General features: G+C 64.7%; 99 protein-coding genes and 3 pseudogenes (2 of these 102 cut by a window edge). 29 read left to right on the forward strand and 73 right to left on the reverse strand.

Features of this window, described 5'->3' with window-relative positions; genetic code table 11:
* From ACXYMN_RS01550 to tsf, 3 genes are all read left to right on the forward strand, one after another.
* Positions 1-930: the 3' portion of a HupE/UreJ family protein gene (locus ACXYMN_RS01550; protein ID WP_459011625.1), read on the forward strand. Its footprint begins 396 nt before the window's first position; 930 of the gene's 1,326 nt are visible here — the last part of the coding sequence; the start codon falls outside the window, past its left edge; the stop codon is at positions 928-930.
* A 272-nt stretch (positions 931-1,202) separates the two neighbouring features.
* On the forward strand, positions 1,203-1,985 hold the full coding sequence (gene rpsB / locus ACXYMN_RS01555) for a 30S ribosomal protein S2 (protein WP_459011626.1): 783 nt from the start codon (positions 1,203-1,205) through the stop codon (positions 1,983-1,985).
* A 103-nt stretch (positions 1,986-2,088) separates the two neighbouring features.
* Entirely contained in the window at positions 2,089-2,967 is an 879-nt protein-coding gene (gene tsf, locus ACXYMN_RS01560) for a translation elongation factor Ts (protein WP_459011628.1), read from the forward strand.
* Between the two features lie 388 nt (positions 2,968-3,355).
* Here the strand turns inward: tsf and ACXYMN_RS01565 are convergent, their stop codons facing one another.
* The 10 genes from ACXYMN_RS01565 to ACXYMN_RS01610 form a co-directional block, all read right to left on the reverse strand.
* Positions 3,356-4,147 (reverse strand): LuxR family transcriptional regulator, encoded by a 792-nt coding sequence (locus ACXYMN_RS01565; RefSeq protein ID WP_459011629.1) that lies wholly within the window; start codon positions 4,145-4,147, stop codon positions 3,356-3,358.
* A gap of 232 nt (positions 4,148-4,379) precedes the next feature.
* Positions 4,380-5,579: a hypothetical protein gene (locus ACXYMN_RS01570; RefSeq protein ID WP_459011630.1), complete on the reverse strand. Its 1,200-nt coding sequence runs from the start codon at positions 5,577-5,579 to the stop codon at positions 4,380-4,382.
* A gap of 107 nt (positions 5,580-5,686) precedes the next feature.
* The gene (locus ACXYMN_RS01575; protein ID WP_459011631.1) at positions 5,687-10,033 is read right to left on the reverse strand and encodes a hypothetical protein; all 4,347 of its coding nucleotides are present in this window, start codon (positions 10,031-10,033) and stop codon (positions 5,687-5,689) included.
* Between the two features lie 739 nt (positions 10,034-10,772).
* Complete coding sequence (locus ACXYMN_RS01580; RefSeq protein WP_459011632.1) at positions 10,773-13,565, reverse strand: hypothetical protein; 2,793 nt, start codon at positions 13,563-13,565, stop codon at positions 10,773-10,775.
* 15 nt (positions 13,566-13,580) lie between these two features.
* Positions 13,581-17,030 carry a DUF6603 domain-containing protein gene (locus ACXYMN_RS01585; RefSeq protein ID WP_459011633.1) on the reverse strand — a complete coding sequence of 1,150 codons (3,450 nt, stop codon included), beginning with the start codon at positions 17,028-17,030 and terminating at the stop codon, positions 13,581-13,583.
* A 1-nt stretch (position 17,031) separates the two neighbouring features.
* A complete protein-coding gene (locus tag ACXYMN_RS01590) occupies positions 17,032-18,570 on the reverse strand; it encodes a hypothetical protein (RefSeq protein ID WP_459011634.1) in 1,539 nt (512 codons plus the stop codon).
* Entirely contained in the window at positions 18,567-21,356 is a 2,790-nt protein-coding gene (locus ACXYMN_RS01595) for a hypothetical protein (RefSeq protein ID WP_459011635.1), read from the reverse strand. Before ACXYMN_RS01595 ends, ACXYMN_RS01590 begins: the two co-directional genes overlap by 4 nt.
* Before the next feature lie 172 nt (positions 21,357-21,528).
* Entirely contained in the window at positions 21,529-23,697 is a 2,169-nt protein-coding gene (locus ACXYMN_RS01600) for a thiamine pyrophosphate-dependent enzyme (protein ID WP_459011636.1), read from the reverse strand.
* A 103-nt stretch (positions 23,698-23,800) separates the two neighbouring features.
* Positions 23,801-25,030 (reverse strand): acyl-CoA dehydrogenase, encoded by a 1,230-nt coding sequence (locus ACXYMN_RS01605; protein ID WP_459011637.1) that lies wholly within the window; start codon positions 25,028-25,030, stop codon positions 23,801-23,803.
* Positions 25,031-25,189: 159 nt separating this feature from the next.
* Positions 25,190-26,881, reverse strand: coding sequence for a LysM peptidoglycan-binding domain-containing protein (locus ACXYMN_RS01610; protein WP_459011638.1), 1,692 nt, complete (start codon positions 26,879-26,881; stop codon positions 25,190-25,192).
* A 123-nt stretch (positions 26,882-27,004) separates the two neighbouring features.
* Between ACXYMN_RS01610 and ACXYMN_RS01615 the strand changes: the two genes are divergently transcribed.
* The gene (locus ACXYMN_RS01615; protein ID WP_459011639.1) at positions 27,005-27,577 is read left to right on the forward strand and encodes an LOG family protein; all 573 of its coding nucleotides are present in this window, start codon (positions 27,005-27,007) and stop codon (positions 27,575-27,577) included.
* Here ACXYMN_RS01615 and rarD read toward each other — a convergent pair.
* The 4 genes from rarD to ACXYMN_RS01635 all read right to left on the reverse strand — a co-directional run bounded on the left by rarD (position 27,499) and on the right by ACXYMN_RS01635 (position 30,028).
* The gene (rarD, locus tag ACXYMN_RS01620; protein WP_459011640.1) at positions 27,499-28,416 is read right to left on the reverse strand and encodes an EamA family transporter RarD; all 918 of its coding nucleotides are present in this window, start codon (positions 28,414-28,416) and stop codon (positions 27,499-27,501) included. The genes ACXYMN_RS01615 and rarD overlap by 79 nt on opposite strands.
* A 97-nt stretch (positions 28,417-28,513) precedes the next feature.
* Positions 28,514-28,969, reverse strand: a complete 456-nt coding sequence (locus tag ACXYMN_RS01625; RefSeq protein ID WP_459011641.1) for a baeRF12 domain-containing protein — start codon at positions 28,967-28,969, stop codon at positions 28,514-28,516.
* The gene (locus tag ACXYMN_RS01630; RefSeq protein ID WP_459011642.1) at positions 28,969-29,199 is read right to left on the reverse strand and encodes a hypothetical protein; all 231 of its coding nucleotides are present in this window, start codon (positions 29,197-29,199) and stop codon (positions 28,969-28,971) included. The genes ACXYMN_RS01625 and ACXYMN_RS01630 overlap by 1 nt, the downstream gene beginning before the upstream one ends.
* Positions 29,200-29,419: 220 nt before the next feature.
* Positions 29,420-30,028, reverse strand: a complete 609-nt coding sequence (locus ACXYMN_RS01635; RefSeq protein ID WP_459011643.1) for a superoxide dismutase — start codon at positions 30,026-30,028, stop codon at positions 29,420-29,422.
* A 239-nt stretch (positions 30,029-30,267) separates the two neighbouring features.
* On the opposite strand from ACXYMN_RS01635, the gene ccmI reads away from it, so the two are divergent.
* The 3 genes from ccmI to ACXYMN_RS01650 are packed head-to-tail and all read left to right on the forward strand — an operon-like array spanning position 30,268 to position 32,240.
* Positions 30,268-31,506: a c-type cytochrome biogenesis protein CcmI gene (ccmI, locus tag ACXYMN_RS01640; RefSeq protein ID WP_459011644.1), complete on the forward strand. Its 1,239-nt coding sequence runs from the start codon at positions 30,268-30,270 to the stop codon at positions 31,504-31,506.
* A complete protein-coding gene (gene ruvX, locus ACXYMN_RS01645) occupies positions 31,503-31,988 on the forward strand; it encodes a Holliday junction resolvase RuvX (protein ID WP_459011645.1) in 486 nt (161 codons plus the stop codon). Before ccmI ends, ruvX begins: the two co-directional genes overlap by 4 nt.
* A gap of 3 nt (positions 31,989-31,991) precedes the next feature.
* Entirely contained in the window at positions 31,992-32,240 is a 249-nt protein-coding gene (locus ACXYMN_RS01650; protein WP_459011646.1) for a DUF1289 domain-containing protein, read from the forward strand.
* A gap of 3 nt (positions 32,241-32,243) precedes the next feature.
* Here ACXYMN_RS01650 and ACXYMN_RS01655 read toward each other — a convergent pair whose 3' ends face one another.
* The 4 genes from ACXYMN_RS01655 to ACXYMN_RS01670 form a co-directional block, all read right to left on the reverse strand.
* Entirely contained in the window at positions 32,244-33,245 is a 1,002-nt protein-coding gene (locus tag ACXYMN_RS01655; protein WP_459011647.1) for a calcium-binding protein, read from the reverse strand.
* A gap of 163 nt (positions 33,246-33,408) precedes the next feature.
* Entirely contained in the window at positions 33,409-34,404 is a 996-nt protein-coding gene (dusA, locus tag ACXYMN_RS01660) for a tRNA dihydrouridine(20/20a) synthase DusA (protein ID WP_459011649.1), read from the reverse strand.
* A gap of 426 nt (positions 34,405-34,830) precedes the next feature.
* A complete protein-coding gene (locus tag ACXYMN_RS01665; RefSeq protein WP_459011650.1) occupies positions 34,831-35,553 on the reverse strand; it encodes a hypothetical protein in 723 nt (240 codons plus the stop codon).
* Positions 35,537-36,052 carry a hypothetical protein gene (locus tag ACXYMN_RS01670; RefSeq protein WP_459011651.1) on the reverse strand — a complete coding sequence of 172 codons (516 nt, stop codon included), beginning with the start codon at positions 36,050-36,052 and terminating at the stop codon, positions 35,537-35,539. The genes ACXYMN_RS01665 and ACXYMN_RS01670 overlap by 17 nt, the downstream gene beginning before the upstream one ends.
* Before the next feature lie 106 nt (positions 36,053-36,158).
* Here ACXYMN_RS01670 and ACXYMN_RS01675 point away from each other — a divergent pair.
* Positions 36,159-36,962 (forward strand): annotated as a pseudogene (locus ACXYMN_RS01675) (DUF932 domain-containing protein); the annotation flags it as partial.
* 74 nt (positions 36,963-37,036) lie between these two features.
* Here ACXYMN_RS01675 and ACXYMN_RS01680 read toward each other — a convergent pair.
* Together ACXYMN_RS01680 and ACXYMN_RS01685 are read right to left on the reverse strand one after the other, a co-directional pair.
* Positions 37,037-37,726, reverse strand: coding sequence for an RES family NAD+ phosphorylase (locus tag ACXYMN_RS01680; protein ID WP_459011652.1), 690 nt, complete (start codon positions 37,724-37,726; stop codon positions 37,037-37,039).
* A complete protein-coding gene (locus ACXYMN_RS01685) occupies positions 37,723-38,112 on the reverse strand; it encodes an antitoxin Xre-like helix-turn-helix domain-containing protein (protein ID WP_459011653.1) in 390 nt (129 codons plus the stop codon). Before ACXYMN_RS01685 ends, ACXYMN_RS01680 begins: the two co-directional genes overlap by 4 nt.
* A gap of 169 nt (positions 38,113-38,281) precedes the next feature.
* On the opposite strand from ACXYMN_RS01685, the pseudogene ACXYMN_RS01690 reads away from it, so the two are divergent.
* Positions 38,282-38,904: pseudogene (locus tag ACXYMN_RS01690) on the forward strand (ParB/RepB/Spo0J family partition protein); the annotation flags it as partial.
* 121 nt (positions 38,905-39,025) lie between these two features.
* Here ACXYMN_RS01690 and ACXYMN_RS01695 read toward each other — a convergent pair.
* Positions 39,026-39,946 (reverse strand): endonuclease/exonuclease/phosphatase family protein, encoded by a 921-nt coding sequence (locus ACXYMN_RS01695; protein WP_459011655.1) that lies wholly within the window; start codon positions 39,944-39,946, stop codon positions 39,026-39,028.
* 398 nt (positions 39,947-40,344) lie between these two features.
* Between ACXYMN_RS01695 and ACXYMN_RS01700 the strand changes: the two genes are divergently transcribed.
* From ACXYMN_RS01700 to ACXYMN_RS01710, 3 genes are all read left to right on the forward strand, one after another.
* Positions 40,345-40,719, forward strand: coding sequence for a hypothetical protein (locus tag ACXYMN_RS01700; RefSeq protein WP_459011656.1), 375 nt, complete (start codon positions 40,345-40,347; stop codon positions 40,717-40,719).
* 1 nt (position 40,720) lies between these two features.
* Positions 40,721-43,750 carry a M14 family zinc carboxypeptidase gene (locus tag ACXYMN_RS01705; RefSeq protein ID WP_459011658.1) on the forward strand — a complete coding sequence of 1,010 codons (3,030 nt, stop codon included), beginning with the start codon at positions 40,721-40,723 and terminating at the stop codon, positions 43,748-43,750.
* 259 nt (positions 43,751-44,009) lie between these two features.
* Positions 44,010-44,981, forward strand: a complete 972-nt coding sequence (locus ACXYMN_RS01710; RefSeq protein ID WP_459011659.1) for an SH3 domain-containing protein — start codon at positions 44,010-44,012, stop codon at positions 44,979-44,981.
* 33 nt (positions 44,982-45,014) lie between these two features.
* Here ACXYMN_RS01710 and ACXYMN_RS01715 read toward each other — a convergent pair whose 3' ends face one another.
* The 4 genes and pseudogenes from ACXYMN_RS01715 to ACXYMN_RS01730 all read right to left on the reverse strand — a co-directional run bounded on the left by ACXYMN_RS01715 (position 45,015) and on the right by ACXYMN_RS01730 (position 48,622).
* On the reverse strand, positions 45,015-45,734 hold the full coding sequence (locus tag ACXYMN_RS01715; RefSeq protein WP_459012341.1) for a PAN domain-containing protein: 720 nt from the start codon (positions 45,732-45,734) through the stop codon (positions 45,015-45,017).
* A 138-nt stretch (positions 45,735-45,872) separates the two neighbouring features.
* On the reverse strand, positions 45,873-46,613 hold the full coding sequence (locus ACXYMN_RS01720; RefSeq protein WP_459011661.1) for a PAN domain-containing protein: 741 nt from the start codon (positions 46,611-46,613) through the stop codon (positions 45,873-45,875).
* 404 nt (positions 46,614-47,017) lie between these two features.
* Positions 47,018-47,119, reverse strand: a pseudogene (locus ACXYMN_RS01725) (IS5/IS1182 family transposase); the annotation flags it as partial.
* 6 nt (positions 47,120-47,125) lie between these two features.
* On the reverse strand, positions 47,126-48,622 hold the full coding sequence (locus ACXYMN_RS01730) for a fused MFS/spermidine synthase (protein WP_459011662.1): 1,497 nt from the start codon (positions 48,620-48,622) through the stop codon (positions 47,126-47,128).
* Between the two features lie 384 nt (positions 48,623-49,006).
* Here ACXYMN_RS01730 and ACXYMN_RS01735 point away from each other — a divergent pair, with 384 nt between their 5' ends.
* Complete coding sequence (locus ACXYMN_RS01735) at positions 49,007-49,513, forward strand: twin-arginine translocation pathway signal (RefSeq protein WP_459011663.1); 507 nt, start codon at positions 49,007-49,009, stop codon at positions 49,511-49,513.
* Positions 49,510-50,127, forward strand: coding sequence for a ferric reductase-like transmembrane domain-containing protein (locus ACXYMN_RS01740; RefSeq protein ID WP_459011664.1), 618 nt, complete (start codon positions 49,510-49,512; stop codon positions 50,125-50,127). Before ACXYMN_RS01735 ends, ACXYMN_RS01740 begins: the two co-directional genes overlap by 4 nt.
* A gap of 76 nt (positions 50,128-50,203) precedes the next feature.
* Here the strand turns inward: ACXYMN_RS01740 and arsH are convergent, their stop codons facing one another.
* The 14 genes from arsH to ACXYMN_RS01810 form a co-directional block, all read right to left on the reverse strand.
* Entirely contained in the window at positions 50,204-50,914 is a 711-nt protein-coding gene (gene arsH / locus ACXYMN_RS01745; protein ID WP_459011666.1) for an arsenical resistance protein ArsH, read from the reverse strand.
* Positions 50,907-51,329, reverse strand: coding sequence for an arsenate reductase (glutaredoxin) (gene arsC, locus ACXYMN_RS01750; RefSeq protein WP_459011667.1), 423 nt, complete (start codon positions 51,327-51,329; stop codon positions 50,907-50,909). Before arsC ends, arsH begins: the two co-directional genes overlap by 8 nt.
* A complete protein-coding gene (gene arsB, locus ACXYMN_RS01755; protein WP_459011668.1) occupies positions 51,326-52,393 on the reverse strand; it encodes an ACR3 family arsenite efflux transporter in 1,068 nt (355 codons plus the stop codon). Before arsB ends, arsC begins: the two co-directional genes overlap by 4 nt.
* A 10-nt stretch (positions 52,394-52,403) precedes the next feature.
* Positions 52,404-52,739 carry an ArsR/SmtB family transcription factor gene (locus ACXYMN_RS01760; protein ID WP_459011669.1) on the reverse strand — a complete coding sequence of 112 codons (336 nt, stop codon included), beginning with the start codon at positions 52,737-52,739 and terminating at the stop codon, positions 52,404-52,406.
* Between the two features lie 87 nt (positions 52,740-52,826).
* A complete protein-coding gene (locus ACXYMN_RS01765) occupies positions 52,827-53,114 on the reverse strand; it encodes an NfeD family protein (protein WP_459011670.1) in 288 nt (95 codons plus the stop codon).
* A gap of 5 nt (positions 53,115-53,119) precedes the next feature.
* Entirely contained in the window at positions 53,120-53,986 is an 867-nt protein-coding gene (locus tag ACXYMN_RS01770) for an SPFH domain-containing protein (protein ID WP_459011671.1), read from the reverse strand.
* Positions 53,987-54,132: 146 nt separating this feature from the next.
* The gene (locus tag ACXYMN_RS01775; RefSeq protein ID WP_459011672.1) at positions 54,133-55,629 is read right to left on the reverse strand and encodes a TRAP transporter large permease; all 1,497 of its coding nucleotides are present in this window, start codon (positions 55,627-55,629) and stop codon (positions 54,133-54,135) included.
* Positions 55,626-56,210, reverse strand: a complete 585-nt coding sequence (locus tag ACXYMN_RS01780) for a TRAP transporter small permease (protein WP_459011674.1) — start codon at positions 56,208-56,210, stop codon at positions 55,626-55,628. The genes ACXYMN_RS01775 and ACXYMN_RS01780 overlap by 4 nt, the downstream gene beginning before the upstream one ends.
* Positions 56,211-56,269: 59 nt before the next feature.
* Entirely contained in the window at positions 56,270-57,316 is a 1,047-nt protein-coding gene (locus ACXYMN_RS01785; RefSeq protein WP_459011675.1) for a TRAP transporter substrate-binding protein, read from the reverse strand.
* A 213-nt stretch (positions 57,317-57,529) separates the two neighbouring features.
* The gene (locus ACXYMN_RS01790) at positions 57,530-59,167 is read right to left on the reverse strand and encodes an ABC transporter ATP-binding protein (protein ID WP_459011676.1); all 1,638 of its coding nucleotides are present in this window, start codon (positions 59,165-59,167) and stop codon (positions 57,530-57,532) included.
* Positions 59,157-59,978, reverse strand: a complete 822-nt coding sequence (locus ACXYMN_RS01795) for an ABC transporter permease (RefSeq protein WP_459012342.1) — start codon at positions 59,976-59,978, stop codon at positions 59,157-59,159. Before ACXYMN_RS01795 ends, ACXYMN_RS01790 begins: the two co-directional genes overlap by 11 nt.
* A 16-nt stretch (positions 59,979-59,994) precedes the next feature.
* Positions 59,995-60,951 (reverse strand): ABC transporter permease, encoded by a 957-nt coding sequence (locus ACXYMN_RS01800; RefSeq protein ID WP_459011677.1) that lies wholly within the window; start codon positions 60,949-60,951, stop codon positions 59,995-59,997.
* 1 nt (position 60,952) lies between these two features.
* Complete coding sequence (locus ACXYMN_RS01805) at positions 60,953-62,536, reverse strand: ABC transporter substrate-binding protein (protein WP_459011678.1); 1,584 nt, start codon at positions 62,534-62,536, stop codon at positions 60,953-60,955.
* Between the two features lie 19 nt (positions 62,537-62,555).
* Positions 62,556-64,577 (reverse strand): CocE/NonD family hydrolase, encoded by a 2,022-nt coding sequence (locus tag ACXYMN_RS01810; RefSeq protein WP_459011679.1) that lies wholly within the window; start codon positions 64,575-64,577, stop codon positions 62,556-62,558.
* A gap of 184 nt (positions 64,578-64,761) precedes the next feature.
* Here ACXYMN_RS01810 and ACXYMN_RS01815 point away from each other — a divergent pair, with 184 nt between their 5' ends.
* A complete protein-coding gene (locus ACXYMN_RS01815; RefSeq protein WP_459011680.1) occupies positions 64,762-65,466 on the forward strand; it encodes a hypothetical protein in 705 nt (234 codons plus the stop codon).
* A gap of 43 nt (positions 65,467-65,509) precedes the next feature.
* Here ACXYMN_RS01815 and ACXYMN_RS01820 read toward each other — a convergent pair whose 3' ends face one another.
* Positions 65,510-66,475, reverse strand: a complete 966-nt coding sequence (locus tag ACXYMN_RS01820; RefSeq protein WP_459011681.1) for a GAF domain-containing protein — start codon at positions 66,473-66,475, stop codon at positions 65,510-65,512.
* Positions 66,476-66,627: 152 nt separating this feature from the next.
* Positions 66,628-67,317 carry a FadR/GntR family transcriptional regulator gene (locus ACXYMN_RS01825; protein ID WP_459011682.1) on the reverse strand — a complete coding sequence of 230 codons (690 nt, stop codon included), beginning with the start codon at positions 67,315-67,317 and terminating at the stop codon, positions 66,628-66,630.
* An 89-nt stretch (positions 67,318-67,406) separates the two neighbouring features.
* Between ACXYMN_RS01825 and ACXYMN_RS01830 the strand changes: the two genes are divergently transcribed.
* The gene (locus tag ACXYMN_RS01830) at positions 67,407-68,156 is read left to right on the forward strand and encodes a sulfite exporter TauE/SafE family protein (RefSeq protein ID WP_459011683.1); all 750 of its coding nucleotides are present in this window, start codon (positions 67,407-67,409) and stop codon (positions 68,154-68,156) included.
* On the opposite strand, the gene ACXYMN_RS01835 is transcribed toward ACXYMN_RS01830, so the two are convergent.
* The 9 genes from ACXYMN_RS01835 to ACXYMN_RS01875 all read right to left on the reverse strand — a co-directional run bounded on the left by ACXYMN_RS01835 (position 68,146) and on the right by ACXYMN_RS01875 (position 81,135).
* Complete coding sequence (locus ACXYMN_RS01835) at positions 68,146-68,676, reverse strand: DUF2478 domain-containing protein (protein WP_459011684.1); 531 nt, start codon at positions 68,674-68,676, stop codon at positions 68,146-68,148. The two genes, ACXYMN_RS01830 and ACXYMN_RS01835, sit on opposite strands and share 11 nt — an antisense overlap.
* Positions 68,677-68,688: 12 nt before the next feature.
* Positions 68,689-69,969 (reverse strand): molybdopterin molybdotransferase MoeA, encoded by a 1,281-nt coding sequence (locus ACXYMN_RS01840; RefSeq protein ID WP_459011685.1) that lies wholly within the window; start codon positions 69,967-69,969, stop codon positions 68,689-68,691.
* A complete protein-coding gene (locus ACXYMN_RS01845) occupies positions 69,966-70,583 on the reverse strand; it encodes a carbonic anhydrase (RefSeq protein ID WP_459011686.1) in 618 nt (205 codons plus the stop codon). The genes ACXYMN_RS01840 and ACXYMN_RS01845 overlap by 4 nt, the downstream gene beginning before the upstream one ends.
* Positions 70,584-70,820: 237 nt before the next feature.
* Positions 70,821-71,618, reverse strand: a complete 798-nt coding sequence (locus ACXYMN_RS01850) for a peptidylprolyl isomerase (protein WP_459011687.1) — start codon at positions 71,616-71,618, stop codon at positions 70,821-70,823.
* A gap of 5 nt (positions 71,619-71,623) precedes the next feature.
* Positions 71,624-72,409 carry a respiratory nitrate reductase subunit gamma gene (gene narI / locus ACXYMN_RS01855; RefSeq protein WP_459011688.1) on the reverse strand — a complete coding sequence of 262 codons (786 nt, stop codon included), beginning with the start codon at positions 72,407-72,409 and terminating at the stop codon, positions 71,624-71,626.
* A 12-nt stretch (positions 72,410-72,421) separates the two neighbouring features.
* Positions 72,422-73,126, reverse strand: coding sequence for a nitrate reductase molybdenum cofactor assembly chaperone (gene narJ / locus ACXYMN_RS01860; RefSeq protein ID WP_459011689.1), 705 nt, complete (start codon positions 73,124-73,126; stop codon positions 72,422-72,424).
* 1 nt (position 73,127) lies between these two features.
* Entirely contained in the window at positions 73,128-74,651 is a 1,524-nt protein-coding gene (gene narH, locus ACXYMN_RS01865; RefSeq protein ID WP_459011690.1) for a nitrate reductase subunit beta, read from the reverse strand.
* Positions 74,648-78,388 carry a nitrate reductase subunit alpha gene (locus tag ACXYMN_RS01870; protein WP_459011691.1) on the reverse strand — a complete coding sequence of 1,247 codons (3,741 nt, stop codon included), beginning with the start codon at positions 78,386-78,388 and terminating at the stop codon, positions 74,648-74,650. The genes narH and ACXYMN_RS01870 overlap by 4 nt, the downstream gene beginning before the upstream one ends.
* Entirely contained in the window at positions 78,385-81,135 is a 2,751-nt protein-coding gene (locus tag ACXYMN_RS01875) for a nitrate/nitrite transporter (RefSeq protein ID WP_459011692.1), read from the reverse strand. The genes ACXYMN_RS01870 and ACXYMN_RS01875 overlap by 4 nt, the downstream gene beginning before the upstream one ends.
* Before the next feature lie 259 nt (positions 81,136-81,394).
* On the opposite strand from ACXYMN_RS01875, the gene ACXYMN_RS01880 reads away from it, so the two are divergent.
* Complete coding sequence (locus tag ACXYMN_RS01880; protein WP_459011693.1) at positions 81,395-82,090, forward strand: helix-turn-helix domain-containing protein; 696 nt, start codon at positions 81,395-81,397, stop codon at positions 82,088-82,090.
* Positions 82,091-82,205: 115 nt separating this feature from the next.
* Here ACXYMN_RS01880 and ACXYMN_RS01885 read toward each other — a convergent pair whose 3' ends face one another.
* The 8 genes from ACXYMN_RS01885 to ACXYMN_RS01920 form a co-directional block, all read right to left on the reverse strand.
* Entirely contained in the window at positions 82,206-82,475 is a 270-nt protein-coding gene (locus tag ACXYMN_RS01885; protein ID WP_459011694.1) for a DUF6455 family protein, read from the reverse strand.
* Positions 82,472-82,765, reverse strand: a complete 294-nt coding sequence (locus tag ACXYMN_RS01890) for a DUF6455 family protein (RefSeq protein WP_459011695.1) — start codon at positions 82,763-82,765, stop codon at positions 82,472-82,474. Before ACXYMN_RS01890 ends, ACXYMN_RS01885 begins: the two co-directional genes overlap by 4 nt.
* A gap of 106 nt (positions 82,766-82,871) precedes the next feature.
* Entirely contained in the window at positions 82,872-83,540 is a 669-nt protein-coding gene (locus ACXYMN_RS01895; RefSeq protein ID WP_459011696.1) for an NnrU family protein, read from the reverse strand.
* Between the two features lie 6 nt (positions 83,541-83,546).
* Positions 83,547-84,758 carry an NnrS family protein gene (locus ACXYMN_RS01900; protein ID WP_459011697.1) on the reverse strand — a complete coding sequence of 404 codons (1,212 nt, stop codon included), beginning with the start codon at positions 84,756-84,758 and terminating at the stop codon, positions 83,547-83,549.
* Positions 84,755-85,477, reverse strand: coding sequence for a 5-formyltetrahydrofolate cyclo-ligase (locus ACXYMN_RS01905; RefSeq protein ID WP_459011698.1), 723 nt, complete (start codon positions 85,475-85,477; stop codon positions 84,755-84,757). Before ACXYMN_RS01905 ends, ACXYMN_RS01900 begins: the two co-directional genes overlap by 4 nt.
* 91 nt (positions 85,478-85,568) lie before the next feature.
* Entirely contained in the window at positions 85,569-86,669 is a 1,101-nt protein-coding gene (locus ACXYMN_RS01910) for a tellurite resistance/C4-dicarboxylate transporter family protein (protein WP_459011699.1), read from the reverse strand.
* A complete protein-coding gene (locus ACXYMN_RS01915) occupies positions 86,656-87,024 on the reverse strand; it encodes a hypothetical protein (RefSeq protein WP_459011700.1) in 369 nt (122 codons plus the stop codon). Before ACXYMN_RS01915 ends, ACXYMN_RS01910 begins: the two co-directional genes overlap by 14 nt.
* Positions 87,025-87,154: 130 nt before the next feature.
* On the reverse strand, positions 87,155-87,616 hold the full coding sequence (locus tag ACXYMN_RS01920; RefSeq protein ID WP_459011701.1) for a group III truncated hemoglobin: 462 nt from the start codon (positions 87,614-87,616) through the stop codon (positions 87,155-87,157).
* A 98-nt stretch (positions 87,617-87,714) separates the two neighbouring features.
* Between ACXYMN_RS01920 and ACXYMN_RS01925 the strand changes: the two genes are divergently transcribed.
* The 3 genes from ACXYMN_RS01925 to ACXYMN_RS01935 all read left to right on the forward strand — a co-directional run bounded on the left by ACXYMN_RS01925 (position 87,715) and on the right by ACXYMN_RS01935 (position 88,757).
* Positions 87,715-88,134 (forward strand): RrF2 family transcriptional regulator, encoded by a 420-nt coding sequence (locus tag ACXYMN_RS01925; RefSeq protein WP_459011703.1) that lies wholly within the window; start codon positions 87,715-87,717, stop codon positions 88,132-88,134.
* A 108-nt stretch (positions 88,135-88,242) separates the two neighbouring features.
* Positions 88,243-88,476, forward strand: coding sequence for a hexameric tyrosine-coordinated heme protein (locus ACXYMN_RS01930; RefSeq protein ID WP_459011704.1), 234 nt, complete (start codon positions 88,243-88,245; stop codon positions 88,474-88,476).
* On the forward strand, positions 88,473-88,757 hold the full coding sequence (locus ACXYMN_RS01935; RefSeq protein WP_459011705.1) for a DUF6522 family protein: 285 nt from the start codon (positions 88,473-88,475) through the stop codon (positions 88,755-88,757). Before ACXYMN_RS01930 ends, ACXYMN_RS01935 begins: the two co-directional genes overlap by 4 nt.
* Before the next feature lie 62 nt (positions 88,758-88,819).
* On the opposite strand, the gene ACXYMN_RS01940 is transcribed toward ACXYMN_RS01935, so the two are convergent.
* Complete coding sequence (locus ACXYMN_RS01940) at positions 88,820-89,659, reverse strand: fumarylacetoacetate hydrolase family protein (RefSeq protein ID WP_459011706.1); 840 nt, start codon at positions 89,657-89,659, stop codon at positions 88,820-88,822.
* A gap of 303 nt (positions 89,660-89,962) precedes the next feature.
* Here ACXYMN_RS01940 and ACXYMN_RS01945 point away from each other — a divergent pair, with 303 nt between their 5' ends.
* Complete coding sequence (locus ACXYMN_RS01945) at positions 89,963-90,334, forward strand: hypothetical protein (RefSeq protein WP_459011707.1); 372 nt, start codon at positions 89,963-89,965, stop codon at positions 90,332-90,334.
* Between the two features lie 57 nt (positions 90,335-90,391).
* Here the strand turns inward: ACXYMN_RS01945 and ACXYMN_RS01950 are convergent, their stop codons facing one another.
* The 6 genes from ACXYMN_RS01950 to ACXYMN_RS01975 all read right to left on the reverse strand — a co-directional run bounded on the left by ACXYMN_RS01950 (position 90,392) and on the right by ACXYMN_RS01975 (position 94,841).
* A complete protein-coding gene (locus ACXYMN_RS01950; RefSeq protein ID WP_459011708.1) occupies positions 90,392-90,538 on the reverse strand; it encodes a hypothetical protein in 147 nt (48 codons plus the stop codon).
* A gap of 124 nt (positions 90,539-90,662) precedes the next feature.
* Complete coding sequence (locus tag ACXYMN_RS01955; RefSeq protein WP_459011709.1) at positions 90,663-91,409, reverse strand: gamma-glutamyl-gamma-aminobutyrate hydrolase family protein; 747 nt, start codon at positions 91,407-91,409, stop codon at positions 90,663-90,665.
* Positions 91,406-92,353: an amidoligase family protein gene (locus ACXYMN_RS01960; RefSeq protein ID WP_459011710.1), complete on the reverse strand. Its 948-nt coding sequence runs from the start codon at positions 92,351-92,353 to the stop codon at positions 91,406-91,408. Before ACXYMN_RS01960 ends, ACXYMN_RS01955 begins: the two co-directional genes overlap by 4 nt.
* A gap of 23 nt (positions 92,354-92,376) precedes the next feature.
* A complete protein-coding gene (locus ACXYMN_RS01965; protein WP_459011711.1) occupies positions 92,377-94,110 on the reverse strand; it encodes a sensor histidine kinase in 1,734 nt (577 codons plus the stop codon).
* A gap of 3 nt (positions 94,111-94,113) precedes the next feature.
* Positions 94,114-94,671, reverse strand: coding sequence for an RNA polymerase sigma factor (locus ACXYMN_RS01970; RefSeq protein WP_459011712.1), 558 nt, complete (start codon positions 94,669-94,671; stop codon positions 94,114-94,116).
* Positions 94,668-94,841, reverse strand: coding sequence for a NepR family anti-sigma factor (locus tag ACXYMN_RS01975; protein WP_459011713.1), 174 nt, complete (start codon positions 94,839-94,841; stop codon positions 94,668-94,670). The genes ACXYMN_RS01970 and ACXYMN_RS01975 overlap by 4 nt, the downstream gene beginning before the upstream one ends.
* Positions 94,842-94,941: 100 nt before the next feature.
* Here ACXYMN_RS01975 and ACXYMN_RS01980 point away from each other — a divergent pair, with 100 nt between their 5' ends.
* Complete coding sequence (locus tag ACXYMN_RS01980) at positions 94,942-95,742, forward strand: response regulator (protein WP_459011715.1); 801 nt, start codon at positions 94,942-94,944, stop codon at positions 95,740-95,742.
* A 118-nt stretch (positions 95,743-95,860) separates the two neighbouring features.
* On the opposite strand, the gene ACXYMN_RS01985 is transcribed toward ACXYMN_RS01980, so the two are convergent.
* The 4 genes from ACXYMN_RS01985 to ACXYMN_RS02000 all read right to left on the reverse strand — a co-directional run bounded on the left by ACXYMN_RS01985 (position 95,861) and on the right by ACXYMN_RS02000 (position 99,317).
* Entirely contained in the window at positions 95,861-96,025 is a 165-nt protein-coding gene (locus ACXYMN_RS01985; RefSeq protein ID WP_459011716.1) for a DUF1328 domain-containing protein, read from the reverse strand.
* Positions 96,026-96,165: 140 nt separating this feature from the next.
* On the reverse strand, positions 96,166-97,569 hold the full coding sequence (locus ACXYMN_RS01990) for a TRAP transporter large permease (RefSeq protein WP_459011718.1): 1,404 nt from the start codon (positions 97,567-97,569) through the stop codon (positions 96,166-96,168).
* Positions 97,570-97,571: 2 nt separating this feature from the next.
* The gene (locus ACXYMN_RS01995; RefSeq protein ID WP_459011719.1) at positions 97,572-98,201 is read right to left on the reverse strand and encodes a TRAP transporter small permease subunit; all 630 of its coding nucleotides are present in this window, start codon (positions 98,199-98,201) and stop codon (positions 97,572-97,574) included.
* Positions 98,202-98,300: 99 nt separating this feature from the next.
* On the reverse strand, positions 98,301-99,317 hold the full coding sequence (locus tag ACXYMN_RS02000) for a C4-dicarboxylate TRAP transporter substrate-binding protein (protein ID WP_459011720.1): 1,017 nt from the start codon (positions 99,315-99,317) through the stop codon (positions 98,301-98,303).
* Positions 99,318-99,702: 385 nt separating this feature from the next.
* Between ACXYMN_RS02000 and acs the strand changes: the two genes are divergently transcribed.
* The 7 genes from acs to ACXYMN_RS02035 all read left to right on the forward strand — a co-directional run bounded on the left by acs (position 99,703) and on the right by ACXYMN_RS02035 (position 108,297).
* Positions 99,703-101,655 (forward strand): acetate--CoA ligase, encoded by a 1,953-nt coding sequence (acs, locus tag ACXYMN_RS02005; protein ID WP_459011722.1) that lies wholly within the window; start codon positions 99,703-99,705, stop codon positions 101,653-101,655.
* Positions 101,655-102,347: an adenylate kinase gene (locus ACXYMN_RS02010; protein WP_459012344.1), complete on the forward strand. Its 693-nt coding sequence runs from the start codon at positions 101,655-101,657 to the stop codon at positions 102,345-102,347. The genes acs and ACXYMN_RS02010 overlap by 1 nt, the downstream gene beginning before the upstream one ends.
* A 32-nt stretch (positions 102,348-102,379) precedes the next feature.
* Positions 102,380-102,646 (forward strand): DUF4212 domain-containing protein, encoded by a 267-nt coding sequence (locus ACXYMN_RS02015; protein ID WP_459011723.1) that lies wholly within the window; start codon positions 102,380-102,382, stop codon positions 102,644-102,646.
* A 4-nt stretch (positions 102,647-102,650) separates the two neighbouring features.
* Positions 102,651-104,435, forward strand: a complete 1,785-nt coding sequence (locus tag ACXYMN_RS02020) for a sodium:solute symporter family protein (protein WP_459011724.1) — start codon at positions 102,651-102,653, stop codon at positions 104,433-104,435.
* Positions 104,436-104,551: 116 nt separating this feature from the next.
* Entirely contained in the window at positions 104,552-106,375 is a 1,824-nt protein-coding gene (locus ACXYMN_RS02025; protein ID WP_459011725.1) for a DUF294 nucleotidyltransferase-like domain-containing protein, read from the forward strand.
* A gap of 40 nt (positions 106,376-106,415) precedes the next feature.
* Positions 106,416-106,916: a hypothetical protein gene (locus ACXYMN_RS02030; protein WP_459011726.1), complete on the forward strand. Its 501-nt coding sequence runs from the start codon at positions 106,416-106,418 to the stop codon at positions 106,914-106,916.
* 4 nt (positions 106,917-106,920) lie between these two features.
* The gene (locus ACXYMN_RS02035) at positions 106,921-108,297 is read left to right on the forward strand and encodes a 3'-5' exonuclease (protein WP_459011727.1); all 1,377 of its coding nucleotides are present in this window, start codon (positions 106,921-106,923) and stop codon (positions 108,295-108,297) included.
* Positions 108,298-108,321: 24 nt separating this feature from the next.
* On the opposite strand, the gene uvrA is transcribed toward ACXYMN_RS02035, so the two are convergent.
* The 4 genes from uvrA to ACXYMN_RS02055 form a co-directional block, all read right to left on the reverse strand.
* Positions 108,322-111,186 (reverse strand): excinuclease ABC subunit UvrA, encoded by a 2,865-nt coding sequence (gene uvrA / locus ACXYMN_RS02040; RefSeq protein ID WP_459011728.1) that lies wholly within the window; start codon positions 111,184-111,186, stop codon positions 108,322-108,324.
* A 247-nt stretch (positions 111,187-111,433) separates the two neighbouring features.
* Complete coding sequence (locus ACXYMN_RS02045; protein ID WP_459011729.1) at positions 111,434-112,525, reverse strand: ABC transporter ATP-binding protein; 1,092 nt, start codon at positions 112,523-112,525, stop codon at positions 111,434-111,436.
* Positions 112,526-112,536: 11 nt separating this feature from the next.
* Positions 112,537-114,198 (reverse strand): alpha-glucosidase, encoded by a 1,662-nt coding sequence (locus ACXYMN_RS02050; RefSeq protein WP_459011730.1) that lies wholly within the window; start codon positions 114,196-114,198, stop codon positions 112,537-112,539.
* A gap of 11 nt (positions 114,199-114,209) precedes the next feature.
* A protein-coding gene (locus ACXYMN_RS02055) for a carbohydrate ABC transporter permease (protein ID WP_459011731.1) crosses the window boundary here: on the reverse strand, positions 114,210-114,630 show its 3' end. 851 nt of this gene lie beyond the right edge of the window; the window shows 421 of its 1,272 coding nt (coding positions 852-1,272); its start codon lies beyond the right edge, outside the window — the gene reads right to left on this strand; the stop codon is at positions 114,210-114,212.

A 114,630-nucleotide genomic window follows, 5' to 3' on the forward strand; every position in this document is an offset into this window, starting at 1 on the left:
GTGCTGGCCTTCGAGGGCCCGCTGCCCGACGGGGCCGACAGCCTGACCTTCACCTGGCCTGCGGAATGGGGGATGCTGGTGCTGCGCCAGCAGGGCGTCGAGGCGCCCTTTACCGGCTATCTCGAAGCCGGTGCGCCCTCCGATCCGATTGCCATCGCGGGCGGCGGCGCGCAAAGCGCGGGGCAGGCGTTCCTGAGCTACATTCCCGTCGGGTTCGAGCATATCGTGCCCATGGGACTCGATCATATCCTGTTCGTGCTGGGCCTCTTCTTCCTGTCGCCGCGGATCGGCCCGCTGCTCTGGCAGGTCTCCGCCTTCACGTTGGCGCATACGGTCACGCTGGCACTGGGCGCGCTGGGGCTGGTCAACGTCCCCGGTGCCATCGTCGAGCCGATCATCGCGGCCTCCATCGTCTTCGTTGCCGTCGAGAACATCCTGTCGAAAGGCTGGTCGCCATGGCGACCCGCTGTGGTGTTCGTGTTCGGTCTGTTGCACGGGCTGGGCTTCGCTTCGGTGCTGGGCGAGTTCGGTTTGCCGCAGGATCAGTTCATTCCGGCGCTTGTCGGCTTCAACATCGGGGTCGAACTGGGGCAGCTTTCGGTGATCGCCGCGGCTTTTGCGGTGGTGTTCGTGGCGCTTCGGGTCGATGCGCTCGAATTGCCCGAGCGGACGGGGCAGGTGTTTTACGGCATCCTGGCGCTGGCATTTGTTGCGTTGGGCGTGCTGTTGAACGGCTCCGACCTTCTGGCGCAGTTCGATGTCTCGGTGGCGTTGTTCCTGATCCCGCTGGCCGGTCTGTCGCTCTTGTGCCTGCTGGCCGCGACCAATGTGGACAAGCTGCACGCCTACCAGACCTATGTGGCGATCCCGGCTTCGGTCGGCATCGCGCTGGTCGGCGGCTTCTGGTTCGTGGAACGCGTTTTCCTGTAAACCGGTGGGGACCGGTGCGCCGCGCCCCGGTCCCCCGACTTCCCCCATAGGGCACAGCGGATCGGCCCGATTGCGCCGGGGTGCCCCGGTCTGCACCGGGTTTTCAGGGGGCTGCGATTACCCCTTGCGCGGCGTTCAGAACAATTGTACCTCGCGCCCACTCAATCCCGCAGGCGGGGTCGGGCGGACGGGAGAGACATCCCCCGACGTCCACCGGTTGGAGCCATCGCTCTCACACCCCCGCCAAGGCGTAAACCGGAAAGGATATCGGCATGGCTCTTCCTGAGTTCACCATGCGTCAGCTCCTCGAAGCTGGCGTTCACTTCGGCCACCAGACGCAGCGTTGGAACCCCCGCATGGGCGAGTTCATCTATGGCGAGCGTAACGGCATTCACATTCTCGACCTGACGCAGACCGTCCCGATGCTGGACGCGGCCCTGAACGTCATCCGCGAAACCGTCGCCAAGGGCGGCTCGGTGCTGTTCGTCGGCACCAAGCGCCAGGCACAGCAGCCCATCGCCGATGCGGCCGAGAAATGCGCGCAGTTCTACATGAACCACCGCTGGCTCGGCGGTACGCTGACCAACTGGCAGACCGTGTCGAAGTCGATCAGCCGCCTCAAGGCCATCGACGAGCAGATGGAACACGGCGCGGAAGGCCTGACCAAGAAAGAGCGCCTCGGGATCGAGCGCGAGCAGGGCAAACTGACCGCCTCGCTTGGCGGTATCCGTGAAATGGGCGGCCTGCCCGACCTCCTGTTCGTCATCGACGTCAAGAAAGAGGCGCTGGCCATCCTCGAGGCCCGCAAGCTGGGTATTCCGGTTGTGGCCGTGGTCGACACCAACTGCCCGCCCGAAGGCATCGACTACATCATCCCCGGCAACGACGACGCGGCCCGCGCCATCTCGCTTTACTGCGACCTGGCATCGCGCGCTGCCCTCGACGGCATGTCCGGCCAGATGGAAGCGGCAGGCGTTGACCTGGGCGCTCTGGAAGAGACCCCTGTCGAAGAGGCCGTCGCCGCGCCCGAAGACGCCCCGGCGGCAAGCGCCTGAGTTCGCTCGGGCGGCGCGGTTGCGTTGCCCGACACTCGGCTGATCTGACCGGGCAGGGGCCGTAGATGGCCCGCCCGTTGCATTTGTATTTTAGGAGAGCCCAATGGCGATCACAGCTGCACAGGTGAAAGAACTGCGCGAAATGACCGGCGCAGGCATGATGGATGCCAAGAAAGCGCTGACCGAGAACGACGGCGACATGGATGCTGCCGTTGACTGGCTGCGCACCAAGGGTCTGGCCAAGGCGGCCAAGAAGTCCGGTCGCACCGCGGCAGAGGGCCTCGTGGCCGTTTCTGTTGACGGTGGCACCGGCGTCGCCGTCGAGGTCAACGCCGAGACTGACTTCGTCGCCAAGAACGCGGAATTCCAGCAAATGGTTCGCGATATCTCGGGTGCCGCGCTGGGGGTCGACGATGTCGACGCGCTGGCCGAAGCCGAGGTCAACGGCAAGCCCGTCAAGGACATGATCACCGACAAGATCGCCAAGATCGGCGAAAACATGACCCTGCGCCGGATGGCCAAGATCTCGGGCGGCAAGGTTGTGTCCTACGTGCACAACGCCGCAACCGACAACATGGGCAACATCGGTGTGCTCGTGGCCATGACCGGCGACAATGACGCGTTCGGTCGCCAGGTCGCGATGCATATCGCCGCTGCCAACCCCGCCTCGCTGGGCGAGGCCGACCTCGATCCCGCCGTCGTCGAGAAAGAGCGTCAGGTCCAGATCGACATCGCGCGCGAGTCCGGCAAGCCCGAGCAGGTCATCGAAAAGATGATCGTCGGTCGCATGAAGAAATTCCTCTCCGAAGTCACGCTTCTCGGCCAGGCGTTTGTGGTCGATCCCGACAAGACCGTGGCCCAGGCCGCGTCCGATGCCGGTGTCGAGATCACGGGCTTTGTCCGGATGCAGGTCGGCGAAGGCATCGAGAAGAAAGAGGAAGACTTCGCAGCCGAGGTCAAGAAAGCCGCGCAAGGCGGCTGACGCCCCGTCGGTCGCGCCGGTTCACGCATCTTGCGCAGACATCGGAAAAGCCGCCTTTCAGGGCGGCTTTTTCTTTTCGTCTCAGGGCTTTAAGGAGCTTCGCTCATGTAATTTTCAAGGCGCAATGACCCGACCGATCAAGGACATTGGGGATGAGTAGCTGATCGGTCGGGCTTCGGTTTCGGCCTGGAAATGCAGGCCCGTGCCGAACGGCTTGCACCAAAGAACACGCGCAGAGCCTTGAAAATACAAGGATACGGGTCCTCAAACGTTCCTGATCTTGCGACCATCACTCACGGAACACTGTCAGCATGCCACTTGACGCTAGGTAAAGAAAGTCTGGAATACCCGACCACGCAAATTATATGCGGCAAGGCATCCTTCCGGTTCACAGATCCAGCACAAACATCTGGTTCTGGAACGCCGCTTTCAGAACCGCCTGCGCCGTCGTTTCGACGTTCAGGGCAGCCCGTGCCAGTCGCAGGTGCTTTTCAACCGTCGCAGGTGTCAGTCCCATGAGCGAGGCCGTGTCAGCGGTCGTCTTGCCGTCACCGACCCATTCCAGCGCCTCGCGTTGGCGTTTGGTGAGCGACTGGTTGGGTGGCGTATAGGGCAGGGTCAGGATCTTCAGATGCGCGACGTTGTTGAGGATCAGGATCTCGGACTTGTTGGTGGCCCAGATGGCGTCGACATCGTCCTGATCCAGCCCGTCGCGCGCCGTCAGCGCGATGGCACCCTTGGCCCGGCGCGAGATCGAGCGAAACGAGATGGAATACCCGGCCACGACGTTGTGGCGGCGGTTGTACTCCAGAACCCGCCGCTCTGGCGCGCTCAGCACGTTTTCCGCATCCATCTGCTGCAACACGCGCCAGGAACAGGCCCCGTCGTTATTCAGCGCCCAACGCACCATCGGTGCTTCGCGGTACATGCGATCGTCGAAGAAGGGCTTGGTGTAACTCGCGGGATGATTGGTCAAAAGCAGGAAATCGTCCGGATCGCCCAGCGATTGCCCGGACCGGAAGCGCGTGAAGCCGTAGAGCAGGCGGTCGAACCCGAAACCGGACATGGCGACGCAAAGCTCGGCCCAGACCTCTTCGATATGGTCACATTCGGTCAGCGCCAGAACCCGCCGTTCCAGATCCACTTGCGCCGCGGGCTTGTCAGAGCGCGTTTTTGTCATGTGGCTGAACCCCTTGATCCCGTGCATTGATAGCGCCGCAGAGGAAGTCCTGTCCAGCGCGCCGCACGTCGCCACAGGTTTAACGTTGACCGGCACGCAGGGGGGCATTCTCGAATTCATATGATAACAAAGGCCTACCCGGCAAAGTCGATCTATCCAATTTACATAATACTGATTATAAGACTTATCGATCCGCTGAAGATCTCCACCAAACATTGCCTTCGACAGGCGCTCAGCTGCCCTTCTCCTTGCGGATGTAATCGAACCTCAGTGTAACGCGATCCGGTTTCAGGGCCGCGTTGCGATCGCGTCCGATCCAGAAATACGGCTCTCCGTCGGATCCGCGCGCATAGCGATGCAGTCGCCGCGTCTTCAGCCCGTCCGGCGGGATCGTCTCATGGTGCAGCCATGTCGTCTCGGCCACGAATGTCGAACGGTGCTGCGGCGCATCAAGCGTGGCGTCCACTTGCGTGCGACCGCGGCGCAGGCCGATGTCGCCCTCGATCGCGGGAACGTCCGACGTCTGGCGCGGCACGTAAGGAATGTACGCGCGTGGCAGGTCGTTCTTCAGCGTGTAGAAATCGCCCTCTTCGTCGGTCCTCAGCGTGTCCGGCGCAACCTCGGTTCCGGTCTCGAACGGCACCCCGGTCATCGGGTCCTGAATCAACCGTTCGTGCGCCCAGACAAGGTTTGCCGCTTCGTCCCGGCTCCAGGTGACTTCCTCAAGCGTGTCGCAATCGACGACCTGAACCGCGACATTCGGGATCAGCATGGTATCGTTCCCCAGCGTCTCACCGCCCAGCGTGAAAAGTTGCGTCTGATCCGTTGGAACCGGATCAAGAGCGGTGATGACGCCAAAGGAATCAATCACTTCCACGCTGTCTATATGGCGGATCTGACCGGCTTCCATCGGTGCTGGAACCAGAAACCAGTTGCGGATATCGGTATAGAAGAACTCCGGCAGCAACATCGACAACACGTTCGGCTCTGGGTCGATGGCGCTGTCGAAATACGCGGCACCATCCTCGATTGTCCACCAGCGCGGCTCGGGCGCGCCGGGAAACCCAATCATCCCGGGGATCGTCTCGAACGGCACGCTTTGGATGTCGGAAAGCACCTTTGCATCAATACCTTGCGGCTGAAAGTCAAACCAATCGAGCGCACGGCCATCATAGTCCTTCACGACAAAGGATGCGCCCTGACCACGCGCCTCGAAGCTGTACCCGAGGCGCTCGCTGTTCCAGCCTTCGGGCTTACGGCGACCCGGCGTCCCTGCCCCGGACGGTTCAGCTTCCACGATCATTTCAAGCGGCAAGTCACGGTTATTGTTGCGTTTCACGCCGCCGACCCGAACATCGGTCAGCGCAACGGTGCGTTGGTGATAGATTACCCGCGTCGGCGAGCCACCGGACTCCCCCTCGAACTCGCCCATCTGCCATTGTCGCGCCAGAAACCACAGCGGATCGCGCAGCCGCGCGGCCAGGTTCTCGGCGATGTCCGGCGACGTGGAAGACGTCACAAGCCGTTGATGATCATCGCTCATTTTCCACCTCGCTTGCCGCTGAACCCGCGTGCCTCGAACAATCCTCCGCCTGCGATGCCGACCCCCTTCGCGGTCGCATCGATGACGAACCTGCCCGTGATCTGCGTCTTGTCCGTCACCCGCAGACTGCCCTTACGGGTCGGGATCCGGTCAACCATGGCGCCGTTCCGGCGCGCGTTGGCGATGACATTGGACCCGGGCAGGATCGTGTTTTCCAGCATCGTGTCCTGGGTCGTCATCGCGCGGATGCGGGTCCACGAGATCAGATCGCGCACCAGCTGCGCGGCGCTGTCCGGGGTCCAGTCGGGCGCGTCCAGTGCCGGTGGCACGCCGAGCAGGAGCGCGTTCGGAGCCTCGGCTTGCGGCGCGTCGTAATGCAGCGCCAAGGTGGCGTTTTGTGTGCGGGATGGGCGTGTTTCCGTCCATTCGTCAATGGCATACCCTGCGAAGCTGATCCTTTGGTCGAATGTCGTACCGACGCCGATGACCTTGGCGAAGTGGTGCTTCAGCGGCGCTTCCGTCTCGTCGCGGGGGTCGTCCGGATTGCCATTGCGCGCGGCAAGGGCCGCATGGTCGACTCCCCGCCGCAGCTGCAACCCCGGCACCATCCGGTCGAGCGTCAGCGCAGGCATCAACCGGGCGCGCAGCAGAGGCCATTCCTCGAGCCCCGCAGGCACGGCGGATTGCCCTGCATACCCGGGCAGGCTTTGCGCCACATGCGCAAAACGGGCCGAGACCGGGAATTTCGCCCGCCCAAGCATGCCGCGCAAGATCTTGATTTCGCTTTCAAGTGCGCTGCGCACTGCGCCTTCCGTCGTCAGCGGCGCCGCCCGGTCGCCCGCGCGTTCGGACCGGAGGGTCTGCACGGCTTTCAACCGGGTCCGCAGCGTGGCCCCCAATGCGGTGACCTCTTCCTCGAGCCCAAGGCGGTCGGCGGCCAGCCGCGCGGGCGTCAGGAACGGCAGTTTCGCCCCGGTCACCAAGGCGGCGGCCTGTGTCAGCACCTCGTTGAACCGGGCGCATTGCCGCCAGAGCGGCGGCGGCGCGGAAAGCGGGCTGGTCAGGTCACCCTGCCCGTCCCCGAACGCGCCGGCATCGAAACTGTCGAAGAATTGCCCGCGCATCGTTTCGATACGGGCGTAGAGGGCCTCCAGCGTCGTGTAAACGGCGTTGCGGCGCGCCGTCATCCGCTCGAGCGCCGCCTGCCAGGCGGGCAGATAGGCGGCCTCGTCGCCTTCTGTCGCGCCTTCGTTGAAGGGTTGCAGGTCGGTCGGCTCGAGCATGCGGGATCGCCGCAACATGCCCGCAACCTCGCGCGCCGGTTGGTGCCAATCCGCCAGCGGCATGTTGCTTCGGACGTGCAATATGGTGACCTGATGGGCCGGTGAGGCCATCAGCCCGTCGGCGTCGAACGCGTCGAGCATGGCGCGTGTCTTGGCATCGTGGCTGGTCGCCAGAGTGTTGAGCGCCGCCGCCACGACACGCCGCGCCACCGCCTCGCGGGAAGACATCAGCAGTTCGAGCGCGGGCAGGTTCAGCGTCTGGTCGAAGGATACCGGCAACTCCACATCCCGCGCGCTGCTGTCCACGAAGGCCACGCGCACAAGCAGCGTGTCCAGGGCCAGTTTCGGGAACATCGTCGTCGCCAGCGCGGCGAGATCCGGATCTGCCATCTCCATCAGGCCCGTGGCGATGGTATCCTCGGGCGCCGTCACCGTGCCCTCTGACAGTTTCAGCATCACCCGATGCTCCGAGGCATGGCCCGAGCGTTGCGAATGGATGAACTGCGGCCGCTCGGGGATCGGCCCGCCCGACAGCACCGACAGCCAGGCATTCGCCCGTTCCGCGGCCCCCCTGGCACGTTGGTAGGCGGCCTCGGCCATGACCAGATCGCTCAGCGCATCCAGCGCATCGGACAGCGTGGCGTGCAGCCCGCGGTCAGGTACGGGGGTCTGCGGGCGCGGGGCTTCGACGAAGGCCAGACCGTCGAGCACCCGCGCGATGGGGGCCCGTGCCGCATTTTCGGCCTTGTCGGAATTGGCAAACGGAAATGCGTCGCGCAGGGGCAGGATCCGGGCGCTTTGCAACCGGTCGCGCAACAGGCGTTCGCCCATCAGGCCAAGCGCCGCCCCCAGCGGCATGCCGACGCGCAGACGGTCCAGCAGGTCGAGGCCCAGGCGCACGCGCGGCGCGCTGAGGTCGATGTCGAAGGCACCGCTGCCGGCATGGCGCATGTGGGCCGAGTGCAGCACCGCCGCCGTGGTGGCCTGTGCCGGTGTCGGGGCCTGCAGATACTGGCCGGTCTGGCCGCATTTGGTCTCTTGCCGGGCCAGCGCGGCCTGTTCGGCATCGTCGGTCTGACGCTTCAGCGCGAGCATGCCGAAATAACCCAGCTGCAGCGGTCCGGGATCAAGCTTGGGTTCCTTTTTCGCCTGATCGCGCAACCCATCGAGTTTCATCTGCGAGATGCCGGTGATCCAGGTGTCGATCCGGTACTGGAACAGGTCGATCACCTCGAGCATCAGGGCCTCAAGCTCGGCCACGCCATCATCGCGCGCGGCCAGGATCTTCAAAAGCCGCAAGCTTGCGGTGAAGCGCTCGGCAACCGGGTTCAAAAGCCGGCGAGTGGTGTCGCCAAGCCCCGGAAAGCGCTGCGCCGATGACAGGTCGGTGATCTGCGCCATGGACCGCGACCGGGTCCAGTTGATCGCGTTCTGCACCGTCGAGGATTGCGGCACCACCACGTCATCGAGCTGCGACAGACGGGTCAGGTCGAAGCCGACATCGCCTTCTTCGCGCATTATCTGAAACCGCAGGTTGCGCGTCATCGAGCGACGGATCAGCCGATAAAGAAGCGGCGACGTCGTGTCGGTCGCGTCCGGGTCGGCAAGGTCCTGGATCGGCACATCGATGCAGCGCCCCAGATAGGCCGAAGGATGGTCGGCGGCGGCAGGCCCTGCCACGTAGGGGCAGCCAAGTACCAGCGGCGTGTCATCCTCGTCGCCGTCATAGACCTCGATCCGGCGACCGGTGGCGTAGGATTGCAGGATCACATCCAGCTTTTCGGCGGCGTCCGGGTCCTCGGGGTGCAGCCTCGGGGTCGTGATCTCGCTTTCGGCGGACATCAGCCCGTCCAGAACGATGCCGAAAACGGTCACGGTCGCCGCAACCTTGGCCTGTTCGGGATTGGGGATCTCGTTGCTCTTGAACCCGTCCATCGGCGCCAGTGGCACGACCCCGTAGGCGTTATCGCCCATCCGCAGCGGCGCGTGATACCCGCGCGGGATGAAGTGGCTTGCGATCGCGGCGATGAAGCCCGTCTCGCTCATGTCCTTCAACTGGCTGGTGCCGTCCAGCTTGTCGTCCAGCAACACCGGGCCGATCACCGTGATCATCGCCTCTGCGGCACCGCGATGGTCAAGCCCGGCATTGGGCATCCGGGCGACGGTCTGTTCCGATACGCCGAGCGACTTCGCCAGATCGCTGCCCGCGCGGTTGGGCAGCTGGAAGACGCCATCCTCCAGTTCGAAACGTTTCTCGTCGCCCTGCCCCATGCGCGTCGCCGAGGTCGAGTAATCGGTTGTCATCTCACCTGCGTTGTTGGTCGCGGTGTTGCTGGCCAGGAAGGATCCCGATCCGTTTGCGGTGACGTCGCGCAGCAGCGCCTCGATCTCTCCATCGCCATCGGTGCCAGGTTCGCCCTCCTTGCCCGACAGGCCCACGGCGATCAGCCAGTCGGCATCCCGCGCAAGCGCCACGAGGTCGGGTTCGGTCACCCGCACGCCCATGCCCTCGGCCACCGCCAGGTCGAAGTCGGTCAGCCAGCTTTGCGCGTCGACCAGAGCGGGCGCATAGGACACCGTGGCCGCCCGGTCCTTGCCTCCGGGGATGATCGGCGCGCCGGTGGCGATGCGCGACACGGTCTTGCCGGTCAGGGCGTAGACGCTGACCTCTGCGGGCAATCCGCAGATCCGGCCCACGCGCAGGTCCGGATCCGGCATCGGCTGATCCAGCATTTTCTGGTTGCGCCATAGCCACGCCGCGCGCGCCTCGCCGCCGACCGCACCGGCAAAGGCCGACCACGCATTCTTCGTTGCCGTCTGCGACATTTGCGGGAAATCCCGCTGGTCGGTCTGGGTCAGAAAGTCGGTCACCGCGGCGATCTCGGCCTCGGTAATGCGGGCGATGCCCTGTTCGGCAAAATTGCCGTCCGGGAACCACCGGAACCACACCGCACCGCCCTTGTCGGCCCTGAAGGGGACGCGGTCCTCCTGCCCGTCCGGACGGCGGCGCATGAGCGTGGCCGACTGCCCACCTGCGAAGTGCCGCATTTCGAGCCGCATGGGCATCATCAGAAGCGGCGACGCGGCGCGCGCATCGGCCCGGCGTTGCTGCAGATCCGACAGGTCCGGCCCGGGAGCGGGGCCCGGACCGGCGCCAGGCCGCAAATGGCCATCGCGCCCGGGTCTCGGGGGCGAGCGGCCCGGGTCCTGGATGCCCGGAGCGCGGGGGCCGCGCTCTGGCCGCTCGCCGGGTTTGGGCGGGCGTCCCCCACCGGCGCGCGGCGGCTGCGGGTCCGGTGTGACCCTTGGCGGTTTGCGGCGGTCCTCGTCACTGTCGGTCAGCCTCGGTCCACGCTCTGGCCGCTCGCCGGGTTTGGGCGGGCGTCCCCCACCGGCGCGCGGCGGCTGCGGGTCCGGTGTGACCCTTGGCGGTTTGCGGCGGTCCTCGTCACTGTCGGTCAGCCTCGGGCCGCGCCCTGGCCGCTCGCCGGGCTTCGGGGGCTTTCCACCTCCGGCGCGGCGCGGATCTGGAGTCGCGGGGGCCTTGGGGTCGGACGCCCCGCGTCTGCCCCGGTCTGCGTCAGCCATGCCTGCGCCGGGTTGCCTCGGTTTTCGGTCGTCGCCCTGCGCGCGCGGGGTCCCGGGGCCGGGGGCTGGGGGCGCGTCCTTGCGCCGCTCGCCACCGGTGCCCGGCGATCCGGCGTCTTCCCTGGGCGGCCTGTCCTGACCGCGTCGGCCACGTCCCTTGCCTGCGCCTGCGTCTGCACCCCGCCCTTTGCCGCCACGTCTCTTGTCTGGTTCATCGGCCATCGAACACTCCACGGAACGGCACAACGGCTGCCACAGGTTTCTGCCAGTACGACCGCGCGATGGTGGCCGCGTTCCGCCCGGCCCCCCAAAGATCGAGGTCCGAGCCCTGCGGTCTGAGAAGGGTCTGATCCGACGCGATATACCCCGCGGGGTCCCGATCGAGATCCGAGAAGCTCAGTTCGTCCCATTCCGGCAATCGACCCTGCCTGCGGCCCGACGCACTTGGCGCTGCCCCGGGGCGATCGAGGTCCTGCGCCCGACGCTGCCGCACCGTCAGGCTGCCCACGTCTAGGCCAAAGCGCAGCCGCCCCGGCGGCTCCATGATCACGAAGAAGGCCCGTCCGATGCGGTCGGGGGCCGTCAGGAAATCGAGGCTGATATCGAAGCCATAGTAGGCCAGCGTCGGGCTGAGCTTGCCGGTGAAGGACGGCAATGTCGGCTTGGCCCGCGGCGTCGGCGTCCAGACGCCGTCCTCGTCCGAGATGTCGATCCTGAGGATCGGCTCGTCGAGTTTGCGCACCACCGCGCCCTTGATCAGCACCACCAGATTGGCATTGCCGTTGGGATTGACCGGGCTGTGCTGTTTTCCCAACAGCCGCGTCCAGTCGGTGATCGGCCCGATATCGTCATGCTCGGCGCGGTGATCCGGCAGGCCCCGGTTCCAGAACCGGGGCAGGCAGGTGCCCATCATGTCTGTGGGAAAGCCACGCCAGCGCAATTCCTCGTTCATCTCGTGATTGGCGCCCAGCATCAGCGCCTCGACGAAGGCGCGGTTCTCTTCGAAGAAGGCGACTGTGTTGTCGGGCATGTCGCGCACACCCGCCATCAACGCCGAGGGATCGCGGGCGATCATGTAGTCCACCAGCGGCACCGGCAGGCGCGGCGCGCGGTAGACGATACCGCCCTTCTCGGTCTCTGCCGCGCTGCGCCCGGCGACACGGAACGCCGCCTTGAGGGCCGGCAGCGCCTCGAGCCTTCGGGTCACCAGCGTATGCAAGGGCCCGCTTTCGAAGGCCTTGACGCTGATCCCCACGCTCCGGCGCGGCGGCACCCTGAGTTCCTGGGTGTTGCGCAGCATCCCCGCCAGCCCCAATTGGTCGATCACAATTCGGTTGCCGCGCTGCGCGAGGTGCGTCTCGATGCGCCGCAGCGCCGACCGCTCGCGGGTCTCGCCCGCCGCCGAGGCGGTCTTGTCACCCGGCAGCTTCGGCGCCCGCAGCGCAAGTCCCGGCCCGTCGGGCTTGCAGGTCTGCACCCGCGCACCGATCCGGCGCAGATCGCGGCTGGCATAGGCGGGCGGCGTCCCGCGTTCGGCTAGAAATGCCCCGACGCTGGTGCCGACCGCAAGGCCGATCTCGCGACCGAGGGTCATGCCCTCCTGTCGCCGCGCATAGGGTGTGAACGGTTCGGCCAGAACCACGCCCACATCAGCATCGAGCTTTTCGAAACGCCGCCGCGCAATGCGCGAGACAAGCCGCTCGGCGGTCTCGAGCCGGTGCAGCAGGCGATTGGTCTCGACGATCTCGGGGTATTGCTGCCAGGCGGATGTCATCAGCTCTTCCTGATGATCGCGCACGCAGGACGCCCCCAGTTGCGCGGCGACCCGAAACCGCGGATCGAGGTTGACCGCCTCGACCCAGCGCACGAGGTCGGTCCGCATCCGGGGCGCGGCGACATAGCGGAACCCGTAGGGCGGGATCGACACCAGCGGGTCTTCGTCATCCGTACCGTCCGCCTTGAGGATGCGGGCCTCGTCCGGGGTCGGACCCTTTTCGCCGTCGATGACCTGGTTGAGCACCGCCGCCATGGCGTTGCGCATCGGGTCCGGCGCGGCGTTCTGGGCGATATCGTGACCCGTGGGCATCAGGGCCTTCTGGACGTCGGTGTCCCCGGCCTTGGGAAAAACCCGGCGGAAGTAGCCCGGATGATCGAGACGGAAGGTCTCGGCCTCGGCCAGCTTGTCGGCCTCGGTATCGTCGAGCGAGCGGAGCTGTTCGAGAAGCGCCTCGAGGTTCAGACCCTCATCGGTGCGAAACGAGGAAGAGGCATAAAACGGCAGCGTCACCGGCCCGCCCTGCCCCGCGTTCCAGGCCAGGGCGGCGGGATCGTCGGTCTCCGCCGTCGGATCGCTGCCCAGCCCCGCCAGCCGCCCGTTTTCATAGGCGGGCACCACGAACAGGCTGTAGCGCGTCAACGGGTCAAGCTTGCGCGGACAGAGCAGCCGCGCGAAGCCCTGATCGGGGTCGTCTTGCAGGGCGGCGCTGGCCGTGGCCTCGCCTGCGGCGGTGTTCATCTGCACATGGGCAAAGGCCCAGCGGTCCTCGAGCCGGGGCAGCGACAGCGCCGCATCATGCACCGAGATGCGCAGGCAAGGGGCGGTGCCACGCCCGAGCGCCTGAAACTCGTCGTCGCGCAATGCGATCAGCACCAGCCATGGCGCAGGATTGTCGGTATCGCTATCCGCATTCGCGTCGAACCCGTCGCCCAGTGCAAAGCGCCACGGCAAGTCGGGCGATCGGAACTCGACAAAGGGGAAGTAATCCGGCTCGAAATCGGTCACGCCCAGAAGCGGCTCGAAGCGGGCGATTTCGTCGGGGTTGATGCCGATCACGTCGCCGGGACCGCGAAAGCGCGCATCAACCGCGACCGGCGCGCCCTCGGTGCCATTCTCCGATCCGATCTCAAGGCTGTAGGTCGCGACGAGGCGGCCATCGTCGGCAACCTCGGCCTCGGCCACGGCTCCGAGCCTCAGGTTCGGGAAGAAACGGAAGGCGTTGGGCATGTCAGTCCATCCTCCTCAGGCGGCGCTCAGGTAATCGGCGACACCGGCGTTGATCTCGGGTTCAAGGGCGATCTCCTGACGGGAATACTTCGACAACGCGCCGCGCCCCTGCTGCCGCGCCGCCGTCACGATATCGCCAAGGGGGCCGCCCTGCCCCTTTTGGCCAAGTGCGTCGGCAACAGACTGGCTGAGGAAGACGTCGCGACTTGGCTGTACCCGGTCCTGGGGCACGATATCGCGGCGGAACATGCCGCCCTTGTTCATCCGCCCTTCCGAGAACTTGTTGCTGAAGCGCAAAAATTCGTGCTTGTCGAAGCCCTCGATCAGCGGCGGCTTCGGCGTCGGCTTCTCGCCCACCTCGATGACCTCGTATTCGTATTCCTCGCCCACCGAAGCGCCCTGGATCGAAAAGCCGGTATCGGTGACCTCAAGCCCGGCATCGTGGCTCTCGAACGACGGCGCGCGCAGGCGCTCGGCGCGGCCCGCGTCAAAGAAATGCGCCCGCACGAAATCGCCGCTGATATCGGTTGCCGGCATGGCCGCGCCTTGCGGGTCACGCAGCGCCAGAGTCAGGCGCTTGGACCCTGTCACCTGCGCCTCGCCCAGCTTTTCGATGGTGACATCCAGCGGCACGGCATTCTGGCTGATCCGCAATTGCCCCAGCGGTTCGATCAGCGGCTCCTCGACCTGCCGGAAGGTGATCATGCCGCCCGATCCCGGCGACGGCGCCGCCGCCTCGAGCGCGCCCGAGGCTTCCAGCGCGCGACGCAACTCGGCCACCGCCGAAGCCGAGGCGGCCGGTGCCGACCGGCTTTGCCCGAAGGTGGTGGTGACGGCGAACCGGACATTGATCTTGCAGACCTTGACCCAGACCTCGCCCGAGAAGAAGAACGGGTTCGGGCCGCGCATCGAGATGGCGAAATACAGCGCCGCCTTCACCTTGCCGTTCACCATCAACGAGATACCGCCATCGATGTCGACGGTGAACGAGAACGGATTGAAATAGATCAGCGCGTCGAAGCCGATATGCCCCTCGGCGCTGACCCGGCCAAGGACCGGGAACTTCGGGCCTTGCGCGAACAGCTCGGCGCTGGCGCCGAACTGGACCGAGTTCAGCGTTTGCGCAAAGTATCCCGCGATGGACAGGCGCACATCGTCGCCCGGCTTGCCGAAGCCGGCCGACAGGCGGCGCAGATCGGGCAGGTTGTCGGGTTTGGGATAAAGCGGATGCAGCCCGCCCAGCGACGCGATCTGGAAGATGCCCGGCCCCCAGCCGGTGCGCACCGCCGCATCGCCGGTGATGGTGAAGATCAGAACCTTCGAACCCTGCAACGAGGCGTCGAAATCGATCCGCCCCTCGGCGAAGTCGATGACCCCGAAGAAACTGAGCTGGAACAGCACGATGGCATGATCTTCATCGGGCAGCGCCATCTTGATCGAGCCGAGGATGATGATCCGCACCTGCGCGCCGACCTCGATGATGACGCCCAGCGTGATATGCACCAGCGTCGGCTGACCCCAGCTGATCCGCACCACCGGACCCATGAAGTGCTGACCGCCCTGCGGCGGCATGATCGCGGCCATGTCGGCCAGGATCTGCGGCGTGTCCTCGATGGGATTGGCCGGAAACAGCAGATCGTCGAGCCGCCCGTCAAACAGCACGTCGCGCATGGCGTCGGTGTCGATGGTGCGGTTGATCCCCAGCACGCCGCCGCAGCCGGTCAGGAAGAACCCGAAGGCCAAGGGCACGTTGAAGGTGGCAAAGACCGAGGCCGCAAAGGAAAAGCCCGGCTGCCCGCCCGGCATCTCGGTGTTGAGGATGGCAAAGGCCGACAGCCCGAACTTGGAGAAACTGAGTTCCAGCGCACCGCGATATTCGGTGTCGTTCTTGATGATCAGGCCGCCGCCCGTCACCGGGTCGAAGTCGAGCGACGCACCGTATCCGTCGGGCGGTTTGAAGCGCGGCGTGACGTCGAGCGCGCCGAAATTGCCGCTTTGCCCTTCTGCCACCGGCTCAAGATCGACGATAACGCCGATCTCGTCGAAGAACAGCCAGATCGGCCCCAGCGACATCGAACCCGTGACCGCCGCCGAGGTTCCGAAGCCTTCCGTCCCGGCCCAGCCCGCCAGTGTGACGGAATCCACGAAGAACGGTCCGATGCCCGCGCCGATCGGCACCTGCACCTCAAGCCCCAGCCCGCCGGTGAAGGACCAGCCGGTGCGGCTCGACCAGGTGGCCGACACCCCGCCGAAGACCTCGACCTCGGTATCGCCGAGGATGGTGTTGATCAGCCCGTCGCTATCGGTCCCGGCGGCGATCCTGAGGGCAATGGCATCGGCCAGATCGAGGCTGATCGATACATCCGCCGGCGTGGTATCGACGCGCACCGAAAAGGCAAACCGGTCGAGGCGCAGGTGCGACGCGTCGCGCTGCCCGATGATGATCCAGCCGGTGTCGCCCTGGTCCGAAACCGGCGCGCCCGAGAGCGTCGCCGTGGCGCTGGCCTGCGCCGCGCCCTGCCCCAGGATGACCTCGGGCCCCGAGGGATAGATGGCAAGGCCCGCGCCCCCTGCCGCCTCGCCCGAGGCCGACAGCGTGAAGGCGATGTCATTGCCAAGATCCATGGGCGGCAGGGTGAACTGCCCCGACACCACCGGCAAAACCGCAAGGCCCGCGGGCGTGTCGATGCCGGGGCGCGTGGCGCCGGTCATCACCAGCGACAGGATCCCTGTCGTCGTACCGTCCAGCACCGTCCCCGACAGAAGCCGCCCGTCCATGGCGCGTGTGGGCACCACCGGCGCGCGGTCGCCGAGGGCCTGGCCGGCGATCCCGGGCGTGTTGACCAGCCGTGACCGGAACCCCATCGCCTGGAATAGCACGGACAACGCCGCCAGAAAGCCGTTGACGTCGAAAGCGTCGCCACCGAACGCCCAGGTCGTCGCGATCTGGGTCGGTGGATCGCGCAAGAGCTGCCCGGTCGCTACCCAGTCAAGCCGCCTGCGCGCAGGCTTGCCCGCGCCGCGCGGGATGACCTCGATGGCGCCGCCAAGCGCGAGGAAGGCGGGCACCACCGGATAGACATCGTCGAGCCAGGTCAGCAGCAAATAGCCCGGCAATTCGCGCGCGATCCGCGCCCAGGTGTCGGGATTGGACAGCGTGCCGGGCAACCCCGCCACATCGCTGGACCCGAGGGCGGCCAACCCGGCCAGCACCTCGAGGATCGAGGTCGCCTGATCGATCCAGAAGTCCGCATCGAGATTGTCGGGCGGGTTTTCGGCGGTCTCGGTCAGATCGTTCAGCAATTGGCCGACCGGCAGGATCGCATCGAGCGTCGTGCGATGCGCGGCCACCAACGGCACATCGACCCCAAGATCGCCGAGCAGGTTCTCCATCGCGCCCAGATCGTCCACCGCATCGGTGACCGGCGCGAAGAACTGGGCGAAAATCTCGACGACCTGTGCCATGTCAGTTTGCTCCGCCCGGTAACCATTGCCGCAGGGCGCTGCCGGCCGTCCCGAGCAGCGAGCCGAGCCAACTGCCGCCATCCTCGACCAGCACCATGGTCACCCGGAATACCGGCATTTCGGCCAAGATATCGTCGGTAAAGCCAAGCGAAGCCTGCGTGGCCGCGATCAGGAACGGGCCGGTGCCTTGCGCGAAAAGATCCTCGAAGCGCTGGAACTCGCTCGGACCGATGATGCCGTTTCCCAGCAACATCAGCGGCGTAATCTCGTCCCAGTCCCATCGGGGCGGCTTGGGGCCATCGATCTTGCGAAAGATCTGGTTGTGAATGACGTTGACCAACTCGTCGCGGATAGCATCGGTAAAGGCGATGGACGATCCGGGCCGCAGTATGTTGACGGCGTCCGCCAGTTGCTGCGCGCGGGCATCCATGACGTGTCGCATGGCGCTCTTGGCCTGCACGAGAATATCCGCCGCATCCGCGCTCATGTCGAAGGCAAAATCCGGATCGATTCTCTTCATCTGGTTGGTGATCGATACCAGGGGTGAATCGGCGTTCTGCAGGAAATGGGCGAAGTCGAAAGCGAAGGAATAGCCGCCATCGAACAGCGCGCTCATCCCGTCGCTTCCCTCTCCGGGACCGGCCCCGCGCCAGCCGCGCGCACCGACGCGCCGCGCATCGCTGAAAATCTGCCGCAGGCTTTCCGAGGACGCGACCGGCGAGACCAGCGCGCCGAAGTCCTTCAGCGCCTTGCATTGCACGAAGGAGACCAGCCATTGCCCGGCCTCGCCGGCCGCCTTGTAGATCGCGACATCGGGGCCAAGCGCCTTGTCGAACATCGGGAAGGATACACGCAGATGCGCCACCTCCTGCCCGATCTCGAGCAGGACCGCGACCACCCGCACCTCGAGCCGAGTGCCGAAATCGTAGCCCGAGCGCATCAGGAAGGTCCCCGCCGCCGTCGCCAGCCCGTCCACTTGGAAGAGCTTCGCCTTCAAGGCGGGACCGCCCAGCGTGCCGCCGATCTCGTAGGCTTCATGAGCGAAGATCTCGGCGGTGCGGGCCATGCCCTGAACGAGGTCGGGAATCGTGATCCAGGGCATTTCCGTCGCGCCGGAGCGGCGCGCCCGACCGTAAAGCGCGCGCATGTGACCGGCGTCCAGCTGGTTGATGTCGGCGCCACCGACCAGATTGCGCAAGAGCAGCATGACCTCGTCGCCATCGGCGCGCACGAAGCCTTTTCCGACCGACAGATATGTCGCCCAAAGGCTATCCGCATCCATCACCTTCAGGCGGTCGGCGGTGGTTTGCCAGACGGCAATGGTGCCGACATGCTCGTAAGGGAACTTGACGAGACTGCGAAACCGCGGGCCGGTCTGTTCCAGCAGCACCCGCAGCGCATCCGGCCGCCAGGTCGAGATCCCGTCGGCCACCCCCATCGCGGCTTTCTGCGAAATGCTCAGGCTGCCTGCGAGAAAGAGCCCGGGCGCGCGCACCATCTCGTCGATATAGCGGAACGGCAGGAAATCGAGACGGCTCATGAAACGCCCCCCAACGGATTGACCGGGAAGCCTTCGCGCATGACCTTGTTGATCAGCCAGCGTCGGTAGTCATGCCCGAGCCCCGGGTCGATCAGGTTGCGCCGGGACACATCCATCAAGTTGCCGACGGTGTAGATCGCAACGCTGCCCACCTCATCGACATTTGCCAGAACCTTGCGCAAGAGCGGTGTTGCCCGGCCCGACAACTGCGCCGCGTTGCCGGTGCCTTCCTCGGCCAGCTTTGCCATGTCATCGAGCAGTTGCGTCGCCTCGCCCACATCATCAAGCGCATCCGCAGGCGGCACCCAGCGCGCATAGAGAAACGCCTTGCCGCGCGTCAGTACGAAGCCCGACACCGGCAGACCGATGCCCGCCGCCATCAACACCAGGTCGAAATTGGTGATCGGGCGGCCATAACGGTCGCGCGACGTGTTCCAGGCATAGATGAACTCGGCGATATCGAGCGCGATGGCATAGGGGTGCAAGCCGACGATGACATCGACGATGATCAGGAAGAAATCGGTCCACGAAAAAAGCCCCGTGGTGGGAATCGAGTTGGCGCTCGCGTCGAAACGCACGAACCCTGCCGCTGCAAACTCCGCCGGATCGAGGATCGGCAATTGTTGCGCGGCCAGACTGGTGAAGGCATGCGTGGCAAGCTCGGTTCCGCCGCCGCCCGAATCCGGGCCCTCAGCCTCGTCAAAGGCCATCATGTGCTGGGTCAACGGCACCATGTGGGGCCAGTTGCGGTAGACATCCACGATGTCGGGCGTGTCGTAGATTTCGACCTCGATCCTGGCATACAAGCTTTCCGCCGCCGAAAAGGTGATGTCCTCAAGTGCTGTCTGCGTATCCGTCTGCGCGCCCCCCGCCCGTGTGCGAAAGATCCGCAGCACCGGCCAGAAACGGCCCTGAAACTGCTCTGGGTTATCGCTGTGATAATAGACGAAATCGAAGTCCGCGCGGTAGCCGATGGTCCCGTCGGTTCGGTTCTTGCGCTTGATGTCGAAGGACGCCCAGGCATCCCCGATGGCAAGCGGCAAGACCGGCTGTCTGTCGGCAGCCGTCAACTCGACATCGAGGAAGACATGAAACGAGGTGCCATCCGGCCCTTCAGAAATCAGCACGCCGTCGCTGAAGTAGGTAAGATCGTTCACCGACAGGCCCAGCGGCGGATTGCTGGGGCGGAAGAAGGGCGTGTACAGTTCCTGCCGATTGATCGGTTCGCCCCAGGACGGGATGCCATAGTCGGACTTGCGCAGGATCTCGACCTTGACCGCGTTCTGGTCCGGGTCGACCGTGACGCTGACGCCCGGTCCGGCCACGATCAAAAGGATCGGCAAGGGGTTGGCATCGGCGGCGCGCGGCGCGTCGGGATCGACGGGGATATATTCCCAGGTGAACATGTCCTCCATCGCCATGACGGGATAGTTGCCGCTTGGAGCCGGATCGGTGCCGTTCTCGTCGTCGTCGTCGTCGTCGTCCTCTTCGTCCATCGGCGGTGGCGGCGTCTCATAGACGGTTTCCGTTTCGATCAATGGCATGTCGCGCACGGTGATGGTCGCCAGCACGCCATAGGGATCGTCTGCACCGGGAAGACCCAGATCCGTATGCACGAGCACCAATTGCCGCGGGTCCGTTTCAAGCCGATCCGGGTTGTTTGGAAACCGCGGCACCCGACGCGCGACCAAAGGCTCGAGCACCGGCAGTTCATCATCGCTCACGAACGGATCGCGCAGTTCGAGGAACGGTGGCAAAAAGACCTGTGCCTCGATCATGTAGAAGATCAGATCCAGCCACGGCATATTGCGGGTGCTGGCCAGAACGCCGGGAGAGAAAGGCTCGAACGGGGCAGAGCCGCTGGAGTCCCACCGGGCGATGGACCGCCGGAAGTCGCCGGCCCGGAAATAGCTCGGGATGGTCTTGCCGGTGGCGGTCTTGATCGACTTGCGCAGGTTTTCCCGCCCGAGAATAAGCTGCATCAGGTAATTGAGGAAATCCGGCGCCGAGGTGGTGCGCGCGGGCAAGGCCCGAAGTCCGCTGGTCCTCACACCGCGGGCATACAGGGAATTGTCGAAGATGACCCGCTCGTACCAGCTGCGCGCGTCCAGAACCCAAAGCAGGCCGACATTGTCGACGACGGGCGTCGCGGTTTCGGCGGTGTCTGTCGGTTGCGCGGCGGGCAGCAGGGACGCCAGGATCGGGGCGATCGCGCTGACGAATTGCTGCACCCCGCGCGCATTGAGCTGGGCGCAGATCTCGTTGCTGGTGCCGCCGGTCGGGGCGACCGCCCGGTCGAGGATCAGCGTCAGCATCTTGCCGTCCGGCCCATCCGCCGCGCGCCCGGGACCGAGCGACCATTCGGCACCGCCCGTCAGGTCGAATGTCAGGCCGTGATGGGTCTGCGTGCCCTTCCTGAGATAGGGCGTGGTGAAGATGCGGACCAGCAGATGCGCCTGCGGCCTTTCGCCCAGCAGCGCCAGCGCCGCCGAGGTGTCCGACACATCGCTGAAGACCAGCTCTGAATCGAAGAACATGCCGCAACTCAGCAACCCCTCGGGCGTATCCGCGGTATCAAGGTCGGTGATCTCGATCTCGACCGGTTGCTGCCCGGCCAATCGCAAGGCCCGCAAGGCAGGAACGACGGTTTCGGCGACAAGCTTGACGAAGGTCAGGGAATAGCCGGAAACCGCGGTGCCACCAAGCCAGGAAACGGTGGTGCCCGTGACGTCCGTCAAAATCGAGGGGTCGGCAAACAGACCCGCATGCGACCGAGCATTCTCCAAAACGGAGCTCCAGAAAATCGCGTAAAATAAATGTTACTGCGGTCTAGCCTGCGCCGGAATCTTCAACCGGTCAAGCGTCTTGGGCGTAACATCGTGCCCCGAGGGGCGGGTCGCGGCGCCGCGCCTGCGCAGGTTCAATGGCCGGAAACGCACCAAGGGAAAGGCCGGAACGCTATCGCAAAAGGCGCAGCGCCGCGTCCCGGATGGCCGTCCGTGACGGCAGCGTCGCCGCATAGGCGGGCCCCGTGGCGATAAAGCAATCCTCTGCCGTCACCCGCGCATATCCATCACGCCCGGCTTCGGCAAACAGCGCCATCAGACCCTCGGATTGCGACCCGGTGCGGCGACATTCGTCGACGATCAGGACGCGGGTGCAGCGCTCGGTCGCGCGCAGGATCGCCGCTGGGTCCAACGGGGCCAGCCAGCGCAGGTCGATCACGCGCGCCTCGACGCCCTGCCCGGCAAGGTCGTGCCGCGCCTGCTCGGACAGATACACGCCGTTGCCATAGGTCACGATGGCGATATCCGTGCCCTCGCCAAGTACGCGCGGTTCCGACAGGGGGGCCACCTCGCCGGGGACCGGATACGGTCGCATCCAGCCGCCATCGCCCTCTTCCAGCAGATCGCGCATCGGATAAAGCGCGATCGGCTCGATCATCACGACGACCCTCTGCGCGTCGCGCGCCAGGCGGACCGCCGTGCGATACATCCGCACCGCATCGGCGCCATCGGACGGGCAGCCTATGACGATGCCGGGGATGTCGCGCAGTACCGCAAGTGAATTGTCGTTGTGGAAATGGCCGCCGAACCCCTTCTGATACCCAAGCCCCGCGATGCGCAGCACCATCGGGTTGGCGAATTGCCCGTTCGAGAAGAAGGGAAGCGTCGCCGCCTCGCCACGGATCTGGTCCTCGGCATTGTGCAGATAGGCAAGAAACTGGATCTCGGGCATCGGCAGATACCCCTGTTGCCCCAGGCCGATCGCCAGCCCGAGGATCGACTGTTCATCGAGCAGCGTGTCCATGACGCGTCCGGCGCCAAAGCGTCCCTGCAGCCCCTTGGTGATGCCGTAGACACCGCCCTTCCGGCCCACGTCCTCGCCCGCGATCACGATCTCCGGCACCTCGAGCATGAGATCGGTCAGTCCAAGGTTGATCAGCTTGTTCATCGCCTGCGGTTGCGTCAGGGCGCGCATGTCCGAAGGTCCAAAGGCGGCGGCGCGGTCCTCGGGGCTCGGGACGTTGCGGGATGGCGGCAGTCGTTCCGGCGGCAGGATACTGGCCGCGACCTCGGCGGCGAAACCCAGGCGCGGGCGCGTCATCGCGGTTCTTGCGGCACTGAAGCAAAGTTCTTCAACATCTTCGTAGGACGCGATAATGTCGCGTTCCTCAAGTCCTGCATCAAGCAGCCTGCGCGCGGTGAACAGCAGCGGATCCCGGGCCTCGTCGGCGTCGATCTCGGCGTCGCTGCGATAGACCGTCTCCAGATCCGCACCCGCGTGGCCATAAAGCCGGACACAGCCCAGATGCAGGATGCCCGGACGCCGCGTGCGGCGGATGTCGCCGGCCAGGGCCCGGGCCGCTGCATAGGTCGCCACCACATCCAGCCCGTCGGCAGAGCGATAGCCCAGCCCCGGGCGCGATGTCAGGACCGCGCGCACCCAGCCCTCGGGCGATCTGACCGAGATGCCGATGCCGTTGTCCTCGCAGACGAACATCAGCGGCAGCGGCGCGCCCTGCCACGCCGTCCACCCCGCGCCGTTCAGCGCCCCTTGCGCGGTCGAATGGTTCAGCGCGGCATCGCCGAACGAACACATCACGATCCGGTCTTCGCGCCCGCCGTTGCGCCGGTTGAGCCCGAAGGCAAAGGCCGATCCGACCGCTTTCGGCAAATGACTTGCAATCGTAGAGGTTTGTGGCGGGATGTTGAGGTGTTTCGAGCCCAGAACCTTGTGCCGTCCGCCCGAGATCGGATCGTCGCTGGACGCGGCCAGGGACAGCGCCAGATCCAGCGTCGGGTCCTGTCCGGCCTGGCCTGCACGGGCGGCCTGAAACGCGGTGTCGCGGTAGTGCAGGAAGGCCGGATCGTCCGTGCGCAGCGCCGCGGCGACGCCCGCCATGCCCTCGTGGCCCGAAGAGCCGATGGTGTAGAACCCCTGCCCTTGGGATTGCAGCCAGCGCCCGGCGCGATCCATGTGGCGCGAAATCAGCTGCGCCCGCCACAGTGCCTCGAGCCCGGCGCGGTCCAGCCCCGCCTCGGCAAGGGTGCCCGACACCTGCGGCAATGCGCCCTCGCGGACCCGTCTCAGAAAGCGCTCATGCACGCGCGTTGCCGCATCCATCCGGCCACCTCGTCCCCATGAAAAACGGCGCGGAAGTGACCCTCCGCGCCGCGCTACCTTGGCCCCCGCGATGAGAGGCCGCAAGGGCTCGAAAAGCTGCGCCCTAGAAGAACGCCTGCAGGCCGGTCTGGGCCCGGCCCAGGATCAGCGCATGCACATCGTGGGTGCCCTCGTAGGTGTTCACCGTCTCGAGGTTGACCATGTGGCGGATCACCTGGAACTCGGCCGAAATGCCGTTGCCGCCATGCATGTCCCGCGCCATTCGCGCGATATCCAGCGCCTTGCCGCAATTGTTGCGCTTGATGATCGAGATCATCTCGGGCGCGGCCTTGGCCTCGTCCATCAGGCGACCGACCCGCAGGCAGGCCTGAAGCCCCAGCCCGATTTCGGTCTGCATGTCGGCAAGCTTTTTCTGGAAAAGCTGCGTCTGCGCCAATGGCTTGCCGAACTGCTTGCGATCCAGCCCGTAGCTGCGCGCGCCGTGCCAGCAGAACTCCGCCGCCCCCATCACGCCCCAGCCGATGCCATAGCGCGCCCGGTTGAGACAGCCGAACGGCCCTTTCAGCCCCTCGACATTGGGCAGCAGTGCGTCTTCGCCGACATCGACCCCGTCCATCACGATCTCGCCGGTGACCGAGGCGCGCAGGCTCAGCTTGTTGCCCACTTTCGGTGCCGACAGCCCTTTCATGCCCTTTTCCAGAACAAACCCGCGGATCTTGCCGCCATGGGCGTCGGACTTGGCCCAGATCACGAAGACATCGGCAATCGGAGAGTTCGAGATCCACATCTTCGACCCGGTCAGCCGGTAGCCCCCATCGATCTTGTCGGCACGCGTCTTCATGCCGGACGGATCAGAGCCCGCATCGGGTTCCGTCAGGCCGAAACAGCCGATAAATTCGCCGGATGCCAGTTTCGGCAGATACTTCTTGCGCTGCGCTTCGGTACCGTAAGCGTAGATCGGGTACATCACCAACGAGGACTGCACCGACATCATCGAGCGATAGCCGGAATCCACCCGTTCGATTTCGCGGGCCACCAACCCGTAGGACACATAGCTGCCGCCCAACCCGCCGTATTCCTCGGGGATTGTGGTGCCGAGCAGGCCCATTTCGCCCATCTCGCGGAAAATTTCGGGTTCGACCGTTTCTTCCTCGAAGGCCCTGAGGATGCGCGGCTGCAGTTTTTCCTGTGCGTAGGCGCGCGCGCTTTCGGCGATCATGCGCTCGTCTTCCTCGAGCTGGTCCACCAGACGGAACGGGTCTTCCCAGTCGAACGCGCCCAGATCAGGCGCGTCCTTGGCTTTCAGCTTGGGTGTTTCGTTCAGATCTTTCATGGCTCGCACCTTCTCATTCGGTTCGCCGCCGCGTGACTTCGCACGAACGGCAAGACACCGGGACAGTACCGCAAGACGGTATTCACGAAAAGCAGGTATCCCCCGGTCTCGGCACCCGTTCGACCGATGCGGACGGCGCGCCGTCGCCGCGTGATACCCCTAGTGCGGAAGCGTAAAGACCTGCCCCGGATATATCAGGTCCGGATTGCGGATCTGTCCCTTGTTGGCCTCGAAGACCTTTACGTAAAGCGGCCCCTCGCCGTAGCGGTCGCGCGAAATGCCCCAAAGCGTGTTGCCCGGCTGAACCGTAACCGCAAAGACCGGTGCCGCGTTACCGGTGTTGGCCGCGTCAAGCGTTTCCCGGCTTTCGCGTCGAAACGGGCTTTCGATCCGCGCGATCACCCGACCCCCGGCGTCGATCCGATCGAGCCGCAGGGTGTAGGTGCCAGCGGCGACCCCCGGCAAGCCGGTCTGCCAGCGCCCGCTATCGCCCACATCGGTCAGCACCACTTCGTCATTGTCGAGATAGACGCGCAGGGTGCCGTTGGGGCTGGCGCGCCCGGTGAGCGACACGTCGCCGCTATCGTCGTACGAGATCGCATCAAGCGCCACGAACTCGCCATCCGGCAGGGTCGCGACCTCGGTGGCGGGCTGGATCACCTCAAGACCGGCGGGCCCCGACGTCAACACAACCGCCGGCGCGAGGTCTTGCGGCGCAGGCGGCAACACGATGCTTGGTCGCCCCGCAGATAGCGCAGGGTCGTCGGTATCGGGCCTGCCGGATTGTGCCATGGGCATGACCGGTGCGGCTGTGGCAACATCGGCCCCCGGTTGCGCCCGTTCTGCGACGGCGGGATCGGGCGTGCCGGCACCTTCTGGCGTCGCCAAGTCCTCGGCTGCATCCGTCGGCGCCTCGGCCCGGCGCGTGCCCGGGCTGGCGGTCTCGTCAGCACGTACGCCGGGCGTTTCGACGTCGGGTCCGGTCGCGGTCGTCACTGGCGGACGCGGGGCGAGGATGATGTCGGGCGCGGTCAGCGATGACGTGCCGTCCGGACCATCGATGCCAAGCGTCAGGATGCGGGCCCGATCGCTGGTTCCAAGATCCAGAAGGAAGACAAAATTGCCCGCATCATCGCTGTCGGTACGCGCGGCCTCTTGTCCATCGACTTGTAAACGCAGCGGCGTATTGGACGCGACGCGCCCCGCCACCACCGTGCCCCCCGAGGCATCCACCCGCACGATGTCGACGGTGGGTGCAACGGGCGACGCCGAAACCGTGTCGGCCTCGGTGTCGGTGTCGGGCGCTTGCTGCGGGGTCGGCGGCGTTTCGGGCGCGTCGACCGCTGTCGATGCCTCGGGCATCGGGGCGGGGTCTGTCGCAGCTTCCGTCGTGCGCGACGGGTCCAAAGGCCTGCGCTGGGACGACGATGGTTCCACAGCTTCCCTGGCACTGTCCGGATCGACCCCTGCGGTGGCTCCGGCAGAGGCGGCGACGGTCTGCGCGGGCGGTTCCGCCGATGTCACGGACGGCGTCGGGGCGGGCGATTGCGTCTGCGTCCTGGCGTCGGACAGGGCCTCTGCACCGTCCATACGGGTCGCGGCATCTTCGGCGGCGTCGGGCGCGGACTCACCGATCCGGGCTTCCGGATTGCGCATTTCCGGCTGCATCGCGGCCACGGGACCGTCCGCCAACGGCACGGCATCGGGGGGCGCGGTCTGCCCCGTCGCCGCCTCCTGCACAAAAGGATCAAGCCGCCCGGACAGATACAGCCCCAGTGCCACCGCCCCGAGCACGCCGACAAGCCCGGTTGCAACACCGCCGGGCCCCTTCAGAAACGTGAGGTTGCTCATTCGCGCATTCATTCCCATCCGCCAGCGGCGCGCAATCCCCCCGGAAATACGCAAAGTCCAGTTGAGCGTGTATAGCAACGCCACTAAGACCGGTCAAAAGCCCCGGAAACTGGAGTGTCCTTTATGCAAAATGCCTCGATCTGCGTCTATTGCGGCGCCCGCGACGGTGCGCGCGACGTTTTTGCCAGGCAAGCTGCCGAAATGGGGCGGCTCATCGGTCAGAACGGGTGGCGTCTGGTCTATGGCGCGGGCGATGTTGGGTTGATGGGGAGGGTCGCACGAGCGGCGCAAGAGGCCGGGGCAGACACGCTCGGGGTCATTCCGGCGCATCTGGTGGAGTGGGAAGTCGGCAAGCGCGATCTAACGCGGTTCGTCGTCACCGAAACCATGCACGAGCGCAAGAAGGTGATGGTGATGAACGCCGATGCCATCGTGGTCATGCCCGGGGGGGCCGGTTCACTTGACGAGTTTTTCGAGGTTCTGACCTGGCATCAGCTCGGCTTGCACGAAAAGCCGATTATCCTCATGAATGTAGACGGTTACTGGGATAAGCTGATCCAACTTCTGGACCATGTCGTGGCCGAAGGCTTCGCCGGTGCTGATACCCGCGCGGCGGTTCATATCGCCGACGATGCCGCGGCTGCCGCGACGCTCTTGCGCCGCCTGCTTTCGGCGCGCAGCGTGGCGGTCGAATAGATCGCAAGCGCGGTCCAGATCAGGGCAAAGGCCATCGCCTGCACCAGACCGAACGGTTCGCGAAAAATCAGAACAGCGACAAGGAATTGCAGCGTCGGGTTCAGGTACTGGATCAACCCCACGCTCGACAGGGATATGCGCTGCGAGGCATAGCTGAACAGGATGAGCGGAACCGAGGTCAGCGGACCAGACAAGGCCAGCAAGATACTGGTATCCCAGGACTTTCCGAAAAGCCCCTTGCCATCGAACCAGTGCAGTTTGATCAGCCACCCGGCCGAAAATGGCAGGATCAACAGTACCTCGCTGGTAACGGACACCACCGGGCCGATACGCAGGCGCTTCTTGGCCAGCCCGTAAAAGCCGAAGGACACCGCCATGATCAACGCGTAGATTGGCGGGTGGCCCAGCTGGACCGACAGGATTAACACGGCAATCGCCGCAAGCCCCACGGAAACTCCCTGCCAAAACCCCATCCTTTCCTTGAACGCCACCATCCCCAAAAGAACCGCCACCAGCGGAAAGATGTAATAGGCCAGGCTCGCCTCGGTCGCGCGTCCGGTCTGGATCGACCGGATGAACAGGAACCAGTTGGTCGAGATCATCATCGCCGCGAAAAGGATGGTCGCTACATTGCCGAGATCAGACAGGGCGCGCGCCAGTTCGCGCAGGCGCCCCCTCAGGGTCAGTACGACGGTGAAGGTCACCAGCGACCAGAACGTCCGATGGGCCAGGATCTCGAGCGTTGGAACGTCGGACAACAGCTTGTAGTATATGGAAGAAAGGCCCCATATGGTGCAACACAGCACCATTGCGGCAATGCCTGACTGTATCGCGCCCACGGCCCACTCCTGACATGTGTCATGCCAGACGTGACAGAAGCGACCGCGCCGCGCAATCGGAGCCCGGTGTTGCAGATACCGGGCTCCGCTCGGGGCGTTACGTCTTGGCCAATTCGTCGCGCAGCAACGTCTCGATCTTGTCGATCGGGTGGTTGGTCAGCGTCTTGTCGACCTCTGCGATCACGCGGGCGCGCACCTCGTCATGGATTTCGTTACGCAATTCGCCAAGCACCGAGGGCGGGGCCACCAGCACGATGCGTTCGAACATGCCCTTATGCGCCTGCTTGTAAAGAATGTCGGCCAAGTCCTTGGCAAACCGGTCTTTTGCAAGCTCATGCCAGTCCGTGTCATCAAGGGCCGAGCGTTGCCCGACGCCGTTGTCGTGCATCCGACCCGGTCGGTTGGCCGATTGTTCGCGATCCGACGGGTTTTCCTGTTCTTCAAGCCGAACCACGTTCAGGTCGGGGTTTTCCGCATCGACGTCATTGCGCAGGAAAAGCGCCTTCTCACCATCGGCGATCAAAACCCAGGTGCCGTGATCGATCGTGGTCATCACACTTTCTCCTTGTCGCCGCTGCTGTTCTTGTCCTGCCCCAGGGGCCGCGTCGCACCGCTGGAGGTTTCGTCAAGCTGCTTGCCCTCGTCGCGGGTGCCGACCTTGCGGGCTATGTTGCCGTCGGCGCGACCGCCCTGTCCGGGTGTTTCGGGCAGGTCTTCGGGTGCCTCGCCGAGTATTTCCTCGGTCTCGCGGGTGCCGTCCTTGGATCTGATACGCTCTGCCATTGAAGCCTCCTGTGCATTGCATCTTCAAGGGCAAAACGCGCGCCCGCGGTGCGATGTTCCGGCCACGGTCAGTCTTTTCCCGGATTTGGGGCGTGTCCGCACCTCGGGGCATGCAGGGGGTGTCCGGCCAGATGATCCGTTGATAACCCGATGCCGCACGGAAAACGCCCCGGGTGTGACCCCGGGGCGCGATGGCGACAAGTGCTAAACTGTAATGTATTCAGGCCTTTGAAAGGCGTTCCGCAACGTTTTCCCAGTTTACCAGGTTATCGAGGAAGTTCGACAGATATGCGGGACGCTTGTTGCGGAAATCGATGTAGTAGGAATGCTCCCACACATCGACGCCCAGCAGCGCCGTCTGATCGAAGCACAGCGGGTTTACGCCGTTTTCTGTCTTGGTGACCTTCAGGCCGCCGCTTGCATCCTTGACCAGCCATGCCCAGCCCGAGCCGAACTGGCCGGCACCGGCCGCGGCGAAGTCGTCCTTGAACTTGTCGACGGAGCCGAAGCTGTCCTTGATCGCGCTTTCCAGTTCCGACGGCATTTCGGTGGCGTCGGGCGCCATCATTTCCCAGAACTGGTTGTGATTCCAGTACTGCGAGGCATTGTTGAAGATACCGGACTGGGCCACTGCGTTTGGGTCGTAGGTGCCCTTGATGATCTCTTCGACAGTCTTGCCTTCCCACTCGGTCCCGGCGATCGCCTTGTTGCCGTTGTCGACATAGGCCTTGTGGTGGATGTCATGGTGAAACTCGAGGGTCTCCTGGGACATGCCCTTGGAGGCCAGCGCGTCGTGGGGATAGGGAAGATCGGGAAGTTCAAAAGCCATGACGGTCCTCATGAGTTGCGGGGTTTGTTACGTGCATAGGTCGTTGGTGCGACGACAAGGCCGCGGGGTCAAGTCGCCTCGCGCAGCCTTTCAATTCCCAACGCGCGAAAATCGCGATTGTTCCGGCCAAGGGCCGCGGCGGTTGCCATGGGCGATTTGGCCACAGCGCCCGGCACGGTTTTTGCCTTTTGATCGGACCGCCGGGGCGATATGTCAGCGGAAATGACAAAGGGGCAGACATGACCGCGTTCTGGATCGCAAGCGGTGCGATGGCACTTCTGGTAGCAGCATTGATCGGCGTCACGCTGTTGCGGGCCCGGCGTGTGGCGTCGGGCGACGAAGCCTCCGATGTCAGCGTCTACCGCGACCAGCTGCGCGAGGTCGACCGCGACCTCGAACGCGGTGTGATCGGCCCCGAGCAGGCCGACCGGTTGCGCACCGAGGTATCGCGCCGCCTGCTGGCCGCCGATGCCAGCGCCCAGGCCCACCGTGACGCGGTCGACCAGCCCCCCGGACTGAGCCGCGCCATGGCGGCCCTTGTCGCCGCGTTCCTGTTGGGCATGAGCGTGTTTCTCTATGCGGGGCTCGGCGCGCCCGGTTACGGCGATCTGAGCCTTGCCCATCGCATCGCCCAGGCGGACGAGGCGCGCAGGACCCGCCCCGATCAGGCCACCGCCGAGGCGCAGGTGCCGATCACCGAACCCGCCGAACCCACCGCACCGGAATACCTTGAACTGGTGGAACGTCTGCGCGCAGCGGTGGCCGAGCGTCAGGACGACCTGCAGGGGTTCGTCTTTCTGGCGCGATCCGAAGCGGCGCTTGGCAACTACAAGGCCGCGTATCAGGCACAGCAGCGCATCATCGCGTTGAAGGGCGATGCGGCGACCGCCAAGGACTACGTCGATCTTGCCGACATGATGGTGCTTGCGGCGGGCGGCTACGTGTCGCCCCAGGCCGAGGCCGCGCTGCAGGCAAGCCTCGCCCGCGACCCCGAAAACGGCGTTGCGAATTACTATCTCGGCCTGACCATGGCCCAGACCGGGCGGCCCGACCGCGCGTTTCGCGTCTGGGACCGGCTGTTGCGGCGCTCGGCGGCGGATGACCCCTGGGTTGCGCCGATCGTCCAGCAGATCGAGGAACTGGCCTATCGCGCGGGTCTGGCCGAATACACCGTGCCCCTGCCCGAAACGGCCCCCCTGCCCGGCCCGTCCGAAAGCGACATGGACGCCGCAGGAGAGATGACCGACGCAGACCGCCAGTCGATGATCGAAGGCATGGTCAGCCGTCTGTCGGACCGCCTGTCGCGGCAAGGCGGCACGCCCGACGAATGGGCGCGGCTGATCTCGGCCTACGGTGTCCTTGGCGATACGGATCAGGCCCGCGCGATCTGGAACAATGCGCAAGAGGTCTTCCTCGGCAACGCGGCGGCGCTGGACACCGTGCGCAACGCGGCGCGCAATGCCGGGATCGCGGAATGATCTTCGACACGCTCGACCTTGCCGCGGCAGAGTTTCCGCCCATGCGCGCGCTTGCCGGGCTCGATCTGGGCGACAAGACCATCGGCGTGGCGGTGTCGGATCGTCTGCTGACCGCCGCCACCCCGCTCGAGACGATCCGCCGCAAGAAGTTCAGCCTCGATGCCGAGCGCCTGATCGCGGTCCTGACCGCGCGCGAAATCGGCGGTGTCGTCCTTGGCCTGCCGCGCAACATGGATGGCAGCGAAGGGCCGCGCTGTCAGAAGACACGGGCCTTCGCGCGCAACCTTGAAAAGCTCTGGGACGGGCCGATCAGCTTCTGGGACGAACGGCTGTCGACGGTGGCCGCCGAACGTGCCCTGCTTGAGGCAGATACGTCACGAAAACGCCGCGCCGAGGTGATAGATCACGTTGCGGCATCTTATATCTTGCAGGGTGCATTGGACCGCCTTAGGCATATCCGCCAGGCGCAGGACGGGATCTGAGCTATGGCCGAACGACAAACACCACCCAACGGGGTCTGGCAGCGCGACGAGATCGAGAGCCCCTGCGTGCAGACCTGCGTCGTGCATCCCGCAGAGCGGATCTGCGTCGGATGCCTGCGCACCATCGATGAAATCACCGGCTGGTCGCGGATGTCGGCGCAGGAACGTCGCGACATCATGGCGACGCTGCCCGACCGTGCGCCGCGCCTTCGGAAAAGACGCGGCGGACGGGAAGCGCGGCTGAAGACCTGATCCTCAGGCCGCGGTCAGCGGCACCGTCTCGGGGGCGATTACCACCACATTGTCAAGCGTGAAGCCATTTGTCGCCCCGTTCACGATGCGCGCGACAGTCACGGCCTCCTCGCCCTCGCCCAGCGTCAGAAGCGCGTCTTCCCCGTCCTCCGCCACGCCAAGCGCTCCGCCATCGCTGTCGTCGAGGCTCAGTTGCAACAGGTCGGCTTCGGCGCCCGTGGTGACAAAATCGGTGATCGTGGCGGTGTTTTCGGGCACTGGTACGCCGTCGTCGCGCATCAGGTCGACCACGAAGATGTCCGCCCCGGCGCCGCCGGACAGGATATCGAGGCCATTGCCGCCATCCAGGACATCCTCGCCGTCCTGACCGTTCAACGTGTCGTTGCCGTCCTGTCCGATCAGCGCGTCGTCGCCGTCGCTGCCGAACAGCACGTCGTCATTGGCCCCGCCTTCGACCTGGTCGTCGCCATCGCCACCGCGCAGCGTGTCCTCGGCCAGACCGCCCAGGATGGTGTCGTCGCCATTCTCGCCCCGAATGCTGTCGTTGCCGTCGTTGCCCTTGGCGAAATCGTTGCCGTCGCCGCCGTCGATCTGGTCCGCGCCGACGCCGCCGAGCAGGGTGTCGTCGCCGGTCCCGCCATCAAGTGAATCGTCGTCGCCGCCGCCGTTGAGCTGGTCCATCCCGCCCTGACCCAGCAGGGTATCGTTCCCCGGGCCGCCTTCGAGCACGTCATCGCCGGAACTACCCTCGAGATAGTCGTCACCGCCCAGGCCACGCAACGTGTCGTTGCCGTCGCTGCCATCGAAACGGTCATCGCCTTCAGAGAGCGTCACATCGTCGTCCGGACCCTCGGAAAGCGGCGGTTCGCCACCGGGATCGCCGCCCGGGTCTCCGCCGTCGTCAATGACGATATCGTTGTCGTCATCGTCGTCGTCGTTATCATCGTCGTGAAATATCAGCGCCGACAGCGCGAGAAACGGCAGCAAGGAAAGCAGCAAACTCATTTTTCAGACCCCCACAGGTATCAAACCTTTTGATATTATGGGGCAATCCCGGATTTCGGTCAAATGCGCCGTCCGATTGTTTCCAATTCAACAAATATGCCGCGTGTTCCGCACGATCATGCCATCTTCGCGCCACAGTCCCCGGTCCGCCCGGGCGCTGCGCTCAGGCCGCGCTGCGTGCCGACGCCATCTCGTCCATGGCGCGCAGGACAAGGGCCGAGGTCGCGCCGTCCCGGGTGGCATTCTCGGACAGGACCCGCCGCCATGTGCGCGCACCGGGTCGGCCCGCAAAGAGACCCAGCATGTGCCGCGTGACCTGGTGCAGCTTGCCACCTGCCGCGATATGGGCATCGATATAGGTCAGCATCGCGCGGGCGGCCTCTTCGGGTTCGATGGGGGCACGATCGACGCCAAAGATCACCCGGTCCGCGTCGGCCAGGATGTCCCACGGCTGGTGATAGGCCGCGCGCCCGATCATGACCCCGTCCAGCCCCGCATCGAGAAAGCCGCGCGCCTGGTCCAGCGAGGTGATCCCGCCATTGACCGAAATGTGCAGATCCGGAAACGCCGACTTCATGCGCTGCACCAATCCGTAATCGAGCGGCGGCACGTCGCGGTTCTCTTTCGGGCTGAGCCCCTGAAGCCAGGCCTTGCGCGCATGAACGATGAACCTGTCGCAGCCCGCCGCCGCGACGCGGGCGATGAAGTCCGGCAGCACCTGTTCAGGGTCGTGGTCATCGACCCCGATCCGGCACTTCACCGTCACCGGAACGTCCACCGCATCGCCCATGGCCCGAACCGCGCGCGCCACGAGGTCCGGATCGCGCATCAGGACCGCGCCGAACGTGCCGGATTGCACCCGGTCCGACGGGCAGCCGACGTTGAGGTTGATCTCGTCATAGCCAGCTTCCGCCCCGAGCCGCGCCGCCTCCGCCAGCTCCGCCGGATCGCTGCCGCCCAGCTGCAAGGCGACGGGGTGCTCAGAGGCGTCGAAGTCCAGCAAATGCAAGGCCCCGCCCCGGACCAGAGCCGGCGCGGTCACCATCTCGGTATAAAGCAACGCCTGCCGCGACAGCACACGGTGAAACACACGGCAATGCCGGTCGGTCCACTCCATCATAGGGGCAATAGAAAGCCTAGCATGTTGATGCACTTGCATTTTTCTTTCACATTCAAACCGTTGCGGGGCAAAGTTGCGACGCTGCACCACGCCCCAATATCCCCGAATTTGCCCCTTTACGACGACTCATTGCACATACAGCGCACACGAAAATGGCCTCCATCACCAAGCTCCCCTCTGGGGTCTGACCTGCGTCCAGTTCAGACGAAAGGGCCGCTACGCGAGCGAGACGTTTCTCCGTCGCGACGACGCCGCACGCTCAAGCCCGCCAAGCGGAGACCCGGGTGGATCAGGGGTTGGCGCCGAACAAGTCGTCCGTTTCCCGCCTCCAGACCTTCGGCGATCTCATTGATCTCCACATAATCGATATGTGCGAGGTAGGCAAACCGCCGCGTCGCAGCAAGGCCGCCACGCTCAAGCGCGATCTGGGCAAGGAGAAGATCGGGCACCTCGATCGCAGCGGAATTACGAGAACTTCTGAAAGACGTTGAGCAGAAGCGTTTCGATATGAGCAGCAGACTTGTTAACCGACACTTTCAAGCTGTTGGGGTGGCCGCATCCATTGCGAAGATCGAGACAACCCTTGAGCTGCGCCTTGACGTTTTTGCCAATGATCGACATCGCCTCGATCCGGTCCAAGAAGTCGCTCTCACCCATCTTCCCGATATCGTCCTGAGAATTGGCCACCTTCCATTTGCCGTTGACGCGCTTCGCCTCGGCATTGAATGCGGCAAGATTGTTTTGGTGAACGTGTCTTTGCAGCACATCCACTGCTCCGAGCCATGACATGACAATTGCTGAACGGTACAACTCTGCCTCATGGCACTTGATGGCTTCCTCGACGAAGACCCGCGTTTGCTCCTCCGTGATGTCCGAGAGATATTTGCGGAGATCGACGGCAACCTGCATTGCTGCCGGGCTGGTCGTAGAAACTCCCAAGTCACGCAAATGCAGCTTGCCCGCTTCCGTCAATTCCCATCCAGTCGTGCGGATGGCTCTACCCTTGGATGCGCCGAGGGTGGCAGACACATTCCATTTTCGCATGCCGCGAAAACCCGCCGCTTCGGAAATTTCGTTAATCTTCGCTACAGAAATGGGCTCATCTTGAGTGGCCAAGACCAAAAGCACCTTGTCGAGCTTGCTTAGGTCCTTGTGGAGCCAGTCCTTGAGTTCAAGCGATTTCAGCAACTTTCGCCTCGATTTGCTTCCGTTCATTCGAACTCAGGGAATAAGTATCTGTCGCGACCTGATTGATCCGTTTCTTCTTTGTAAGACTGGAAAGGCTTTGCCCCAAGTTGCTACCAAGACTTTCCTTGTAATACGTCGTCGCGTTCTTCATTTCCGCCAATATCTCTGCACGCGTCGATGAAGACTTGCCTTGGACCAGTTCCAGTTGAGCCATTGCACAGACCACAAGTTCTGGACCAGTTTTTGCGTCGATGTGTGCCGCGATGGTATTGGTCGAGAAAACGGATGATCCCCCGGAAGCGGGCGCCACAGTTCCGTTGCCGTTGACGACAGGGGCGACAAAGGCGGGCGCCTGCATCTGGGCATCGTCGGGCACTTTGGAAGCCAATGCGCCCATAGTTTCCAACAACGCTTCGATGCCTCCCGTTAGAAACGCAGGGTCACCTTCATACTCAAGCTCCATAGAGCCGACCTTCAAACGAATTTTTGCGTTACTCATAGCGACATCCTACAAATAGAACCGAGTTCCTTAATTTCTACCAAATGTTGAGGTCGGCAACAAGTCGCCGACATGCGCGGTAGTTGAATGGTTCGTTCAACGCCAGACCAACCACCGGGCCGAACAGATCAAGACCATGGAGGTCGCCAAAGGCCGCACCGAGCTTCGAGCTGTTACAGGCCCCGATTATGGCCGCATCTTCGACCACGAACTGGTCTCCGCCGTACAGCGCATCGCGGGCAACGGCACCGGCGACACGCGCTGGAAGGTGCCGGGCGTGCTCGACTGGTCGACCGGCATCTACAACCCGCGCGTGGACGTGACGAAAAAGACGACGACGCTCTACGCATCGGACCGCGACGTGTTCCTGTTCCTCGTCGATGACATGAACCCCATCGAGGCGGGGCTGCTGCCCGACGGCTCGCCCGACCTCTATTTTCGGGGGTTCTACTGCTGGAATTCCGAGGTGGGCGCCAAGACGCTCGGCATGGCCAGCTTCTATCTCCGGGCAGTCTGCCAAAACCGCAACCTCTGGGGTGTCGAAGACTTCCAGGAGATCACGATCCGGCACTCGAAATACGCCGCTTCCCGCTTCGCTCACGAGGCCGCCCCGGCGCTGAGCCGCTTTGCCGAGTCCTCGCCGGCGCCCTTCATCGATGGCATCCGTGCAGCGCGGGAGAAGATCGTCGCGCGCTCGGACGAGGACCGTCAGGATTTCCTCCGCAAACGCGGGTTCTCGAAGGCGGAGACGGGGCGGATTGTCGAGACGGTGCTGGCCGAGGAAGGCCGCCCGCCCGAGAGCGTCTTCGACTTCGTGCGAGGGATCACGGCGGTCGCCCGCTCGAAGCCGCAGCAGGATGCGCGGCTGGTCATGGAGGGGAAGGCGAAGGCGTTGTTGGAGAAAGCCTAATTGCGTCGAATATAAATTGGGATCAATGCCCTATCGTGATAATCTCAAGCACTGAATGAAGATATCGAGGGGCGTCACAGCCCCTCGATCGTGAACTCGGGCGCACCTTGCCAAACCAGCTTCCAGCTCGCGCCAGGGCGGACATTCTGGATGATCCCGGGATCTAAGGCGACAAAGCACCGTCCGCCCGGGTGGCGCACGGAGGGGTAGATCAGCCCGCGATGCCCCTCTGCCCTCAAGTCGGCGGCAAGGCGCTGCCCGGCCGGGTAGCCCCGCTCGGGGACCGAATCGAGCGCCGGATGCGCCTCTCCGTGCAGATCCGGGAAATCCCCGATAAAATCCGCCAGCAGTTCCACGTAGCGCGCCTCGTCCTCGTAGCGGCCGATGAAGCCCAATTCACGGGTCCGGTGAAATCCAACTTCCTGCGCGCTCGTCAGCATGTCCCAGGCGCAGTACCACGCACCGCGGTCGCCAGTGTTGAACCGGTTGCCCTTGGGCCTCGTGTAGGTGAATGCCGCGTTGATATGGCTCTGACCGTAAAGGGTCAGGTCATGCGACCGCCGCGCGAAGGCGAGTTCGCGGCGGTCGAGCGCGGGACTGCCCTGCGCTTCGGCGATCAGGCGGGCGCTCGTCTCGCCTTCGATCTCGGCCAAGATGTCTGCCTCCTCGTCGCTGTCGACCAGCCCCCTCAGCACTGGGGGCTTGTGATGGGTCTCGGAAATCAGCCTGACAAGAGCACGGTCATTGACCGACGTGATCCTCAAACCCCGCCCCGCAGCGCATCAACATAGCCCCGCACGCGCAGGATCTTGGGCAATCCCCCTTCGATCATCGCGTCCACGGGCCGCGCGCCGTCGAACTCCGGACCTCGGTTCGGCAGCCTCGCCCAATCCCGCGAGATCGGTTCGTTGAAGTAAAGCTCAAGCGACTTGTAAAGGCCGATCAGCGCGCTTAATCGCAGCATCTGGTCCCGCGTCAAATCCCCTGCAAAATCAGGCTTCTTCGCCCGCTTCCAGGTCGAGTCCGACATATCCGCCAGTGCCGCCGCCTCACGCAGGGTGAGCGACCAGGCCTCCGCGATCCGAGCGAAGGCCTTTAGCGCGACACCCTGCCGATCCGGCGCAGGACGTTCCAGAACAACGTTTTCCATGAGTTGGCGCTCCTTCCTAGCTTGACTGATGGTATAAGTCCATATGGATCACATTACAAGTCCATATGACCTATGTTGTGCCTACAGAGTGAGAGGTGGGCCGGGTTTTCCGTGACGGGTTTGGAGGTCGGGAGAGAGGCTCCCGGCTGGCCCGTCGCGGAGATATCCCATGAGACCCACGCAACAGAAGATCACCCTCAGCGCCTCGCGCGACATTCCCTTCAACAAGCTGATGCTCAGCCAGTCGAACGTGCGCCACGTCAAGGCGGGCGTGTCGATCGAGGAACTGGCCGAGGGTGAGACGCGCCCGGAAATCTGTCCAGTGGACCGATTTCAGCGACGAACGCCATTCGCCATGCGAATGGCCGGGCGCGGCGGACGCTGCTCAGCTCCATCACCGTGCGGCCCGTGCTGGACGAGAGCGGTGCCGAGACCGGCATGTACACGATCCCGGCGGGCGGGCGGCGGTTCCGGGCGCTCGAACTGCTCGTCAAACAGAAGCGCATGAACAAGACCGCGTTGGTGCCCTGCATCGTCCGCACCGACGGGCTCGCCGAGGAATACAGCCTGGCCGAGAACGTCCAGCGCGCGCCGCTGCATCCGCTCGACCAGTTCCGTGCCTTCCGGGCGATGCGCGAGAAGGGCCGCACAGAGGAGGAGATCGCCGCGGCCTTCCTCGTCTCGGCCAGCGTGGTCAAGCAGCGGCTGAAGCTCGCCGCCGTCGCCCCCTCGCTGCTCGACGCCTATGCCGAGGAGGAGATGACGCTCGACCAGCTCATGGCCTTCACGGTCATCCGATCAATGCTGGGTCATCGATCGGGCGTCCACGACAACTAAGGGGACAGGCGCAGGGGCGCTAGGCGTCGGACTGCTCGCGCAGCGCTGTCACGGTCCTGTCCCGGTCCGCCTGTCGTCAAAGGCCTTCAAGGTCGATGACGACCGCTGCGTGGTCGCTGGCGTGCGGTCTGTTGCGGCCAACGTCGGCATAGTGCGGCCCGCCGGCGCGGTCGGAATCCGTGCCGAGCCCTTTGCGGACGACAACGGGTTTGGCATCCGGCCAGAGACGCGCCAGCGCCGGCGAGGCAAGCAGCGCATCCGGACAGTGATACTTGCCCGAATGCCTGTCGTAATAGGTCCACCGGTCCGCTTGCGGCAGACGCTGCAGCAGGTCGACCGAGAACCCGGCCTCGAGCGGGCGGATCGCACGGGGGCCGCTGTCACCGACGGTGTCGGGTTCGTTCAGATCGCCGATGATCAGCCACAGCGCCTGCTCGGCTGCCTCGAACCGACGCTCGATTATGCGGCGTGTCGCCAGCGCCTCAAGCCGACGGGTCGCCCATGCCGTCTCGGGATCGGGATAGGCGGATTTGAAGTGGCAGGCAAACAGCGTCACCCTGCCGATGGTCACCATCAGGCAATCGCGCCGAAACACCGGGAGGTCGGGATTGACCTCTGGGGGCGGTACGAGATCCAGTTGATCCGGGGTCAACGCCGCGTGGCTCTTGACGGCATCGACGCGACGCCGCGACAGCAGCGCGACGTCCAGCCCACGTCCATCGTTGCCCGGCAGACAGATACGGTGTCGGTAGGGTCGCGTTCCTGTCGCCAGCAGGTCGGTGTCATGGAAGTATTCCAGGGTCTCGAGATCGAAAACCTCCTGCAGGACGACCACATCGGCATCCAGGTGGGAGATCAGCTTCGCGGTCAATCGGCGGTCGATCGGGTCGAGCGTCTCGGCTTCGGGATCGTCCGAATCCCAGGCGCCGTGCAGATGCCGGGTGTCTGCGGTGGTCAAGAGCCGCAGGTTTTGGACGTTCAGGGTTGCGATGCGCATGGTGCCGGAAGGATTGCACGCGCCACGGCCTCGGGGAAGGCATGATATCGGCACGATCCCGCAACAGGCGGCATTGCGGTGCCCGTCGCGCGGAGCCGCCGTGTCGCCCTGTCCCCTTGTCGCCCTGTCGCCCTGTCGCCGGATACTGGTCGCGACCTGCGGGACCATCGGCTCTTGCGGGCGCGGCAATCGCCAATGCAACAGCCGTTCGCCCCTGCGATGCCCAACATTTTCACGCCGCCGATGGGTCGGAAACCGCGGGGTGCGACAACAGCGCGCGTCAGATCCAGAGGTCGAATGCTAAACTTAAACGGGAAACACGATTCGCCGACAATTTTTTAACGATAGCTTTTTTCATGCCTGCGTCGTCGGCCTTCATTGACAGGGAGAGCAAGACCATGGCGACAAAACAGAAGCAAAAGGGCAATGACAGCCCTCCCCCCGACAAGTTTGAAGTCACCATCGAGATCAAGGACCCGACAGAAGCGCGCCCCCTGGTGCGCGAGCGCGGGCTTGATCTCGTGCGCAGCGTGATCCTCGACGGAGGCGACCGCCATCTGCTGGTCCTGTACCTCAACAAGGCGGAAATCGCCGAGCTGAAAAAGAGCGGCTATGCGCTCGAGGTTGGTGAGAACGTCAGCGAGCAGGGCCTCAAGCGCCAAACCGAGGTGGCCAAGGGCGACCGGTTCGACGGTGGGCGGATCCCGCCCAAGGGGCTGGGTGTCCAGCGTGCACCCGCCCAGGACGGATCCGGACAGGAAGGGCCCCAGTGACATGCCATATATGAACATCACCGAAGTCCAGTCGGCCACACAAGCACTGGCAACCGCCTATCCGGGCACGTGCGAGCTGATCACACTGCCCAACCAGACCCACGAAGGGCGCGACGTCTATGGCCTGCGTCTGGGTCTCGGCGCGCTCGACAGCCGCCCGGGCATCGCCTTTATCGGCGGTCAGCACGCCCGCGAATGGGGCAGTTGCGAGATTTGCGTGAACTTCGCCGCCGATCTGCTTGAGGCATACAGCCTGAACACCGGTCTGAGCTATGGCGGGCAAAGCTATTCGGCCACGACCGTCAAACGGCTGATCGAGGACGCCCAGATCTTCGTGCTGCCGATGGTGAACCCCGATGGGCGCCATTACAGCCAGACGAGCTTTGCGATGTGGCGCAAGAACCGAAACCCGGGCGGTGCGGTCGATCTGAACCGGAACTATGACGTGCTGTGGGACTTCAACACCACGATGCATCCCAGTACGAACCTGTGGGTTTCTGACAGCCCGGCCTCGGACATGTATCATGGCACGGCTCCGTTTTCCGAACCCGAAACCCAAAACGTGAAGTGGCTGTTCGACACCTACCCGCAGATCCGCTGGGCGGTCGACATTCACAGCTTCAGCGAGCTTCTCTATCATGTCTGGGGCCACGACCAGAACCAGGTCGAACACCCGGCACAGAACTTTACCAATGCGTCGTTTGACGGCCAACGCGGTCTGAAAGACGACACGACCTACGCCGAATACATCCCGGCTGCCGATCTCGGGACGCAATGCGGGTTGGTTCAGGCGATGCAGACCGCCCTCTTCAACGTGCGCGGCATCACCTACACGACCGGGCAAAGCTTTGAGCTTTATGCCACCACGGGAACGCTGTCGGATTACCCCTATAGTCGCCACATCGCCAATCCCGCGCTGACCAAGACGCATGGGTTCCTGATCGAATGGGGAACGGATTTCCAACCCGGCTGGGCGGAGATGGAGAACATCATCCTCGATGTCTCATCGGCGCTTGTCGCCTTTGCCGATACCGCCCTCGATGATTGCAATGTGCTCAACATCACGCTGCAGACGCCGTCGCTGCAATTCATCGACGTGCCCGAGACGGAAACCACCAGTCGGGCCGTCACCTTCCATGTGCAATCCTGCTGCAAGATGGATTTTGAGATCGTATCCGGCCCCACCGTCAGCAGCGGTCCGGCCGGCACGGCCTTTGGCACACCGCTTGGCACCAGTGATGCCGCACCGGCAGCACCCGGCAGTTATTCCAGCGCGCATCTGTGGGTTTCCTATACCGGCACCGCGGCAGGCGACACGGCGACCGGCGAAATCACCGTGCGCTGCCGCCAGACCCGACAGGAATGGGTCGTTCCGATCACCACCAACGTGATCGCGCGTCCGACGGCTGCTGCGCTGCTGGTGTTCGATCAATCCAATTCGATGAGCTTTGCATCCGGCATCGGCGCGGGGATCACACGCGGCGACGTGCTGAAATTCTCGGCCCCTCCGGTGGTCGACATCATCGAGGACACCAACGCGCTGGGCATATTGCGCTTCGATCACGACACGCATGACACCATGCCCATCACCGATATCGATCTGTCCGCGCGAAACCTCGCCAACGGCCACATCGCCGGATACGGGCACAATCCCAACGGCTGGACCTCGATCGGCGAAGCCGTCGACCGCGGCCAGCAACTGCTCGGAGCGCCGTCGATCACGCAGGACGTCAAGGCGATGATCGTGCTGACCGACGGGCGCGAAAACCACGGGCCACACACGCGCCAATCCATCTCGGATGTGGCCGGGTCGATCACAGACCGGGTCTATGCCATTGGACTGGGTGAGCCCGGCGCGCTCGATCCCTCAGCGTTGCAAAGCCTGTGCAATGGCCATCAGGGGTACATGCTGATCACCGGCGCTCTCGATACCGATGCGCTGTTCAAACTGACCAAATACTACCAGCAGATCCTCGCGGGGGTGACCAACAACGAAATCGTCGTCGATCCCGAAGGCTATGCCCTGCCCGGCCATCGCCATGAAATACCGGTCAAGCTGTCCGAAACCGACATCTCGGTCGATTTCATGCTGCTGTCGCCGCTGCCGCAGGTGTTCCGCTTCTCGTTGATCACGCCAACCGGCGCGGTCGTCGATTACGGCACGGCCGCGACCGATCCCGCGATCGAACTGGGGGGCGGCAAGCAGCTGCGCTTTTACCGCATGACCCTGCCGCTGGCGCTGAAGGACACGCCAAGCCACGGCGGCACATGGAAAGCCGTGGTCGAGATCGACGAAAAACTCTATGACCGCTACGTCCGGAAACACAACGACGACGTCTACGCGCCCGGCAGCGGCCCATCGTCCACGGCCCATGGCGTGCGGTACGCGGTGATGGCGCGCGCCTGGTCGAACCTGCGGATGGCCGTACAATCGAGCCAGACCGGCTTCGAACCCGGTGCCGAACAGCACCTGCAAGCCCGCCTGACCGAGTTTGGCGTGCCGGTCGACAATCGCGCCAGCGTCTGGGCCGCTGTCGAGGGGCCAACGGGCGCCAAGTCCGTGGTGTCATTCACCGAAACCGCCCCGGGCGTCTTCGACGCAACGCTTCCGCTCGCTCAGGTTGGCGTCCACACCAGCCAGGTAATGGCCAGCGGCAAGACGTTTCGCGGCACCGAGTTCACCCGGGAACTGATCGTCACCGGCGCGGTCTGGGACGGCGGCGACCGCCCGCCGCCGGGCGGCGGCACCCCAGCGGATGCCAATGACAAGCCCGGTCTCGACCTGTGCTGCCTGCTCGAATGCTTGCTGGGCATGGAGGGCGTGCAGAAACTGCTGAAGGAAAACGGCATTCCGCCGGAGGATTTCAAGCAGTGCCTGGAACGATGCTGCCGGGACATGACGACCGGCAAACCGCCGACAGTGGCGGGGATCGAGGCTCTCGTGCGGGACGCGACAAACCGCCTTGCGAAAGGGCTCGGCATTGCGTCGGGCACGCAAGCAAAACCGGGCGATGACGGCTGCGCCCAATAAAGCGTGAACGGAAATTGGCTGACGAGAAGCGCCTTGTCAGCCAAGCCCTGCGACCGATCTGCTGTGCCGCGGTGACCGCACCGGTCGGTGCCGCCAAGCGGTGTCCTTGACCGATTGCCGCCCTGCGCACGTCTGGACGCAGGACGGTCCTGCCGGCAGCGCCGCACAGGTTCGGCGGATCCACCGCTTGACTTATCGCAAGGCACCCGGGGCAGTTTGCTGCAGTCTTGTGTCATCGGTTTTGGATCGGGGTGTGGACATGCAGTATATCTCAGGGTGGAAGATTGGAGTTGTCGGTATTGCCGTTCTGGCGGTGCACACGGCGGTCGCCGCGGCTGAAGAAGCCGTTGCGACGACGTCGCTGAACGTGCGCACAGGCCCCGGAATCACGTATGAGATCGTCGATACGCTGTCCCCGGGCGAGGTTGTCGATCTTACCGAATGCCAGACCAATGGCTGGTGCTACATTTCCGACGACGACCGCACCGGTTGGGTCAGTTCTAGGTTTCTGACCGCGCCCCCCAGCGCCGGCGTGCCCGGAACCGGGTGTCGGTTCGAACTGGAATTCGGACGTGACGGACCCAGTTTCCGGATCGTCTGCGGCGACGGTGGCGACGGTGGCGACGGTGGCGATGATGCGGAGGATGACGAAACGAATCCGGTCGAGCCTGACGAGGCCGCTGGAATCGATCCATTCCCCGTCGGCACCCAGGCCTGTTTCTACGACGCGCCGAATTTCGGCGGCGCCGCGTTCTGCCGCGGGCCGGTCGTCCTGAACAGCCTGCCCGGCGCGGCCAATGATGCAATCACGTCCGTCATGGTCGGCGAGAACGTTCAGGTCCGGCTGTGCCAGGATGTAAATATGGGCGGATTTTGTCGCACCGTGACGGCAAGCGAGGGCCAGCTTGGCGGTCTGCTCGACAACGCGGTGTCATCGTTGCAGGTGTTCGACGGGCCGCCGCCACCGCTTCCGCGCGCGAACACCGCCTGTTTTTACGACCTGCCGAATTTCTCGGGCGCGAGCTTCTGCCGCGGCGTGACGTTTCTGGGGCAGCTACCCGCCGAAGCGGACAATCGGATCAGCTCGATCCGGATCGCCGGTGACGTGCATGTCGAACTGTGCCAGGACCGCGATCTTGGCGGCTTCTGCCGGGAGGTCACGGGCGACGAAGCCGCGCTTGGCGGGTTGCTCAACAACCAGGTGACGTCGCTGCGGGTGTTCCGGCCCTGATGCGGACGCGGCAAGCGGCGCAGGTCCGGCGTCCTACCGTTTGATCCCGGACTGACAACAGGGGTCCGAGATCCGGGCTGACACGGCCTCTTTGAGCAGACACACGTTTGCCGAACCGCGCAACATGTCCCGAAAGGTCCAGGCACGGCAATCGTCATCGTCTTCGCAGGCCTGCATGCAGGCCCGCCAACCCCCGTCGCCAACAGGGAAGACCGACAGGTCGTTGCCCGGAATGCGGGTATTCGGCAGCGGCGGCTGGGCCAGTGTCGCAGGCGGAACGATCCGCGCGGGCGGCGTGGCGGATTCGGCCTGTGCGCCCAACCTGTCGCCGACCGGGCAGCGCACCCGGTAGTCGGATACGAATTCCCAAGTCCACAAATTTTCCTCTCCGGTGCAGCCCGTATTGCCCGAACGCCCCACACTAATGGAGATGTCCAGGGTCAGGTGGCCCGGGTTTGCGTTACAGATCAGGGCGCTGACCTCTTCCTCGAAGGCGGTGAACGGATAATCCGCGAAGCCGTCCCGGCAAGATAGCGGCCGCACGCCGGAATCGCGCAGGTTCCAGTGCTCGCGCACGCAAATATCGAGCCTGCGGGACGCATTGCGTCGCGCCCGGTTCGGGTTCGTCGGATGCGTACCCGAAACGCTGAAAGCGCGTTGCACCCAGGTACCGCCAGAGAACCCCGGGCCCACGTCGTACGTCGCCTGGCACCAGCGGGTGACCTCGGCGGCGGCGCGTGTCGCCGGGACCATGGCCAAGAGCGCTGTGCAGCACAGGGTTGCCCATGCAAGGCGTTTGCCGGTTCGTGCCACAACGGGGCTGTGGATCGTGGTCATGACGTTCTCCTGTACCGGGCGCGGCTGGAATGCCTGTGTGATCGTCCGTTCCATCTACCGCTTGATACCCGACTGGCAGCAGGTGTCGGATATCCGGGCCGACACGGAACCCTTCAACAGGCACACGTTCTCCGTGCCGCGAAACGCGTCGCGAAATGTCCAGGCCCGGCAGTCGTCGTTGTCTTGGCAGGCCTGCATGCAGGCCCTCCACCCCCCTGCGCCGACGGGAAAGACCGACAGATCGTTGCCGGGAATACGGGTGTTCGGCAGCGGCGGCTGGGCCAGCGTGGCAGGCGGTACGATCCGTGCGGGCGGCGTAACGACTTCGGCGCCGGGAAAGACGACATCCGTGCAGCGCAATGGAAATCTCTCCGCGATGCTGCGCAGCCTTGGATGCCCGTCGGATACGCAGCCGGTGTCGCCTTCGAAGAACACCGACAGGTCGATGAAGATCAGCGCATGACCGGGATTGAGCCTGCACACCTCCGCCGTCATCTCGCTCAGAAAGGATGTGTAGGGCCAGTCTTGCATGGTCAGGCACGCATTCGGTCGGGCCGACGCTTGGCGGGAATTCCACGCCTCGTCGATACAGGCGTCGATTTTGTCGCGGGCATTGCGCCGGGCCTGGTTGGGGTTGTGCATGGTCCAGCCCGCCGCGCGGATTTCGTGCCAGGGCCCGTGCAGGGCCTCGTCGACAGGCTCGACGACGATGGTTGCCTCGCACCACCGCGTCGTCGCGGATGCCGGGCCGGTCATCGCAGCCAGAAATACCGCGAACACGCACAGCAGCGTCATCGTGACAGAGCGAAGAGCGGATTGCCAGGGAACGGGTGTCCTGTTTCGTATCAGCGGGCTAACCAATGTCTGCGCTCTCCTATTTTTGCCGTGCGAACCAAGCCTGTGTTAGTCGGCACAACGGAAAATGCGTCATCGAACGACCCGAAACCGGAGTGCAGCGGTTCGCTGTTTTTTGGTCCACGGCAGGTCACGTGGTCCGGGCCTTCCACCATTCATTTTCTGGTCAAATGGGTGGCCGCTCATTGATATACGTCAAAAAGCCAAGTGCTTCTGCCAGCGCGACCGCGAAAGGGGCCGTCGGATACCGTTGGGGGCGTCGCAGCCTTTCGATTTTGGCCGTGACGCGCAGATCTGCGCGAGTTGCAGGCGACCGGCAGCGCATTGCATATCAATGGCACACGAAGTTTCGTCTCGGCGCGACTTTGGCGGTGGTATCCACGCCACTTTCGCCAGATCACGTGACCGAGGTATTTCGATGCGCGGAGAGCTTCGTTCCGCGCGATCCCTGCCTAGTCCGGGCGGCCCATCAGGCGATCGATCGGGGCGTAATCGTCGGTCAAAAGCTGGCCCCTTGTCGCGGCGATCTGCGCGACCATGTCATCCGCCAGCGCGCCGAACCGGGTCAGGTCGGGCGCTGCGGTGGTGAATTCGCCCACAGGCGTCCGGGTCCGGCCACCGACCACGACGAACACCATGCGCTGGCCGGGTGCCGGTTGCCCCATCTGGGTCCAGACCTCGACCACCGGAAACACCGTTCTCATCGTGGCGACGATCGAGGCCACGGCGCGAAGCCTGTCTTCGTGATCGATGACGTTCATCAGGAAGCTCCCCTCGGGCGTCAACCGGTCCGACGCCAGGCGAAAGAACTCCTGCGTGACAAGATGAACGGGCACGACGACGTCGGTGAAGGCATCGCCGATGATGATGTCGTAGCGCTGATCGGGGCGGGTCAGAAGCGCACGGCGACCGTCCTCGTGGAGGATCGTTGCCGTTGTCGGATCGAACCAGAACGCCTCGGAGGCAAGCCGGGTGACGGCCGGGTCGATCTCGGCGACGGTGATCGGGCCGGTTCCGCGCGTGGCGAACGCCCTCGGCACGGCGTAGTTGCCACCGCCGATATGGAAACTGGTGAAATCCGGGCGCGGGGCCCGGTTCATCGACAGCGCGTCCAGCATCGCGGTGTGCTCGGTGAACTGCACCAGCGGCAGGTCCCGCGCGCTGATCCCGTGCGCCAGGTGATCGATCACCATCAGGTGCACAGGCCGGGACGGATCGGCGGAAATATCTTCGGTGCGCAGGCAGAAATAACGGCTCTCGCGGTCGCAGGGGTTGGGTGCGGCCAGCGCCATCCCGGCAACGACAACCACCGCGAGGCCAGCGGCCAGGGCACCGTAACGTCCGTGCGCGCCGCTCAACCACAGGAAAAGCAGACCCATACCGGCATAGGTGACCGCGACCACCACCAGCGTCGCGGAGGACCCGAGCCACGAGATGAACACGAAGCCCGCAAGCAACGTGCCCGCAATCGCGCCGATCGCGCCCGAGGCGAATATCGCGCCAAGCGCCGGGCCGGTTCGGTGCGCCGTCGTCACCGCGATCTGCGCGAGTACCGGCGCGGGGACGCCCGCAAAGAAGGACGGCAGGAAAAAGACCAGCGCCGTCAGCGCGGTGATGCCCCAGACCGGCTGCGTAACGGTCCGCAAGACCGGCTCGGCCAGCGCAGGCAGAACAAGAACCGCCCCCGCCGTCGTGACGGCCCCCGCCATCAACGCGCCGCCCGTCCAGCAAAGCGCCTTCGCCACCGATTTCTCGGCCAGTCGCCCCCCCCACCAGTGCCCGGCGGAAAAGCCCGCCAGCACGACGGCGATGACCGCGGTCCAGGTATAGAGCGACATGCCGACATGCGGTGCCAGCATCCGCCCGGCGACGATCTCGACCACCAGAGACGCGGCGCTGACAATGCACTGTGAAGTTATCAATAGCCACAAGGGCACGCTGCGTTTCATTCCCGGTTCCCTGACGCCTCTTCGTTGGCGAAGATGGGGCCAGCGCAGATCCCGGGCAAGCATGTTTATCCCGTTGTTCCGGCGAAACATGCACCGCCATCTCCGGCCCCGCCTCGATCCGGGCCGGGGCGACGGTGCCACGGCCCGAACACGCACCCCGCCACCGCGACAGCCGCCCCCTTCGCGCCGGTCTAGCCGTTCCTGCCCGCCTGATCGCGCAGGGCTCGGAAACGGCGGCGGCGTTCTGCGCGCCGAGCAGCCAATCCACGAAAGCGTGAAGCGCATCGCCCGGATTCGCACGCGCTTTCGTTTGGTCGCGACAGAAACTCCGCTACAATTGCAGCAGAGAATTTGCAGTTTTACCCCGGCAAAGGAGCGTTACCGATGATCGAACCCACCTTTCACCGCCGTCGCATTCTGGCGCTCGGTGGCGCGGCGGTCGCAGCCGGGTCTGGCGGCACGCTGTTCGTACCCGCCCGGGCACGCGCAGCAGGGGCGGCAGGGCTTGCGCCGACCCGCACCATGCGCGGAGGGTCCAACAACTATCGCCCCGGGGCCCCTATCGTCGCGCGGATCGGCGGAGGCGGGTTCTTGATGCGCGGCACGGTGCGCCGGGCCGGTGACGGCGCACCGCTGCCGGGACAGCGTATCCAGGTCTGGGCGCATACCACCGAAGGGCACGAGCGCGACTGGCACAGCCACGGCGCGACGCTGACCGACGAAAACGGCGTCTTCCGTCTGGACATGCCGCAGATCGTGCCCGCCTTTGGTCAGCCGCACGGCCATCTGGCCTATGACAGCGCCGACTTCGAAACGGTGTTCCTCCGCCCGGTGATGTCGAGCGCGGGCGACACCAGCCTCGAGGCGCATTTCGTCCTGCAGCCGGTTTGACCACCAGGGCCGAAGCGCGACCCCACGCTGCCCGGGCCGTCCTGACGTGGTCGGCGCTGGCGCTGGTGCTGGCGATCCCCTTCGGGTTTGCGGTGACAAGCCCGCTGCTGGCGTACCGGGACGGGGTCTACATCGGCGCGGGCGTTGCCGGGATCGCCGCGCTGGGGCTTTTGCTGATCCAGCCGCTGCTGATCCTGGGCGTCCTGCCCGGTCTGCGAACCCCGCGCGCACGCCACGTGCATCGCCTTGTCGGCACAACACTCGCCGGGCTGCTGGTCGTGCACGTCGCAGGGCTGTGGATCACATCGCCGCCGGATGTCGTCGACGCGCTTCTCTTCACGTCGCCGACACCGTTTTCGGCGTGGGGGGTGATTGCCATGTGGGCGCTGTTTGCCAGCGCCGCGCTGGCCACGCGCAGGCGCCGGTTTCACCCGCGAACCTGGCGGCGCGTGCACGGCACGCTGGCCCTGGCCATCGTGGCCGGGACCATCGTCCATGCCCTTCTGATCGAAGGCACCATGGAGACGGTCTCCAAGATCGTGCTTTGCGGTCTTGTCGCGGGCGCGACGGGCTGGGCGTTCATGCGGTTGCCCAGACGCCGCTCTCGGGTCTGACCCTCGGGTCGGCCAAGACCGCGCCGGGCCTTCCAGGATCGCACGGGCCACACTGGACGATCCTTTCGACCGCCGGTCAGATCGCCTTCTGGTTCACGCGCCTTGACAGCTCTGCGGCGGTCTCTTTGCGTTCGCTGTAGCGGTCGAGCAGGTAGGCCTTGTTGTCGCGGGTGAGGATGGTGAACTTCACGAGCTCTTCCATGACATCGACCATCCGGTCATAGAACGGCGACGGCTTCATCCGTCCGGCGTCGTCGAATTCCAGAAACGCCTTCGGCGTCGACGACTGGTTCGGAATGGTCAGCAGCCGCATCCAGCGGCCCAGGATGCGAAGCTGGTTCACCGCGTTGAAGCTTTGCGAGCCGCCACTGACCTGCATGACGGCCAGCGTCTTGCCCTGGGTCGGTCGCACAGCGCCGAGGGACAGCGGAATCCAGTCGATCTGGGTCTTCATGATGCCGGTCATCGCGCCGTGACGCTCGGGCGAACACCAGACCATGCCTTCGGACCAGGCGACCAGGTCCCGCAATTCCTGCACCTTCGGGTGATCCGCATCCGCATCATCCGGCAGCGGCAGCCCCGCCGGGCGAAAGGTGCGGGTCTCGGCACCGAAGCGGGTCAGGATGCGCGCCGCTTCTTCGGTCATCAGCCGACTGAACGAACGTTCGCGCAGCGACCCGTAGAGCAGCAGGATGCGCGGGGCGTGGGTCGCCCGGTCGGACGGCAGCAAGCGCTCGGTCTCGATCGGGCGGAAATGACGTTCGTCGAGGTTCGGTGTCTCAGGCAATGCGATGTCCTTCCGCGTCGATCAGCAGCGTGCCGTCCTCTTTCTTCATCGGACCCGGCGGCAGCTTGTCCAGCAGGTCGAGCACGGTTTCGCTCGGGCGGCACAGACGCACGCCCTTGGGTGAACAGACGATGGGGCGATTGACCAGTACGGGATGCTCCAGCATCGCCGCCAGGATCGCCTCTTCGCTGACGGACGGGTCGAGCAGACCCAGTTCCTCTGCCGGGGATTTGGTTCTGCGCAAGGCGGTGCGAGGGGTCAGACCGGCAGCGGCGAACAGACCCAGCAGCTGCGGGCGCGTCCACCCGGTTTCGAGATACGCGACGATCACAGGTGTTTCGCCCGAGGCCGCGATGATCGACAGTACGTTGCGCGAGGTGCCGCAATCGGGGTTGTGGTGGATGACGACGGTCATGATGTGCTTTCTTCGGCTGGAAACCAGTGCTTAGTCCTGTTTGCGAAGGCGACGAGCGACAGCATCACCGGCACCTCGACGAGGACGCCCACGACCGTGGCCAGCGCCGCGCCAGAGCCAAGGCCGAACAGGCTGATCGCGACGGCGACGGCCAGTTCAAAGAAGTTGGACGTGCCGATCAGGGCGCAGGGCGCGGCGACGTTGAACGGGATGCGCCAGGCGCGCGCCGCGCCATAGGCCGCAAAGAAGATGGCGTAGGACTGGATCAGCAGCGGCACGGCGATCATCGCGATGACAAGCGGACGCTCCAGGATCACCACGCCCTGGAACCCGAACAGCAGCACGATGGTCACCAGAAGCCCGATGATCGAGAATGGCTGCAAGCGCGCCTTGAACGCATCGACCGCCACTTCGCCACCTTTGGCGACAAGGTTCCGGCGCGTCAGGTAACCCGCCAGCAGCGGCAGCATGACGTAAAGTCCGACCGACAGCAGCAGCGTGTCCCAGGGCACCACGATATCGGTCACCCCCAGCAGAAAGGCGACGATCGGCGCGAAGGCAAAGACCATGATCACATCGTTCACGCTGACCTGGACCAGCGTGTAGGTGGCGTCTCCGCGCGTCAGGTTCGACCAGACGAACACCATCGCCGTGCAGGGCGCCGCCCCCAGCAGGATCACGCCCGCAAGGTAGGCCTGCGCATCGTCCGGCGGGATCAGCCCGGCGAAGACGTGGTTGAAGAACAGCACGCCAAGCGCGGCCATCGTGAAGGGTTTGATGAGCCAGTTCACCACCAGCGTCACCACCAGTCCCTTCGGTTTGTCCCCGACCCGCGCCAGCGAGGTGAAATCCACGCCGACCATCATCGGATAGATCATCGCCCAGATCAGGACCGCGACGGGCAGGTTGACCGATGCGATCTCGAGCGCGGCAAGGGTGCCGAAGAGACCGGGAAAAAGGTTGCCCAGCAACAGCCCCGCGCCGATGGCAAGCGCCACCCAGACAGAGAGCCAGCGCTCGAAGGTGCCCAGACCCGCGGCGGCGGGAAGCGATGTATCGGTCATGGCAGGCTTTCTATGATTGATGGCATGCAAGTGCGTCGATGACGGGCTGACACAGGTCCGGGCGACCGGCGCAGCAATCCTCCATCAGGAACGCCAACAGGCCGCGCACGCCGTTCATGTCGGCGAAGTAACGGACGCTGCGGCCCTCACGCGTGTTCCGGATCAGGCCGGAGCGCGCCAGGATCGACAGATTGGCCGACATGGTGTTCTGGCGCACCCCGAGGGTCTCGCCGATGTCGCCCGCGGACATGCCGTCCTCGCCCGCCTTGATCAGCAGGCGGAACGCGTCGAGCCGGGTCTGCTGGCTGAGGGCGGCAAACGCCTCGAGTGCGAGATTATTATCCATATATCGGGATTTATTGATGTAATGCGCGGGTGTCAAGCGGTTGCTGCCCGCCCCGGCCCCCCTGACGCCACGGATACCGCCGCGATATCAGTATTCGTTGATATCGCCCTCCGGGGCCTTGTTGCCGCTGTGCCTGTTGCGGAAGACAAGCCTGAGCGCGATCCAGATCACCGCCGACAGCACCGCCCAGATCAGCAGCACCACCGGAAGCGTGAACAGCTCTGAGGGAAGAAAAAAAAGCATGGCGGACACGATCCAGGCCCCGATGCCGAATCCCAGCGCCAGAAAGGTCGGCAGCAGCACCTCGATGATCAGCAGGGCAACACCCGCCGCGAACCAGAAGACCCACGAGGTCGGGATCAGGAGATCTGCCATGCCCATCACTTCGCGCCCTTGAAAAGCTTGAAGGCGTCGCTGAATGCGTCAAGCGCGTTGGCCGGCACCAGAATGGTCGATGTGCCCTGCCCCTCGCCCAGCTTGTTCAGCGATTCAACCTGCTTGAGGGCAACCTGATACTGCGCGGCCTCGATCCCGTTGTTGGAAATCGCCTCGGCGACGACGCCGGTGGCGTAGGCTTCCGCGTCGGCTTGGACACGGCGGGCCTCGGCTTTTTTCTGGGCTTCGTAAAGCTCCGCATCGGCCTTCAGCTCGATCGCGCGTTTCTCGCCCTCGGCCCGGGTGACCTCGGCCCGCCGGGCGCGCTCGGCATTGAGCTGTTGCAGCATGGCTTCGCGGGTCGCCTCGTCGAGATTGACGTCGAGAATCTCGGCGCGCGTCACCTCGATGCCCCATTCCGCGACCGCGTCCTTGATCTCTTCCTTGATCCTGGCAATCAGCGCAGAACGGTTCGACTGCACCTGGTCCAGTTCGAGCTGGCCAACCTCGGCCCGCACGATGCCTGCGACCGTTGTCGCGATGGCGCTGTCGATGTCCCTGATCCGGTAGACGGTCATTTCGGGATGGAGAATGCGGTAGAACACGCTGGTCTCCAGATCGACCAACACGTTGTCGGAGGTGATGGCATCCTGGCTGGCATTCGGAAGCTGCCGCTCGAGGATGGTGATCTTGTGCGCCACCGAGTCCACGAAGGGGACGATCAGGTTGATGCCCGGCCCAAGCACGCGCTGGAACTTGCCGAAACGCTCCACAACCCATTTGTCGGCCTGGGGCACGACGCGAAGGCCGCGCGATATGGTGAAGATCACGAATATGGCGGCGATCAGGAAAAAGATCTGGCTTTCGCTCATGGGGGGCCCCGCGTTGTCAAAGACTGGTGTCGGTGTTCGCCATAGTGATTGGCATATCGACCGCGGCAATGGAACAAAAAGCGCAACCCACCCCGCCAGGGTCGGCGCTGACCCGGCCCGTCAGTCGCCCCGCAGGGCCGGGTGTGTCACCATGGGATCAGCATCAGGGTGATGACCGGAAAGGCGACCAGGATCACCACGCGCACCATGTCGGAGGCGACGAAGTAGAGGATCGCCTTGTATGTCTCGACCATCGGTGTCTCGCGGTCCATCGCGTTGATCACGAACAGGTTCATGCCGACCGGGGGCGTGATCAGACCGACCTCGACCACGATCAGCACGAGGATGCCGAACCAGATCGCGGTGCGTTCGATATTGATCCGGTTCAAGGCCCCGTCATTGACGCCGCGCAAGCCCAGTTCCCGGGTGATCTCGCGGGTCAGTTCCTGTCCGCCGGCCAGCATGGCCTGCGCCTCGGCCAGCACGGCGGCGGGCAGCTCTGCACCGCTGTCGACAAGATCGGACAGCCGCGCGGATTGCAGGTCGATCATGCTGACCAGACCGAAATCCAGCTCCTGGATGACCGGCCAGAAGATCGGGATGGTCAGCAGGATCATCGACAGGCTGTCCATCAGGCAGCCGAGCAACAGGTAGAAGACCAGAATGATGATCAGCACGACCCAGGGGCTGTACCCGCTTGCGCCGACCCAGGCGGCAGCCTCTTGCGGCAACTGCGTCAGGGCGAGGAAACCGTTGTAGAAGGCCGCCCCCAGCACGATGAAGAAGATCATCGCCGTGGCGCGCGCGGTGGCGTAAAAGCTTTCGGACAGGGTGACGCGGGTAAGACCCCCGGCAAGCCAGGCGATGAGACCGGTACCGAAGGCGCCGACGGCGGCGCCCTCGGTCGGTGTGAACCAGCCAAGGTAGATGCCGCCGACCACCGAACAGAACACCAGCAGTACCGGCCAGACGTCGAACAGCGCCTTGAAGCGGTCCGCGAAGGGCACCCGCGCCCGGGTCCCGGCAGAGCCGGGATTGATCCGGACATAGATCGAGATCGCGATCATGTAACCGACCGCGGCCAGGACGCCCGGAATGAACGCCGCAAGAAACAGCTTGGCGATGTTCTGTTCGGTCAGGATGGCATAGATCACCAGGACCACGGAAGGCGGGATGAGGATGCCAAGCGTGCCGCCCGCCGCCAGCGTCGCGGTCGAGAACCCGCCAGCATAGCCGTAGCGCCGCAATTCCGGCAGCGCCACGCGGCTCATGGTGGCGGCGGTGGCCAGCGACGAGCCACAAATGGCCCCGAACCCCGCGCAGGCCCCGACCGCGGCCATGGCGACCCCGCCGCGGCGGTGGCCGAGGAAACTTTCCGCCGCCTTGAACAGCGACTGGCTCATGCCGCCCAGCGTCGCGAAATGGCCCATCAGCAGGAACATCGGAACGATCGACAGCGAATAGTTCGAGAAGGTCGTATAGGTCTCCGCCTTCAGACGCGCGAAGGGCAGGTTCGTGTCGCCGGTGACGAAGATCAACCCGACAAGGCCCGCAAGGAACATCGCCAGACCGATCGGGACGCGCAAGAAGATCAGGATCAACAGGGCGGGAAAGGACAAGAGCCCGATTGCGATGTCACTCAATGATCCGCTCCCAGATCGCCCGGCAGCATATCCTTGCCGGTCTTGAATTCCAGCGCCCGCATCCCGGCCATGAAGACCCCGACGATGGCCGCGACCACCGCGCCCGAAAGGCTCAGCGCATAGCTCCACCACAGCGGGTATTGCAGAAGAAACGTGGTCTGGCCCGAGGCCTGTTTGCTCAGCGTTCCCTGAAAGAGCTGGTAGGCGATAACCACGAGAATGGCCGCGAAGACGCCTTCGATCACCATGCGCAAGAACCGGTTGGCCCGCGGCGGCAGTCTCGCGGTGAAGATATCGACCGATGCATGCGCGCCGTTGATGTGGCAGAGCGGAAGGAAGGCGAAGATCGCGAAGGCCATGCCCGCCTCGACCAGTTCGAAATCGCCGTTGATAGGGCCGATCCCGGTCGCCAGAAGCGCGTTCGCGATCCCCGGCACCGCCGATTGCAGCAGGTCGCTGTTGAGGACAGAGTTCAGGGACCGCCCGAGGATCGACAGGCAGGTGATCACGATCAGGGCCGACAGGACGATGCCCCCCAATATGGCGAACAGTCGCGCCAGCCGGTCAATCAAGCCATACATATTCATCCATTCCCGACAGACGGCCGCCGCAGCAGAAGATCCGCTGCGGCGGGTAGAGGTCACATCTTGGCGTCGATGCCCTTGCACTCACCGGTCATCAGCGACCTGGCCTGGTCGATCAGGGCCTGACCATCGCGGCCCTGGGCGTCCATCTCGGCGACCCAGGTGTCGTAGATCGGATCCACCAGTTCTTTCCAGGGGGCGGTGTCGGTCACGGTGATGATGTTGTTGCCCGCTTCAACCGCGAGTTGCCGCGCCGGACCATCCGCATCGGACTGGGTGCCACCGCCGAAGACCGAGAATTCGAGCCCGGAATTGGCGTCGATGACCGCCCGAAGGTCTTCGGGCATGTTGTCGTAGGCCTGCTGGTTCATTGCCACCACGAACCCGAGGTTATAAAGACCCGCGCCTTCGAATTCGGTGTGGTTCTCGACCAACTCGGTGATTTTCAGGGCGCTGGTCACTTCCCACGGGATGGTGGTGCCGTCGATCACGCCCTTGGACAGACCTTCGGGCACCGCCGGAACCGGCATGCCGACCGGCGTCGCACCGGCCAGCGTCAGCACCTCGTTCAACAGACGCGAGCCGCCACGGATCTTCATGCCCTGCAGGTCGGCGGGCGTTTCGACCGGGTCGGCGGTGTGGAACATGCCGGGGCCGTGCAGCCATGTGGCAAGAATCTTCACGCCTGCGAACTCGTCATCCTTCATGTGCTCTTCGAACATCTTCCAATAGGCGCAGGACGCCGCCCGGGCATCTTCGACCATGAAGGGCAGTTCGAACACCTCGGGCGTCGGGAAACGGCCGGGCGTGTAGCCCACCACCGTCCAGACAATGTCCGCGACACCGTCGATCGCCTGGTCGATCAGCCCCGGAGGCGACCCGCCCAGCTGCATCGACGGGAACCGGTCGATCTTGATGCGACCATCGGACTCCGCCTCGACCTTGTCGGCCCAGACGTCGAGGATCAGCTTCGGCACGTTTGCCTGCGCGGGCAGGAACTGGTGCAGCTTCAGCGTGACTTCCTGCGCATAGGCACCGGATGCCAGCATCGCGGTCGCCGCGGCCCCGCCCAGCAGGCGTCTGATGGATTTGCTCATGTTCATCTGTGGTCCTCCCTTGGAACATCTTCCCGGGCTTGCGGGCCCGGTGTCGTTTGCCTTGTTCAGGCTTGGGCTCTTTATGCCGCCTCGTTTCGGCCATCGCCAGCGCGTTAACGGTAACGGGGCCGATCTTGTCCGCCCCCTGCCGCACCTGTCGGGATCGCGCGGATGCGGGCGCGGCCCTTCGCGCGGCATGCGCCACGACAGACCCCGCGCCTAGTTTCCCGCGCTTTCCATCTTCCGCCTGGCCATCACGTCTTCCAGCCAGCCGAGCTTCATCTCGGGCACCGACGACAACAAAAGATCGGTGTAATCGTCGAACGGCGGCGACAGGACCTCGGTCTTGGTGCCGTAGCGGGCCAGCTTGCCCAGATACATCACGGCGATGGAATCGGCGATGGCCTTGACCGTGGCCAGATCGTGCGTGATGAAAAAATAGGCAACCTTTTCGCGGGCTTGCAGGTCAAGAAGCAGCTTGAGAATGCCGTCGGCGACAAGCGGATCGAGCGCGCTTGTAACCTCGTCGCAGATGATCACCTTGGGCTGCGCGGCCAGCGCGCGGGCGATGCAGACCCGCTGTTTCTGCCCCCCCGACAACTCGGCCGGATAGCGCTGCGCCATGTCGGCGGGCAACTCGATCTCTTCGAGCAACTCGGCGACCCGGTCCTTCAGCTTGCGGCCCTTGATGCCGAAGTAGAACTCGATCGGACGCCCGATGATGGTGCCGATGGACTGGCGCGGATTCATCGCCGTATCGGCCATCTGGTAGATCATCTGGATGTCGCGCAGATCGTCCAGCGGCCGCTTGTCCTGCTCCGCGATCAGGGTGCGGCCCTCGAAGGTGATGGTGCCCGACCGTGGCGGCAGCAATCCGGTCAGCACCCGCGCCAGTGTCGACTTGCCCGACCCGCTTTCGCCGACCACCGCCAGCGTTTGCCCGGCATAGACATCCACGCTGACATCATCGAGTACGGTGACGCCGTCGCCATAGCCCGCGACGATGTTCTCCATCCGGATCAGCGGTTCCCCAAGGGGCAGCTTTTCCTCGTGCTTGATCGACCGGACCGAGACCAGCGCGCGGGTGTAATCCTCGTGCGGGTCCTCGATGATCTGGCTGGTGGGCCCGTGTTCGACCATCTGGCCGTCGCGCAGCACCATGATCTCGTCGGCGACCTGCGCCACCACCGCAAGGTCATGCGTGATGTAAAGCGCGGCGACCCCGGTGATGCGGATGGCGTTCTTGATCGCGGCCAGCACGTCGATCTGCGTGGTCACGTCAAGCGCGGTCGTGGGTTCGTCGAACACGATCAGATCGGGTTTCGGACACAGCGCCATGGCCGTCATCACCCGTTGCAACTGCCCGCCCGACACCTGGTGCGGATAGCGCGATCCGATGGTTTCGGGATCGGGCAGGCTGAGCGCGGTGAACAATTCGACCGCGCGGGCCTCGGCCTCGGCCCGGGTGGACAGCCCGTGTTCCAGCGTGGCCTCGATCACCTGATCGATCAGCCGGTGCGCGGGGTTGAACCCGGCCGCGGCGGATTGCGACACGTAGCACACCTCCTGCCCGCGGACCTTGTTGAGCCCCTGCCGGTTCATCGACAGGATATCGCGCCCGTTGATGAACACCTCGCCACCGGTGATCTCGACCCCGCCGCGCCCATAGCCGAGCGAGGACAGCCCGATGGTGGACTTGCCCGCGCCGGATTCGCCGATCAGGCCCAGCACCTTGCCCTTCTCGAGCGTGGTCGAGATGCCGTGCACGATCTCGATGTCGCGCACCGGCTCTCCGGGTTCGCGGACGGTGACGCCAATCTTCAGGTTGCGAATGTCGAGAAAGACGTCATCGGCCACCGCGGCCCCCTTTCAGGTCAGTTGTTCGGTTCAGGATCCAGTCGGCGATCAGGTTGACCGAAATGGCCAGAAGCGCGATTGCGCCCGCCGGGATCAGTGCGGCGGGAATGCCGAAGATGATGCCGTCCTTGTTTTCCTTGACCATACCGCCCCAGTCCGCTTCCGGCGGCTGAATACCCAGCCCCAGAAAGGACAGCGCCGACAGGAACAGTACCATGAAGATGAAGCGCAGGCCCAGTTCCGCCACCAGTGTCGACAGGGCGTTTGGCAGGATTTCACGGAAGACGATCCAGATCATCCCCTCGCCCCGCAGTTTCGCCGCCTCGACGAAGTCCATCACGTTGACGTCCACCGCCACCGCGCGCGACAGCCGGAACACCCGCGTCGAGTCGAGAATGCCCATCACGAAGATCAGCGTCAGGATGTTCGCGGGCAGCACCGACAACACGACCAGTGCGAAGATCAGCGTCGGGATCGACATCAGAAGGTCGATGCCCCGCGACAGCAGCTGATCGACCCAGCCGCCGACAACCGCTGCGGTCATGCCAAGAAACGCGCCCAGCGTGAACGACACGATGGTCGCCATCAGCGCAATCGTCAGCGTCGTGCGCGCGCCGTAGATCATTCGCGACAAGAGGTCCCGGCCCAGGTTGTCGGTGCCCAGCAGATGGGTGGCCGACATCGGCTCCCAGACGCCGCCGACGACCTCGCTCATGCCATAGGGGGCCACCAGCGGCGCGAAAAGCGCGGCAAAGGCGAAGATGCTGGTCGAGAAGATGCCGATCCAGGCGCTGATCGGTATGGTTTTCATGTTCATGTGCCGACCCTTATTTCGGATGCCGCAAACGCGGGTTCGACAGGATCGAGACGACGTCGGCCACCAGGTTGAGACCGATGTAGATCGCCGCGAAGATCAGACCGCAGGCCTGCACCACCGGCACATCGCGCTTCGAGACGTGATCGACCAGGTATTGCCCCATGCCGGGATAAACGAAGATCACCTCGACCACGACGACACCGACAATCAGATAGGCCATGTTCAGCATGACCACATTGACCACCGGCGAGACGGCGTTGGGCAGGGCGTGTTTCCAGATCACCTTGAAGGTGCTCAGGCCCTTCAGCTCGGCGGTCTCGATATAGGCCGATTGCATTACGTTCAGGATGGCCGCCCGGGTCATCCGCATCATGTGCGCCAGCACCACAAGGGTCAGGGTCAGCGCGGGCAGGATCACCGCGTTGAGACGCGCGCCGAAGCTCATGCCGTCATAGACGGTGGCCACGGTCGGAAACCAGCCCAGCTTGACGCCGAAGACGAGGATCAGCAGGTAGCCGATGAAGAACTCGGGCAACGAGATCGACGCCAGCGTCGAGGCCGAGATCAGCTTGTCCGGCCAGCGGTCCTTGTAGCGCACCGCCACGAGGCCCAGCAGGATCGCCAGCGGCACCGAGATCATGGCCGCCACGGCCGCCAGGAACAGCGTGTTGCCGAGCCGCGATGCGATTGCCTCCGAGATGTTCGCGCCGCTGGTCAGGGCGGTTCCCAGATCGCCGACGAGGATGCCGCCCAGCCAGTTGAAATAACGCGCCGGGGCGGGCTCGTTCAGGCCCAGTTCCGCGCGCAGGTTGGCCAGGTTTTCAGGCGTGGCCCCCTGCCCCAGAATGGACTGCGCCACATCGCCGGGCAGGATCTGGGTGCCGACGAAAATCAGCACCGAAACCGCGAAAATCAGAAAGACGCCCAGCGCAACGCGCTGGGCAATCAGTTTTAACGCAAGGCCCATGTCAGCCTGTCACCCACATTTTCATGGGCGCGTGGAAATTCATCAGGCCAAAGCCCTTGCTCGGCCCCCAGCCTGCAACCTTGTCAGAGGTCGCGTCGATGAAGTTGTTGAACATCGGGCAGATCAGGCCGCCCTCGTCGTGCACGATGGTGCCCATGTCGGCATACATCGCGGTGCGCTTGGCCACGTCCAGTTCGCTGCGCGCGGCGACCAGAAGCTGGTCGAACTGCTCGTTGAAGAACCGCGTGTCGTTCCAGTCCGCACTCGACAGGTAGGCGGTCGAATACATCGCGTCCTGGGTCGGTCGCCCGCTCCAGTAGCTGGTCGAGAAGGGCTGCTTGTTCCAGACCTCGGACCAGTAGCCATCGCTGGGCTCGCGCTTGATGTCGAGGGTGATGCCCGCCGCCTTGGCGCTTTGCTGGAACAGCTGCGAGGCATCCGGCGCGCCGGGGAACGAGTTGTCAGAGGTGCGCAGCAGCACGCTGCCCTCGTGGCCGGACTTCTTGTAGTGAAACGCGGCCTTTTCGGGATCGTAGGTGCGCTGCTCGGCCGGGGTGAACAGCGGATAGGATTCGTTGACCGGCATGTCATTGCCGATAGAGCCGTTGCCGAACAGGATCTTGTCGACCATTTCCTCGCGGTTGATGGCGTATTTCAGCGCCAGGCGCAGATCGTTGTTGTCGAACGGCGCGGTGTTGCAATGCATGATGAACACGTAGTGGCCCTTGCTCGGGACCGAGTGAACCTCGACCCCCGGCATGCGGCCCACCAGCGACGCCACCTTGGGCGGCACGCGGGTGCACATGTGTACCTGTCCCGATTGCAGTGCGGCCACGCGCGCGGTGTCGTCATTGATCACTGTCACCTCGATGGTGGCGGCATGGCCCAGATCGGGGTTCCAGTAGTCGGGGTTCTTCTCGGCCACGAAACGCACGCCCATCTCGGCGCTTTTCAGGATGTAGGGGCCGGTGCCGATGGCCGCCAGCGGGTCGTCCTTGCCGCCGTTGGGCTGAATCATCAGGTGATAGTCGCTGAGCAGGAACGGCAGGTCGGCGTTCGGTCCGTCCAGCTCGACGATGAAGGCCTGGCCCTCGGTGCGCATCGACTTGATGCCGCTGAGGATGCCCAACGCGCCAGAGCTTGAATCTTCGCCCGCGTGACGCTCTATCGTCGCGAGCACGTCATCGGCGGTCAGCGTCTTGCCGTTGGAAAAGGTGACGCCCTCGCGGATCATGAAGGTCCATGTGGTCGCGTCGTCAGAAGCGCTCATTTCGGAGGCGAGCTTCATCTCGAGCCCGCCATCGGCGTCCAGCTGAACCAAGGGCTCGCCCCAGAGGAAATTGACCAGTGTGCCGGTGGAGTTGGTGACCAGCGCGGGATCGAGGCTGTCGGTCGAGGACCCGCCTTCGACCGCGACCTTGATCACGCCGCCCTTGATTGCGCCCTGCGCCATGACCGCAGAGCTGAGCATCGTGCTGGCGGCGGCGGCTGACAGGCCAAGCGCGCCCGCGCGGCCCAGAAAGCTGCGGCGGTCCAGACGCTGGCGGGCAACCTGCTGGCTCAGATACTTGAGTTCGTCGTTCATCGTCTTCTCCCTGTGGGTCTTATGGTCTTGGATCGGAACCCGGCATCCGGTTGATCCGATCATGGTACTCTCGTTCAAAAATGCAGTGCGCCCCTTCGTAGGCGCGCAGGCGGGTCGATACGTGAAAGGCCGTTGCATCGCTGTGCAAGGTTGTTTCCACCGATGTCGAGACTGCGAAACCTCCGCGCGACATGGCCCTGTCCCATCGAATGTCGGCCCTGGCGCGACTGACGTCGGCCTGATCGATGGACCAGACTTCCCGCACGGCGCTGGATGTTCGCAATCCGTGCTCAATATGCGCGACTTCGCCGTGATCGGCAAGAATCGTGGTCTTCAGCCATCCGTCCTCGACCGTTTCGATCTTTTCGGCATATCCCTCGCGGGTCGCGCGCAGCACGGACGGCGGCGGCGCGGCAGGTGCCGGGCAGGACCAGTCAGGCGCCGCCTCCGTCGTCAGGACCGGGACGGTCAGCGTGCCCTGCGACACCGTCAGGCACACCGCACCGGGTTCCGGCCAGACAAACGGCCAGTAGGAAGGCGAGATCGCCAGCCGCAGCCTGTGGCCCCCGGGAACCACATACGCGGCCTGATCCAGATCGATGGTGACCTGACAGATCCGGCCCGGCACCAGCGGCACGGGATCGGCAAACCCGTCCCGGAATTGCAGGTTGAGGAACCCCAGCGAAATCAGCGTCGACGCGCCATCCGGCGCCACGTCGCACAGGCGGGCGGCGACCTGACCGAAAGGCCGGTCCGCCGAGACCGACAATTGCACACTGGGCGCGCCGACAAGGGCGGTGTCCCGGTCCAGCGCCTCGGTGTCGAAACAGAGCGACAGCGCGTCGTCGGACCTTTGGTCGTCCGGCAATTCGCCGGGGCCGAAGCCGAACGGAAAGAACTCGCCGGTGGCCTTGCCGCAAACCGCCTCGGTCCGGACCTGCATCGGGGACGAGGCCGGGCCCTGTCCCAGCATGCGATCGCCCAGCACCAGCGTTCGGGTCCCGATCAGCGGCGACGGCCAGGACGGCAACGCGATCCATCTGCCGGGGCGCGTTTCGTAGCTGGTTTGCGGCGCGATCCCGTCCATCAGGTAGACGCGGTAGTCGGGCCCATCCTCGACCCCGTTCGGCACATCCTTCAGCCAGCGGTCCCACCACTCCAGCGCCACGGCGATGAAATCCATGCGCGGCGCGGGCGATGCCAGATGCGGGTACTTGTGGTTCCACGGGCCCATGATGGCCTTGACCACGCCCGGGGTGCCGCCCTCGAGCAGCTTGACAGGCGTGTTGCGGTATCCATCATGCCAGCCGCCGATGGACAGGATCGCCGCATCCATCGCCGCGTAATCCTCGCAGACCGAGGCGTGCCGCCAATAGGCATCGCGGCGGTCATGGGCGAGCCACGGACTGATCAGGAATGGCGTGTTCTCAAGCCGGTCGAGCCAGATGTCGCGCCATGCGGGACCGACCAGATCCGGGTCCGGCGGCACCGAGAACCACGACATCGCGACAGTGGCCCAGCCTACATTCTCGGTCAGCTGGCAGCCGCCCTTGTAGTGGATGTCATCGGCGAAGCGGTCGACGCCGGAGCACAGGCTGATCACCGCCTTCAGCCCGGCGGGTCGCCGTGCCGCCACCTGCAGACCGTTGAACCCGCCCCAGGAGATACCCATGATCCCGACCGCGCCGCTGCACCAGGGCTGCGCCACGATCCAGGCGATCGTATCCTCGATGTCGCCCAGCTCGGTCTCGGAGTATTCGTCGTCGAACAGCCCTTCGGATTCGCCGCATCCGCGCAGATCGACGCGCAGGCAGACATAGCCGTGCCGCGCGAAAACCGCGTGCGTCGAAGCATCGCGGGCGTCGGTTCCGTCGCGCTTGCGATACGGCAGGATCTCGAGGATGGCAGGCACCGGCACCGCGTTGGCGGCCTTCGGCATCCACACCCGAGCGGACAGCGTGACGCCATCGCGCATCGGAATGCGCATGTCCTCGGTGACGTCGACGTCGCCTTGCGTGTCGGTGTGATTGACGGTCCCCATTGCGGGCAGTTTGCAATGCGCGCGCGGTCGTGGCTATAACGCACTCTTGCGCAACTTTGCGCATGTTTGAGCAGAAAGCGACCGGTTCATGCCCAGTGTGGAAGAAAGGGAGCACCTTCCCGTCAATCTTCGCTTCCTCTGCCAGCATCGCGCCTCGGCGTCCGCCGTAGCGCGGGCGGTTGGGTTGAACCGCCAGCAGTTCGAGAAATACCTGTCGGGTCGCAGCTTTCCGACGCTCTCCGCGCGCCATCGTCTGGCCGAGTATTTCGGCATCGACATCCATGCCCTGACGCAGCGGCCCGACCAGTTCGCCGCCGCCTACCGGAACACCGATGCCCCCAAGGCGCAGTCGGGGTTCACGCTGGCCGGATCGACCGACGCGGAACTGGCGGTGCTGAAGACCTATGTCGGTGCGTTCCAGTGTTTTTTTCTCAATCCCGCGTGGCCCGACCGGATTCATGTCGGCCTGATCTTCATCCGGGAAGACGGCCGCCAGGTGCACACCGTCTACTTCAACCGCACCCGGGACCCCGAGACCGGCGATCTGCATCGGTCGCGTCTGGATGGGCGGCTCATGATGCGCGGAGAGCGGCTGTTTCTGCTGGAAAAGACGCGGGTGACCGAGGAACGGCTGTCCGAGACGATCATGTTTCCAAGCCACGGGCCGGGCAGCAAATACCTGACGGGCATGCTGTTCGGTGTTACCTGGCGTCCGCACCGGATGCCATTCGCGAGCCGTACGATCTGGCGCAGGGCGTCGCCTCGCCGGACCGTGAAGTCGCTGATGCGGGACTGTGGCGTCCACGCCCTGGGCGACCGCGAGATCGATCCCATCGTGCGGAAGTTCTTCGAGACCGACCTCAAGGCCTATTCGATGAGCGTTTTCTAGGCCCCTGCCCCTGCCCGCGTCCTGGCCCCCGCCCGCGTTCCGGTCAGATCCGTGCCCGCGGCGCCGTGTGATCCCAAAGCAATTCCTGCCGCCACCGCGCCGCGATGATATTGGCCAAGGCGGTCAGCACGTCGACATCGGACTGGTCAAACTCGCGCAGCGAGTCCGAGTGCACCCCGAGTACACCGAAAGGCTGCGCCCCCGACCCCGGGATGATCGTGCTCATGCCCGACCGGACCTTGTGTTGCCGCAGCACCAGCGGTCCGGAAAACCGCGGATCGGTCGCCATGTCCCGCACCACGACCGGGCCATTGACACGAAGCGTGTAGCCCGCCTGCGACTCCAGATCGATGCCGACCATTGCGCGCCCGGCCAGCCCGGTATGCCACCCGGAGCCCACCCGCAGCAGCAGGCAGTCCCTGGCGTCGACGAATTGCAGCACCTTGGCGAACCGGCAGTCGAACATCTTGCAGAGCCGGTCCGTTACCGCCTGAAGCACCGTGTCGAAATCGGTCTCCGTCAGGGCAAGGGTGCCAAGATCGGCCAGCGCCCTGTTTTTCGCAAGCTGCCGGTTCAGCATCGTCAGGTCCCGCGACACCACCACGATGCCCTCGGGCACGCCCTGCGCGCTGCGCATCGCCGTCAGCGTTTCGTCCCGGACAGAGACTCTGCCGGACGGGCTGACATAGCTGGCCGTGAACCGGCCGGTGCCGCGCGTCATGGCGGCCTGGGCCGCGGCGCGGGCAAGGTCGCGATCGTGGTCCGCCCAGATGTCGAAATAGTTCGACCCGACAACCGCCGCCGCATCGCAGACCACGAGGCTCAGACAACCATGCGAATTGATGCGCCGCAACGTCCCGTCGAGGTCGAGGATCTGGACGCAGTCCTGGGTGCTGTCGAACAGAATGTCGGCAAGACTGTCGGCAAAGGTGTCGTCCCGTCGCCGGTCCCGATGATCCAACCCACCCATCGGGTGACCGAGCTTCAGTGCACGCTCGTTATCAGCCATTTGTGTGCCTTTGCAAAAATCATCAGTCGCATTGCCGATTCTGCAAGTTTTTCCGGCATTGACAAGTCATGTTGCCAGCACGGCGCGGCGCGGAGATAGACCGGGCCGGGCAGCACGCCCCGTCTGTGGCCCCGCGGGCCGGGCCGCGCCGGTCAGGCGCCGCCGTCCGAGATCGCCGCCGCGATGGTCTCGAGGTGTCTCGCCATCGCTGTCGCCGCGGCCTCTGCGTCCGCCCCGGCGATGGCCGCCACGACCCGGTCGTGCTGATCGCTGTGAAAGCTGCGGAATTCGGTGACCCCGATGCGCCGGTAGGTGCGATCCCATTGCCGCTGCCACGCGACCCGGCGACGCGCGCCCGACAGGTAGTCGAGAAACCCGATCAGCACCGGGTTGCGGGTGGCCTGCGCAATCGCCCGGTGAAAGGCATCGTCCGCCTGCTCGCAGGCCGCGCGGTCCCGCGCGTCGCGACCGGCCTCCACCCTGGCGCGCAGATGGGCCACGTCCGCCGCATCGGCACAGCGCGCGGCCTCGGCGGCCACCATCGGCTCCAGCAGGATGCGGGCCTGCATCAGATCGGGCGGGGTCGCCCCCTCGACCAGCACCGTGTCGCGGATCGGCAGGTGGCGCGGCCTCTGCCCGCGGAACGCGCCCTGGCCCACATGCCGCCAGATCTCGCCACTGGCTTCCAGCGCGGCCAGACCCTTGCGCAAACTCTCGCGGCTGCAGCCGATCTGACGCGCCAGGGCCCTCTCGGGCGGCAGGCGGTCGCCGACATCCGGGGCGATCCGGTCGATCAGCCGCGCAAGATCGGCGGCAAGGGTCTGGGGCGTGGCGCGGGGCATCGGACGGTGTCCTTTCCGGACCAATTTGCAGACCAATGCGCCCTGCGGCAAGAGGCCCAGTCAACGTCCCTTGCCGAAACGGAAATCCGATGGTCGAACTTCTGTTGCTCTGTGTTGCCGGTTTCGCCGCGGGCGTCCTGAACGCCGTGGCGGGGGGCGGCACGTTCCTGACGCTGCCGACGCTGATCTATCTGGGCATTCCGCCGGTCAGCGCCAATGCCACGGCGACGCTGACCGCATTGCCGGGCTACCTCGCCAGTGCCTGGGCGTTTCGCCACGACATGCAGGCCGAGGGTCGTCTCGGGCTGCGCGCCATCATGGGCATCGCGGTCGCGGGCAGCTTTCTGGGAGCCTTGTTGCTGATCATCACCCCCGGCGAGACGTTTTCCTGGGTGGTGCCGTGGCTGCTGTTGGTCGCCACCGTGCTGTTCGCCGCCGGTCCGGCGCTGTTGCGGCGTGTCCGGCAGCGGGGCACCGGCGATGCGGGCCCGGCCCTGTCGGCGGTGGCGCTCCTCGCCGTGTCGATCTATGGCGGATATTTCAACGGCGGGCTCGGGATCATGCTGCTGGCGACCTTCGGCCTGCTTGGCTACGTCAACCTGCACGGCATGAACGGGCTGAAGAACGTGCTGTCGGCGCTGCTGTCGCTGATCTCGGCGCTGACCTTCGTGGTGGCGGGCCTGATCGCGTGGGAGCAGGCGCTGGTCATGTCCGCCGCCGCCGCACTGGGCGGCTACGTCGGCGCGCGCGCCAGCCGCCAGATCGTCCGGACCGACCTGCTGCGCCATTTCGTCACCGCCGTCGGCGCCACCATGACGCTGATCTTCTTCATGACGTGACGGCCAGCGGTGCGTCTGTCGGCGCGCGTACCCCTTGCAGCCAGTCGCGGATGGCACCGGGATCCGGCGCCAATGCAACAGCGCAGTCTTCGGTGAAGGCATGGAACGCCGCGGCGTTGAGGCTGTTCAGCCCGACGATCACCGGCACGTCCCGCAACAGCGCCTCGGCGATGACGGGCCGGAACCCGCGCCCGTCGGCTTCGTGCTTGCCGAACTTGTTGACGATCAGCACATCGACGCCCCGCGCCAGATCCGCCGTGACCAGCCCGACGGCGCTTTCGAGGGTCGAGGGATCGAGCCTGCATCCCCGCGCATCGCGCCCGAGGCTTTGCGAAATACGCAGCACCGGCCCGTCCGGCAGGACCTGCACATCCATGTCGCAGGGATGGGAGTCGCGCTCGGTGTTGATCTGGACCGTGCCGCTGGTGCGGTACCCCAGCGCGGCAAGGTCCTGCGCCACCGTGTAAAGCAGGCGGTCCGTGTCGCCGCGCCCCGGGGCCATTGTATAGGCGATGTTCATCGTGACGGGTCCTTATCTGTCGCAGAACGGCTGGAATTCGACCATCGCGCCCGTCGGAAGGCTGTCGGCCTCTGCCGGGATCAACACGAGGCCATCGGCATCGGGAAGCGTGGATACACGCCCCGAATGTGTCGCCGCGTCGACCGCGACCACATCCCGCCCCAACCCATCCATGCCGGTGATCCGCGCAAGCCGCAATTCGCAGCGTCCGGGTTTGTGCCGCAAGCCGCCTTCCAGCACCGCGATCCTGCGTCCGGACGGGGCCTGCGTGCCGCCCGCGAGGCGTCCCAGCAGCGCCATTCCGAACAGCTGCCACGTGACAAACGCCGATAGCGGATTGCCCGGCAACCCCAGCCAGAAGGTGGCCCCCAGCCGCCCGAACGAGACCGGCTTGCCCGGCTTGATCGCCACGCCGCTGAAAAGGATCGACGCGCCAAGCGCGCTCAGCGCCGGCTTGACGTGATCTTCCTCGCCCACGGAAATGCCGCCCGTGGTCACGATCAGATCCACGTTCGGGGCCAGGGCCGCCAGTTGGTGACGCAGATCGCGCGGCTGATCCTTGCCGCGCCCCACATGCACCAGCGCGACCTCGGGACCGGTCAGCGCGGCCCGCAGCATCGGCGTGTTCACATCGTGGATGGCGGCGGGCTGCAGGGCCTGCCCGGGGGCGCTGACCTCGTCCCCGGTCACAATCAGCGCCACGCGCACACGCCGCCGCACCGTCACCGTGTCAAAGCCCGCGGCAGCCGAGGCCGCGATGTCCCGCGTCGTCAATCGGCGACCGGCCGGCAGCACCGGCGCCCCGGCGGCCATGTCTTCACCCGCACGCCGGATATGGGCGTGCCGCGCGACCCTGTGCCGGACCACGATGCCGCCGTCGACGCGCCGCACGTCTTCCTGCATCACCATCGCATCCGCCCCGTCGGGGATCGGCGCGCCGGTGAAGATCTGCGCGGCGGTGCCCTGGCCGACGCCATCCCGACCTGCCTGCCCTGCCGCGATCCGCGACCTGACGGCAAGCTGCCACGGCCCGTCCCCGGTCAGCGAGCGCACGGCGATCGCGTAGCCATCCATCGCCGCGTTGTCGAAAGGCGGCACCGGTGTGCGGGCGTGGACCGGCTTGGCCAGAACGCGCCCAAGCGCTGCATCAAGGCCGATGCGCGCGACCTGCCGGACGGGCATGACGGTGTCCGCGATACGGGCCAGGGCGGCGTCGATCGGGATGATCCCGCCGGTGGCCGCGACCTCGTCGCAACCGCAGCCCGACCCTTCGATATGAGCGACAACCGTCATTGCGCAGCCTCCTTCTGGAAATGCCCCGGCCCGAGGGTGCAGTCGAGATCGCGCAGGCGACCATCGGCGAGTCCGTAGATCAGCCCGTGCACCCGGATATCGAGCCCTCCGGCCCAGGCCCGTTGCAGGATCGGGGTCTCGCCGACCCGCCGGACGCCTTCGACCACGTTGAGCTCGGCCAGCTTGTCGCGGCGCGCCTCGATGCCCGTTTCCTGCGCCAGATCGACCGCATAGGCGCGGGCGAGACGGCGGATCGGCTCGAGCCAGTGGTCGGCCAGTCCGTGCGGCAGATCCTCGGTCGCGGCTTTCACGCCGCCGCAGCCATAATGCCCGCAGACGATGATTTCCCGGATCCTCAGCGCGTCCACCGCGAATTCCAGCGCCGAAAGCATGTTCATGTCTGCCGAATGGATCACGTTGGCCACGTTGCGGTGCACGAAGACCTCGCCCGGGTCGAGCCCCGCCACCACGTTCGCGGGCACCCGGCTGTCGGAACAGCCGATCCAGAAGAACTCGGGCGATTGCCGAAGCGCAAGGCGGGCGAAGTAGCCGGGCTCTTCGGTGGATTTCCGGGTCGACCATTGCACGTTGCGGTCCAGCAGATCGGCGATCATGTCCCGTGTCCCCGTGTCGGTCGATGGGCCCTCGCAACGACCCGACCCGGATGACGCGACGCGGTCGCACCGGCGTGCGGTCGCAGGCGCGATGTTCTGGTCTGGGCTCTTGTGGGTCGGTCGTGGCCGGAATGCAGCATGTCGATCACCGTTCTGGGTTTCCTTTTATCAAGGCCACGTCCCGCCGCATTGGCGGTCGGCCCGGTCGGTTTTGTCGGCGGCGGTACGGGCCTTCGATCACACCGCCTTCAGATCCGCCCCTTCGATCTTCGAGGCCGTGACCAGCCGATCCACGAATGCGCGGGCCTGCCTTGCCCAGGCGGCTTTCTCGACCGCCTCGGCGATCTTGTCGCGCACCGCCTCGAAGGGCAGCACCTGTCCCTCGGCGACCGCATCCATGCGGATCAGGTGATAGCCGTGACGGGTCAGCACCGGCTCTGGTGTGATGTCGCCTTCGCCGAGCCTGCGCAGCGCCGCCTCGAATTCGGGCACGGTATCGCCCGGGCCCAACTGGCCCAGCGCGCCGCCCGACGTTTTCGAGCCGCAATCGCTTTCGCGCGCCGCCAGTGCCGCAAAGCCGTCCGGTGCGCCGACCACCAGTGGCAGCGCCGCGTTGGCCCGCGCATGCGCCTTGTCGCGGGCCTTGGCATCGCGCGGATCGCAGGCGAACAGGATGTGCGACACCTCCCAGAGCGGCGGCGACCGGAACCGTGACGGGTCCTTGCGCCACTCGGCCTCGATCTCGGCGTCGCCGGGCGCGTCCACTTCGACGGCCTGTTCGAGAAGGCCCCGGATCTGCGCCTCCTCGTCGGTCTCGAAGCGGCCCGGACCGACTTCCTGACGCTCGGGCGCGATGTCGCGGGCCCGGGCCTCCTGCAGTAGCAGGGTGCGGATGGCGACCGCATTGGCCGCCTTGCGCCAGGCGATGCCGGGCTTGCCCTTGGGGGCCGCGTGGTTCTGGGTCTCGGCGGCAACCACCGCGTGCGGAACCTGTTCGCCGTTGACGACGAGGTCGGGAAAAAGTGCAGCGTTCATGCCCCTCACTCCGCCGGGCGCGGCGCGGTCGCGCGCGTGGGTTTCGCCGATTTGCGTGCCGGAAGATCGGCGCGCTGCGGCAGCGACGTCCGACGCCGCGAACGGACGATCTGGTAGCCCGGGCGCAGCAGGTACCGGAACGGTGCCGCAAAGCCCGAGATCATGTGCACCAGCCGCGTGAACGGAAACAGGATGGTGATCAGCAGCCCCAGAAAGATATGCGCCTTGTAGAGCCAATGCACGTCCACGACCTGCGCCCAGGCATTGAGGTTGAGCAGCACAACGCTTTGCGACCAGGTCATGAAGCGGACCATCTCGGCGCCGTCCATATGCTGCAGGGTCAGGAAGATGGTGCCCAGACCGATGAACAACTGCAGCCAGATCAGCACCAGGATGCCGATATCCGCAAAGCTGGTGGTCTGCCAGATGCGCGGATCGGTAACCCGGCGATGGATCAGCAGCGAGGCCCCGATCAGCGCCGCGATACCTGCCGTTCCGCCCAGCAGAACCGCCAGCCACTGCTTCAGCGCATAGGGGATGCCCAGCGCATCCAGCACCGTGATCGGGGTGAAAAGGCCGATCAGGTGGCCGCCGAACACGGTGATGATGCCGACATGGAACAGCACCGACCCCCACCAGAGCTGACGCCCGCGCAAAAGCTGGCTGGACGAGGATTTCCAGGTGAAGGGGTCGCGTTCATAGCGTGCGATCGAGCCCACGATCAGAACCGTCAGCGCGATATAGGGCATGACCCCGAAGATGAAGAAGTCGATGTCGAAATTGGCGAACATGTCGGTGTCTCCCTATTCGGCCGCGTAAGGCGGTGCCGGGGTTACGGGGGTGTCCATGCGCGCCAGCATGTCGCGCACTTGCGGGCAGCCGGCGTTCGGGTCGGGGCCGAAAAGCACCTCGCTTTCCTCCCAGACCTCGTCCAGCGCCTCGAGATCGGTGGGGTCGTCGTCCGGCTCTGCCAGCATGGCGCTCACCGAAGCATCGTCCGCCTTGGCCCCCGCCAGTTGCAGGAGCCCCGCGAAAACCGCGCCATAGGGGCTGTCGCGCCGCGCCAGCCGGGTCGCCAGCGCGTCGAAGATATGCGCCGCGTCGGCCAGGATTTCCTGCGACTCGGCGAAGGGCCGGGTCGACAGAAATTCGAGCAGTACCGGCAGGTGATCGGGCAATTCCGGCGTGGCGGGATCAAAGCCCCCTGCCCGGTAGGTTTCGATCAGCGACACCATCGCGCCGCCCCGGTCCCGGCTTTCGCCATGCACATGTTCGAACAGGTTGAGCGACAGCGTGCGCGACCGGTCGAAAAGCAGCACGAACCGCTCTTCAAGCTCGTAGATGTCGCGCGACGCCAGTTCCTCGACCAGCGGGCGCAAACCCCGGCGCACGGCGGATGTCATGCGCGTGTCCGAGGCCAGAACGCCACCGATCTCGGGCATGGCGTGCTGCAATTCGCGTGTCGGATAGCTCAGGATCAGCGACAGGGCTTTCAACGTGCGGTCCATATCACATCACCTCCGTGGGCATTTTCAGGGGTTTCTTGGAGCCGCCGAACAGCGACCCTTTCGACGTGCCCGTCGAGCAGCCATTGGTGTCGGTAAAGCCGCATCCGCCGCGCAGGTCGTAGGCTTCCTCGACCTGTTCGCGATGCGTCGTCGGGATCACGAAACGGTCCTCGTAATCCGCCAGCGCCATGATCTTGTACATGTCCTCGATCACCCGGCCTGACAGCCCGACGCGGGCCGCGATGGCCTCGTCGATGACGCCCTCCACGGTCTTCGAGCGCATGTAGGACCGCATCGCCAGCATCCGTTCCAGCGCGTTGACCACCGGTTCCTCGTCGCCCGCGGTCAGCATGTTGGCCAGGTAGCGCACCGGGATGCGCAGGTTGCGCACGTCGGGCATCGCGCCGTCCATGCCGATGGCGCCTGCCTCGGCCGCGTTCTGGATCGGCGACAGGGGCGGGATATACCACACCATCGGCAGGGTGCGGTATTCGGGATGCAGCGGGAAGGCGACCTTCCACTCCATCGCCATCTTCCAGACCGGGCTTTCCTGCGCCGCCTTGATCCAGTCCTCGGGGATGCCGTCCGCGCGCGCGGCCTCGATCACGCCGGGATCCTTGGGATCGAGGAAGACGTCAAGCTGCGCGTCGTAAAGCTCTTTCTCGTCGGGGACACTCGCCGCGCTTTCGATCTTGTCGGCATCATAGAGCATCACGCCGATATAGCGGATGCGCCCGACGCAGGTTTCCGAACAGACCGTGGGATTGCCCGATTCGATGCGCGGGTAGCACAGCGTGCACTTCTCGGATTTGCCGGTAGACCAGTTGTAATAGACCTTCTTGTAAGGGCAGCCCGAGACGCACATGCGCCAGCCGCGGCACTTTTCCTGATCGATCAGGACGATGCCGTCCTCTTCGCGCTTGTAGATCGCCCCCGACGGGCAGGACGCGGCACAGGTCGGGTTGAGGCAATGCTCGCAGAGCCTCGGCAGGTACATCATGAAGGTGTTTTCATACTCGCCGTAGATTTCCTTCTGGATGCCTTCGAAGTTGTAATCCGCGGACCGTTTCGAGAATTCGCCGCCCAGGATCTCGTCCCAGTTGGGCCCTTTCTCGATCTTCTCCATCCGCTCTCCGGTGATCTTCGAACGCGGGCGGGCAGTCGGAAACGCCTTGCCCTCGGGGGCGGATTTCAGGTGGTCGTAGTCGAAATCGAACGGCTCGTAATAGTCGTCGATCTCGGGCATGGACGGGTTCGAGAAGATGTTCGCGAGGATGCGCCACTTGCTGCCCTGCCTCGGTTGCAGCTTGCCCGCCTTGGTCCGTTCCCAGCCGCCATTCCAGCGCGCCTGGTTTTCCCAGTCGGTCGGATAGCCGGTGCCGGGCTTGGTCTCGACGTTGTTGAACCAGGCGTATTCGACGCCGTCGCGGCTGGTCCAGACGTTCTTGCAGGTGACAGAGCAGGTGTGGCACCCGATACATTTGTCGAGGTTCAGCACCATGCCGATTTGTGCGCGGATTCTCATTCTGCCGCCTCCTTTTCGCTCGCATCGGATGCGCTTTCCGCATCGAGCCAGTCGACCTTCTTCATTTTACGGACGACGACGAACTCGTCCCGGTTCGATCCCACGGTGCCGTAATAGTTGAAGCCGTAGGATTGCTGGGCATAGCCGCCGATCATGTGGGTGGGTTTCAGCACCGTGCGCGTCACCGAGTTGTGGATGCCGCCGCGATTGCCGGTCTTTTCAGAGCCGGGGGTGTTCACGATCTTTTCCTGCGCGTGATACATGAAGGTCGTGCCTTCCTTGATCCGCTGCGACACCACCGCCCGCGCGGTCAGCGCGCCGTTGACGTTGTAAAGCTCGATCCAGTCGTTATCGACGATGCCCGCGGACTTCGCGTCCACCTCCGAGATCCAGACCACCGGGCCGCCGCGATTGAGCGTCAGCATCAGCAGGTTGTCGGTATAGGTCGAATGGATGCCCCATTTCTGGTGCGGCGTGATGAAGTTCAGCACAAGCGTATCGCCCGCGTCCTGCACCTCCTTGGTGACCGATTTGACGTCGATCGGCGGCCGGTAGGACATGAAGCCTTCGCCGAAGGCCCGCATCCACAGGTGATCCTGATAAAGCTGCTGCCGCCCGGTCAGCGTCCGCCACGGGATCAGTTCGTGCACGTTGGTGTAGCCCGCGTTGTAGCTGACCTTTTCGCTCTCGATGCCCGACCAGGTCGGCGACGAGATGATCTTGCGCGGTTGCGCCGCGATGTCGCGGAAGCGGATCTTGTTGTGATGCTCGCCCTCGGCCAGGTGGGCATGTTCGCGGCCCGTGGCCTTGCCAAGCGCCTCCCATGCCTTGACCGCGACCTCGCCATTGGTCTCGGGGGCCAGCATCAGGATGACCTCGCAGGCGTCGATCGCGGTGTCGATCTTCGGGCGACCGGCGGCGGCACCGTCCAGTTGCACGCCGTTCAGCGCGGCAAGATTGTCGATCTCGTCCTGGGTGTTCCAGGTGATCCCCTTGCCGCCGTTGCCCAGCTTGTCGAGCAGCGGGCCAAGGGCGGTGAACCGGTCGTAGATCGCGGTATAGTCCCGTTCCACGGCCACGAAAGCGGGCGCGGTCTTGCCGGGGATCAGGTCGCATTCGCCCTTTTTCCAGTCCTTCACCTGGTCCTGGGCAATCTCGGCGGGGGTGTCGTGCAGGATCGGCAGGGCGACGACATCGGTCTCCTTGCCAAGGTATCCCGGCGCGATTTCCTGGAACTTCTTGGCGATGGCCTTGAAGATTTCCCAGTCGGATTTCGACTCGTAGGCCGGGTCCACCGCCGCCTGCAGCGGGTGGATGAACGGGTGCATGTCCGAGGTGTTCATGTCGTTCTTTTCGTACCAGCTGGCGGTCGGCAGAACGATGTCGGAATAGACGCAGGTGGTGGACATGCGGAAGTCGATGGTCACCAAGAGGTCGAGCTTGCCGCGCGGCGCGTCCTTGTGCCACTTGGCCTCTTTCGGAAGCTGGCCGCCCTCTTCGCCCAGATCCTTGCCCATGACGCCGTTGTCGGTGCCCAGCAGGTGCTTGAGGAAATACTCGTGCCCCTTGCCCGACGATCCCAGAAGGTTCGAGCGCCAGACGAACAGGTTGCGCGGCCAGTTCTCGGGCGCGTCCGGGTCTTCGCAGGACATCTGCAAATCACCCGCCTTCAGCGTCTCGGCGATATAGGCCGGGATTTCCTTGCCGGCCTTCCTGGCGGCCTTGGCGACTTCAAGCGGGTTGGTCTTGAGTTGCGGTGCCGACGGCAGCCAGCCCATGCGCTCGGCGCGGATGTTGTAGTCGATCAGGCTTGCGTCCCAATCACCCTCAGGCGCGGTCGGCGACAGGATCTCTTCGGCCTTCAGCGTCTCGTAGCGCCACTGGTCGGTATGCGCATACCACGCCGAGGTCGAGTTCATGTGCCGCGGCGGACGCGTCCAGTCGAGCGCGAAGGCCAGAGGCTGCCAGCCGGTCTGCGGACGCAGCTTTTCCTGGCCCACGTAATGCGCCCAGCCGCCGCCCGACTGGCCGACGCAGCCGCACATCACAAGCATGTTGATGACACCGCGATAGTTCATGTCCATGTGGAACCAGTGGTTCATCGCGGCGCCGATGATGATCATCGACTTGCCTTGCGTCTTGCGCGCGTTGTCGGCGAATTCGCGGGCGACATGGATGATCTTGTCGGCCTTCACGCCAGTGATCTTCTCGGCCCAGGCGGGGGTGCCGGGCATGTCGTTGGCGTAATCGTTGGTCACCCAATCGCCGCCCAGCCCCCGGTCGAGACCGTAGTTGGCGCAGAACAGGTCGAACACCGTGGCGACCAGCACCTCGCCCTCGGCGGTCATCACCTTCTTGACCGGGATGTTGCGGGTCAGCACGTCGGGGTGCTTGGCATCGGTGGCGAACTGGCCGAAGGTCTGGCCGCCGAAATACGGAAAATCGACGCCGACCACCTCTTCGCGGTCCTCTTCCAGCACCAGCGACATCTTGAGCCGGGTGTCGGTCGCCTTGGCGCGTTCCTCGAGGTTCCATTCACCGTCTTCGCCCCAGCGATACCCGATAGAGCCGTTGGGCGCGACGAGGCTCTTGCTCAGCTCGTCGAAGGCCACGGTCTTCCATTCGGGGTTGTTGGCCTCGCCCAGCTTGTCGTCCAGATCGTCGGCGCGCAGGAAGCGGCCCGGCACCAGCCGGCCCTCTTTGGCGTCGAGCTTCACCAGCATCGGGAAATCCGAGTACTTGCGGGTATAATCCTCGAAATACTCGGTCTGGCGGTCGAGGTGGAACTCGCGCAGGATGACATGCCCGAAGGCCATCGCCAGCGCCGCGTCGGTGCCCTGCTTGGCATTGAGCCAGACATCGCCGAATTTCGCGGCCTCGGAGTAGTCCGGGCAGATCACCGCGGACTTGGTGCCCTTGTAGCGCGCCTCGGTGTAGAAATGCGCATCCGGCGTCCGCGTCTGCGGCACGTTCGAGCCCCAGAGCAGAAGGTAGCCCGCGTTGTACCAGTCGGCGCTTTCGGGCACGTCGGTCTGTTCGCCCCAGGTCATCGGCGAGGCCGGCGGCAGGTCGCAATACCAGTCGTAGAACGACATGCAGACGCCGCCCATCAGCGACAGGTAGCGCGACCCCGCCGCATAGCTGACCATCGACATCGCCGGGATCGGCGAGAAGCCGAAGACCCGGTCGGGGCCGTAGGTCTTGGCGGTATAGGCGTTTGCCGCCGCCGTGATCTCGGTCGCCTCGTCCCAGGTGGCGCGCACGAACCCGCCCTTGCCGCGCGTCTCGACGTAAGAGGCGCGCAGCACCGGGTCGGCCTGCAGCTTGGTCCAGGCCGCGATCGGGTCCATCGTCTCGCGCATCCGGCGCCAGACCTTCATCAGCCGCCCCCGCACCAGCGGGTTCTTCACCCGGTTGGCGGAATAGAGATACCAGCTGTAGCTGGCCCCCCGGGCGCAGCCGCGCGGCTCGTGGTTGGGCAGATCGGCGCGGGTGCGCGGATAGTCGGTCTGCTGCGTCTCCCAGGTGACGATCCCGGACTTGACGTAGATCTTCCAGGAACACGACCCGGTGCAGTTCACCCCGTGGGTCGAGCGGACGACCTTGTCGTGCCGCCAGCGGTTCCGGTAGGTGTCCTCCCAGTCGCGGTTTTCGCGGGTGACCTGGCCATGACCGTCTGAGAACTGGTCCAGTTCCCTGGATTGCAGGAAGTTCAGTCTGTCGAGCAGATGGCTCATGTCGCGGTCCTTTCTTGTGCGGCGGGTTGGGGAATGGCGGCTCGGCCGCGTCCCGCCTCGATGTCATGCAGAAGCCCGCCGGGCCGGGTGTAGAAGACCCAGGTCACGATCAGGCAGATCACGTAGAAGCCGAGGAACGCCCAGAGCGCACCGTTGGGCGCCCCGGTCATGGCGATCGACGTGCCGTAGAGCTTGGGAATGAAGAACGCCCCGTAGGCGGCGATGGCGCTGGTGAAGGCGATGATCGCGGCGCTTTCACGTTCGGCCTGCTTGCGCGACGCGACGGCGTCCAGATTTGGCATCAGGCGCGGTATTTCGCGGCCCATGATCGCCGGGATCATCTGGAAGGTCGACGCGTTGCCGATACCGGTCAGCAGGAACAGCGCCATGAAGCAGGCGAAGAACCCGATGAAGCTGCCGCCCTGCCCGTCCGATGGCAGAAAGGTGATCACGCCGAAGACCGCGACGATCATGCCGAGGAAGGTCCAAAAGGTGACCCGCCCGCCGCCGAAGCGGTCGCTGATCCAGCCGGTGCCCGCGCGGCTCAGCGCGCCGACAAGCGGGCCGAGGAACACGTATTGCAGCGCGTTCACTTCGGGGAACATCAGCCGGGTCAGCAGCGGGAAGCCCGCCGAATAGCCGATGAAGCTGCCGAAGGTGCCGGTGTAGAGCACGCACATCACCCAGTTGTGGAACCGGCTGAAGATGATCGCCTGATCGCGGAAGCTGGCCTTGGCGTCGGCGATATCGTTCATGCCGAGCCATGCCGCGACAGTGGCGACCAGGATGAACGGCACCCAGACAAAGCCCGCGTTCTGCATCCACAGCTCGGTGCCGTTGTCCAGCGTCACGGGCGCGCCGCCCATGGCCCCGAACACGCCCATGGTGATGACGATCGGCACCAGAAACTGCATGACCGACACGCCAAGGTTGCCAAGACCCGCATTGAGCGCCAGCGCGTTGCCCTTCTCGGCCTTGGGGAAGAAGTAGGCGATATTGGCCATGGACGAGGCGAAGTTGCCGCCGCCAAGACCGCAGAGCAGCGCCAGCACCAGGAAGATCAGGTAAGGTGTCTCGGGGTTCTGTACCGCGTAGCCGATGCCGATGGCCGGGGCCAGAAGCGACGCGGTCGACAGCGTCGTCCAGAGCCTGCCGCCGAAGATCGGCACCATGAAGCTGTAGAAGATCCTCAGCGTGGCGCCCGAGAGACCCGGCAAGGCGGCCAGCCAGAACAGCTGCGACGAGGTGAAGTCAAACCCGATGGCAGGCAAACGCGCGACCACCATCGACCAGACCATCCAGACCGAAAAGGCCAGGAGCAGCGCCGGGATCGAGATCCACAGGTTGCGGCGCGCCACGGCGCGGCCTTTCTTGGCCCAGAAGTCCGGGTCTTCGGGTTGCCATTCGACCAGGGTGCGCGGCATGACCGTGCGCTCGGGCGAATGGATTTCCTGCATCTCGGGCAGTTCGGGCAGCGTGTCGAGTGCGGCCCCATGCGCGGCGCGTTCCATCGCCCGGACCGACAGGTGCATCCATCCCAGCGAGATCACGACAACGCCGAACAGAAGCGCGAAGCAGCTTGTATAGATGCCGGTCAGTTCAAGCAGCGCGCCGAAGCCGATGGGCAGCACAAAGCCGCCAAGCCCGCCGATCATGCCCACAAGGCCACCGACCGCGCCGACATGATTGGGGTAATAGACCGGGATATGCTTGAACACCGCCGCCTTGCCGAGGCTCATGAAGAAGCCCAGGACAAACAGCGTGATGACGAAGGGCAGTACGCCCATCTGGGTCGAGAAGGCAATCGGGCCGTTCTTGCCCTGGATGACGTAGTCGGTCGGTGGATAGGACAGCATGAACAGCAGCGCCAAGCTGAAGCCGAAGGTCCAGTACATGACCTTGCGCGCGCCGACCTGGTCCGACAGATGCCCGCCATAGGCGCGGAACAGCGACGCCGAAAGCGAGAATGCCGCCGCCGCCATGCCCGCGGTGCGCACGTCAAGTCCGTAGACGTCGATCAGGTAGTGCGGCATCCACAGCGCCAGCGCCACGAAGGCCCCGAAAACGAAGAAATAGTACAGCGAGAAGCGCCAGACCTGCAGGTTGCGCAGCGGCGCGAATTGCTGGGCGAGGCTCGGGGCCTTGACGCCCGTCTTGCGCCGCTCGACCAGTTCGGGGTCGTCCTTGGCGAAGACCCAGAACACCAGCGCCATGATCGCAAGCCCGATGGCCCAGACATGCGCAACGCCCTGCCAGCCATAGGCCACCATCACGAAGGGGGCGACGAACTTGGTCACCGCCGCGCCGACATTGCCCGCGCCAAAGATCCCCAGCGCCGTGCCCTGGTGGCCCGCGTCATAGAAGCGCGACACATAGGCAACCCCGATGATGAACGAACCGCCCGCAAGGCCGATGCCCAGGGCCGCGACCAGATACATCGGATAGGTCGATGCGAAGGTCAGTGCCCATGTGGCCATCGCCGTCAGCAGCATCTGCGCGGTGAACACCAGACGTCCGCCGTATTTTTCAGTCCAGACACCCAGGAACAGACGGCTGATCGAGCCGGTCAGGATCGGTGTCGCCACCAGAAGTCCGAACTGGGCCTCGTTCAGCCCGAGCTCGGACTTGATGCCGACCCCGATGATGGAAAAGATCGTCCAGACCGCGAAACATGCGGTAAATGCGACCGTGCTGAGCCCGAGGGCCCTGTTCTGGTCGACCTTGCGGACGGTTCCGGCACTGTCCATTGTCTGTCCTCCTGACATCTGCGCGCAAATTGCCCAAGTCGGGCTTGACGGCAGAGGTGGCGGGTTCCGGTTTCGCGCGACTTGATCTGGATCACATCGCCGGAATAAACCGTGGAAAATATGACATATGCCAGATATATCATAACGTTACAGGACGCGGATCAATTCGGATCGTGCGGACATCAATCTTGCGATTGACAATTATCAAGCAGCTTATCAAAGTGTTTCAAATGCACATATCCCGGAAAAGAACGCGCAAATGCCTGAGTCGCATCTGACCGAAATTCGGGCCATCGACCTGTTCGCAGACATGACCGACGCCCATTTCGAAAGGCTGATGCGGGCCGCCTATGTTCAGAACTTCCCGCCGCGCATAGACCTGATCCGGGAAGAGGATCCGCCCGACTTCCTGCACGTTCTGCTGAGCGGCTCGGTCGATCTGTTCGCGTCATGGCAGGGGCGCGAAACCAGCATGGCGACGGTGCGCCCGGTGTCGACGTTCATCCTGGCCGCGACGGTCCGGGACCTGCCGTACCTGATGTCCGCCCGAACGCTTGAGAAAAGCCGCGTCGTCCTCATCCCGTCGCAGGACGTGCGGCAGATCTTCGCCGTCGATCCCGGCTTTGCCAGCGCCATCGTGTCGGAACTGGCGCAGTGTTACCGATCCGTCATCAAGAGCACCAAGGATCTCAAGCTGCGCACGTCGCTGGAACGGCTGGCGAACTACCTGCTGCGGCAGAGCGATCGCACCGGATCGGCGGAATTCGACCTGAGCATGGAGAAGCGGCGGTTGGCCTCGTTTCTCGGCATGACACCGGAAAACCTCAGCCGGGCCTTTCGCGGGCTCGAACCCTACGGCGTCATCGTCTCGAAGTCGCGCATCACGATCGGCGATCACGACAGCCTGAGCGCATTCGCCAAGCCTTCCCGGTTCATCGACGATCACACCGCCTGACAGCACGTGCGGCGCGTCAGGCAGCCGGACGCGGGGCGCGGTGGCCCGTCATGATCCGCATCGCGCCGGGCGTGACGGGCCACGCCGCGCGGGCGTCAGGGCAGAAAGCGCCGGATCAGTTGGCGCACAACCGCTCGAGCCTGGGCCTGTTGGGGCAGAACGATGGCGCAGACGCCCCGTCGGCCGCGGTTTCAAGCCAGGTCTTGCAGGTCTCTGCGTTTTCGCAGCTCAGACAGGTATACACCGCCGAGCGCAGTTCGTTCGGATCGGCAACGCCGCTCTTGAGGCCCTTGATCGCACCGGTGGCGTGGAACATTTCGGCCATCAGGCCAAGCCGGTCGCTGCGGGCGGTGAAATAGGCGCCGATTGATTCGCGCAAGGTCATGTCTTGGTCTCCTTGTGGTGTCCCGACGCCCGGAGACGCAGGATGGTGTGACGGTTGGGGCAAAACTCCGGAGGCTGCGCGCCGACGTCGGCGTCGTCCAGCCACGGCGCGCAGATGTCTGCGCCGGTGCAGGTGTGGCAGTTGACGATGCTTCGGCGAATGTCGTCTGCCATCGACGCGGATACAGGGCCCGAGGGCGGGACCGCCCCCGTCACGTGCAGCATCCTGCGTCGCAACAGCATCCGGTCTTCGAACGCACGAAGTGTCGTTTCGAACAGGTCCAGGGTCATGAAACGACGCACCTCTCGGTGTAAATCGTTTCCGACGGTACACCTGGGGCAAAGAGCCGACGTTGATCTATCGCAACTTCCCTGCAGCGGGCATGTGCGCGACCTGTCAGCCCAGCGGGGGGACCCCGAACAGCCATGGATGCAACCAGAAGAGCCCGGCATAGAGCACGAGGCCGATGGCCAGCCGCATCAGTGCCCCGGGTCCGGAGGCGGGTCGGACATGCGCGGGCCTTGCGGTCACGGCATCGCGCAGACGTGTCCAATCCGGGCCCAGCTCGCGCTTGCGCCGCCGGTCCACCAGCCGACCGCCAAGCGCCGCGAACAGCGCGAAGGTGCCGAACAGCAGCACATGCGCCAGATCGCCGTTGGGCACCATATGCGACGCCGCCCAAAGCGCCAGCGCCAGCAGCAACGGATGCCGCGTGACCCGGACGATCCCGGCACGCGCGGGCGCAAACAGATGATTTCGCGCGCCGCCGAACGAAAACGGGTTCGGCCGCCCGATGCCCAGGGCCAGGATCAGGCAGACCGGCAGCATCACCGCGACCGGCACAAGGCGCTGCCAGGGGGCCTGTTCCCAAAGCGGCACGTAAGGCGCGCGCCCCGCCGCTCCGATCAGCCAGACCAGCACCGCCAGGGACAGCGCCGAATAGACCCATGTGAAGCCCGTCCGCCCCAGCCGATCCTGCAGCCACGGACGCAGCGGCGGGCGCAGCGGCAGCGAATGGGTCAGGAAAAAGCCGGCCCAGGCGGCGATGAACTCAAGCCAGCCCACCCGCCCCTAGCCTCCGGGCCGCTTGCCCGCTGGCAGCAACAGCAGAAGCCGTCCGTAGACCACCGCAAAGCCGCCGAACGCCGCGATCCAGCTTGCCCCGGCAAGCATGTGCAGCCCGTCTGCCGCGCCGGGCCAGAGCCCCGCGCCGACGCGGGCCAGAACCGCCACCAGCAGCGCAAGGTAGATGCCGACGGTGGCCGGTCCCGCCGCAAGGGTCTGACCGGTGTGGCCAAGGGTGGCCCGGGTCATCACCGCCAGCGTCATCAGCCCGATGGCACCCGCCATCCAGAGGTGCTGCGCCGCGCCCGCGCCGAAACTTCCGGGCCAGAGGGCCGCCGCGCCGAGAGCCAGCGCGCCGAGCGGCACCAGCCCGTAGCCCGCGTGCAGCACCGTGACCAGCGGCTCTGCCAGGGTCCGATCGCCTGCCCATCGCGCCAGGCGGGCAAGGTGCGCGATGCCCGCAAGCAGCAGTGCTACGCCGGTCAGCGGATGCAGCGGCACCACCACCCAGAACGCCAGCGCCCCCAGCAGGATCAGCAACGCGGCCTTGTCGAAGCGCTGCATCGGCGGTGTCGGCAGCCGCCCGCCGCCGCGTTTGGCAAGCCAGTTGCGGGTGAAGGACGGCACCACCCGCCCGCCGATCACCGCGATCATCATCACCCCGGCCCCCAGCCCGAGACGCAGCCCGTGGCCCTGCGCGGCATAGGCCCCGGTCGCGGCCTCATAGTGAAACAGCGCATTGCCGATGGCGAAGACCGCCAGCATGCCAAGCACCACCAGGTTGCGCCAGTTCTTGCCAGCCACGATCTCGCGTGCGATCACCATCCCCAGCGCCACCGGAAACACCAGATCGACCAGCGCCACCACAAGCGGCGACAGCGCCATCGACGCCGCCACCGCGATGCGCCCCGCCACCCAGAGCACGAACAGCCCGCCCAGGGGCCAGCCCACGATCGGCAGGCGCCCGGTCCAGTTCGGCACCGCCGTCAGCAAGAAGCCCGCGACCACCGCCGACAGGTAGCCGAACAGGAACTCATGCGCATGCCAGGACACCGGGTCGAACGCCAGGGGCAGCGTCAGCGCCCCCGACAGCATCGGAATCCAGAGCGCCATCGCCAGCGCCGCCCAGATCGCCGCCCCCAGAAAGAACGGGCGGAAACCGAAGGTCAATATCGCCGGGCCGCGCCAGGCGCGCATCTGTTCCGCCGTGCTGCTCATGGGAACTCCTGTGGGGTCTGCACCCCCGCTTCGGTCAGAATGACGCCGAGCGGGATGTCGTGCGGTTGCGGATAGATCGTCGCCAGTCGCGCCGACTGAAAGCCGATCCCGATGGTGAAGGGGCGCGGATCGCTGGCCGCCAGCGTCCGGTCGAAGTAGCCGCCGCCATAGCCCAGCCGGTAGCCATCGCTGTCCCAGCCCATCAAGGGGGCCAACATGACGTCGGGCACCAGGGCGTCCGCGTCGGGGGGCGGCACCGGGATGTTCCAGTGGCCGCGCACCATCGCTGTCTCGGGTGTCCAGCGGCGAAACACCAGCGGCGCGGCCCGGGTCTCGACGATGGGCAGGCAGAGAGTGACGCCCCCGGCGTGCAACTCCGCCATCAGTGGACGCAGGTCCGGCTCTCCCTTGATGGGCCAATACGCTGACAGCACCCTGCCCCGCAGGGCCGCCCCGCCGCCCGCCGCATCCCGGTCGAGCGGTGCCGACAAGAGCCCGCGCAGATGCCCGGCGATGGCCGCTCCGGCCGCCGCCCGATCGGCGACGCTCAGCGCCTGCCGTTCGGTGCGCAGGCGGGCCCGTTCGGCGTGCCGCCACCGGGCCACGTCCCGGGCCTGATCGGCGGATACCGCCAGCGGGTCGAAATAATCCGGCGCGATCTCGCCCGCGAGGCAGGGCGGCGAGGCATAGTCCCTCGGTGCATCCGTGTCGTCGCTCATCAGGGTGTCTCCGTCTCTGTGCCGCCAGGGCAAAAATGCTGCGGTACCGTGTCTGGCAAGGCCGCGTGGCGCTGGCGTCTGGTAAAATGCGTCATGGCCCTGCCGCGTCTCCGGATCGGATCCCTTGCAGGATACGCCGCATCAGGCCGACCATCGCAAGCCCCCAGGCGACCAGCGCCACGACGATCAGCACGCTCGGGATCGGATCGAGGAAGCGATACCCCATGGCCCGGTCGAACTGGTAGGTGCTGGTGGTGTACATCGCCAGCGGGAACACCATGCCCCAGACCGCGGGCTCGTAGGTGAACCGGTCGCGCAGCCAGACGTAGCGCCAGGTCATCAGCGCGAACAGGAACGGAATCCACCAGCTTGCCACCGCCCAGAAGAAGAAGGTGAAGCCCCTGAGAAATGGCAGCAAGGGGCCGAGCATCGGCCAGGTCTCGCCGCGCAGGATCAGGATCGAGCCTGCCAGCGCCGTAATCGCGACCGCGCCCATGTTGATCCAATAGGGCGGGCTGAAATCCTCGCGGCTGAGCGGCACGAAGGTCAGCCGGTAGAAGATCAGCGGAATGATCGCCAGATACAGCATGCAGCCGATCATGAACATCGCAATGACCTGAAACTGGATCATCCCCGGCGGCGGCGTGGCGGTGTCGATGACGCCCCGCAGCACCACGACCGCCTGGGTCGAAACCGCAGCGATCAGCCAAGCCCCGTTGATGCCGCGCGCCAGCGTCGGCTTGCGTGGCCGCACCGTTACCGCCGTGAAAAAGGTATACATCACCCCGAACCACAGGATCAGGCCAAGCCACCAGAGCACCGTGCCGACCCCCGTCGCGCCCAGCACTACGACATTCTGCGTGCCCAGCACACAGGTGCCCGCGACGATGGTGAAGAAACCGGGCGCGCGCTGATGGTCCGAAACGTCGCGCAGCAGCAAGGGGCGAAACCGCAGGGCGCGGGCGATCGTCAAGGCCCAGAGGGTCGGATAGGCAATCCAGTTAACCACGATCAACGCCAGCGCCACGGCGCGCAGGCCCATGAATTCGCAGGCGATCGAGACCACCCCCGTGGCCATGACCAGCGCGAAATAGCCGGGAAACAGCGACCGCGCGCCGCTCAGGAAAACGCCGCGCAGACGGGGGCCGGTGCCGCCATCCCGGCGCGGTTCCGGGGGATCATCCCTGCGCATGGCGCACCAGCAGATCGAGTTGCAGAAACACCAGCAGCAAGGTGCTGTTGATCGCCCAGGCCACCGTCATCCACCGCGCCACACTGCCCCAGAACGGCGCGGCATTGGCCGAGCACCGCCAGATGCCGACAATGATCCAGACGGTATAGAACAGGGCGAGGATCAGCAGGACCTGCTGCAGGACGGTCTGGCCCAGATCGACCGCCGTGGCATAGAGCATGGCAATCGCCCAGCTGGCCAAGACGCCATGCAGCCAGAACGCCACACCCAGGGGCATCGTGCCGCGCCAGACCCGCAATTCAGGCCCGAAGAACACATGCAGCGCCGATCCGATTGCCCCGAAGCGATCTGTCATGGGTACACGAAGCCGCCCTTGTCCCGGGATCCGAACCAGGGCGCGCGCGACCGTGCTGCATCAGAGCCACCTGTGACAGCCGTCCGGTCGGTCATTGTCGCGTCCTTTTCGACAGCGCCTGCCCGCAGGGTCAGCGCAGGGTGGGAACGGCGTCCGGTGCGCTGCGGGCCGCATCCTCGACGGCCATATGCAGGGACCGGGCGATCCGTTCGGCGCGCGCGATCACGTGAATCGCCCCTGCGGGCGGGCAGACCTCGTGGGCGGTGGCGCGAAACAGGGCCAGCCAGCGTTCGAAATGGGCCCATGTCACGGGCAGATGCGCGTGTTTCGGGACCGGAGCGCCGTGATAGGTTCCGGTCATCAGGGCCACCGAGGACCAGAACGCGACCATCCGTTCAAGATGCGGCGGCCAGTCGGTGATCCTGTCGGCAAAGATCGGGCCGAGCGCCGCGTCGGCGCGGATCCTGTCGTAGAAACGATGCACGAGGTCGGTGAGCATCGCCGGATCGAGACCGGTCCGCGCCATCAGTGCGCGGGTCATTTCCGGGCGTGCGGACGATATCCGCGGAACCTCCGTCTGCGTGTCGACCATCGGGGCCTCCTGCACAAATCTGTTGCAACAACCGGTAGTCCTGTTAATTGGTATTGTAAATACCCATTCAAGGCCCCCAACAAACGGAACCTGATCGCGTGCGTCTGACCTCTTTCACCGATTTCGGGCTGCGCATGCTCATGCGTATGGCAAGCGCACCCGACCGCGCCCATTCCACAGCCGCGCTGGCGACGGAGTTCGACCTGTCGCGCAACCATCTCAGCAAGATCATGCAGCGGCTGTCGCGCGGGGGTATCGTCGAGACCCGCCGCGGCGGTGGCGGTGGCGCAATGCTGGCGCGGCGTCCCGAAGATATCCGCCTGGGTGACGTGGTGCGCCTGCTTGAGGAAGATCAGCCGCTGGTCGCGTGTTTCGGCGATGGGCCGGTGTCCTGCACACTGGACGGTCGATGCCGCCTGAAGGCCCGTCTGCGCGCCGCGGAGGCCGCGTTTCTGGCCGATCTCGACCGCGCGACACTGGCGGATATCGCACTTGCCCCGCCAACCTCGGCCGGATGATCGGGGCGGACGGCGTGACGACACCGGCCACGGATCGCAGACCATCGCCCAGGGATCACAGATCCCTGACCACAGATCACCGAGCATGGACCACCGAAAGGACACCCTGTGACGACCTGGCTCCCGACCCTGATCACCGCCACCCCGGAAGACGGCTACGCGCTTGCGGTGAAGCTGTCGCGCATGGCGGTCAAGCTGACCCAACCCGACGCCGCGTCCCGCGACCGCATGCGCCCGGAATATGCCGAGGATGCCAATTCCCTGATCTCGGTCAGCCAGGTGGTCGCCACCCACTTCGCCACCGTGGCTGCCGCCAATGGCTACTGGAAGGGCGCGTCGTGACACAGGTCGAAAGCGGCAAGGATGGCTTTGTGGTCGATGCCGGGATCATCGGCGCGGCTTTCGGCCTTGCGGCGTCCGAGGTGCCCGGGCTGATGAAATCCGGCGCGATAACCTCGCGCTGCGAAAAGGGTGTGGATGCGGATGAAGGCCGCTGGCGGCTGACCTTCTACCACGATGCCCGCGCCTTCCGCCTGACCGTCGACGCCGAGAACAACATTCTCAGCCGCGCCCGCTTTGATGCGCCACGTCCCGGCATCGGCGGCGGACAGGCAGGCGGCTGACCGAGCGCGGGACCGGGATGGTACGCGCCCGGCCCTGCCCCGGCCCCGCAACAGCGCGCGGCCTAGTCGTCCGCGACTACGTCCTGCCGCTGTTCGCCCAGTCCCGCAATCCCCAGCGTCACCGTGTCTCCTGCGCGCAGGAACCGGGGCGGCGTCTGCCCCATGCCGACGCCCGGCGGGGTCCCGGTCGCGATGATGTCGCCCGGCTCGAGCGTAAAAATCTGGCTGAGATAGCTGATCAGGGTGGCTACGCCAAAGACCATTGTCCGGGTCGAGCCGTCCTGCATCCGTGTGCCGTTGACATCAAGCCACAGCGCAAGGTCCTGCGGATCGCCCACCGCATCGGCGGTGACCAGCCACGGTCCGGTCTGGCCGAAGTTGTCGCAGGATTTGCCCTTGGTCCACTGGCCAAGGCGTTCAAGCTGGTAGGCGCGTTCGCTGACGTCATTGACCACGCAATAGCCGGCGACGTGATCGAGCGCGCGCGCTTCGTCCACATACTTGGCCCGACGCCCGATCACGACGCCAAGCTCGACCTCCCAATCGGTTTTCTGCGATCCGCGCGGCAGCAGGATAGGATCGTTCGCGCCACAGATGGCCGATGTCGCCTTGAGAAAGACAATCGGCTCGGACGGCACCGCCATGCCCGCTTCCGCCGCATGATCGGCATAGTTGAGACCGATGCCGATGAACTTGCCCGTGCGCCCGACACAGGGCCCGAACCGATGGGTCCCGGTGATCAGGGGAAGCGCCTCGGGGTCGAGGTCCCGCAGCGCCGACAGGTCGGCAAGCGTCTCTCCGGCCAGATCGTCGATAACGCCGCTGAGGTCGCGCAGATCGCCATTGGCGTCGATCAGAACGGGTTTTTCCGCGCCCGGGGCGCCTATACGAGCAAGTTTCATCCTGTCTCCATGTCGGTTGTCGACCGCGGGTGCCGCACCGCGCACGGTGCCCCGGCGATACCCGCGGGTCCATTCCTACCCGATCGCGACCAATCCGCAATTGTCCCGGGACGACGCCGCAACCGCGCAATGCCTGATTTTGCGCCGAACGCTTGCACCGATGCCGGAAAACAGATGCGTGCAGGACACAATCGGTCCATTTACGTTCTCGAAAGGAAATTTAAGTACAAATGATGGAACGGATCGCGCGTTAATGGGTTTCAAGCGCGTTGCAATCGCGTACATGAGGCGCAGGAGATGAGCATGTTCCGACCACTTCGCCGCATCCTGGGCGGCCCCGTTGCCGCACCGCCCCTTGCGCTGCTCGCCCGTGTGTTCCTCAAGCTCGATGGCCTGTGCCGGTCGCCCGGACTGCCGCGCGTGTCACCCCGCCGGATCAAGGCGATCGCCCGGATAATCGAGAATATCGATCCCGCGCCACGTCGCCGGTCACCGTTCACAATCGGTGCCGCCACGCGGCGCATCGCCAATGTTGCGGCGAACCTGGATGCCGCGCCCGCGACCTGGTCGCCCGTCCACACACCTGACTACCGGCACAGCACGGTTTCCTACCCGCATGACGCAGTCGCGCGTCGACGTGTCGGCGGCGCGGGCGGTGCTGCATGGCGCCACTGACCACGTGAAAAAGGCGGCCCATTGGACCGCCCTTTCCATCATCTTGTCTCCGCCCTGTCAGGCTTTCCCGTGATCCCGTCGAAACGAGGAACGGTGTTGGTCGATGCGTTCTCTGTCGTCTCCGCGTTTCCGACTGGTCAGCGCGAAGATCAGTGCAGTCACCAAGGAAAGCCCGACAAGACCAATCACGAATATATCGGTCATCGGATCAGCTTCCTTTTTTGCTCACTTGTTGAAAGCTCAACGGGCTGTGCGGGCCTTGGTTCCCGCCCGGCACAAGATAGTCCGCAATACTGTCGCATGCGCGCAACAGCGCGGACCGACGCGGCTACAGGGCCAGGCGGCCGCGCTTTTCCTCTGCGTCCTGGGCTTCGGCAAACGCGGCCTTGAGTTGCCCGCGATTGGCGCGATGGGCCTGCGCGGCCTCGACCAGCGCGGCGAACAATCTGCGATGGGCGCGGCGATAAAACAGGTGTTCGGGGTGCCATTGCACCCCCAGCGCGAACGGGTCGGTGTAGCGTTCGATGGCCTGCACCATGCCGCCGTCGTCGCGCGCCGCGACGCGCAGCCCCGTGCCCAGGGTCTGCACCGCCTGTGAATGCAACGCATTGACGCGCACGCAAACCTCGCCGGTGACCTTGGCCAGCAACGTGCCCGGCACCACATCGACCTTCTTCTTGGGCAGGATCGTGCGGTAATAGCGCGACTCGTAAACGTCATAGGCGTCCTGATGCAGATCGCCGCCCAGCACCACGTTCAGCATCTGCGAGCCACGGCAGATGCCAAGGATCGGCAAACCGCGTTTGAACGCCTCGCGCAGCACCCCGGTTTCGAGCGCATCACGGTCGCGGTCCAGACGTACGCCGACCCGGACTTCGCCGCCATAGAGCGTGGGCGCGATGTCGTCGCCACCGCCGATGACCACACCGTCCACCGCTTCGAGGTCGATCTCGCGATTGCTTTGCCAGCGGATGGCACGCCCCCCGGTCAGCCAGATGCTCAGCGCCATCAGCGGAAAGATCCGCCAACCCGAGCGGCGCGACACGGTGACACCGATGACCGGGCGATCGCTCATGTCAGGCCGCCGACGATTTCCGCCGCCCGCCGCGCCCAGTCGCCACGGGTCGCGGCAAACCGCGCCCGATGGGCGCGCCAGCCCGCGCACAGCGCGTCGATCATGTCGGGCTGGGCCGCGATCTCCTCGATCCGCACCCAGCGGTTCCATTCCAGCGCCAGTGACCAGTCCGGCTCGTCGATGCGGCAGTCGGGCAACCGGTAGTGATACGTCGGCCGCGCCGAAATCAGGGTCATATCCATCGCAGCCGCCACCCGCGCCTCGTCGAGATGCGCGAACAGGCACGTCATGTCGAGCCCGTGGTTCCGCGACGGGGCCTGCGCGAGGTAGAGGTCGATCAGCGCCGCGCGGCTGTCGATCGGTTCGGCCAACCCGTCCAGCAGCTGGCGCGGATAGGTGCCCACATAGGGCATGATCCGCCGCGCCAGGTCGATCTCGGCGGCATCGCGGATGCTGTCCTCGAGAAAGGCAAACGCGCGCAACGTCGGCAGGATCGCCTCGAGCGTGTCGCCTGTGACTTCCGGGTTGAAATGCACCCCGAAGCCCAGAAACATCCCCGCCGTCGTGCCCGTGGCCCCGGCCTGCGCCAGGTCGTCGCAAAGCACATCGAGCGTTTCGATCTGCGCGGGCAGGATCGGGCCTGTCACGATCTCAACCGGAACGACATGCCGCGCGATGTCGTGGATGCGCTGCTCCAGGTCCGATTCCGCCCGGGTCAGGTACTGGGTGTCGAGGTAGACCTCGATATCCCCCAGGGACGTGTCGCTGACGACATAGCCACGATCACCGCGCGGCTTGACCCCGCCGCCCAGCCGGTCCGCGATGATCTGGCTCACCTGCGCCTCGTGCAGCGCACCGAATTCGATCTCGACGCCGACGCGACGGTCTTCGCCCTGCGCGTTCCGGGGCACCGGCAATGGTTTCAAGTCTGCTCGATCGGACATTGTGACCCCTTGGAAGTCCCGGTTCAGTAATCGACGACTTCCGGTTTGAAATCCGAAATCTGGAAGGTGACGGACACGCGGTAGACGTCTCCGTCGAGCCCTTGCGTCAACTCGCCGCCAAGCTGCGTGGCAAAGGCCTGAATCAGACGTTGCCCAAGCCCGCCCATGGAATCGATGGCCGCCAGGCGATCCGGGTCCGACGAGTTGCTCACCTCGAACAGCACGCTGTTGTCGCCGATGTTGCGCAGCGTCACCACGATCTGCGCCTGGCCCTGGGCATCGCGCTGGATGTATTTCTCGGCATTGGCCAGCGCCTCGGCGGTCAGCAACGCCAGCGGCATGGCCTGATCGGGGTAGACCTCGACGGGTTCCAATTCGCGGTGCACGTCAATCTTGCGACCTTCCGGATCGGTCGCGGTGAATGCATGCTGGGTCAGCTCGTCCAGCAGTTCGCGCACATCGACCCGCCCCAGATCGGGGGTCTGGTAGAGTTGCCGATGTATCGCGGCAAGGCCCCGGATGCGTTCCTGAAGGCGGCGCAGGACGCGCTTGGTCTCTTCGGTTTCGGACTGGCGGATCTGCATGTTCATGATCGACGAGATCAGCTGCAGGTTGTTCTTGACCCGGTGGTGCACCTCTTTGAGCAGGATCGTCTTTTCGCGCAACGCGTCTTCCAGCTGGGCCTCGTCCTGCAGGATCGAATCCGACATCTGCAGGAAGTCGTTTTCCATGTCGCGCAGTTCCAGCGCCATGTCCGACGAGGTCGTATGCGCCGGCAAGCGGCGGTCGCGGGCAAAGCTGCGCATCTGGAAACGCAGGGTCCGGATATGCCGGATCACCAGCCGGTTTACCGCAAGATAGGCAACGATGACGCTGGCGGCCCACATGATCAGCGGCAGCGCCTTGGCGAAGGTCCCTGCCTGAAGCGCGCTCAACTCGGGACTGTCCTCGGGCCAGATGCTGACCGCATAGATCAGGTCCGGCACGATCGAGACGACGACAAAGATGCGCTCGCGCCCGTCGCCGCTGCGGGCGAGAAAGCTGTACTTGTCGCTCTTGGGCAGGGTCTCAAGGCTGATCGTATCGGGCAGAAGGGGCTGCAACGCCTTGTTGTTTCGAGATTTCAACAAGGTGCCATCGCGGTCCACCAGCAAAATCTCGATAAAGCTGGATTGGGCGTCCTTGGCCGCGTCCACGTGCAGCGCGCGCAGCGCCCGGGTCGGTACGGAAATCAGGATATGGCCGATGTGGCGGCCGCTGCGCAGCACCGGCTCGAAGATCGTGACCACCGGTTCCTTGCTGACGCGCGGCTGTTCGATGCGAAGAATTGCAGGGCGCGGCTGGCCCAGGGCCTGCAATACCGCGGGAAGTTCGACCGGAACCGTCTGTTCGGTGGTCGCGCAAAGGAAGGTGCCGTCGGTGGCCACGAAGGCCGCAAAGCTGACCAGCGGATTGCTGTCGCGGTACTCTGTCAACGTGCTGGCGCAGCCCGCGCGGTCACCGTCGACAATGGTCGAGATCGCGCCAAGGGCCTTGGCACCCCCCAGAACCGAGGTCAGCACCGCGCGCTCGGGGGCGACCGCCGCTTCGGTGCGGTCCGTCAGGCTCAACTCGGTGCGGATCTTTGTTTCAGTGCCAAGTTGCGCCGTCTGAAAGAAGGACACCAGGCCGATCGGGATCAGCGCGATCGACAAAAAGCCGATGATCCGCGCCCCCAGTCCACTGGGTATCGGTCTGGGCCCTGGCACACCGATCATGACCTAGCGCACCGTTGCGGGCTTGTTTCCTGAAATTACCGCCATCGTGGCCTGATCGGTCAGCTCGAAAGCCTCATCGTCGCTGAGATGCAACAGCTCTGCAAGCCGCGCGCGGGCGCGGTTGGTCCGGCTTTTGATGGTGCCGACGGCGACACCGCACATGCCCGCGGCTTCCTCGTAGGAAAAGCCCGACGCACCGACAAGCACCAGCGCCTCGCGCTGTTCGTCATTCAGTTTTTGGAACGCACGCATGAAGTCCGCCATCTGCAGACGGCCATCGTGGGCAGGTTTTTCAGACAGGGTTTCGGTCAGCAGGCCATCGGCATCGCCGACCTCGCGACCGGCCTTGCGCCGATTGGAATAATAGGTGTTGCGCAGAATCGTGAACAACCAGGCGCGCATGTTGGTACCTGCCTGAAAGGTGTGGATCTTTGTCCACGCCTTGACCAGCGCATCCTGTACCATGTCGTCGGCCAGACTGCCGTTGCGGGTCAGCGACAAGGCAAACGCCCTGAGCGCCGGCAAATGCTCGACGATTTCGTCGCGGGGATCCGCGCTCATTCCTTTTGCTCGCTTGGCGTGTCGGATGAGCCGTTGTCTTGCGCCTTCAGTTGCGAAAGCAAATCAAGAAACCGATCAGGAACTTCCTGATCGAGCATGTCTTGATACACCTTTTTCAGGTTGTCATCTATCACGTCGTCACGCTGCCGTTTACTATCGTTGTGAACCATGTTCGTCCTTGCGCGCAGTCGGGTTCTGGCCCCAATTAGGGAACTAACCAAAGCTTAGGGTGTTTGGTTCCAGAAATATTGAAAAAAGGAAAGAGATGACATGTCTCAACCAGACCTCAGCAGTGAGATAGGTCACGCCCTGCCGTATTTGCGTCGCTACGCGCGCGCCCTGACCGGATCACAGTCGACCGGAGACCAGTACGCTGCCGCGACGCTCGAGGCCGTTCTTGCCGATCGATCGATGATCCAGTCTGCCAGCAATCCGAAGGCAGGGCTTTTCGCGACCTTCCACGGCATCTGGGTGACGACCGGCGCGCCGGTGACCGAAGAGGACGAAGGCCCCCGGGCCGCGGCACAGCGTCATCTGTCGAAACTGACCACCAACAGCCGCGAAGCGCTGCTGCTCCACACGATCGAGGAGTTTCCCCTCTCCGAAGTGGCCGAGATCATGAATATCGGCATCGAGGAGGCCGAGATCCTGGTCCAGACCGCGCGTCAGGAAATGGCGGACGGGATGTCGGGTCGGGTGCTGATCATCGAGGACGAGGCGATCATCGCGATGGATCTCGAAAGCATCGTCGCCGATCTGGGCCACCGTGTCACCGGCGTGGCGCGCACCCGGGACGGCGCGAATGCGCTGGGCGAAAAGGAGACGCCGGACCTGATCCTTGCGGATATCCAGCTGGCCGACAACTCGTCCGGCGTGGACGCGGTGAATGACCTTTTGAAAACGCTGGGCGACCGCCCGGTGATCTTCATCACTGCTTTCCCCGAGCGTTTGCTGACCGGCGACAAGCCCGAGCCCGCGTTCCTGATTTCGAAGCCCTATTCGGAAGAGCAGGTCCGCTCGGCCATCTCGCAGGCAATGTTCTTTTCGTCGACCGAGACACTGGGCGCCTGAGCCGCGCGTCGCACCCGCAGGTGCTGCCTTTGGGTGCTGCAAAATGACAGAAAAAGCGCCGGTCATCCCGGCGCTTTTTGCATCTTCGTCAAGGGTTTCCGTGGCGACGTTTATGTCGTCAGACCTTGCGGACAAGCTTCATCACAAGGGTGATCGCAAAGAGGATCAGGAAGATGAAGAACAGGATTTGCGCGATGCCTGCGGTCGCGGATGCGATGCCGCTGAAGCCGAATACGGCGGCGATGATTGCGACGATGAAGAAAGTAAGTGCCCAGCCCAGCATGGTGTAACCTCTCTCCTGAACGGTGTCAGGTTCTCTGTTGCAAGCTCCCGACCCGCTCGGGGAGCGTCTGCCAGAGAAACGCCGATATCGCCCCGGGGTTCCCGCCGGAGTTGCCGATTTTCAGCGCAAGATGACCCGGCTCAACTGGCCAGGGACGGCAACCAGAGCACGATCGCCGGAAACGCCACCAGAAGCGCGATGGTGATGCCGTCGGCGATGAAGAACGGCGTCACGCCGCGGAACACGTCCTGCACCGACAGGTCGGGCCGCACCCCCGCCACCACAAAGCAGTTCAGCCCGATGGGCGGTGTGATCAGGCAGAACTCGGCCATCTTGACCACCAGGATACCGAACCAGACCGCGCACATCGGCCCGGACATCCCGAAGGTGGCCTCTTCGGCGCTGACAAACTCGCCGCCATTCAGCGCCATTATGGCGGGATAGACCACCGGCAGCGTCAACAGCAGCATGCCGATGGCATCCATGAACATGCCAAGCACCGCATAGGCCAGCAGGATGCAGACAAGGATCAGCATCGGCGAATATTCCAGCGCCGTGATCCAGTCGGAAAACGCGCTTGGCAGATCGGCGAAGCCTAGAAACCGCACGTAGATCAGCACGCCCCAGATGATCGAGAAGATCATGATCGACAGTTTCGCCGTCTCGACCAGCGCGTCCTTCAGCTCGGCCAGGCGCATGCCACGAAACAGGGCCATTACGAAGACGATGAAGGCCCCGATGGCGCCGCCTTCGGTCGGGGTGCCCCAGGCATCGCCGCCAAACGGGTTGTAGACGAAGAAGATGATGATCACGACAACCGCCACGATCGGCAGCGCCGGCGGCAGGGACGCAAAACGCTGCCGCCAGGTGAAACCCGTGACCGGCGGCCCGAAATCCTTGATGGTGAGCGCCAGGATGATGATCAGCAGGGCATAGATCAGCGCCGAGAAGATACCCGGAATGAATCCTGCCAGCAGCAGCATGCCGACATCCTGCTCGACGATGATGGCATAGATCACCAGGATCGCCGACGGCGGAATAAGCGAGGCCAGCGTGCCGCCCGCGGCCACGACGCCCGCCGCGAAGCGTTTGTCATAGCCCACTTTCAGCATCTCGGGGATGGCGATGCGCGCAAAGACCGCGGCCGTTGCCACCGATGCGCCCGAAACCGCCGCGAAACCTGCGGTGGCAAAGACCGTGGCCACCGCCAGCCCGCCCGGCACCCAGGCGATCCAGCGTTTCGCGGCCTCGAACAGTGCCCGCGTGAGACCCGCGTAATAGGCCAGATACCCGATGAGGATGAAGGTGGGGATCAGGCTCAGGGCCTGGCTCGCGACCTTGCCATGCGGCACCTGCCCCGCGGTCTTGATCGCGACGGTCAACGCCCAGACGAATTCGGCGGACTCGTAGTCCTTCTTTTCCCAGAAAATCCAGATCAGCCCGACGACGCCGGTCAATGCGGCGGCAAAGGCAACCCGCATGCCCAGCACCACCATGACCAGCATGCCGCCGGTGACCCAAAGTCCGATATCGACAGGATCCATGCTCAGTTCCTCTCGCTCAGGGCGTGGGCTTCTTCGGCGGCGAGTTCCGCGGCGGACTGGATCAGCGGCACGGCCACGGGTTCGGTCAGCCCGTAGATAATGCCGCGCGCATAGCCCCAGAGTTGCAGCACGAGGCGCAGACACAGGATCGAAAAGGCCACCGGCACCACCAGTTTCGCAGGCCAGATCGGCAGCCCGATATCGATCGAGCTGTCCCGGCTCCAGAGCGGGGCGCCCATGTCGAAGGAACGGTCGAAATGCGCCCAGGACCCCCAGACCAGCGCCAGCATCAGAAGCAGGACGCCGAAGGTGGTGATGAATTCCACGGTCCAAAGCAGCCGCCCGCGCAGCCGTCCGACGATGATGTCCATCCGGATATGGCCGCCGTTGCGTTGTACGTATGAAATGCCGAGGATGGCGATCAGCGGCATGAAGGCCTCGATCCAGTCGACATAGCCGGGCAGAGGTTCGTTGAACCCGTTGCGCCCGGTGACCGACACCACCGCAAGAACCATGAGACCGAAGGCGAAGATCCCCGAGATCAGGGCCAGAAGCCACTCGAACCGGACCAGCCCCTGATCGAGACGGCTCAGCAAGCTGTCGTCTACGCGTACCTTGGCACCACTCGACATGATGTCCCCTCCCCGGTCCTGGCAACCCTCCGGCAGAACGACCCGGCACCGCAGAGGGCGCTGCCGGGTCGTCCTGTCATTTATCAATCACCGATGCGATCAGTTGGACGCGCGGGTTTCTGCCAGCGTCGCGCGCACCAGATCGAACAATTCCTGCGCGGGCATGCCCTGCGCGCTCATCTCTTCGATCCAGGCCTGCTGGATGGGTTTGCCGGCGACTTCCTCGAACTTGGCAAGCTCTTCGTCCGAGATCGTCACCGCTGTGACGCCCTTTTCCGCCAGCACCGAATCCCAGCGATCGAGCAACTCGCCATAGTTGGCAAGGTAGTAATCGATGGCCTCGGGGACCGAGCTGTCGAGGATCTCGCGCTCTTCGTCCGACAGGCTTTCATAGGCGTCGATGTTCACCACGACCGGGCAATTCACGGTGCCGGGGTTGAGGTTTTCCGTCCACCAATCCGCCTGGTTGATCGTCCCGAAGGACAGGTGCGCGTGCTGGGCGAAGGCCACGGTGTCGACGACACCCGACTGCATCGCCTGGTAAGCCTCGGACGAGGTTACCGAGGTCGGCACGCCGCCCACCGCCGAGAACGCCTCGCCCAGCCCGCCGGTCGCGCGGACCCGCATGCCGTCGAATTCCGCCAGCTCGTCGCGCGGCTCGCCGGTGCCCACAAGGTTGTATTGCGGCATCGGCGAGGTCATCAGCATGCGCGCGTTCCACTGCGCCATTTCCTCGGCCACGGCAGGATGGTCATAGACCGCGTGGCTGACCGCCACTTCCTCGTTGAGGTTGGCCACACCGAGGAACGGCAGTTCCAGCACGGTGATCGCGCGGTTCTTGTCGGGGTGATACCCGGCGCAGAACTGCGCCATCTCGAACGCGCCGATGGAGATGCCGTCGAGGTTCTCGCGGTTGTTGGACAGGCCGCCATACGAGATATTCATGGTGAACTCGCCGCCGCTTTTCTCTGCGACGAGGTCGGCGAGCTTGTGAATATGTTCGGTAAACGCGCGGCGCTTGCCCCAGACGGACACGTTCCATTCGGTTGCCATCGCTTCGGTCGCAAAGCTCAGCGCAAGCGCGGAGGCGGTGAGTTTCACCGTAAGGTTTTTCATTATGTCTTCTCCCTTGATCCGGCGATCTGGCCGCCGTGTGCGCGAAGCCTAATGGACTTCGCCCGAGGTGCAAGGGTGACCCGCGCGGTTTGCGCGGCAATGGAATTTGCATTTCAAGGTGAACAGCCGGTTGCCCTTGCGACAATCGCCGCATAACGTGACGTCCGATAACACCATGTGAACACGCGGGCTTTTGGCTCTCCGGTGAAATAAATTTACCGAAAGCAACTTCCCTCGAAAATAACTTTACTAAAAAGTGGCTTTGTTTCCGAAGGTTGTTCCATCGTTTTCACGGATACGTTATTGTGATCGACAAGTTATGGGAGGCGCGTGCGATGCCATTTTGCGGCGACGCGGCTTTCGCTGGACTTTCAAGGAGGACACCATGACCGAGACATCGACCTTCCCCCCGAGCGACGGATTCGTCGCCGATACGCTGGTGACGGCGGCCCAGTACGACAAGATGTACGACCGCTCGATCGCCGACCCGGACGGGTTCTGGGGCGAGCAGGCCGGCCGGCTCGACTGGATCAAGGCCCCCACCAAGATCAAGGACGTGTGCTTTGATTACGGGGCCGTCTCGATCAAGTGGTTCGAGGATGGACAGCTCAATGTCGCGGCCAACTGCATCGACCGGCACCTGGAGACCCGCGGCGATCAGACCGCCATCATCTTCGAGCCGGACGACCCCTCCGAAGCGTCCCAGAACATCACCTACCGCCAGTTGCACGACCGGGTGTCGCGCATGGCCAACATCCTCAAGGCCCAGGGCGTCGGTCGCGGCGACCGCGTGGTGATCTACCTGCCGATGATCCCCGAGGCCGCCTATGCGATGCTGGCCTCGGCCCGGATCGGCGCGATCCACTCGGTCGTCTTCGCGGGCTTCTCGCCCGACGCGCTGGCGCAGCGCATCAACGGCTCTGACGCCAAGGTCGTGATCACCGCCGACGAGGCCCCGCGCGGCGGCAAGAAGACCGCCCTGAAATCCAATGCCGACAAGGCGCTGCTGCATTGCAAGGACACCGTCAAGTGCCTGGTGGTCAAGCGCACCGGCGGCCAGACAACCTGGACCGAGGGGCGCGATGTCGACGTGACGGCGGCCATGGCCGATGCGTCGCCCGATTGCCCGGTCGAGCCGATGAATGCCGAAGATCCGCTGTTCGTCCTCTATACCTCGGGCTCGACGGGTCAGCCCAAGGGCGTGGTGCACTCGAGCGGTGGATATCTGGTCTACGCCAGCCTGACCCACGAGATCAGCTTCGATTATCATGACGGCGACGTCTACTGGTGCACCGCCGATGTGGGCTGGGTCACCGGGCATTCGTACATCGTCTACGGACCGCTGGCCAATGGCGCCACGACGCTGATGTTCGAAGGCGTGCCGACCTACCCCGACGCCTCGCGCTTCTGGCAGGTCTGCGAAAAGCACAAGGTCGCGCAGTTCTATACCGCCCCCACGGCGATTCGCGCGCTGATGGGCAAGGGCAACGAGTTCGTGACCAATTGCGATCTGTCTTCGCTGAAACTGCTCGGCACGGTCGGCGAGCCGATCAACCCCGAAGCCTGGACCTGGTACAACGAGGTCGTGGGTCAGGGCCGCTGCCCCATCGTCGACACCTGGTGGCAGACCGAAACCGGCGGCCACCTTCTGACGCCGCTGCCGGGCGCGCATGCCACCAAGCCCGGTGCCGCGATGAAGCCGTTCTTCGGGGTCAAGCCCGTGGTGCTCGAGCCGGAAAGCGGCAAGGAGATCGACGGCAATCCCGCCGAGGGCGTGCTGGCCATCGGCGACAGCTGGCCGGGCCAGATGCGCACCATCTGGGGCGACCACACGCGGTTCGAGAACACCTACTTCCAGCAGTACAAGGGCTACTTCTTCACCGGTGACGGCTGCCGTCGCGATGAAGACGGCGACTACTGGATCACCGGTCGGGTCGATGACGTGATCAACGTCTCGGGTCACCGGATGGGCACGGCAGAAGTGGAATCGGCGCTGGTCGCCCATGAAAAGGTCGCCGAGGCCGCGGTTGTCGGCTACCCGCACGAGGTCAAGGGCCAGGGCATCTACTGCTACGTCACCCTGATGTCGGGCGTGGAACCGTCCGAGGACCTGCGCAAGGAGCTGCGCACCTGGGTACGCCAGGAAATCGGCCCGATCGCCTCGCCGGATCTGATCCAGTGGGCCCCGGGCCTGCCCAAGACCCGGTCGGGCAAGATCATGCGCCGCATCCTTCGCAAGATCGCCGAAAACGACTTCGGCGCGCTTGGCGACACCTCCACCCTCGCGGAGCCGGAAGTGGTCGATGACCTGATCGAAAACCGGATGAACCGGGCATGATGGCCATGGCTGACGTGAACGCCCAGTCGCCCGCCACCGTGCTGATCCTTCTCGGCCCCCCCGGGGCCGGGAAAGGCACCCAGGCACGGATGCTCGAACAGGATTTCGGGCTGGTCCAGCTGTCGACGGGCGACATGCTTCGGGCGGCGGTCAAGGCCGGCACCGATGCGGGCCGGGCCGCGAAAGAGAAGATGGATGCGGGGGCGCTGGTCTCGGACGAGATCGTCACCCGGATCCTTGCCGACCGGCTGGCCGACCCCGACACCGCAAGCGGCGTGATACTCGACGGCTTTCCGCGCACCGAGGCCCAGGCCCGGGCGCTGGACGAAATGCTGGACGCGCGCGGCCAGAAGATCGACGCGGTGATCAGCCTCGAGGTCGATGACGCCGAGATGGTAACCCGCGTGTCGGGCCGCTACACCTGCGCGGCCTGCGGCGAGGGCTATCACGACATCTACAAGCAGCCCGCGAAAGAGGGTGTCTGCGACGCGTGCGGCGGCACCGACATGACCCGTCGCGCCGATGACAATGCCGAGACGGTGGCGCAGAGGCTTGCGGCATATCATGCCCAAACCGCGCCGCTGATCGCCTATTACGACCAGAAAAACGCGCTCAAACGCATTCCCGCGATGGGCGCCATCGACGACATCGCGCGCGACCTTGCCGCGATCATCAAGCCTATGCGCGGCTGAACCCGCGTCAATTCAAGGAGGAGACCCGCAACATGGCGGAACACATACCCACCGACGGCGAGGCCTACTGGAAGGCCAATGTTCGTCTTATCCTCGTCAGCCTGGTCATCTGGGCTGTCGTGAGCTTCGGCTTCGGCATTCTGCTGCGCCCGATGCTTTCCGGCATCTCGGTCGGCGGCACCGATCTGGGCTTCTGGTTCGCACAGCAAGGCTCGATCCTTGTCTTTCTGGGTCTGATCTTTTTCTACGCCTGGCGCATGAACAAGCTCGACGCTCAATTCGGCGTGGACGAGGAGTAACACCATGGATCAGACAACGATCAACATCATCTTCGTGGGGGCATCCTTCGCGCTGTATATCGGCATCGCGATCTGGGCCCGCGCCGGGTCCACGTCGGAATTCTACGCAGCCGGTCGCGGCGTGCACCCCGTCACCAACGGCATGGCCACGGCGGCGGACTGGATGTCAGCGGCGTCGTTCATCTCGATGGCGGGCCTCATTGCCTTTACCGGCTATGACAACTCGACCTATCTGATGGGCTGGACCGGCGGTTACGTTCTGCTTGCCCTGCTGCTTGCCCCCTACCTGCGCAAGTTCGGCAAGTTCACCGTGTCGGAATTCATCGGCGACCGTTTCTACAGCCCCACCGCACGGCTTGTGGCGGTGATCTGCCTGATCGTCGCCTCGGTGACCTACGTGATCGGCCAGATGACCGGCGTTGGCGTGGCCTTCGGCCGCTTCCTCGAGGTCGACAACACCACCGGTCTGCTGATCGGCGCGGTCGTCGTCTTCGCCTACGCGGTGTTCGGCGGCATGAAGGGCGTGACCTACACCCAGGTTGCGCAGTACTGCGTGCTGATCATGGCCTACACCATCCCGGCCGTGTTCATCTCGCTGCAGCTGACCGGCAACCCGATCCCGGCACTTGGGCTCTTTGGCGATCACCAGGCTTCCGGCCTGCCGCTGCTCGAGCGTCTGGACCAGATCGTGCGCGAACTGGGCTTCAACGAATATACCGCCCATAACGGCGATACGTTCAACATGCTGCTCTTCACCCTGTCGCTGATGATCGGCACCGCGGGTCTTCCGCATGTCATCATGCGCTTCTTCACCGTCCCCCGCGTTGCCGATGCACGCTGGTCGGCTGGCTGGGCGCTGGTCTTCATTGCCCTGCTCTACCTCACCGCACCCGCGGTCGGTGCCATGGCGCGGCTCAACATCACCGAGCTGTTCTGGCCCGAGGGTACAGGCGGTCAGGCGGTTTCGGTCGAGCAGATCGAAAGCGATCCGGCCTATGACTGGATGGCAACCTGGCAGCAGACCGGCCTTCTGGGCTGGGAAGACAAGAATGGCGACGGTCGCATCCAGTTCTATAACGATGGCGATGCGGCCATGCAGACGCGTGCCGAAGCGGAAGGCTGGGCCGGCAACGAGCTGACCAACTTCAACCGCGACATCCTGGTGCTGGCAAACCCCGAGATCGCCAACCTGCCGGGTTGGGTCATCGGTCTTGTGGCGGCAGGCGGTCTGGCCGCGGCGCTGTCGACGGCGGCGGGCCTGTTGCTCGCGATCTCGTCGGCGGTCAGCCACGACCTCGTCAAGGGTCGCTTCGCGCCTGAAATCTCGGAGAAGGGTGAACTTCTGTCCGCCCGGATCGCGATGGCGGTGTCGATCGTGGTCGCGACCTACCTGGGCATGAACCCCCCGGGCTTCGCGGCGCAGACCGTGGCGCTGGCCTTCGGCCTTGCGGCGGCGTCGATCTTCCCGGCGCTGATGATGGGCATCTTCTCGACCAAGGTGAACAATCGCGGTGCGGTTGCGGGCATGCTCGCCGGTCTTCTGGTGACGCTGGTCTACATCTTCCTGCACAAGGGCTGGTTCTTTGTCGCGGGCACCAACAGCTTCACCGATGCGGACCCGCTTCTGGGGACGATCAAGTCGACCTCGTTCGGCGCGGTCGGTGCGGTGGTGAACTTCGCGGTGGCCTACATCGTCACCTCGATGACCAAGCCGGTGCCCGACGAGATCCGCGCGCTTGTCGAAAGCGTCCGCGTGCCGCGCGGCGCAGGGGAAGCACAGGATCACTGATCCCGCTTCCGATCAACACGACCCGGGCCAGCATTGGCCCGGGTTTTTCTTTTCGATATCCTTTTCCCTGTCCCATTTCCGACCCGGCTTGCCGACATGCAGGAACCCATCTGACCATGACCGAGACGATCTCCGAATTTCTCGACCAGCTTCAGCCCTATTCAGAGCTGCGCGTCGATGACCGCGCGGCCCTTGCCGCCAAAATGCGCGAGGCGACCTATGACGCGGGCGATCGGGTGTATTCCTTCGGCGACACGCTGGAAGGGATCTACATCCTGCGCTCCGGCGACATCGAGGTGCGCGACGAGCACGGCGCGATCGTATCGCTGCTGGGGCCGCGCAATACCTTCGGCGAACGTGGGCTTGCCCGTGGCGGCAGCGCCGTCACCACGGCTATCGCCCGATCCGGGACCCGCCTGCTGATCCTGCCGGTCGAGGCTTTCATCCAGGCCCGCGAGGACCACCCTGCCCTGGCGCGCTTCTTCGACCGCAGCGCTGCCGCCCGACCTTCGCGGACCCCGCTGTCGGACCTGGCCACCAGCCAGGTGTCGCAATTCATGGGCAAGGTTCCGTTGACCGCCGATCCTGCAACCACGGCCGCAGAGGCGGCGCGCCAGATGCGCGATGCGCATGTCTCGAGCCTCTGCGTTGTGGACGGGGACGCCCTGATCGGGATCGTCACGATCCGCGACCTCACGGCCCGGATCCTGGCTGAAAACGCGCCCACGGATACCCCGGTGGACCGGATCATGTCGCGCGATCCGCGCACCCTGCCACCCGAAGCACTGGGGTCGGACGTGCTGCACATGATGCTGGAGCTGCGCATCGGACATGTGCCGATCTGCGACGGAGACCGGCTTGTCGGCATCGTGACGCAGACCGATCTGACGCGTTTCCAGGCGATTTCCTCTGCCGAGATCGTGGCCGGGATCGCCCAAGCGGACAGCGCCAGCCAGATGGCCGAGACCACGGCGCGGATCCCCAGATTGCTGACGCAGCTGGTCTCGGGGCATCACCCGCACGAGGTCACCACGCGCCTGATCACCGATATCGCCGATGCGGTCACGCGGCGGCTGCTGCAACTGGCCGAGCAGCAGCTTGGCGCGCCACCGGTGCCCTATCTCTGGCTGGCCTGCGGCTCTCAGGGGCGGCAGGAACAGACCGGCGTTTCGGATCAGGACAACTGCCTGATCCTGTCGGACGACGCCACCCCGGCGCATGACGGCTATTTCGCCGATCTGGCGCGGATCGTGTCGGACGGTTTGCACGAATGCGGGTATGTCTATTGCCCCGGCGACATGATGGCGACCAATCCGCGCTGGCGAAAGCCGCTGGCCACCTGGCGGCGCTATTTCCGCGACTGGATCGACAAGCCGGTGCCCGAGGCGCAGATGCTGGCCTCGGTGATGTTCGACCTGCGCCCGATCGGCGGTGACGTTTCGCTGTTCGACAACCTTCAGGAAGCCACCCTGGCGATGGCGTCGAAAAACTCGATCTTCGTGTCGCACATGATCTCCAATTCGCTGAAGCACCAGCCGCCGCTTGGCATGATCCGCGGCTTCGCGACGATCCGGCGGGGCGAGCACAAGGACCGGCTCGATCTCAAGCATTCGGGCGTCGTTCCCGTCACCGATCTGGCGCGGGTCTATGCGTTGCGCGGAGAATTGCGCGCGGTCAACACCCGCGCCCGGATCGTCGCGGCACGCACCGCGGGCATTGTCAGCCAGGGTGGCGGGCAGGACCTGCTCGATGCCTATGACCTGATCGCCGAGACCCGGCTGGAACACCAATGCCGACAAATCCGCGAAGGCCAGGCGCCGGACAATTACCTGTCGCCCGCCGCCCTGTCGGATTTCGAACGCGCGCATCTGCGCGATGCCTTTGTGGTGGTCAAGGGGCTGCAATCCGCGCTTGGTCATGGCCGAGGCATGCTGTCTTGAGTAACATGCCCGATACGCGCGCCCGTAGGAGAGAGCAGAGATGTTTCTGGAACTGATCGCTGTCCTGGTGGCCGGCTTCGCCGGGGCCGGTGGAATGCTCGTGATCATCAAGCTCACAGGCAATCGCCTGCCCAAGTGGCTGGTGCCGGTCGGCGCGGGCTGCGGCATGCTGGTGGCGGCCATTTCAAGCGAATACAGCTGGTACGGTCGGACCGCCGACAACCTGCCCCAAGGCCTGATCGTGGCCGAGAGCATCGACAAGTCGGTGATGTGGCGACCCTGGACCTATGTGGTGCCGATGACCGAACGTTTCGTCGCCGTGGACATCGAGACGGTGGAACAGAATTCCGACCGCCCGACGGTGTTCATGGCCGACCTCTATTTCTACGGACGCTGGCGCCCCATCCAGTCGGTCGAGATCATGGTCGATTGCGACGCGGGCCTGCGCGCCGACCCGATCTTCGGCGATGGCAGCGAACCTGTCTGGCGCGATGTCGGCGACGCCGATCCAATCCTGTCCTCCATCTGCACACGGATCTGACCCCATGAAGTCCCTTCGTCTCCGCATCCTTCTGTTGTTTGCGACGGCGCTTGGTTTTTCGCTCGCCGCTGTTGCCATGTCGCTGCGTCTGGTCCCCGAACATGGGCTTGCGACCGCCTTTGTCGCCGCCGCCTTCCTGCTGCTGGCGATCCTGACCGCGTCGTGGTTCGTCCTCGATCAGACCATGGCCAAGCCCATCGACCGGCTGGCCGCGGGCATGCGCAACCATGCCCACAATGACAGCGCGCCGATGCTCGACATCGACTTTGCCCGACATCTGGGCGATCTGGCCCCTGCCGCCGATGCGGTCACCCGCCGCCTTGGCCAGGCGACCCTGTCCACCGCCGAAGCCATTGCCCACGAAACCCGATTGCTGAACTCCGAACGCGAACGCCTGACCGCGCTGCTGACCGAGATCCCGGTGGCGACGATCCTGGCTTCGGAAAACGACACCATCGTGCTCTATGACGGCCAGGCCGCCGAGGTGCTGGCGCAGATCGGCACGCCCCGTCTCAACGCGCATCTGACCGATTATTTCACGCAGGAAAGCCTCGCCCGGGCCCGGGACAAGCTGAACAAAACCGGAATGGAGGTCATCGCGGACCTCAACGGAAAACGCGGCGCACTGGTGTTCACCGCGCGGCTGAAACCCATGCGCGAGGGCGGCTATCTGCTGATCATCGACAGCGAAGACGCCCGCATCTCGCCCGACGCCGACCGCCCGCTGGTCTATGATTTCCGCCTGATGGACAGCGGTGTGCCGCGCGACTTTGCCGAAACGCCGCTGTCGGACATGACCTATTGCGTCTTCGACCTCGAAACCACGGGCTTGCTGCCCCACCGCGACGAGATCATCCAGATCGGCGCGCTGCGTGTCATGCGCGGGCGCATCATCGAGGGCGAACGCATCAACATGCTGGTCAATCCCGGGCGTCCGATCCCCGAGGCATCGACCCGCGTGCACCATATTCACGACGCCATGGTCCGCGGCAAACCCGGGATCGTCGAGGCGGCGCCGCACCTTCACGAATTTGCCTCGGGGGCGGTGCTGGTGGCGCATAACGCACCGTTCGACATCGCATTTCTGAAGGCCAAACGCGCCGAGACCGGTCTCGAATGGTCGCATCCGGTGGTCGATACCGTTCTGGTGTCGGCGGTGCTGTTCGGCACCACCGAAGTGCATACGCTCGACGCGCTCTGTACCCGGCTCGGCATCGTCATTCCGGCGGCTCTTCGACACACGGCGCTTGGCGACGCCCATGCCACCGCCGAGGCGCTCTGCCGGATGCTGCCGATGTTGTCGGGCCGCGGCATCGACACATTCGGCGCGCTGCTGATGGAGACACGACGCCACGGACGGCTGATCCAGGACTTGAACTGACCGCCGCAAGCGCCTGATATCACGTCATTCCGCGGCAACCTTTCGCGGCTTCAGCATGTCCTTGAGGTAATACCCCGTATGACTTTCGGGTACCTCGGCGACCTGTTCGGGAGTCCCGGTCGCCACGATCATGCCGCCGCCATCGCCACCTTCGGGGCCGATATCGATGATGTGATCGGCGGTCTTGATCACATCGAGGTTGTGCTCGATCACGATCACCGTATTGCCCGCATCGACCAGAGAATGCAGCACTTCCAGCAGTTTCTTCACATCCTCGAAGTGCAACCCCGTGGTCGGCTCGTCCAAAATATAGAGCGTCCGGCCCGTCGACCGCTTCGCCAGCTCCTTCGACAGCTTCACGCGCTGCGCCTCGCCGCCCGACAGCGTCGTGGCCTGCTGCCCGACCTTGATATAGCCAAGCCCGACCTTGACCAGCGCGTCCATCTTCTCGCGGATGGACGGCACGGCGGCAAAGAAGGTCTGGGCATCTTCCACTGTCATATCAAGGACATCCGCGATGCTCTTGCCCTTGAACTTGATCTCAAGCGTCTCGCGATTGTAGCGCGCGCCATGGCAGGTCTCGCAGGTCACGTAGACGTCCGGCAGGAAGTGCATCTCGATCTTGATCAGCCCGTCGCCCTGACAGGCCTCGCAGCGACCGCCCTTCACGTTGAACGAAAACCGCCCCGGCTTATAGCCCCGCGCCTTGGCCTCGGGCAAACCGGCAAACCAGTCGCGGATCGGCGTGAACGCCCCGGTATAGGTCGCCGGGTTCGACCGCGGCGTGCGCCCGATGGCGCGCTGGTCGATGTCGATGACCTTGTCGAGGTGGTGCAGGCCCTTGATCGTCTCGCAGGGCGAAGGCGTCTGCCGCGCCCCGTTCAGACGCATCGAGGCGGTCTTGAACAGCGTCTCGATGGTCAGCGTCGACTTGCCGCCCCCCGAAACCCCCGTCACGCAAACAAATTTCCCCAGCGGGAAATCCGCTGTCACATCTTTCAGGTTGTTCCCTGACGCCTTGACAACGCTCAGTTTTTTCTTGTTTCCCTTGCGCCGGACGGCAGGCACGGGGATCTCGCGCGTGCCGGACAGATACTGCCCGGTGATCGAGTTCTGATCCGCCGCCACCTCTGCGGGCGTGCCGTGGCTGACCACCTCGCCGCCATGCACACCGGCGCCGGGGCCGATATCGAAGACGTAATCGGCCTCGCGGATGGCGTCCTCGTCATGTTCGACGACGATCACGGTATTGCCCTGATCGCGCAGGTTCTTGAGCGTGCCGAGCAGACGATCGTTGTCGCGCTGGTGCAGCCCGATGGACGGCTCGTCCAGCACGTAGAGCACGCCCGTCAGGCCCGATCCGATCTGCGAGGCAAGCCGGATACGCTGGCTTTCGCCGCCCGACAAGGTGCCCGCGGCCCGGCTCAGCGTCAGATATTCGAGGCCCACATTGTTCAGGAACCCAAGGCGCTCGCGGATTTCCTTGAGGATGGCGCGCGCGATTTCCGTCTTCTGCTTGGTCAGGCTGTCGGGCGCCGCCTCGATCCAGGCGAAGGCATCCTTGATCGACTTCTGTACCACTTCACCGACATGCAGACCGCCGATCTTGACCGCCAGCGCCTCTTCGCGCAGCCGGTAACCGCCGCATGTGCCGCAGGACCGGTTGTTCTGGTAGCGCTCGAATTCCTCGCGGATCCAGTTTGAATCGGTCTCGCGATAGCGCCTCTCCATGTTGGGAATGACGCCTTCGAATGTGCGCGTCACGTTGTAGACGCGACCGCCCTCGTCGTAGCGAAACGCGATTTCCTCGTCGCCCGAGCCGTGCAGGAAAACCTGCTGCACATGCGCGGGTAGATCCTTCCACTTCGTTGCGGCATCGAATTCATAATGCTTCGCAATGGATTGAATTGTCTGCAGAAAGTAAGGCGACTTGCCCTTGCGCCAGGGGGCAATCGCACCGTCGTAGAGGGTCAGTCCCTGGTCCGGCACCATCAGCCGCTCGTCGAAGAACAGCTCGACCCCCAGACCATCGCATTCCGGGCAGGCCCCGAACGGCGCGTTGAAGGAAAACAGGCGCGGCTCGATCTCGGGGATGGTGAAGCCCGACACCGGGCAGGCAAACTTTTCGGAAAAGGTGATCCGTTCGGGCGATCCGTCCTCGTCGCGCGGCGCGGTCTCGAGGATGGCGATCCCGTCGGCAAGGTCCAGCGCCGTGCGGAAGCTGTCGGCCAGCCGCGTGCCAAGGCCTTCGCGCACGACGATGCGGTCCACCACCACGTCGATGTCATGGCGAAATTTCTTGTCGAGCGTGGGCGGCTCGTCGAGGTCATAGAAGGTGCCGTCGACCTTGACGCGCTGAAATCCCTGCTTGCGCAATTCGAGGAATTCCTTGCGATATTCGCCTTTCCGGTCGCGCACGATGGGGGCCAGCAGGTAGCCGCGCGTGCCCTCTTCCATCTCGAGGACGCGGTCAACCATGTCCTGAACCTGCTGCGCCTCGATTGGCAGGCCGGTCGCAGGGCTGTAGGGCGTGCCCGCGCGCGCAAACAGCAGGCGCAGGTAGTCGTAGATCTCGGTCACGGTGCCGACGGTCGAGCGCGGGTTCTTCGACGTCGTTTTCTGTTCGATGGAGATCGCGGGCGACAGGCCCGAGATGTGATCCACATCGGGCTTTTCCATCATGTCGAGGAATTGCCGCGCATAGGCCGACAGGCTTTCGACGTAGCGACGCTGGCCTTCCGCATAGATCGTATCGAAGGCCAGCGACGACTTGCCCGACCCCGACAGGCCAGTGATCACCACCAGCTGGTCGCGCGGAATATCGACATCGATGCCCTTGAGGTTGTGCTCGCGCGCGCCACGCACCTCGATGTGTTTGAGCTCAGCCATCAGACCCCCGTTAACGCATGGCTCACAGATAGGGGATCACGGCCGTTTCGCCAACGGCAAATCGAGAACAAAAAGTGAACTTTGTGTTAACAGCGGAAATGTCACCGAAATCAAGCCGAATTTCGCCAGAAATTCCAGGCCGGACGACTGGACCGCACAGGCCGCCGACGCCCGGACGCGCGCCCGTCGGGGTCGATCGAACGGGCGGCGCCGGGTGACGCACGGCAATCCGGGGGCCGGTATAAGCTTACCGGTAAAGCAGCGATGTGCCGTCATGGAAAAGGTGCACCTTCTCCGGTGCGGCCCCCAGCTTCACGGTGTTGCCCCGCAGATCGGCATGGATGCCGGGCAGCTTCCCGATGATCGGTTCGCCGCCGCCGGTGTCGAAGTAGAGCAGCGTCACCTCTCCGAGCGCCTCGGTGATCTTGACGCGACCTTCATAGATGTATTCGGCCCCGGCCTCGGTCTCGAGAAAATCCTCGGGCCGCACGCCGACATTGACCTTCAGGCCCTTGTCTGCGGGCGTTGTCGGCACCTTCGACCGCGCCATGCCGCCACCATCCATCCGGATCACCGTGGTCTCGCCGGTCTCCACGATCTCTCCGGGCAGCAGGTTCATCGAGGGCGAGCCGATGAACTGGGCCACAAACTCGCTGTTGGGTCGCTCGTAAAGCTCGAGCGGCGATCCGACCTGCGCGATGCCCTTGTTGGCCAGCACCACGATGCGCGTTGCCAGCGTCATCGCCTCGACCTGGTCGTGGGTGACGTAGATCATCGTCGAATCGGGCATCGATTCCTTCAGCTGCGCGATCTCGATCCGGGTGGCCACGCGCAGCGCCGCATCGAGGTTCGACAGCGGTTCGTCGAAAAGATACACCTTGGGATCCCGCACGATCGACCGTCCGATGGCAACGCGCTGGCGCTGACCACCCGACAGCGCCTTGGGCAGGCGGTCGAGATAAGGCTCGAGCTGCAGGATCTTCGCGGCCTTGTTCACCGCGGCGTCGATCTCGGACTGGCTTTTCTTGGCGATCTTGAGCGCGAAGGTCATGTTGTCGCGCACCGTCATGTGCGGATAAAGCGCGTAGGATTGGAACACCATGGCGATGCCGCGCTGCGCGGGCGGCACGTCGTTGACCCGCTGACCGTCGATTTCCAGCGTGCCTCCGGTGATCTTTTCAAGCCCCGCGATCATCCGCAGCAGGGTCGACTTGCCGCAGCCCGAGGGGCCCACGAAGACGATCAACTCGCCCTGCTTGATGTCGAGGTCGATGTCGCGCAACACCTGGACGGTGCCGCCATAGGTCTTTTCGACACCTGTGAGTTTCAGGTTTGCCATGGGTCCCTCCCTTATCCCTGTTCTTGCGCTTGCAGCATCAACGCGGGCTGCCACGGCCCGAGATGCAGCCGCCCGTCCGGTGCCGGTCCGGCGCTGCCCAGCTCGATCCCGATCTGATGCCACTTGCCGGGCGGCATGTCGGTCACCCCAGGCTCATGGCTGAGGTTGAACGCGCAGAACACGGTCTCGTCCGCGCTTTCACGCCGGAACGTCAGGATGTTGCCATCTGCCACGACCTTGCTCTGGCGACCGGTCCGCAGCGCCTTCTGGGCATGGCGGAAGGCGATGACGCGCCTGTAGTGATGCAGGATGGCGGCGGGGTCCTGTTCCTGCGTGGCAACTGCCCGGTTGAGGTGGTCGTGGCTGACCGGCAACCACGGCCTTCCCTGCGAAAACCCGCCATTCTGGTTCGACGATTCCCACACCATCGGCGTCCGGCACCCGTCGCGCCCCTTGAAGGCCGGCCAGAAGCGCTTGCCATAGGGGTCCTGCAGATCTTCGAAGGCCACGTCCGCTTCGGGCAGGCCCAGTTCTTCGCCCTGGTAAAGACAGGTCGATCCGCGCAGGCATTGCATCAGCGTCGCAAAGCAGCGCTCTCCGGCGTCGGACAGGTCCCAGCGCGTTCTGTGTCGCGGCACGTCGTGGTTGGAAAACGCCCAGCAGGCCCAGCCATCGGCAGCCACCGCGTCGACCTTTTCGAAGACCTCGGCGATATAGGCTGCGGTCGGCATGTGACCCGACAGAAGCTCGAACGCGTAGCTCATGTGGATCAGGTCGTCGCCGCCGGTGTATTCGCCCAGGATTTCCAGCCCGCGCTGGTCGTCGCCCACCTCGCCCACCGCGGCGGCGTTGTAGCCGTCCATCAGTTTGCGCAGCTTGCGCAGGAAAACGAGGTTCTCGGGCTGGGTCTTGTCGTAAAGGTGGTCCTGCCAGGTATAGGGGTTCACCGCCGGGGCCGTGATCGGGTTGCGCTGATCCTCGGGCAAGGGCGGGTTGTCGCGCAACTGCTTGTCATGGACGTAGAAGTTGATCGTATCGAGCCGGAAGCCGTCGACGCCCCGATCCAGCCAGAACTGCCCCACGTCCAGCAATGCGGCCTGCACCTGCGGCTCGTGGAAGTTCAGATCGGGCTGCTCGGTCAGGAAATTGTGCAGGTAATACTGGCAGCGCGTCGGCTCCCATTGCCAGGCAGAGCCGCCGAAGATCGACAGCCAGTTGTTGGGCGGCGTGCCATCGGGCTTGGCATCGGCCCAGACATACCAGTTGGCCCGATCGTTGTCCTTCGAGGCACGGCTTTCCTTGAACCACGGATGATCCTGCGAGGTGTGGCTGAGCACGAGGTCGATCAGCACCTTGATGCCCAGGCGGTGCGCCTCGGCGATCAGCACGTCGAAGTCGGCCAGCGATCCGAACATCGGATCGACATCGCAGTAATCCGCAACGTCATAGCCGAAATCCCGCATCGGCGAGGTGAAGAACGGCGATATCCACACCGCATCGACGCCCAGCGATGCAATATGTGGCATGCGCTGCGCGATGCCCAGAAGATCGCCGATCCCGTCGCCGTTGCTGTCCTGGAAGCTGCGCGGATAGACCTGATAGATCACCGCGCCGCGCCACCATTCGGTGTGCGCCTGACTGTCGGTTCCGGGAAGGTTCGCCGTCTTGTTCATGAAGCCCCTGATTATTTGACCGAGCCGGCCAGCAGGCCACGCACGAGGTATTTCTGCATTGCGAAGAAGACGATCAGCGGCACCGCGATCGAGATGAAGGCCGCTGCCGCGAGGATGCCCCAGTCGCCGCCGCGCGACCCCAGAAGGTCGTCGGCGATCTTGACCGTCATCACCCAGGATTCCGAGTTCGACGGCAGGAACACCTTGGCCACCAGCAGGTCGTTCCAGGTCCACAGGAATTGGAAGATGGCAAAGCTCGCCAACGCCGGAAAAGACAAGGGCAGCACGATCTTGGTGAAGACCTGGAAGTCCGTGGCCCCGTCGACCTTGGCGCTTTCGATGATGTCGCGCGGCAGGCCGACCATGTAGTTGCGCAAGAGGTAGATCGCCAGCGGCAGGCCAAAGCCGGTATGCGCCAGCCAGATGCCAAGG

The sequence above is a fragment of the Roseivivax sp. CAU 1753 genome (assembly GCF_054482575.1).

Excerpts from the sequence above, each read along its gene's own strand:
- rpsB (WP_459011626.1), top strand. The coding sequence starts at position 1,203 with ATGGCTCTTCCTGAGTTCACCATGCGTCAGCTCCTCGAAGCTGGCGTT.
- tsf (WP_459011628.1), top strand. The coding sequence starts at position 2,089 with ATGGCGATCACAGCTGCACAGGTGAAAGAACTGCGCGAAATGACCGGC.
- ACXYMN_RS01565 (WP_459011629.1), bottom strand. The coding sequence starts at position 4,147 with ATGACAAAAACGCGCTCTGACAAGCCCGCGGCGCAAGTGGATCTGGAA.
- ACXYMN_RS01570 (WP_459011630.1), bottom strand. The coding sequence starts at position 5,579 with ATGGGCGAGTTCGAGGGGGAGTCCGGTGGCTCGCCGACGCGGGTAATC.
- ACXYMN_RS01575 (WP_459011631.1), bottom strand. The coding sequence starts at position 10,033 with ATGCGGCTCGAAATGCGGCACTTCGCAGGTGGGCAGTCGGCCACGCTC.
- ACXYMN_RS01580 (WP_459011632.1), bottom strand. The coding sequence starts at position 13,565 with ATGCCCAACGCCTTCCGTTTCTTCCCGAACCTGAGGCTCGGAGCCGTG.
- ACXYMN_RS01585 (WP_459011633.1), bottom strand. The coding sequence starts at position 17,030 with ATGGCACAGGTCGTCGAGATTTTCGCCCAGTTCTTCGCGCCGGTCACC.
- ACXYMN_RS01590 (WP_459011634.1), bottom strand. The coding sequence starts at position 18,570 with ATGAGCCGTCTCGATTTCCTGCCGTTCCGCTATATCGACGAGATGGTG.
- ACXYMN_RS01600 (WP_459011636.1), bottom strand. The coding sequence starts at position 23,697 with ATGGATGCGGCAACGCGCGTGCATGAGCGCTTTCTGAGACGGGTCCGC.
- ACXYMN_RS01605 (WP_459011637.1), bottom strand. The coding sequence starts at position 25,030 with ATGAAAGATCTGAACGAAACACCCAAGCTGAAAGCCAAGGACGCGCCT.
- ACXYMN_RS01610 (WP_459011638.1), bottom strand. The coding sequence starts at position 26,881 with ATGAGCAACCTCACGTTTCTGAAGGGGCCCGGCGGTGTTGCAACCGGG.
- ACXYMN_RS01615 (WP_459011639.1), top strand. The coding sequence starts at position 27,005 with ATGCAAAATGCCTCGATCTGCGTCTATTGCGGCGCCCGCGACGGTGCG.
- ACXYMN_RS01625 (WP_459011641.1), bottom strand. The coding sequence starts at position 28,969 with ATGACCACGATCGATCACGGCACCTGGGTTTTGATCGCCGATGGTGAG.
- ACXYMN_RS01630 (WP_459011642.1), bottom strand. The coding sequence starts at position 29,199 with ATGGCAGAGCGTATCAGATCCAAGGACGGCACCCGCGAGACCGAGGAA.
- ACXYMN_RS01635 (WP_459011643.1), bottom strand. The coding sequence starts at position 30,028 with ATGGCTTTTGAACTTCCCGATCTTCCCTATCCCCACGACGCGCTGGCC.
- ccmI (WP_459011644.1), top strand. The coding sequence starts at position 30,268 with ATGACCGCGTTCTGGATCGCAAGCGGTGCGATGGCACTTCTGGTAGCA.
- ruvX (WP_459011645.1), top strand. The coding sequence starts at position 31,503 with ATGATCTTCGACACGCTCGACCTTGCCGCGGCAGAGTTTCCGCCCATG.
- ACXYMN_RS01650 (WP_459011646.1), top strand. The coding sequence starts at position 31,992 with ATGGCCGAACGACAAACACCACCCAACGGGGTCTGGCAGCGCGACGAG.
- ACXYMN_RS01655 (WP_459011647.1), bottom strand. The coding sequence starts at position 33,245 with ATGAGTTTGCTGCTTTCCTTGCTGCCGTTTCTCGCGCTGTCGGCGCTG.
- dusA (WP_459011649.1), bottom strand. The coding sequence starts at position 34,404 with ATGCAAGTGCATCAACATGCTAGGCTTTCTATTGCCCCTATGATGGAG.
- ACXYMN_RS01670 (WP_459011651.1), bottom strand. The coding sequence starts at position 36,052 with ATGAGTAACGCAAAAATTCGTTTGAAGGTCGGCTCTATGGAGCTTGAG.
- ACXYMN_RS01685 (WP_459011653.1), bottom strand. The coding sequence starts at position 38,112 with ATGGAAAACGTTGTTCTGGAACGTCCTGCGCCGGATCGGCAGGGTGTC.
- ACXYMN_RS01695 (WP_459011655.1), bottom strand. The coding sequence starts at position 39,946 with ATGCGCATCGCAACCCTGAACGTCCAAAACCTGCGGCTCTTGACCACC.
- ACXYMN_RS01700 (WP_459011656.1), top strand. The coding sequence starts at position 40,345 with ATGGCGACAAAACAGAAGCAAAAGGGCAATGACAGCCCTCCCCCCGAC.
- ACXYMN_RS01705 (WP_459011658.1), top strand. The coding sequence starts at position 40,721 with ATGCCATATATGAACATCACCGAAGTCCAGTCGGCCACACAAGCACTG.
- ACXYMN_RS01710 (WP_459011659.1), top strand. The coding sequence starts at position 44,010 with ATGCAGTATATCTCAGGGTGGAAGATTGGAGTTGTCGGTATTGCCGTT.
- ACXYMN_RS01715 (WP_459012341.1), bottom strand. The coding sequence starts at position 45,734 with ATGGTCCCGGCGACACGCGCCGCCGCCGAGGTCACCCGCTGGTGCCAG.
- ACXYMN_RS01720 (WP_459011661.1), bottom strand. The coding sequence starts at position 46,613 with ATGACGCTGCTGTGCGTGTTCGCGGTATTTCTGGCTGCGATGACCGGC.
- ACXYMN_RS01730 (WP_459011662.1), bottom strand. The coding sequence starts at position 48,622 with ATGAAACGCAGCGTGCCCTTGTGGCTATTGATAACTTCACAGTGCATT.
- ACXYMN_RS01735 (WP_459011663.1), top strand. The coding sequence starts at position 49,007 with ATGATCGAACCCACCTTTCACCGCCGTCGCATTCTGGCGCTCGGTGGC.
- arsC (WP_459011667.1), bottom strand. The coding sequence starts at position 51,329 with ATGACCGTCGTCATCCACCACAACCCCGATTGCGGCACCTCGCGCAAC.
- arsB (WP_459011668.1), bottom strand. The coding sequence starts at position 52,393 with ATGACCGATACATCGCTTCCCGCCGCCGCGGGTCTGGGCACCTTCGAG.
- ACXYMN_RS01760 (WP_459011669.1), bottom strand. The coding sequence starts at position 52,739 with ATGGATAATAATCTCGCACTCGAGGCGTTTGCCGCCCTCAGCCAGCAG.
- ACXYMN_RS01765 (WP_459011670.1), bottom strand. The coding sequence starts at position 53,114 with ATGGCAGATCTCCTGATCCCGACCTCGTGGGTCTTCTGGTTCGCGGCG.
- ACXYMN_RS01770 (WP_459011671.1), bottom strand. The coding sequence starts at position 53,986 with ATGAGCGAAAGCCAGATCTTTTTCCTGATCGCCGCCATATTCGTGATC.
- ACXYMN_RS01780 (WP_459011674.1), bottom strand. The coding sequence starts at position 56,210 with ATGTATGGCTTGATTGACCGGCTGGCGCGACTGTTCGCCATATTGGGG.
- ACXYMN_RS01785 (WP_459011675.1), bottom strand. The coding sequence starts at position 57,316 with ATGAACATGAGCAAATCCATCAGACGCCTGCTGGGCGGGGCCGCGGCG.
- ACXYMN_RS01795 (WP_459012342.1), bottom strand. The coding sequence starts at position 59,978 with ATGAAAACCATACCGATCAGCGCCTGGATCGGCATCTTCTCGACCAGC.
- ACXYMN_RS01800 (WP_459011677.1), bottom strand. The coding sequence starts at position 60,951 with ATGGGCCTTGCGTTAAAACTGATTGCCCAGCGCGTTGCGCTGGGCGTC.
- ACXYMN_RS01805 (WP_459011678.1), bottom strand. The coding sequence starts at position 62,536 with ATGAACGACGAACTCAAGTATCTGAGCCAGCAGGTTGCCCGCCAGCGT.
- ACXYMN_RS01810 (WP_459011679.1), bottom strand. The coding sequence starts at position 64,577 with ATGGGGACCGTCAATCACACCGACACGCAAGGCGACGTCGACGTCACC.
- ACXYMN_RS01820 (WP_459011681.1), bottom strand. The coding sequence starts at position 66,475 with ATGGCTGATAACGAGCGTGCACTGAAGCTCGGTCACCCGATGGGTGGG.
- ACXYMN_RS01825 (WP_459011682.1), bottom strand. The coding sequence starts at position 67,317 with ATGCCCCGCGCCACGCCCCAGACCCTTGCCGCCGATCTTGCGCGGCTG.
- ACXYMN_RS01830 (WP_459011683.1), top strand. The coding sequence starts at position 67,407 with ATGGTCGAACTTCTGTTGCTCTGTGTTGCCGGTTTCGCCGCGGGCGTC.
- ACXYMN_RS01835 (WP_459011684.1), bottom strand. The coding sequence starts at position 68,676 with ATGAACATCGCCTATACAATGGCCCCGGGGCGCGGCGACACGGACCGC.
- ACXYMN_RS01840 (WP_459011685.1), bottom strand. The coding sequence starts at position 69,969 with ATGACGGTTGTCGCTCATATCGAAGGGTCGGGCTGCGGTTGCGACGAG.
- ACXYMN_RS01845 (WP_459011686.1), bottom strand. The coding sequence starts at position 70,583 with ATGATCGCCGATCTGCTGGACCGCAACGTGCAATGGTCGACCCGGAAA.
- ACXYMN_RS01850 (WP_459011687.1), bottom strand. The coding sequence starts at position 71,618 with ATGAACGCTGCACTTTTTCCCGACCTCGTCGTCAACGGCGAACAGGTT.
- narI (WP_459011688.1), bottom strand. The coding sequence starts at position 72,409 with ATGTTCGCCAATTTCGACATCGACTTCTTCATCTTCGGGGTCATGCCC.
- narJ (WP_459011689.1), bottom strand. The coding sequence starts at position 73,126 with ATGGACCGCACGTTGAAAGCCCTGTCGCTGATCCTGAGCTATCCGACA.
- narH (WP_459011690.1), bottom strand. The coding sequence starts at position 74,651 with ATGAGAATCCGCGCACAAATCGGCATGGTGCTGAACCTCGACAAATGT.
- ACXYMN_RS01870 (WP_459011691.1), bottom strand. The coding sequence starts at position 78,388 with ATGAGCCATCTGCTCGACAGACTGAACTTCCTGCAATCCAGGGAACTG.
- ACXYMN_RS01875 (WP_459011692.1), bottom strand. The coding sequence starts at position 81,135 with ATGGACAGTGCCGGAACCGTCCGCAAGGTCGACCAGAACAGGGCCCTC.
- ACXYMN_RS01880 (WP_459011693.1), top strand. The coding sequence starts at position 81,395 with ATGCCTGAGTCGCATCTGACCGAAATTCGGGCCATCGACCTGTTCGCA.
- ACXYMN_RS01885 (WP_459011694.1), bottom strand. The coding sequence starts at position 82,475 with ATGACCTTGCGCGAATCAATCGGCGCCTATTTCACCGCCCGCAGCGAC.
- ACXYMN_RS01890 (WP_459011695.1), bottom strand. The coding sequence starts at position 82,765 with ATGACCCTGGACCTGTTCGAAACGACACTTCGTGCGTTCGAAGACCGG.
- ACXYMN_RS01900 (WP_459011697.1), bottom strand. The coding sequence starts at position 84,758 with ATGAGCAGCACGGCGGAACAGATGCGCGCCTGGCGCGGCCCGGCGATA.
- ACXYMN_RS01905 (WP_459011698.1), bottom strand. The coding sequence starts at position 85,477 with ATGAGCGACGACACGGATGCACCGAGGGACTATGCCTCGCCGCCCTGC.
- ACXYMN_RS01910 (WP_459011699.1), bottom strand. The coding sequence starts at position 86,669 with ATGCGCAGGGATGATCCCCCGGAACCGCGCCGGGATGGCGGCACCGGC.
- ACXYMN_RS01915 (WP_459011700.1), bottom strand. The coding sequence starts at position 87,024 with ATGACAGATCGCTTCGGGGCAATCGGATCGGCGCTGCATGTGTTCTTC.
- ACXYMN_RS01920 (WP_459011701.1), bottom strand. The coding sequence starts at position 87,616 with ATGGTCGACACGCAGACGGAGGTTCCGCGGATATCGTCCGCACGCCCG.
- ACXYMN_RS01940 (WP_459011706.1), bottom strand. The coding sequence starts at position 89,659 with ATGAAACTTGCTCGTATAGGCGCCCCGGGCGCGGAAAAACCCGTTCTG.
- ACXYMN_RS01945 (WP_459011707.1), top strand. The coding sequence starts at position 89,963 with ATGTTCCGACCACTTCGCCGCATCCTGGGCGGCCCCGTTGCCGCACCG.
- ACXYMN_RS01950 (WP_459011708.1), bottom strand. The coding sequence starts at position 90,538 with ATGACCGATATATTCGTGATTGGTCTTGTCGGGCTTTCCTTGGTGACT.
- ACXYMN_RS01955 (WP_459011709.1), bottom strand. The coding sequence starts at position 91,409 with ATGAGCGATCGCCCGGTCATCGGTGTCACCGTGTCGCGCCGCTCGGGT.
- ACXYMN_RS01960 (WP_459011710.1), bottom strand. The coding sequence starts at position 92,353 with ATGTCCGATCGAGCAGACTTGAAACCATTGCCGGTGCCCCGGAACGCG.
- ACXYMN_RS01965 (WP_459011711.1), bottom strand. The coding sequence starts at position 94,110 with ATGATCGGTGTGCCAGGGCCCAGACCGATACCCAGTGGACTGGGGGCG.
- ACXYMN_RS01970 (WP_459011712.1), bottom strand. The coding sequence starts at position 94,671 with ATGAGCGCGGATCCCCGCGACGAAATCGTCGAGCATTTGCCGGCGCTC.
- ACXYMN_RS01975 (WP_459011713.1), bottom strand. The coding sequence starts at position 94,841 with ATGGTTCACAACGATAGTAAACGGCAGCGTGACGACGTGATAGATGAC.
- ACXYMN_RS01980 (WP_459011715.1), top strand. The coding sequence starts at position 94,942 with ATGTCTCAACCAGACCTCAGCAGTGAGATAGGTCACGCCCTGCCGTAT.
- ACXYMN_RS01985 (WP_459011716.1), bottom strand. The coding sequence starts at position 96,025 with ATGCTGGGCTGGGCACTTACTTTCTTCATCGTCGCAATCATCGCCGCC.
- ACXYMN_RS01990 (WP_459011718.1), bottom strand. The coding sequence starts at position 97,569 with ATGGATCCTGTCGATATCGGACTTTGGGTCACCGGCGGCATGCTGGTC.
- ACXYMN_RS01995 (WP_459011719.1), bottom strand. The coding sequence starts at position 98,201 with ATGTCGAGTGGTGCCAAGGTACGCGTAGACGACAGCTTGCTGAGCCGT.
- ACXYMN_RS02000 (WP_459011720.1), bottom strand. The coding sequence starts at position 99,317 with ATGAAAAACCTTACGGTGAAACTCACCGCCTCCGCGCTTGCGCTGAGC.
- acs (WP_459011722.1), top strand. The coding sequence starts at position 99,703 with ATGACCGAGACATCGACCTTCCCCCCGAGCGACGGATTCGTCGCCGAT.
- ACXYMN_RS02010 (WP_459012344.1), top strand. The coding sequence starts at position 101,655 with ATGGCCATGGCTGACGTGAACGCCCAGTCGCCCGCCACCGTGCTGATC.
- ACXYMN_RS02015 (WP_459011723.1), top strand. The coding sequence starts at position 102,380 with ATGGCGGAACACATACCCACCGACGGCGAGGCCTACTGGAAGGCCAAT.
- ACXYMN_RS02020 (WP_459011724.1), top strand. The coding sequence starts at position 102,651 with ATGGATCAGACAACGATCAACATCATCTTCGTGGGGGCATCCTTCGCG.
- ACXYMN_RS02025 (WP_459011725.1), top strand. The coding sequence starts at position 104,552 with ATGACCGAGACGATCTCCGAATTTCTCGACCAGCTTCAGCCCTATTCA.
- ACXYMN_RS02030 (WP_459011726.1), top strand. The coding sequence starts at position 106,416 with ATGTTTCTGGAACTGATCGCTGTCCTGGTGGCCGGCTTCGCCGGGGCC.
- ACXYMN_RS02035 (WP_459011727.1), top strand. The coding sequence starts at position 106,921 with ATGAAGTCCCTTCGTCTCCGCATCCTTCTGTTGTTTGCGACGGCGCTT.
- uvrA (WP_459011728.1), bottom strand. The coding sequence starts at position 111,186 with ATGGCTGAGCTCAAACACATCGAGGTGCGTGGCGCGCGCGAGCACAAC.
- ACXYMN_RS02045 (WP_459011729.1), bottom strand. The coding sequence starts at position 112,525 with ATGGCAAACCTGAAACTCACAGGTGTCGAAAAGACCTATGGCGGCACC.
- ACXYMN_RS02050 (WP_459011730.1), bottom strand. The coding sequence starts at position 114,198 with ATGAACAAGACGGCGAACCTTCCCGGAACCGACAGTCAGGCGCACACC.